At 44.4% G+C, this 115343-nt stretch carries 95 protein-coding genes and 1 tRNA gene (1 of these 96 running past the window's edge); 44 read left to right on the top strand and 52 right to left on the bottom strand.

The features are described 5' to 3' along the window. The 6 genes from F3I09_RS33065 to F3I09_RS33040 all read left to right on the top strand — a co-directional run. Positions 1-676 carry the 3' end of a histidine kinase dimerization/phosphoacceptor domain -containing protein gene (locus F3I09_RS33065; protein WP_149699331.1) on the top strand. Its footprint begins 1592 nt before the window's first position, so the window shows 676 of its 2268 coding nt (coding positions 1593-2268); the start codon falls outside the window, past its left edge; the stop codon is at positions 674-676. A gap of 179 nt (positions 677-855) precedes the next feature. Further along, entirely contained in the window at positions 856-2262 is a 1407-nt protein-coding gene (locus F3I09_RS33060; protein WP_149699330.1) for a sensor histidine kinase, read from the top strand. Continuing rightward, a complete protein-coding gene (locus F3I09_RS33055; protein WP_149699329.1) occupies positions 2255-4351 on the top strand; it encodes a histidine kinase dimerization/phosphoacceptor domain -containing protein in 2097 nt (698 codons plus the stop codon). The genes F3I09_RS33060 and F3I09_RS33055 overlap by 8 nt, the downstream gene beginning before the upstream one ends. A gap of 1 nt (position 4352) precedes the next feature. After that, a complete protein-coding gene (locus F3I09_RS33050) occupies positions 4353-5792 on the top strand; it encodes a sigma-54 dependent transcriptional regulator (RefSeq protein WP_149699328.1) in 1440 nt (479 codons plus the stop codon). Positions 5793-6297: 505 nt separating this feature from the next. Next, complete coding sequence (locus F3I09_RS33045; RefSeq protein WP_149699327.1) at positions 6298-6783, top strand: hypothetical protein; 486 nt, start codon at positions 6298-6300, stop codon at positions 6781-6783. Positions 6784-6810: 27 nt separating this feature from the next. Next, positions 6811-7107, top strand: a complete 297-nt coding sequence (locus tag F3I09_RS33040) for a hypothetical protein (protein ID WP_149699326.1) — start codon at positions 6811-6813, stop codon at positions 7105-7107. A gap of 9 nt (positions 7108-7116) precedes the next feature. Here F3I09_RS33040 and F3I09_RS33035 read toward each other — a convergent pair whose 3' ends face one another. From F3I09_RS33035 to F3I09_RS33025, 3 genes are all read right to left on the bottom strand, one after another. Continuing rightward, positions 7117-8178 (bottom strand): ATP-grasp domain-containing protein, encoded by a 1062-nt coding sequence (locus F3I09_RS33035; RefSeq protein ID WP_149699325.1) that lies wholly within the window; start codon positions 8176-8178, stop codon positions 7117-7119. Between the two features lie 78 nt (positions 8179-8256). Then, positions 8257-9009, bottom strand: coding sequence for a hypothetical protein (locus tag F3I09_RS33030; protein ID WP_149699324.1), 753 nt, complete (start codon positions 9007-9009; stop codon positions 8257-8259). A 32-nt stretch (positions 9010-9041) separates the two neighbouring features. Continuing rightward, complete coding sequence (locus F3I09_RS33025) at positions 9042-10283, bottom strand: multidrug effflux MFS transporter (RefSeq protein WP_223233460.1); 1242 nt, start codon at positions 10281-10283, stop codon at positions 9042-9044. Between the two features lie 145 nt (positions 10284-10428). Here F3I09_RS33025 and F3I09_RS33020 point away from each other — a divergent pair, with 145 nt between their 5' ends. Then, positions 10429-11157, top strand: coding sequence for a YoaK family protein (locus tag F3I09_RS33020; RefSeq protein ID WP_149699323.1), 729 nt, complete (start codon positions 10429-10431; stop codon positions 11155-11157). 156 nt (positions 11158-11313) lie between these two features. Here F3I09_RS33020 and F3I09_RS33015 read toward each other — a convergent pair whose 3' ends face one another. Continuing rightward, positions 11314-13779, bottom strand: coding sequence for a glycoside hydrolase family 2 TIM barrel-domain containing protein (locus F3I09_RS33015; protein WP_149699322.1), 2466 nt, complete (start codon positions 13777-13779; stop codon positions 11314-11316). A 181-nt stretch (positions 13780-13960) separates the two neighbouring features. Here F3I09_RS33015 and F3I09_RS33010 point away from each other — a divergent pair. The 4 genes from F3I09_RS33010 to F3I09_RS32995 all read left to right on the top strand — a co-directional run bounded on the left by F3I09_RS33010 (position 13961) and on the right by F3I09_RS32995 (position 18029). Further along, positions 13961-14034, top strand: a tRNA-Pro gene (locus F3I09_RS33010). 296 nt (positions 14035-14330) lie between these two features. Beyond that, on the top strand, positions 14331-15458 hold the full coding sequence (locus F3I09_RS33005; RefSeq protein WP_149699321.1) for an AAA family ATPase: 1128 nt from the start codon (positions 14331-14333) through the stop codon (positions 15456-15458). Next, on the top strand, positions 15448-16479 hold the full coding sequence (locus F3I09_RS33000; protein ID WP_149699320.1) for a hypothetical protein: 1032 nt from the start codon (positions 15448-15450) through the stop codon (positions 16477-16479). Before F3I09_RS33005 ends, F3I09_RS33000 begins: the two co-directional genes overlap by 11 nt. Then, a complete protein-coding gene (locus F3I09_RS32995) occupies positions 16476-18029 on the top strand; it encodes a DUF262 domain-containing protein (RefSeq protein ID WP_149699319.1) in 1554 nt (517 codons plus the stop codon). Before F3I09_RS33000 ends, F3I09_RS32995 begins: the two co-directional genes overlap by 4 nt. Before the next feature lie 156 nt (positions 18030-18185). On the opposite strand, the gene F3I09_RS32990 is transcribed toward F3I09_RS32995, so the two are convergent. Then, entirely contained in the window at positions 18186-18857 is a 672-nt protein-coding gene (locus F3I09_RS32990; RefSeq protein ID WP_149699318.1) for a YceI family protein, read from the bottom strand. 1023 nt (positions 18858-19880) lie between these two features. Between F3I09_RS32990 and F3I09_RS32985 the strand changes: the two genes are divergently transcribed. Both F3I09_RS32985 and F3I09_RS32980 read left to right on the top strand, forming a co-directional pair. Next, positions 19881-21911: a T9SS type A sorting domain-containing protein gene (locus F3I09_RS32985; RefSeq protein ID WP_149699317.1), complete on the top strand. Its 2031-nt coding sequence runs from the start codon at positions 19881-19883 to the stop codon at positions 21909-21911. A 364-nt stretch (positions 21912-22275) separates the two neighbouring features. Beyond that, positions 22276-23085 (top strand): ATP-grasp domain-containing protein, encoded by an 810-nt coding sequence (locus F3I09_RS32980; RefSeq protein WP_188134058.1) that lies wholly within the window; start codon positions 22276-22278, stop codon positions 23083-23085. A 259-nt stretch (positions 23086-23344) separates the two neighbouring features. Here the strand turns inward: F3I09_RS32980 and F3I09_RS32975 are convergent, their stop codons facing one another. The 3 genes from F3I09_RS32975 to F3I09_RS32960 all read right to left on the bottom strand — a co-directional run bounded on the left by F3I09_RS32975 (position 23345) and on the right by F3I09_RS32960 (position 27753). Then, a complete protein-coding gene (locus tag F3I09_RS32975) occupies positions 23345-25540 on the bottom strand; it encodes a pyridoxal-dependent decarboxylase (protein WP_188134057.1) in 2196 nt (731 codons plus the stop codon). Between the two features lie 49 nt (positions 25541-25589). Next, positions 25590-26315: a hypothetical protein gene (locus tag F3I09_RS32970; protein WP_149699314.1), complete on the bottom strand. Its 726-nt coding sequence runs from the start codon at positions 26313-26315 to the stop codon at positions 25590-25592. Positions 26316-26835: 520 nt separating this feature from the next. Then, the gene (locus tag F3I09_RS32960) at positions 26836-27753 is read right to left on the bottom strand and encodes a hypothetical protein (protein ID WP_149699313.1); all 918 of its coding nucleotides are present in this window, start codon (positions 27751-27753) and stop codon (positions 26836-26838) included. A gap of 162 nt (positions 27754-27915) precedes the next feature. On the opposite strand from F3I09_RS32960, the gene F3I09_RS32955 reads away from it, so the two are divergent. Beyond that, positions 27916-28413: a protease gene (locus F3I09_RS32955; protein ID WP_149699312.1), complete on the top strand. Its 498-nt coding sequence runs from the start codon at positions 27916-27918 to the stop codon at positions 28411-28413. Between the two features lie 243 nt (positions 28414-28656). On the opposite strand, the gene F3I09_RS32950 is transcribed toward F3I09_RS32955, so the two are convergent. The 3 genes from F3I09_RS32950 to F3I09_RS32940 all read right to left on the bottom strand — a co-directional run bounded on the left by F3I09_RS32950 (position 28657) and on the right by F3I09_RS32940 (position 31257). Beyond that, positions 28657-29307 (bottom strand): hypothetical protein, encoded by a 651-nt coding sequence (locus F3I09_RS32950; RefSeq protein ID WP_149699311.1) that lies wholly within the window; start codon positions 29305-29307, stop codon positions 28657-28659. Positions 29308-29405: 98 nt separating this feature from the next. Beyond that, on the bottom strand, positions 29406-30335 hold the full coding sequence (locus F3I09_RS32945; protein ID WP_149699310.1) for a family 16 glycosylhydrolase: 930 nt from the start codon (positions 30333-30335) through the stop codon (positions 29406-29408). 85 nt (positions 30336-30420) lie between these two features. Then, complete coding sequence (locus tag F3I09_RS32940) at positions 30421-31257, bottom strand: hypothetical protein (RefSeq protein WP_149699309.1); 837 nt, start codon at positions 31255-31257, stop codon at positions 30421-30423. 63 nt (positions 31258-31320) lie between these two features. Here F3I09_RS32940 and F3I09_RS32935 point away from each other — a divergent pair, with 63 nt between their 5' ends. From F3I09_RS32935 to fusA, 4 genes are all read left to right on the top strand, one after another. Continuing rightward, positions 31321-32469, top strand: a complete 1149-nt coding sequence (locus F3I09_RS32935; RefSeq protein ID WP_149699308.1) for an alginate lyase family protein — start codon at positions 31321-31323, stop codon at positions 32467-32469. Positions 32470-32676: 207 nt separating this feature from the next. Further along, positions 32677-33300 (top strand): alpha-ketoglutarate-dependent dioxygenase AlkB, encoded by a 624-nt coding sequence (locus F3I09_RS32930; protein WP_149699307.1) that lies wholly within the window; start codon positions 32677-32679, stop codon positions 33298-33300. A 63-nt stretch (positions 33301-33363) separates the two neighbouring features. Then, complete coding sequence (locus F3I09_RS32925; protein WP_149699306.1) at positions 33364-34107, top strand: DUF434 domain-containing protein; 744 nt, start codon at positions 33364-33366, stop codon at positions 34105-34107. Between the two features lie 661 nt (positions 34108-34768). Beyond that, positions 34769-36847, top strand: coding sequence for an elongation factor G (gene fusA, locus F3I09_RS32920; protein WP_149699305.1), 2079 nt, complete (start codon positions 34769-34771; stop codon positions 36845-36847). Between the two features lie 32 nt (positions 36848-36879). Here fusA and F3I09_RS32915 read toward each other — a convergent pair whose 3' ends face one another. The 3 genes from F3I09_RS32915 to F3I09_RS32905 are packed head-to-tail and all read right to left on the bottom strand — an operon-like array spanning position 36880 to position 40677. Beyond that, positions 36880-37863, bottom strand: a complete 984-nt coding sequence (locus F3I09_RS32915) for a Hint domain-containing protein (RefSeq protein WP_149699304.1) — start codon at positions 37861-37863, stop codon at positions 36880-36882. Positions 37864-37875: 12 nt separating this feature from the next. Then, positions 37876-39057 carry a histidinol-phosphate transaminase gene (locus tag F3I09_RS32910; protein ID WP_149699303.1) on the bottom strand — a complete coding sequence of 394 codons (1182 nt, stop codon included), beginning with the start codon at positions 39055-39057 and terminating at the stop codon, positions 37876-37878. A gap of 36 nt (positions 39058-39093) precedes the next feature. Further along, on the bottom strand, positions 39094-40677 hold the full coding sequence (locus F3I09_RS32905) for a flavin monoamine oxidase family protein (protein ID WP_188134056.1): 1584 nt from the start codon (positions 40675-40677) through the stop codon (positions 39094-39096). Positions 40678-40825: 148 nt separating this feature from the next. Here F3I09_RS32905 and F3I09_RS32900 point away from each other — a divergent pair, with 148 nt between their 5' ends. After that, entirely contained in the window at positions 40826-41797 is a 972-nt protein-coding gene (locus tag F3I09_RS32900; RefSeq protein WP_149699302.1) for a lipopolysaccharide assembly protein LapB, read from the top strand. Positions 41798-42247: 450 nt separating this feature from the next. Continuing rightward, positions 42248-42751, top strand: a complete 504-nt coding sequence (locus F3I09_RS32895; protein ID WP_149699301.1) for a hypothetical protein — start codon at positions 42248-42250, stop codon at positions 42749-42751. Between the two features lies 1 nt (position 42752). Here F3I09_RS32895 and F3I09_RS32890 read toward each other — a convergent pair whose 3' ends face one another. Next, on the bottom strand, positions 42753-45008 hold the full coding sequence (locus tag F3I09_RS32890) for a T9SS type A sorting domain-containing protein (RefSeq protein WP_149699300.1): 2256 nt from the start codon (positions 45006-45008) through the stop codon (positions 42753-42755). A gap of 121 nt (positions 45009-45129) precedes the next feature. Here F3I09_RS32890 and F3I09_RS32885 point away from each other — a divergent pair, with 121 nt between their 5' ends. Together F3I09_RS32885 and F3I09_RS32880 are read left to right on the top strand one after the other, a co-directional pair. Beyond that, entirely contained in the window at positions 45130-45789 is a 660-nt protein-coding gene (locus tag F3I09_RS32885) for a hypothetical protein (RefSeq protein ID WP_149699299.1), read from the top strand. Between the two features lie 81 nt (positions 45790-45870). Then, on the top strand, positions 45871-46524 hold the full coding sequence (locus F3I09_RS32880; RefSeq protein WP_149699298.1) for a hypothetical protein: 654 nt from the start codon (positions 45871-45873) through the stop codon (positions 46522-46524). 4 nt (positions 46525-46528) lie between these two features. Here the strand turns inward: F3I09_RS32880 and F3I09_RS32875 are convergent, their stop codons facing one another. Genes F3I09_RS32875 through F3I09_RS32855 form a run of 5 tightly spaced genes read right to left on the bottom strand, consistent with a single transcriptional unit; the run spans position 46529 to position 49973 of the window. Beyond that, positions 46529-47260: a metallophosphoesterase family protein gene (locus F3I09_RS32875; RefSeq protein WP_149699297.1), complete on the bottom strand. Its 732-nt coding sequence runs from the start codon at positions 47258-47260 to the stop codon at positions 46529-46531. Beyond that, entirely contained in the window at positions 47260-48189 is a 930-nt protein-coding gene (locus tag F3I09_RS32870) for an ADP-ribosylglycohydrolase family protein (protein ID WP_149699296.1), read from the bottom strand. Before F3I09_RS32870 ends, F3I09_RS32875 begins: the two co-directional genes overlap by 1 nt. Positions 48190-48198: 9 nt before the next feature. Further along, the gene (locus tag F3I09_RS32865) at positions 48199-48741 is read right to left on the bottom strand and encodes an RNA 2'-phosphotransferase (RefSeq protein ID WP_149699295.1); all 543 of its coding nucleotides are present in this window, start codon (positions 48739-48741) and stop codon (positions 48199-48201) included. A gap of 5 nt (positions 48742-48746) precedes the next feature. Then, on the bottom strand, positions 48747-49292 hold the full coding sequence (locus F3I09_RS32860; RefSeq protein WP_149699294.1) for an NADAR family protein: 546 nt from the start codon (positions 49290-49292) through the stop codon (positions 48747-48749). Positions 49293-49295: 3 nt separating this feature from the next. Next, entirely contained in the window at positions 49296-49973 is a 678-nt protein-coding gene (locus F3I09_RS32855; protein WP_149699293.1) for an NUDIX domain-containing protein, read from the bottom strand. 350 nt (positions 49974-50323) lie between these two features. On the opposite strand from F3I09_RS32855, the gene F3I09_RS32850 reads away from it, so the two are divergent. The 4 genes from F3I09_RS32850 to F3I09_RS32835 all read left to right on the top strand — a co-directional run bounded on the left by F3I09_RS32850 (position 50324) and on the right by F3I09_RS32835 (position 53374). Beyond that, the gene (locus F3I09_RS32850) at positions 50324-50587 is read left to right on the top strand and encodes a DUF6520 family protein (protein WP_223233459.1); all 264 of its coding nucleotides are present in this window, start codon (positions 50324-50326) and stop codon (positions 50585-50587) included. Between the two features lie 176 nt (positions 50588-50763). Continuing rightward, on the top strand, positions 50764-51600 hold the full coding sequence (locus tag F3I09_RS32845; protein ID WP_149699292.1) for a hypothetical protein: 837 nt from the start codon (positions 50764-50766) through the stop codon (positions 51598-51600). 298 nt (positions 51601-51898) lie between these two features. After that, positions 51899-52396: a hypothetical protein gene (locus F3I09_RS32840; protein ID WP_149699291.1), complete on the top strand. Its 498-nt coding sequence runs from the start codon at positions 51899-51901 to the stop codon at positions 52394-52396. 12 nt (positions 52397-52408) lie between these two features. Continuing rightward, a complete protein-coding gene (locus F3I09_RS32835) occupies positions 52409-53374 on the top strand; it encodes an HTTM domain-containing protein (RefSeq protein WP_149699290.1) in 966 nt (321 codons plus the stop codon). Between the two features lie 23 nt (positions 53375-53397). Here F3I09_RS32835 and F3I09_RS32830 read toward each other — a convergent pair whose 3' ends face one another. After that, the gene (locus F3I09_RS32830) at positions 53398-54066 is read right to left on the bottom strand and encodes a DUF1345 domain-containing protein (protein WP_149699289.1); all 669 of its coding nucleotides are present in this window, start codon (positions 54064-54066) and stop codon (positions 53398-53400) included. Positions 54067-54201: 135 nt separating this feature from the next. On the opposite strand from F3I09_RS32830, the gene F3I09_RS32825 reads away from it, so the two are divergent. Then, on the top strand, positions 54202-55446 hold the full coding sequence (locus tag F3I09_RS32825; RefSeq protein ID WP_149699288.1) for a DEAD/DEAH box helicase: 1245 nt from the start codon (positions 54202-54204) through the stop codon (positions 55444-55446). A gap of 15 nt (positions 55447-55461) precedes the next feature. On the opposite strand, the gene F3I09_RS32820 is transcribed toward F3I09_RS32825, so the two are convergent. The 8 genes from F3I09_RS32820 to F3I09_RS32785 all read right to left on the bottom strand — a co-directional run bounded on the left by F3I09_RS32820 (position 55462) and on the right by F3I09_RS32785 (position 66239). Then, positions 55462-56661 (bottom strand): hypothetical protein, encoded by a 1200-nt coding sequence (locus tag F3I09_RS32820; RefSeq protein WP_149699287.1) that lies wholly within the window; start codon positions 56659-56661, stop codon positions 55462-55464. 369 nt (positions 56662-57030) lie between these two features. Continuing rightward, positions 57031-58677 carry an NAD(P)/FAD-dependent oxidoreductase gene (locus F3I09_RS32815; RefSeq protein ID WP_149699286.1) on the bottom strand — a complete coding sequence of 549 codons (1647 nt, stop codon included), beginning with the start codon at positions 58675-58677 and terminating at the stop codon, positions 57031-57033. Positions 58678-58855: 178 nt separating this feature from the next. Further along, entirely contained in the window at positions 58856-59857 is a 1002-nt protein-coding gene (locus F3I09_RS32810; RefSeq protein ID WP_149699285.1) for an AraC family transcriptional regulator, read from the bottom strand. A gap of 201 nt (positions 59858-60058) precedes the next feature. After that, complete coding sequence (locus F3I09_RS32805; RefSeq protein WP_149699284.1) at positions 60059-60598, bottom strand: hypothetical protein; 540 nt, start codon at positions 60596-60598, stop codon at positions 60059-60061. A 122-nt stretch (positions 60599-60720) separates the two neighbouring features. After that, entirely contained in the window at positions 60721-63360 is a 2640-nt protein-coding gene (locus F3I09_RS32800; RefSeq protein WP_149699283.1) for a glycoside hydrolase family 2 protein, read from the bottom strand. A 125-nt stretch (positions 63361-63485) separates the two neighbouring features. Next, positions 63486-64475 carry an AraC family transcriptional regulator gene (locus F3I09_RS32795; RefSeq protein WP_149699282.1) on the bottom strand — a complete coding sequence of 330 codons (990 nt, stop codon included), beginning with the start codon at positions 64473-64475 and terminating at the stop codon, positions 63486-63488. An 11-nt stretch (positions 64476-64486) separates the two neighbouring features. Beyond that, positions 64487-65620 carry a FecR family protein gene (locus F3I09_RS32790; RefSeq protein WP_149699281.1) on the bottom strand — a complete coding sequence of 378 codons (1134 nt, stop codon included), beginning with the start codon at positions 65618-65620 and terminating at the stop codon, positions 64487-64489. Positions 65621-65690: 70 nt separating this feature from the next. Beyond that, complete coding sequence (locus F3I09_RS32785) at positions 65691-66239, bottom strand: RNA polymerase sigma factor (RefSeq protein WP_149699280.1); 549 nt, start codon at positions 66237-66239, stop codon at positions 65691-65693. 147 nt (positions 66240-66386) lie between these two features. On the opposite strand from F3I09_RS32785, the gene F3I09_RS32780 reads away from it, so the two are divergent. The 3 genes from F3I09_RS32780 (at position 66387) to F3I09_RS32770 (ending at position 71234) form a co-directional block, all read left to right on the top strand. Beyond that, positions 66387-69431 carry a SusC/RagA family TonB-linked outer membrane protein gene (locus F3I09_RS32780; protein WP_188134055.1) on the top strand — a complete coding sequence of 1015 codons (3045 nt, stop codon included), beginning with the start codon at positions 66387-66389 and terminating at the stop codon, positions 69429-69431. 11 nt (positions 69432-69442) lie between these two features. Beyond that, entirely contained in the window at positions 69443-70801 is a 1359-nt protein-coding gene (locus tag F3I09_RS32775; RefSeq protein WP_149699278.1) for a RagB/SusD family nutrient uptake outer membrane protein, read from the top strand. A gap of 82 nt (positions 70802-70883) precedes the next feature. Continuing rightward, positions 70884-71234: a hypothetical protein gene (locus F3I09_RS32770; protein WP_149699277.1), complete on the top strand. Its 351-nt coding sequence runs from the start codon at positions 70884-70886 to the stop codon at positions 71232-71234. Here F3I09_RS32770 and F3I09_RS32765 read toward each other — a convergent pair. After that, on the bottom strand, positions 71228-73456 hold the full coding sequence (locus F3I09_RS32765) for a S9 family peptidase (protein WP_149699276.1): 2229 nt from the start codon (positions 73454-73456) through the stop codon (positions 71228-71230). The genes F3I09_RS32770 and F3I09_RS32765 overlap by 7 nt on opposite strands. Positions 73457-73573: 117 nt before the next feature. Between F3I09_RS32765 and F3I09_RS32760 the strand changes: the two genes are divergently transcribed. Further along, positions 73574-75034, top strand: coding sequence for a hypothetical protein (locus F3I09_RS32760; protein WP_149699275.1), 1461 nt, complete (start codon positions 73574-73576; stop codon positions 75032-75034). Positions 75035-75065: 31 nt separating this feature from the next. Here the strand turns inward: F3I09_RS32760 and F3I09_RS32755 are convergent, their stop codons facing one another. From F3I09_RS32755 to F3I09_RS32720, 8 genes are all read right to left on the bottom strand, one after another. Continuing rightward, positions 75066-75758, bottom strand: coding sequence for a retron system putative HNH endonuclease (locus F3I09_RS32755; RefSeq protein WP_149699274.1), 693 nt, complete (start codon positions 75756-75758; stop codon positions 75066-75068). Then, a complete protein-coding gene (locus F3I09_RS32750; RefSeq protein WP_149699273.1) occupies positions 75742-77241 on the bottom strand; it encodes an AAA family ATPase in 1500 nt (499 codons plus the stop codon). Before F3I09_RS32750 ends, F3I09_RS32755 begins: the two co-directional genes overlap by 17 nt. Further along, the gene (locus tag F3I09_RS32745; RefSeq protein ID WP_149699272.1) at positions 77238-78611 is read right to left on the bottom strand and encodes a restriction endonuclease subunit S; all 1374 of its coding nucleotides are present in this window, start codon (positions 78609-78611) and stop codon (positions 77238-77240) included. Before F3I09_RS32745 ends, F3I09_RS32750 begins: the two co-directional genes overlap by 4 nt. Next, the gene (locus F3I09_RS32740) at positions 78586-80763 is read right to left on the bottom strand and encodes an N-6 DNA methylase (RefSeq protein ID WP_149699271.1); all 2178 of its coding nucleotides are present in this window, start codon (positions 80761-80763) and stop codon (positions 78586-78588) included. Before F3I09_RS32740 ends, F3I09_RS32745 begins: the two co-directional genes overlap by 26 nt. After that, positions 80763-80978: a helix-turn-helix transcriptional regulator gene (locus F3I09_RS32735; RefSeq protein WP_149699270.1), complete on the bottom strand. Its 216-nt coding sequence runs from the start codon at positions 80976-80978 to the stop codon at positions 80763-80765. Before F3I09_RS32735 ends, F3I09_RS32740 begins: the two co-directional genes overlap by 1 nt. A 183-nt stretch (positions 80979-81161) precedes the next feature. Further along, positions 81162-81902, bottom strand: coding sequence for a hypothetical protein (locus tag F3I09_RS32730; protein ID WP_149699269.1), 741 nt, complete (start codon positions 81900-81902; stop codon positions 81162-81164). Positions 81903-81929: 27 nt separating this feature from the next. Then, positions 81930-82586: an ATPase gene (locus F3I09_RS32725; protein ID WP_149699268.1), complete on the bottom strand. Its 657-nt coding sequence runs from the start codon at positions 82584-82586 to the stop codon at positions 81930-81932. Next, positions 82537-83205, bottom strand: coding sequence for a hypothetical protein (locus tag F3I09_RS32720; protein WP_149699267.1), 669 nt, complete (start codon positions 83203-83205; stop codon positions 82537-82539). The genes F3I09_RS32725 and F3I09_RS32720 overlap by 50 nt, the downstream gene beginning before the upstream one ends. A gap of 619 nt (positions 83206-83824) precedes the next feature. Between F3I09_RS32720 and F3I09_RS32715 the strand changes: the two genes are divergently transcribed. Continuing rightward, complete coding sequence (locus tag F3I09_RS32715) at positions 83825-84391, top strand: hypothetical protein (RefSeq protein ID WP_149699266.1); 567 nt, start codon at positions 83825-83827, stop codon at positions 84389-84391. A 142-nt stretch (positions 84392-84533) separates the two neighbouring features. Further along, entirely contained in the window at positions 84534-84929 is a 396-nt protein-coding gene (locus F3I09_RS32710; protein ID WP_149699265.1) for a hypothetical protein, read from the top strand. On the opposite strand, the gene F3I09_RS32705 is transcribed toward F3I09_RS32710, so the two are convergent. Genes F3I09_RS32705 through F3I09_RS32690 form a run of 4 tightly spaced genes read right to left on the bottom strand, consistent with a single transcriptional unit; the run spans position 84926 to position 87978 of the window. Then, on the bottom strand, positions 84926-85918 hold the full coding sequence (locus tag F3I09_RS32705) for a hypothetical protein (RefSeq protein WP_149699264.1): 993 nt from the start codon (positions 85916-85918) through the stop codon (positions 84926-84928). The two genes, F3I09_RS32710 and F3I09_RS32705, sit on opposite strands and share 4 nt — an antisense overlap. A gap of 29 nt (positions 85919-85947) precedes the next feature. Then, entirely contained in the window at positions 85948-86220 is a 273-nt protein-coding gene (locus F3I09_RS32700; RefSeq protein ID WP_149699263.1) for a hypothetical protein, read from the bottom strand. Beyond that, on the bottom strand, positions 86210-87370 hold the full coding sequence (locus tag F3I09_RS32695) for a FecR family protein (RefSeq protein WP_149699262.1): 1161 nt from the start codon (positions 87368-87370) through the stop codon (positions 86210-86212). Before F3I09_RS32695 ends, F3I09_RS32700 begins: the two co-directional genes overlap by 11 nt. A 44-nt stretch (positions 87371-87414) precedes the next feature. Further along, positions 87415-87978, bottom strand: a complete 564-nt coding sequence (locus F3I09_RS32690; protein ID WP_149699261.1) for an RNA polymerase sigma factor — start codon at positions 87976-87978, stop codon at positions 87415-87417. A gap of 258 nt (positions 87979-88236) precedes the next feature. Here F3I09_RS32690 and F3I09_RS32685 point away from each other — a divergent pair, with 258 nt between their 5' ends. From F3I09_RS32685 to F3I09_RS32675, 3 genes are all read left to right on the top strand, one after another. Then, complete coding sequence (locus F3I09_RS32685) at positions 88237-91494, top strand: SusC/RagA family TonB-linked outer membrane protein (protein WP_149699260.1); 3258 nt, start codon at positions 88237-88239, stop codon at positions 91492-91494. A 9-nt stretch (positions 91495-91503) separates the two neighbouring features. Next, positions 91504-92895 (top strand): RagB/SusD family nutrient uptake outer membrane protein, encoded by a 1392-nt coding sequence (locus tag F3I09_RS32680; RefSeq protein ID WP_149699259.1) that lies wholly within the window; start codon positions 91504-91506, stop codon positions 92893-92895. An 82-nt stretch (positions 92896-92977) separates the two neighbouring features. After that, the gene (locus tag F3I09_RS32675) at positions 92978-93316 is read left to right on the top strand and encodes a hypothetical protein (protein WP_149699258.1); all 339 of its coding nucleotides are present in this window, start codon (positions 92978-92980) and stop codon (positions 93314-93316) included. On the opposite strand, the gene F3I09_RS32670 is transcribed toward F3I09_RS32675, so the two are convergent. Next, on the bottom strand, positions 93317-94789 hold the full coding sequence (locus tag F3I09_RS32670; RefSeq protein WP_149699257.1) for a hypothetical protein: 1473 nt from the start codon (positions 94787-94789) through the stop codon (positions 93317-93319). 182 nt (positions 94790-94971) lie between these two features. Between F3I09_RS32670 and F3I09_RS32665 the strand changes: the two genes are divergently transcribed. Continuing rightward, complete coding sequence (locus F3I09_RS32665; protein ID WP_149699256.1) at positions 94972-95508, top strand: hypothetical protein; 537 nt, start codon at positions 94972-94974, stop codon at positions 95506-95508. Between the two features lie 80 nt (positions 95509-95588). Beyond that, positions 95589-96080, top strand: a complete 492-nt coding sequence (locus F3I09_RS32660; RefSeq protein ID WP_149699255.1) for a thioredoxin family protein — start codon at positions 95589-95591, stop codon at positions 96078-96080. On the opposite strand, the gene F3I09_RS32655 is transcribed toward F3I09_RS32660, so the two are convergent. Genes F3I09_RS32655 through F3I09_RS32640 form a run of 4 tightly spaced genes read right to left on the bottom strand, consistent with a single transcriptional unit; the run spans position 96067 to position 99406 of the window. Continuing rightward, positions 96067-97062, bottom strand: a complete 996-nt coding sequence (locus F3I09_RS32655; protein ID WP_149699254.1) for an AraC family transcriptional regulator — start codon at positions 97060-97062, stop codon at positions 96067-96069. The two genes, F3I09_RS32660 and F3I09_RS32655, sit on opposite strands and share 14 nt — an antisense overlap. 38 nt (positions 97063-97100) lie before the next feature. Next, positions 97101-97649, bottom strand: a complete 549-nt coding sequence (locus F3I09_RS32650) for an RNA polymerase sigma factor (RefSeq protein WP_149699253.1) — start codon at positions 97647-97649, stop codon at positions 97101-97103. Positions 97650-97693: 44 nt separating this feature from the next. Then, positions 97694-98821 (bottom strand): FecR family protein, encoded by a 1128-nt coding sequence (locus F3I09_RS32645; protein ID WP_149699252.1) that lies wholly within the window; start codon positions 98819-98821, stop codon positions 97694-97696. Positions 98822-98857: 36 nt separating this feature from the next. Further along, positions 98858-99406, bottom strand: coding sequence for an RNA polymerase sigma factor (locus F3I09_RS32640; RefSeq protein WP_149699251.1), 549 nt, complete (start codon positions 99404-99406; stop codon positions 98858-98860). Positions 99407-99853: 447 nt separating this feature from the next. On the opposite strand from F3I09_RS32640, the gene F3I09_RS32635 reads away from it, so the two are divergent. The 3 genes from F3I09_RS32635 to F3I09_RS32625 all read left to right on the top strand — a co-directional run bounded on the left by F3I09_RS32635 (position 99854) and on the right by F3I09_RS32625 (position 107378). Beyond that, entirely contained in the window at positions 99854-103111 is a 3258-nt protein-coding gene (locus tag F3I09_RS32635; protein WP_149699250.1) for a SusC/RagA family TonB-linked outer membrane protein, read from the top strand. A gap of 13 nt (positions 103112-103124) precedes the next feature. After that, the gene (locus F3I09_RS32630) at positions 103125-104537 is read left to right on the top strand and encodes a RagB/SusD family nutrient uptake outer membrane protein (protein ID WP_149699249.1); all 1413 of its coding nucleotides are present in this window, start codon (positions 103125-103127) and stop codon (positions 104535-104537) included. Positions 104538-104807: 270 nt separating this feature from the next. Further along, positions 104808-107378, top strand: coding sequence for a S9 family peptidase (locus F3I09_RS32625; protein WP_149699248.1), 2571 nt, complete (start codon positions 104808-104810; stop codon positions 107376-107378). A gap of 287 nt (positions 107379-107665) precedes the next feature. Here F3I09_RS32625 and F3I09_RS32620 read toward each other — a convergent pair whose 3' ends face one another. From F3I09_RS32620 to F3I09_RS32600, 5 genes are all read right to left on the bottom strand, one after another. After that, on the bottom strand, positions 107666-107998 hold the full coding sequence (locus F3I09_RS32620) for a DUF6520 family protein (RefSeq protein WP_149699247.1): 333 nt from the start codon (positions 107996-107998) through the stop codon (positions 107666-107668). Between the two features lie 411 nt (positions 107999-108409). Further along, positions 108410-108745: a hypothetical protein gene (locus F3I09_RS32615; protein ID WP_149699246.1), complete on the bottom strand. Its 336-nt coding sequence runs from the start codon at positions 108743-108745 to the stop codon at positions 108410-108412. A 604-nt stretch (positions 108746-109349) separates the two neighbouring features. Then, positions 109350-111110: an IS66 family transposase gene (locus F3I09_RS32610; protein WP_149699245.1), complete on the bottom strand. Its 1761-nt coding sequence runs from the start codon at positions 111108-111110 to the stop codon at positions 109350-109352. A 56-nt stretch (positions 111111-111166) separates the two neighbouring features. Continuing rightward, a complete protein-coding gene (tnpB, locus tag F3I09_RS32605) occupies positions 111167-111517 on the bottom strand; it encodes an IS66 family insertion sequence element accessory protein TnpB (protein ID WP_149699244.1) in 351 nt (116 codons plus the stop codon). A gap of 3 nt (positions 111518-111520) precedes the next feature. Next, positions 111521-111847, bottom strand: a complete 327-nt coding sequence (locus tag F3I09_RS32600; protein ID WP_149699243.1) for a hypothetical protein — start codon at positions 111845-111847, stop codon at positions 111521-111523. Positions 111848-112541: 694 nt separating this feature from the next. On the opposite strand from F3I09_RS32600, the gene F3I09_RS32595 reads away from it, so the two are divergent. The 3 genes from F3I09_RS32595 to F3I09_RS32585 form a co-directional block, all read left to right on the top strand. Continuing rightward, complete coding sequence (locus F3I09_RS32595; protein WP_149699242.1) at positions 112542-113177, top strand: reverse transcriptase domain-containing protein; 636 nt, start codon at positions 112542-112544, stop codon at positions 113175-113177. A gap of 70 nt (positions 113178-113247) precedes the next feature. Then, a complete protein-coding gene (locus F3I09_RS34525; protein ID WP_223233128.1) occupies positions 113248-113592 on the top strand; it encodes a ribbon-helix-helix domain-containing protein in 345 nt (114 codons plus the stop codon). A gap of 131 nt (positions 113593-113723) precedes the next feature. Continuing rightward, positions 113724-115343 (top strand): recombinase family protein (locus F3I09_RS32585; RefSeq protein ID WP_149693839.1); only part of this gene is annotated, 1620 nt, incomplete at its 3' end.

Raw genomic sequence — 115343 nt, 5'->3', positions numbered from 1 at the left:
GGATGAAATTTATAAACAGAACCTCTCCCTGCAACAGCTGATCAATACCCAGGATAAACTGCTGGAGGAGAAAGAATGGCTGGTAAAAGAGATCCACCACCGGGTGAAGAATAATTTACAGATCGTTATGAGCCTGTTGAATACCCAGGCCGCCTACCTGCATGATGCTGATGCCCTGGAGGCCATTAAGGAAAGTAAGCACCGTATGCAGGCTATTTCCCTGATCCATCAGAAATTATATCAGTCAGAAAATATGGCGCTGATAGATATGCCGACCTATACCCGTGAGTTGATCGGTTATCTGAAAGATAGTATTGAAGGTGTACAGCGGATTTATTTTGATCTGCAGATTGCCCCGGTGCAGCTGGATGTGTCCCTGGCGGTGCCGGTCGGTCTCATACTCAATGAAGCACTTACCAATGCCGTTAAGTATGCTTTCTGGAAAAACGAGAAGGGGATTGTTACTGTATCATTACAATGCACATTAGACAGTCAGTTAATACTCAGTGTTTCTGACAACGGACATGGTTTCCCGCCAGGATTTGATGTGTTTACACAAGGTTCTATGGGCACCCGTCTTATGGAAACGCTTGCGGAACAACTGGAGGGCACTATCAGCATCCGGGAGGAGCAGGGCGTGTCAGTGATCGTGTCATTTAAACAACAAATAGGATAAAACGGGGTGCATAATACATTGCCTGGACGTAAAAAATGTTGTACTTTTCCTGTCCCTCAGGATTCGAGCCAATCTTTAAAATATAATGCCAACTAGCCGTCTCAGTATAAAACAAGAACAATTAGCGCAAATAGCAGAAAACAACCGGTCATAGTAGAGATGTATTTAAATATTAACTTATGAATAGGCTACTGTTGCTTTCCTGTTGTATGATTGGTTACTTGTTTCAGTGTGTGGCACAGGATAAACTATTCCCGTCAGAAGTAATGTTGCAAAGGCTGTTGGATGAAGCTCCGGATACAGGGGACAAATTTATGTTGGTGAGGGCGAATATCCGCTATGCACCTTTTATGGGAATGGAATGGGGAGGCACTGATAGCATAACCATGTATACATCATTGATCAGGTATTATCTGGACAAAAAGCAATACGAAACTGTCCGGCAGTATGCTGCTGCACTGGCGGTAGCGGCACAACGGGATGGACGGCTGGAAGTGCTTGCCCGGAGTTATGCCTGCTGGTTTAAGGCCGATTCCGCAATGGGCCGCTACCAGGATGCCATACGGCATTACCAGTTGTATAAATCATCACATGATTCATTGTTTAATATAATGAAACGCCAGCAACTGAACCAGTTGGAGATCCAGTTTAAAACGGAACAGAAAGACCAGGCACTGAAACTGAAACAACAGAATATTGAGCTGCTGACCCGCGAGGCACAGCTGCAGGATGCCAAACTGCAAAGGGCCTGGTTTATCAGGAATGTGATCTTTGGAGGGGCTGGTATGTTGCTGCTGCTGCTCCTGCTGGGATTTAACCGGTATCAGTTGAAACTGCGCAGCAACAGGCAGATGAAAGAGCAACAGGACGAGATTTATAAACAGAACCTCTCCCTGCAGGACCTGATCAGCACTCAGGATAAACTGCTGGAAGAAAAGGAATGGCTGCTGAAAGAGATCCACCACCGGGTGAAGAACAACCTACAGATTGTTATGAGCCTGTTGAATACACAAGCCGCCTTCCTGGATGATAAAGATGCCCTGAATGCCATCAAAGAAAGCAGATGCAGGATGCATGCCATCTCATTGATCCATCAGAAGCTATACCAGTCGGAGAATATGGCCCTGATAGACATGCATACCTACATCCACGACCTGTTGATATACCTCAAAGATGGATTCACCGGCATCAACAGGATCAATTTTGACCTGCAGATCGCTCCCATCAAGCTGGATGTATCGCAGTCCGTGCCTGTGGGGCTGATCCTGAATGAAGCGATTACCAATGCCATTAAATACGCCTTTACCAGTAATGGAACCATCCTGGTTTCCCTGCAACAGACAGGGGACCAGCAGCTGACGCTGATTGTTGCTGATAACGGGAAAGGACTTCCGGTTGAGGGGGGAACGCCTCATAAGAAGTCGATGGGAATGATGCTGATAAAAACATTAACTGAACAATTGGAGGGAACTTTGAACATACAGAGCCATAATGGTGTAATTATTACTGTCAACTTTAAATACCAGGAAAAACAAGCTTTTACCGGACCGGTAGAATTTGAGGAGGAAATCACGAACTATGCCTGAAAAATATGGGGATCATATTAGCACTTACTATAAATGGGTACGGTGGCTCTATTTTGTGATATTATGTTCATGGCCCACTGTGGTAACAGCGCAATTTAGTTTAATACAATCACTTTCTTCCCGGCAGAAGGTGCAGTATCCTGTTCCGGAAGGTGTCGGAGATGCCTGGATGGAAGTTGCAAGAGGGTATGATACCTATTCAGAAAATGAGCTGACGCAAAAAATTGCCTGTTATGAATTGGCCATTCCGCTGTATAAAATGGCTGCCAACAAACTCAAACAGGCAATGGCATTACAAATGCTGGGCGACTGTTACAATCACCAGGGGGTGCTGCCGCCAGCGCTGTCAGCATCGGAAAAGGCATTGGCCGTGTATAAGGAGATTCAGTACCCCTCACTGCAGGGTATTTATGATCTGCTGGGAAATGTGAACAGCCAGATGGGCAATTACGAAATTGCACTAATGAACGGCTTTATGGCAGTAAGGACAGCAGAAAAGCAACAGGATACTTCCCTGACGCTTTGCACCATTTACAACCGGCTGGGACTTACGTTCTATCACCTGGCAGATTATATACAGGCGCTGACATATTTTAAAAAATCATTGGGTGTAGCAAGAAAATGGAATGATACGACTTCCATTCTTACCCTGCTCCCGAATGTAGCCAGCACACTGCAACGTCTTGAAAGGCCGGAAGAGGCCATCCACATACTGGAGGATATGGAGAAACGCTATCACATTACTTCCGACGAAGACAAGGTTACTTTGTCTGCAGGGCTGGCCACCAGTTATACCAGTCTGGGGCGGTATGAAGAAGCGTATGTTCGTGTGAAGAAGTTAAAATGCTTATCCAGGAAGTTCGGCGCATTCCATTATATGCAGGATGGAATATATGCTGCTATGATCAATTACTTCCTGGCCATAAAAGATTACCAGAATGTAAAATTGTATGGTAAGAATTATGAAGTCTATTGTAAAAAAGGAGGATATGCCCCAGAGCTGTTAAATGACTACAGGAGCCTTTTTCGGGCAGATTCTGCCCTTGGAAATTATCCTGATGCTATTGTCTATTATCAGCAATATAAATTACTACAGGATTCCCTTTACGGCGAAGAGAAAACAAGGGAGATCGCGCAGCTGCAGATGCAATATGACATGGAAAGAAAAGATCAGGATCTGCTCATGAAGGAACAGAGTATACAATTGCTGACCCGCAAGGGGCTGCTTCAAAAGAGCGATCTGCAACGGGCCCGCCTGGAAGGAAATGTGATCATTGGAGGCACCTTGATGCTGGTGATATTGCTGGTACTGGGCTACAACCGTTATCAGCTGAAACAGAACATCAACCGGCAATTGCATTTACAGCAGCGGGAGATCCGTGAGCAGCATAACTCCCTGCATGTATTGCTCTATACACAACGTAAACTGGTGGCAGAGAAGGAATGGCTGGTAAAAGAGATCCATCACCGGGTGAAGGATAACCTGCAAATCATTATGCGGCTGCTGAACGCACAGGCAGCCCACCTGGACGATGAAAATGCGCTGGCTGCTATCCATGAAAGCCGGCACCGTATGCAGGCTATTTCCCTTATTCACCAGAAATTATATTCGTCAGAGAGTATGGCCGTCGTTGAGATGGATATATATATCAGGGAACTTGTTGCATATTTTGAAGATAGTTTTGCCGGATTACAGCAGATTTCTTTTGATTTGCAGATAGCAGATGTATATCTCGAAGTTTGTCAGGCGGTACCAATCGGACTGATCTTAAATGAGGCCATTACGAATTCATTCAAATACGCGTTCCCGGCCGGTGGTGAAGGTACCATAACAGTTAACCTGCAGTATATCTCGGAAGATGATGTGCTGCTATCTGTGAAAGACAATGGGAATGGACTACCAGTGGATTTTGAAAAAAGAAGACATGCCTCCATGGGGATCATCCTCATGGAAACATTAAGTGAGCAGCTGGAGGGAAAACTATCCGTTAAGAATAAGGATGGAGTGTCCGTCTTTCTGATATTTAAACCACAACACAATAGGGAAAAAGTTCCCGGCTTACTGAAATTAGTAAACAAAACTGCTTAGTATGGAAGAAAAAATTATGATCGTAGAAGACGAGCTGATTGTTGCGGGCGATATACGTTTAACACTGGAGCGAGCTGGCTATAAGGTCTCAGGCGTGGCCCGTTCTGTACACAGAGCCCTGGAGATCATAGAAACGGAAAAACCAGACCTCGTATTGCTGGATATCTACCTGAAGGGTGACCAGACAGGCATAGACCTGGCCGTTGAACTGAATAAAGTAAACATACCTTTTGTATACCTCTCTGCCAATTGCAACCGTCAGGTGCTGGAAGCTGCAAAAGTGACACAGCCCTATGGTTTTATAGTGAAACCTTTCAGGGAGAAAGACCTGCTGGTGACGCTGGATATTGCCCGCTACCGTTATGAGCACAACCGTGCGCTAAAAGTACAGCCGGGTAATGGACAGCAGGCAGAACCTCCGCGCCTGCCGGCATTCCATCCTGATAAGGTTGTGGAAGCGCAACATGACGCCCTGCCGCTTATTCCCAATTTTGAAGGCATCATCGGGCAAAGCGCTCCCATGTTACGAGTATTTGAACTGATCCGTCAGGTGGCCCCACTGGATACTTCTGTACTGATTTTGGGAGAAACCGGTACCGGCAAGGAAGGAGTGGCGAACTGTATTCATAAGTTGTCTCCACGCAAAGCAAAGCCGTTCGTCAAAGTGAACTGTGCCGCCCTGCCTACGCACCTCATAGAATCAGAACTTTTTGGTCATGAGAAAGGCGCTTTTACCGGGGCATTGGAAAAGAGGATCGGAAAGTTTGAAAGAGCAGATGGAGGCACTATTTTCCTGGATGAAATAGGAGATATGCCGGCAGATCTGCAGGTAAAACTATTGCGTGTATTGCAGGAAAAGGAAATTGAAAGGATCGGTGGCAATGGCACCCTGAAAGTCAACGTACGTATTATTGCGGCTACCAACCGTAATCTGGAAAAGGAGATCGCTGAAGGGCGCTTCCGTCTGGATCTGTATTACAGATTGCACGTGTTCCCCATTATGTTGTCAGCCCTGCGTGAGCGCCGGGAAGATATTCCTTTACTCATAAACCATTTTATACGCTTATATGCTGCCGCTACAGGAAAAATGGTGGAAGGCGTTGCTCCGGCTGCATTAAAGCAACTGATGGACTACAGCTGGCCGGGCAATGTACGTGAGCTGCAGAACCTCATAGAAAGAAGTGTACTGCTGGCGCGTGAAAGTATTATCAGGGAAGTATCATTGCCGGTACCTTCCAAAAAAGAAACAGTAGTGGTGGCTGCTGACACAGATATTAAGACAATTGTAGAATTAGAAAGAGAACATATACTTACTGTACTGAAAAAGTGCAATCACAAAATATCTGGCCCGGGTGGCGCTGCAGAATTACTGAATCTGCCGCCTTCTACACTGGCCTCAAAAATGAAGAAACTTGGTATTGTGAAGAGACATACTCTATAGTGTCTCCATAAAAAGTACAACAGAACAGGTAATTAGGCAATTGACATTCAGGCGCTATGAGGGTAGTTTTGTAGAGAAATCAACAAACAGTAAAGACAGGGATTAACGGACAGGAAACAAATAGGTAAAGAAGATGAACAAGTGGGTTGGCAGTGTGTGACGGGAGTCAATGGGTAGCTTATAAGGATAGTGAGCAATCTGTAGACGATAGGCAATAGTTCATAGAAGATAGCGCTTAGAAATGAACAATAGCCCAATCAGACATAGTTAAATAGCCAGGAATATTAACCGGTGTTTTACTATGGACTATTAGTCTATCGACTATGGAGTGCCGCGCGGAATGTGGTGAGCTGCGGCATTATTTTCAAAGTATATCCTTCCTTTTATTCATACAGTGGAGCTTGATTGTTAATGGCCGTTTCTCTCCAGGAACGGTCCTTTTTTTACGGCAGGCTGCAGGGGTAGTTCGTATATTTGCCTGGAGTAGCCCTTAACACCTGAATATATGGAAGATAAATCTATTATTGCCGACAAGCTCGATGACCTGGAAGAATTGTTGCTGCCAAGAAGAAGGACACTGTTAACCTGGTGGTTGAAGATATTCAGTTATTTCTTTTTGTTCGCGGGAATAGCTGCTGTAGGACTGTACCCTTTGATGTTCCTGATGGGAAACGACTATAGGGTGGCTTTGTATGGATTGGAAAGTTCGGACCGGAGTTCTTTCATCACGTTGGCTGTAGTAGTATTGTTTCTCCTTAAAGGAGCTGCTGCTTATGGTTTACTCCTTGAAAAGGACTGGGCCATTGAAGTAGGGTTGGTCGATGCAGCAGTGGGGATTCTTGTATGCCTGTTTGTGGGTTTGTATACCATGTTCGGCACCGGCAGCTATATTGCTTCTTTCAGACTGGAACTTGTTTTGTTGATCATTTATCTGATCAAGCTGTTGAAAATACAGGCAATATGGAAGAAAAGTCCGGCGGGCTACAAATAATTATTTCTATCATTCAAAATAACAGATATGGAACACCATTATGACACCGTTTCCAACGCCATTAACGCTCTGAAGCGGCAGGGATACACCGTTGATTTTAACCTGGAAGGAAATTACCTGGTAAATGCAGAGAATAAAATAGAGGTAAATGATTTTAACATTGTGGATGTATATCGTTATGAGGGCAATACTGATCCGTCTGATGAGGCAGCAGTTTATGCCATTGAATCTACCAATGGTATAAAAGGTATACTTGTAACGGGGTATGGCGCTGCCTCTGATACTTTTACCAGAGAAATGCTGGAAAAACTGAAGATGAAATAGCTTCCGATATTACAACCGCCATTGCTGCCGCAGCATATTTACCAGCAGGTCTGGAAAGCTCCAGCCTATTTTCCTTGCTGCCAATGCAGATAGACTGTCCTGGTCCCGTCTGTGAGGACGGGCGGCTCCGGTCATATTGGGTTTCATATTCAGATCGAAGATGAAGTAATTGCCCTGCTCATCCTGCCGGCAATCTATTCTCACAGGCGCTTTCGCTCCTACCAAAGCTGCAGCAGATTCGCACTGTTTACAGATAGCAATGATCTTTTGTGATTGTAGCTGGGCATCGTCCAGCACCCTGCTGTTATGGACAACGGCAATAGTTCCGTTGTAAGGAGCTACGCCGTTCTGGTGATTAAACCGTTCTACGGCTGGCAGGCTCCAGTAGTTGATCCTTTCCTGGCAAACGCCTTTGATCTCATATTTACCAGGTGGCATTACCGTAATAGTCACTTCCTGTCCCTGCAGGAATTTTTCTACATAAACAGCGCTACCGTATTTTTCAGCACTTAGCATCTCCTGCAGTATCGTATCCAGTTCCTCTTGTGTATTGGCAACGCGTACGCCCTCACTTCCCCTGCCGCGTATGGGTTTGGCCACCACCGGAAAGGAAAAGGTCAGCTGATAATCGGACAGGTTGTCCTGGCTGATCAGAACGGCGGGAGGAATAGGGAGATTGTTCTTTTGTAGTAGCTTGTTGGTCGCCCATTTGTCGTCGTACAGATCTGTATTGTGGGGCAGTTGTCCTACGGCGGCAATGCCCTTTTTCAGAAATGCTTCCACGGGATGTCCGTTATACAAGATTGTATTCAGCCACAGTACCTGCGCGCCTTTAGCCAGGGCATGCAGTATGCCGGCTTCAGTGTCGGGGAATACCCAATCCAGGTCAATAGAAAGTTGAGGATGGATCACAGGGGTACTAACCAGCACTTGTTTTTCACGTAGCGCATAGGCAATATCTGCACCACTATCTGAATAGCCTCCGGGTTTCATAGGCTTGAGAATGCCATTCCTGGCAGGTGGCTGCTGCGCCTGATAGAGCAGGGCGACTGGGGTCCCGGTTATTGACATGGTCATTTTTTTCTAACGTGTTTATAACGTGAATGTATAAAATTTTACATTCACCTGGCAGCAGTGGGAGCGGCGGTATCAGGGTTGTGCAAGTCTTCTTGTCAGCCTCTCATACCTGGCCGGCTGCACAAATATCAGGCTGTTATGATCACTGTACCTCACCAGCCGCTCTTTTATATCAGTGCTCATCAGTACTTTATTCAGTAAGAGGTAAATAGCGGTGTTGTCTGGTGTGCAGCCTTTGGTGTTGGAGAACGTAACCGTATGCAGCGTGTTGTCTAGTTTGGCGTAGATCGTATACTTGGTCTCAAAGGTGGAGATCTGTTTGAAACCATAACAGACCTCCAGTTTGATATTGTTGTCGGCCAGAATGCCCTGCATGGCAGTAGTGATCAGATCACTATAGTTAACAGGTTCGGCGATGCATTCGTCAGATAGAGGCGCAAAGACTTTGTTATATTCCAGCACAGCTATTTCCGGAGAAGCCGCAGTACTTTTCAGATATTCACCGGGAGCATGGAGCTCCTTTTTGAAGGTTTCCATATCATTGGCAATACGGATGTACTCCTGTACGGTATACCCCGACTTCAACACCGGTGTTGCTTCATGATCGCTTTCCGTTGTACTTCTGCCGGAGGTCAGTATCTGCTGAGGCCATGTTTTGGCGATATTACTCTTCAATACATGGAACTCAGCTTCCGTGATGGGATGACGCGTATACCTGTAATTGCCAATATCTACATTGATCTTCAGATCGAAGTTCTTATTGGCAGAATGCCTGTTACATTGAAAGCTCAATAGGGCAAGCAGAAATAAGAAAGTCTTTTTCATAGGATATATGGCTGACTGCAAGATAGCATCTTTTAATGAATGGCCACAGCCTCACTACCTTCATGTAATAAAACAGGGTTGGTGATGCGTGTACGTCCTACCAGCAGCATTGTTAACGACAATACAGCAGTAGCGGCCATGATAAGGGTCATGGGCACAGCGGTGGTCATATCAAACAGACTGCTTATCGTAGAGGCGAGCCCGCCGATACCCATCTGCAGAGCGCCCATCAGCGCAGCGGCACTTCCTGCATTCTTTTTAAAAGGTGCAATACTGAGTGCAGAGGCATTCGGATTTACAAATCCCAGGCAGCTCAGGAAGAGGAACAGGATGAAAATGGTAGAACCTAATCCCAGCCATCCCATATAGGTGCCTATACAGAAAACGATACCGACAATTGTCTGTCCAAGCAGGGCAATACGGATGATCTGCTCACTGCGGAAATAACGTAGGGTCAGACTGTTCAACTGGCTGGAGCCAATAAATCCGACAGACAGGCCTGCGAAGATCCAGCCGAAGTGCTGTTCAGATACATGGAAAATATCCATGAACACTACGGGAGAAGAGGATACATACACAAATAATCCTGAGAAGGCAAGTGCACCTGTTAATGCATAAGTATAAAACTGGGGCTCCCGCATTACCGACCAGAACCCATTAATAATAGGGCCCGGTTTCAGTGACATAGATGTATCCGGCTGATGGCTTTCCGGCAGGAAGAAAAAGCAGGCCAGCATCAGGAGAAAACCCATGAGTCCCAGTACGACAAATATCACCTGCCAGCCCCAGGCTGCCGTAATGTATCCGCCAATGGTTGGTGCCAGCATAGGAGATGCGCCGACTACCAGCATGAGCAAAGCAAATACTTTTGCACTGTCTTTTATCGGGAAGAAGTCGCGTACCATCGCTACTGAAGCCACGGCGGCAGCACAGCTACCGATGGCCTGGATAAAACGTATCGCAACGAAGAAATCGAGTGATCTGGCAACGATACAGCCGGCGGATGCCAGGATGTAAACCGTCAATCCTGCATAAAGTGGTTTCTTTCTGCCGAAACGGTCCAGCAACGGACCGTATAGTAATTGTCCGGCAGATATACCGATGAAATAACTGGCCAGTGAAAGCCCAATCCTGGCTGTGGTTGTATGCAGGTCTTCTGCAATGGCCTGATAACCGGAAAGGTACATATCGATTGAAAATGGCCCAAGGGCTGTCATTGTTCCTAGTATAAGTATCAGCGACCAATACTGTCGGGTCGTCATATTAGCTTCCATTATTCGTATTTAAGAGTGCAAAATTATTTAAACATATCGAGAAATCTCAATCTATCTATTTCAAGACAGGATGAGAGACGTAAAACAGGAGGAAATACTGGCATTACTCTTGTCGGACGCATCATCGCATTAACCAACTTCTTTTATGCTTCGTGATATACCCGGGCAACGCAGCCTAAAAAAGAATCTGCTATTGGCTTCCTCTACGGCATCTGTTGCTGGTATGACCAATGTAGTCGGTGTAATGGCCTTCTTATCTTTTGTATCCAATATCACAGGCCATGTTGCTACCCTGGCCGGAAAAATTACGGAGCGGGATCTGGCAGAAATATACACGGTGTTGTACTGGCTATTCATGTTCTTCTTCGGCGCTTTCATCTCCAACTTCATTGTCAAATCCCTGGACTATAGAAGCGCTTATGTTGCACATGCCACGCCGATCGTACTGGAGATCTGTATTCTGCTGGGAGTGGCCGTCTATGGCAATGATGTGTACAATGGCAGTGATATACAGCGGGAGACGATCACGGGAGCCGTGCTGTTTTGTATGGGCTTGCAGAATGGCCTGGTATCGAGGATTTCCGGGGGATTGATCAAAACATCCCACCTTACTGGCCTGATTACAGATCTGGCGGGTGAATTGTCTGATCTTTTACATCCGCAGGTGGAGAATACCCGTGCATTGAGAGAGAAGATCTATATCCGTATTACGGTGCTGGCATTTTTCATTATAGGGGGGATATTGGGCGGTTGCCTGTTTAACCTGATAGGGATAGCTACTTTTTTTGTGATCCCTTTAGTGTTGCTTACTATCCTCCTTTATGACATATACCCGGTATTGTTACACCGTGTAAGGAAGTGGTGGATTACCTGAGAGAGTACGTTAAAATTATGCCAGTTGAACGGAAATTCAACTGGCATAATGGTCAGATTTATGTCAATTTTGACAGTCAGGCTCCGGATATTGACTACCTGAACCATGAGAGAACAAGCAGAGAAGAAGCAGAGAAGACGGAGAGAACAAGCATGCTTATTTTGCCTGGATGTTGATTTTAGCCGTTTTAAGCCCCTGACCTTCGATCTGGAGTATTATATTGCCCTGCCGTCCATTTGCTCTTAAAATGGCTAATCCGCGCCCTCTGAAGGTAGTCAGTGCCGGTTGTTGGAAACTGGCGGGACAATTTGGACAGGCGCTACCGGCGGCTGCCAGGGTGGCTTGTCCGCTGACGCTGATCTTTAATGGTAAATTTGCATTGGGTACAATTCTTCCCAGATTATCTACAATATCCACATTCACATATACCAGTTCGTTAGCGTCAGCAGTAATCTGTGTACGGTCGGCCGTTAGTTTGATGGCTTGCGGCGGATTGGCCAGCGCAAGCGTTTTGACGCCGATCTCATTGCCTTTGCTGTCATATACAAAGGCCGTCAGTACGCCGGGAGTATAGGGTATGTCAAAGGTCGCGGTGAGTGGTGTGCTGTCTGATACTGTTTTTGTCGCCACCCGGAAGTCGTTCAATACAAGTTCAACTTTCTGTCCTTTTGTAAAGACCCTTACCTGCATATTTTTGTCGTTCATGCCTGGCCATGTCCAGGAAGGTACTTCGTCGGGCCAGCCCCACCAGCTCACTTTTTCTTTTTTCCCTTCGGGGATGGGTGTATGCACCAGCATTTCTACGGTGCTTCTTCCCCACACTACATCCCGGAAATAGGATTGTGGTTTTTTATTGCCGATCAGGTCTATGTCGCCACACCAGGCATTGAACCAGGGAAAGGTGAGTCTTCCGGAACCATTGCCGGTGTATGTGTTATGCCCGATGCCTGCTTCTCCCAGGTAGTCCATCGCTGTCCAGACGAAATCGCCGATCACGAAGGGGAGGCCCCGTACCTGGTTCCAGGCATGATACAATTCTGCCGGGACGGTTTCTGATCCATACATCACACGGCCAGGCACACGTCTTTCATCTATCGCGTAATTACGCCACTGATAGTTATATCCTGCTACATCCAGCAATGCAAAGGATGCATCTGTGGCTGTCCATTTATAGGGTCTTTCCCAGAAATCATTCTCTGCTTCTGTAATAGCGCGGGTACTATCCAGTCGGCGTATTTCTTTCACCGTCTGCCGGGTGATCTCTAGTCCTGCCGTATCAGCCCGTTCGGGTATCTCATTCCCGATGCTCCACATAATGATGCTTGGATGGTTCCTGTCGCGCAGTATCATACTTTGAAGATCGCGTTGCCACCATGCTTTAAAGAACCGGTGATAGTCCTGCGGATGTTTCTGGTCTACCCACATATCAAAAGCCTCGTCTATCACCAGCATACCGAGCCTGTCACAGGTCTCCAGGAATTTTTCAGAGGGAGGGTTATGACTGGTACGGATGGCATTGAACCCATAGGCCTTCATCAGTTCTACTTTCCTTTCTTCCGCCCGGTCAAAGGCGGCAGCTCCCAGCAGGCCATTGTCATGATGAAGGCAACCACCTTTCAGCAGGACTCTCTCTCCGTTGATAGTCAGTCCTCTGGATGCGTTTATACTGATCTTCCGGATACCGGTTTTGATTTGAAGCTGGTCTGCGGCGGTGGTGTGCTTTGTGTTGATTGTGTCCAGCAGTCTGATTTCTGTGGTATACAGGTAGGGTCTTCCCGGCGACCATAAGGCCGGGTTGTTCACCATAAGTTGTTTGATGATAGTGGTAGTGTCGCCTGGTGTAATGCTGACCGGCTGGGATGCATATGCAACTACCTGGCCGGTACTGTCTTTCAGCCGGATCTGCAGCATGCGCAGGGCGCTACCTGTCGTACTGCCTGTCATTGCCGTGGTTATTTGAACGATGGCTTTTTGTTTTCCGGCCTCCTGGCTTGTGATAAAGATGCCTTCTTTAATCAGGTGTATGGGGGGAGGCATCAGCAGGTATACATGCCGGTAAATACCTGCTCCGGTATACCAGCGTGAATTAAGCCCTTCATTTTTTACCCGGACGGCCAGTACGTTTTTTTGTCCCGGAGCTGCCAGGTAAGGCGTCAGGTCATAGGTGAAGGGCGTATACCCATAGGGGTGGTTACCCAGGTGGTGTCCATTTATCCAGACGTCGCTGTCCATGTATACACCGTCAAAGCGGATGGCAATGGTTTGTCCTGCCGGGAGGGACGGTAAGGTGAACTGCTTCCGGTACCAGGCCGTGCCACCCACAACGTAGCCGCCGTGTTCCTGCGCCAGACTGTACTTGTAGAAAGGACCGATGATAGTGCTGTCGTTCTGTCCGGGGAGATCTTCTATAGCCCAGTCATGCGGAAGGTGCAGCGTCCGCCAGCCGGCGTCAGGATAGTCGGCTTGCTCCGCTCCGGTCAGGCTGTCTTTTTTGAACCGCCAGTTGTCGTCGAAAAGCTGTTCTCTTACCAGCGGAAGTTTTTTTGTTTGTCCATAGGATTGCAGGGCGAGCGCCAGGCTACCCAGCCAGAATAGTTTAGCAAGGCTCATAGTCTTCTTCATTTTTCCAGTGTGGACGTGTGTTTCCCCTTTTTGGGAATGCGTCTCACTGACCGCGACCGAAAGTTATTTTAAAAATTCTGATATTTTTTTTGAATCATTTTTGGTTATATCAAAAAAACATCTACCTTTGCAATCCCAAACATCGAAAGCGATGGCAACAAAGCGAGATGTTTAATGGGTTCGGGGCGTAGCGTAGCCCGGTATCGCGCCTGCTTTGGGAGCAGGAGGTCGCAGGTTCGAATCCTGCCGCCCCGACTGGAAAAAAGAAAGCCTGCTGTTACAGCAGGCTTTTTCTATTAAATATAACTTCTCCTTTTCATTCCTGCCAGTCTTATTGATCTTTTAATGAATAGCTTCCAATGTATAAACGCTACCTAATCGAATTAATAATTATTTTTGACTTTGTGGCATATGCTTATGAATCAGGTATTGAAAAACAGGCGCAAGAACAGAGTCGAATTTTGGTATTCTAATAAAACAAGGGAATAGATACGACGAACGAAGCTGAAGGAAATACTTTCAACAGCAATTTGATAAATAAGGAATAAGAAATGGTAAATAAGATATCCTTTAAGAATTATAAGTCATTTAAAGAAAGGCAAGAACTTGAGTTAAAACCAATTACTGTGTTAATAGGTAAAAACAGTTCAGGTAAAAGTGCTATTTCTAGATTATTAACCCTATTATCTGGAAGCTTGAGCGGAGAATTTGATCCTCCCCTGAAATGGGAGAATAAGGGAGTTCGATTAGGGTTATCTAATAGTGATCTTGTTTACAACAGAAATACAGCTGCCAATTTATTGGAGTTTGAAATTGCAGCTGAAGAGGAAGAGCTGAAGATTGTTGTAAATATTGACTCAAAGGATAAACCGGAGATTCTCGAATGGAAATTAAATGATAAAGAAGTTAGTTCAAAAGAAACGTTATTTAAAGGATTTGCCATTGATCATGTTCCCTTTAAGAATCTCCAGCTTCGCTATGACTATATAGGACCTATCAGAAAAGTACCAGAGGCTAACTACGCGAATAGTTTTGAGACATTTACAACCATTGGAGTGGATGGGGCAAATTCTTATCCAATCCTGATACAGGATTGGAGTGATAAGAAATTGTTGATCAATCAGGTAAGCGATTGGTACAGGCAAAATTTTGAAGGCTGGTTAGTTGATATCTTTTCAATTTTAGCGCCCCAACCCACATTCCAAATAGTTCTTTCAAACAAAAAAATCAGTCAAGTCAATATTGTTAATGTTGGGCAGGGAATGACCCAAGCATTACCGCTGATTGTACGTTCTTTTATGCAAGATAAGGAAAACGTCCGTATCATTATTGAAGAACCAGAAACACATTTACATCCCGCTGCACACGGAAATCTTGCTGAGCGTTTCGTGGATTCTTTCCTTTCTGATTGTAATAAAAGCTATCTAATAGAAACGCATTCCCAGAACTTTGTGCTGCGTTTGCGCCGGTTAGTTGCGGATAAAAAACTTGATATAAAAGATCTAGCAATATACTATGTAGACTTTGATGAGGAAATAAATGAAAGTTCTATAAAGCGAATCAATCTAACGCCAGATGGTGGTGTAGAATGGTGGCCAGATGGCATGTTTTCTGAAACATTGACGGAGACAAGGGCAATTCGTGATGCTCAGTTAAAAGGGTTACAAGATGTGGATTGAGATTAAGAAAGATATTTTTGAAAATCTGAGTGATTTTAAAAGTTTAAATTTTCTGTTGCAGCTACTTACGTGGACACCGGATGGATCTGTGCAAAGATACCAGGTATTGATTGATTTTGATAAAGTTGGACAATTTGATAGCTATAAACAAATTTCACCTTTTGATAAGGAGTTAATAGCCGCGGAGTTTGACAATTTTGTTATGACAGGAGGGAAGACACGTTACTATGTTACAAATGATAATAAAACCCCCAATACTTTTAATCTTGAAGAAAGTATCAGATTTTTTATACAACCTGCTTCAATAATTTTAGAGAATAGCAAAAACGATGCGTTGTTTATTGAGGCAATAATCCATCATTTTGACGGTAAAATAGAGAATGGGCGGCAATTGTTAAAAGAATATATTAATAATGGCTGGATACAGTTTGAAAATGCAGGTGGATGTGGTAACGTGAAAAATTTTATAGAAGGTAAACTGCAGTCATTTAATAATCTAGCACAAAGAAACAATAGGCCAAATCATCACTATCTACGGTGCATCGTGGTATTAGACAGCGATAAGCACTATCCAGGACAACCTCAAAAACATGAATATGATGCATTGGAAAAATATTTGCAGGGGATAAGTGTCACCAATTATCATATTCTGGAAAAACGGGCAATGGAGAATTATATACCAGATGACGTGATAATTAAGGAATTGAATGGTAAGGCAAATCAGTCCTGGATAAATGTTTACAAGTACCTTACAGTAGACCAGAAGGACTTTCTCAGCTACAATACAGATTTTTCGAGGGGGGAGGACGGAAAAATCTTCCTGCCCCCACTGATAGCCGCAGTTTATGTGCTTTCACAGGCCAATCTTGAAATATTGCATAAAGGCATTGAATACCCGAGATTCAAAGATGAATTTCCGAAATTATTCAATAATGCATTGGTAAATAAGAAGACACTTAGAGACAGGGCCGGTTCTAATGAATTAGAAATTATTTTAGATAAGATTAAAAGCCTGACATGAATCCCGATATAAAAGCTCAACTCAGGGTTAGGAAGCTGTCTCAGCTGATAGATGATTTTCATGAAGGAATGATCCAGGTCCCTGCCTATCATAGAGGTTTTGTTTGGGATCAGCAACAAAGATTGGGTTTATTGGATAGTATTAAAAATGGTTACCCAATCGGGATGTTTATATTCCAATATATTTATTCCGACCCCCATGGCTTTAAATTTAATTCACAAAAAAAAATCGGCACTTACTTTGTCCCTCTAAGGGTGGATAATTTTTATTATATTATAGACGGCTATCAAAGAATATCTACGTTATTGAGTTGTCTTATTAATCCTGTGAGAACATATCTTAAACGGGACGAAAAAGAGTGGAAGGTTAAATTTAATGTCATTTATGATTTACAAAAAGAATGTTTCGAATTTAGCACAGAAGAAAAAGTCTTAGAGATTTATAAAATTCCTGTTTATAAGTTTCTTGACGGTAGGGAATTTTATGCCTTTCGCAGGCAAATGGAATTATCAAATTTATCTAATGACAAGATATTTAATTATACGAGACAATATGAAAATTTAAGTGCCAGATTTGGTGAATGTCAAATCCCTTGTCTCGAAGTTTCAGGTGGTGATATTACCCAGGCGATTGAAATATTTTCCCGTATAAATCTACCTGCAGCAAATGTCACTGATGTGTGGAAGGTTTCCGCTTTATCTTTAAACCCGGAAAGACAATTCTCTTTGGAAGAAGAGATAGATCAATTACGAAAGGAATTGGCTCAGTATCATTTCAAGGGATTAAATAAAAGGACCGTGCTTCTATGTATTCTCAATGCTTTACGAAAGGAATTTACTATCCGTTTTAATCCTGCTCAATTAGCAGATTTGGCTCGTCGTGATGATTTTGTTGATATTACAAGAAATACTCTCTATAACATAAAAAAAGCTGTACAATTTCTTTATGATGAATTGTATGTTCTAAACTATAAGTTCTTGCCTTATGATGAACAGTTGGTCTACATAACCAGCCAACTCTCCACAAGAGCCGAACTTTTGGGGCACGAAAGGGACGAGCTTAAAAGATGGTTTTGGGTGACTTCTTATTCAGAAGAATTCAATAAAAGTAAGGAATCTAAAAATAGTCCTCAGGATGCCAGAATTAAAATTTCTTCGTTCCCTAAGGAACTTGCAAAAAATACTATCAGAGAAAGGGTATTAATACTTTTTATGTTTAATAACACATCCCGGCTGCATTATCTTCTACAGTCAAATTATAGATTGTTTTTTCTATTCACTGATGTAGAGAACAAATGGCGAACTGAAAATATAGTGTTGGTTCTTGATCACAATCTACAGGGCACTTGTCATGCTGATGTTTCTATTTATTCTGAATTATTCGCTGGTAATTGGGACCTTGACCAATATTTTATTACTTCCTGGATGAAAGACCAATATCTTGAGAACCATGATAGAGATGCACTATTGAATGCAAGGAAATATGAAATTATGAAAGCCGAAAAGGAATTTGTGGAAGAATTAGGATTGATTTATGAAGTTACGGAGTAACTATCGTCAGACAGAAAGTAGATAATAAGGGTCTTCATTAACGGACTTTTTGACCAACCTGATAGCATCGCCTGTATCGCTGTTAACATTAAAATAAGGGATAAAAAATAGCCCGGGTTTAACGTCGGGCTATTTTATCCGAAGTCCTTCAGAAAATTATTTTTTCGCAGCCTTGAGGCTGAAGCCAATTTCAACATCCTTGCTGATCACCCAGTTTTCAGGGCTGCCTTCTGTTTTATAGTTAATACCCCATGCAGTTCTGTCTATCACAAATTTTGCGTTAGCAGTAACGTCGTTTTCACCAACGGTGATTTGCGCAGGGAACGTGATGTTCAGTGTACTATCTTTCAGGGTCAGGTTACCGCTGATAAGATTGGTAGCGCCGGGAAGGAGGCTTTTCTCTTTGGTGCTGTCGTACGGAGTAACACCTGTAATAACGAATTTAGCTGTTGGATGGCTAGCCGCATCGAAGAAGTCAGGACTTTTCAGATGGCCATCCAGATCAGTTGATTTTTTGTCAGGCTCTGTAACAGATGCGGGATCTGTAGTCAGTGTGTTCATGTTTACGTCAAAGCTGCCACCGGTGACAGTTCCGTTTTCAACATTGAGGCTACCATCTACAACTTTGATGCTTCCAAAGCGTGGCGCAAATCCACCTTTGTGAGTAGCACGCCACTTAACAGAAGTGGTTGTTGTGTCAATGCTGTAAGCGACGCCAGTGGTCGCTGCAGCTTCTTTCTTTTCTTCTGTTTTCGCCTGATCAGTTGAGGCGCCGCCACATGCGGCCAGTGTAAGCAGCAGGATAAAAGCAGGTACTGTTTGCTTCATGTATTTCAATTTAAATTAGAAATTATATATTAGGTTGTCATTCCGTCTACGATATTGTTAGCATCCGTCAGATACTTTACGTTATCCGCCATTCAAATTGATCTGCTTTTTCTTTCCTGTCAATCAAAGCGGAATTTCTTTTAAAGATATTCAAAATAAGTTTTTTTCTCCATCTACTTTGACCGGGAACAAATGTAATCCGCGTTTTTTGATGTTAGTGCGAAAGTAAGATTATGCCATAAATTAAATTTCTCCTGCATTTGATAAAATGCGCTAATACTAACTGATTCATTTTAATATAATTATGTTCCAAATTTTCATTCCGTGTGCAAATTATCAGTATATTTAATCTCAGACTGACCTCAAAAAATAAACACTCAGAAAACCATAGTTATTGTACACCGATTAATCAACCTTGAATACCATTTTCTAACGAAACCTTATTTTATAACTGCACAGCAATAGCCAGGGGCTTTAAAATATCGTAGTCACTAATTAAACCGATGCGGCAGGAATAATGTCTGCCCTGTGATGCTATTGCCCTGTTTTCACCTTTCACATCATGATAGCAAAAATCATCCTGTAACAATGAACGAAATCCTAAAACAGAGAATATGGCCGATAGCCGTTATTGTTCTATTGGTCGTTTATCTGGGATCAATAATGACTCGCAGCAAAGCGACTAAAACAGTCGTCGATTCGTGTAAACAATCATCTGAAAATTCAACGCAGCAAAAAAAGAAGAAATAATAATAGGAGGGTAAAAAATGAAAGGAGAAGTTACGGCCCGTTTCCGGGCTGTTTCTTTTTTATATGTATTGTTGTCATATACTCTTTAAAGCCCGTATTTACCTGGATAATTCCGGCAACGATTGCGTAAATAAATAATCATCAGGAGAAGAAAAAATAGCAAAAAATAAGGAACTTGACGCCGTGAACAATTACGTTGGCCTGGCGCTTTGGCATTTTAACTGCCGTTCCACTTTATGAGTTTTTTTTAACCAATATCATAAAACAAACCCTATGCAATCAAAACGTTTACGCTCACTGGCGTTAAGTGCTATCATATGCCTTGCCAGTTTATCTGCGCGTAGTCAACAATGTACTGTAGTTGGCTGGGCGAGCCAGAATGGTGGTGTAACAGGCGGCGGAACCGCCACTGCCACAGTTGTTACAAACTACAACGATTTTAAAACTGCTGTTACTTCTGCTGCTGTAAAGGTTGTCCATATATCGGGAACCATTACTTTCCCTGCCGGAGGACGTATCAGTTTTCAGGATCAGTCAGGAAAGACGATTTATGGTTTACCAGGTTCCAGATTGGTATCAAGTGACCAGACAAAAGATGGCTCGGGTATATTAAGCGTAAAGAGATGTTCGAATATCATTTTCCGTAACATTACATTTGAAGGCCCCGGAGCTTATGACACTGATGGCTGGGATAATGTAACCATGGACGCCAGTACTAATATCTGGGTGGATCATTGCGAATTCCAGGATGGAATGGATGGTAACCTCGACATTAAAAACGCTTCGGATTATATTACGGTAACATGGTGTAAGTTCATCTATAACAAAGCTCCCATACCTGGCGGCTCAGGTGGTTCAGACGATCACAGGTTCTCTAATCTCTTCGGATCCAGCGATGGCGCTACCGGCGACAGGGGAAAGCTCCGTATCACCATGCAGCATTGCTGGTGGGCACAGGGCTGTAAGGCCCGTATGCCACGCGTGCGGTTTGGAAAGGTACATGTGGTCAATAATGTCTTCAACAGTACTGTTGCATCGCAATGTGTGATGGCTGGTTTTGAAGCAGATCTGCTGGTTGAAAGCAATGTATTTGAAAATGTTACCAGCCCCATTGACCTGATGGATAATACATTTACTGCCATCACTTCCAGGAATAATACTTTTACCAATACGTCGGGCAACACTGCAGGTAGCGGCACGGCATTTACACCTCCTTATTCCCTGACTGTAACATCCGTTGCACAGGTAAAAAGCCTGGTTACAGCCAGTGCTGGTGCTACACTGACAAGTAATTCCTGTGGTGGTACTGATCCTAACCCTAATCCCACCACCTATACGCTTAGTGCCACTGCGGTACCAACTGCCGGTGGTACCATAACAGGAGCTGGAACGTATGATTCCGGGACAGTGGTAACTGTAACTGCAAGCCCTGCATCAGGATATACTTTTACAGCATGGAGCGGCGCTGCTTCAGGTACTTCCAGCTCAGTAAGCATAACAATGAATGGCAACAAATCTGTTACCGCTAATTTCCAGGCGCAGGACCCAGGCGGTTCCGGCACTATCAGAATAGAAGATAATGCAACCACTGCCCAGGGCCTTTGTGCATATGAAGGCTCCATCAGTAGCAATAGTGGCGCCAGCAATGGTAAGGTAATTAACCTGACCAATTCTTCCGGTAAAGGAGTGGACTGGAAGGTGAATGCGCCCGCCGCCGGTACTTATGCGCTTAACTGGCGCTATGTGAACAGTAGCAGCAGCAACGCCTATACTATGGCGCTGATAATCAATGGTACTACCGTTAACAGCGCACAGTCATTCCCTAAGACGAGTAGCAGTACTGTGTTTGCGAACGCTACGGCGACAGTATCATTAAATGCGGGTGTTAACACTATCCGTCTGCAATCAGTTGCATCGAGTGCGACTGCTGATATTGACTGGATTGAAATAACAGGAAATGCACCGTCAGCTGCAAATTGTACTGCTACAACGGCTGCCGCTGTCACCACTGCCATGTTGCTGCCGGGTAATACGATTGGAGCAGAGGAATCTACAGGTATCTATCCTAACCCCACCAGTGGTAATGCGACTATAAATGTGACATTGGGTAAAAATGAGCAGGCCGCTATAAAGATATACGATGCACAAGGCCGTATGGTAGATAATCCAGGTATTATCAGATCTGTTGCCGGAGGCGCGCAGAAAGTGGTCTTAAATCTAAGTAACAGAAAACCAGGATTATATTATGTAACCGTAATAGGTAACAAAGGATTTAAATCCAACTATAAACTGGTGGTAGAATAGTTATATTGATCAGATGAACAGAAAGGACAGGATAGACTAGTGCTATTCTGTCCTTTTCTTTTATTACATAGATAGTAATACCCAAACAGCCCTATAATTATCTTGTTGAACTTTTTTGAAAAAAGATCTGTAGCCGCGTAGGAGTTTTTAAATATTTCCTGTCTTACTGTAAAATATTCGCCAATTCACCTTAAACAAATTCAAGTTAAAGCCAATCAAACCATGAGAAAGTTGTTGATTTTATTAGTGATGTGTACCTGTGTATTTGCCTGCAGTAAAGATGATAATGGAAACTCTCCTGCAGACAGGATCGCTTCATACATATCATAGAAAAAGTGTTTTATTTTCGCTGTCAAATCCCCCTATGGAAAAGTATAAGCATATTCAATGGGTTGTACAGCGGAATCTGACCAGCCAGGCAGATTTTGAAGGCATGAAGAATGCCTGTGAAAAGATCGGCGTTCCTTTTATCGCATTAGATATTATTCCTTTTACTTCGGAACTCCCTCAATTTGACAGAAGCCGCAGGTCAATCATTTACGGTTCTACTACTTTTAATGCATTAGCCTATGAGGATGAATCCCTGCGCGAAGGAATCTTCTTTGATACACAAAAGTTTTCAATTGAGAATTATAATGGCCAGTGGGGACGGCATATGCTGAACTATGAGGCCGGCATCTGTACTTTTAGGGAGCTCATGGAAAACAGACAATATCCTGGTGATAAACTGCTGTTTATTCGTCCGGATGATGACAGTAAATCGTTTGCTGGTGAGACAAAGCGGTTTGATGAAATAGAAGGATGGTTCAATATGCTTATAGAGGTTGAGAATAGTACTTTGTCTTCTGAAAGTAAGATAGTTGTATCAGAGCCATATAATATTCAATATGAATGGCGACTTTCGATTGTTAATAAGAAAGTTGTCGCTGCATCTAAGTATAGGGAGTACTTTAAACTGAGGAAGGAAGAAGGCTGCCCTTCAGCCGTGGTTGCTTTTGCAGAAAAGAGATGCCTGGAGTATACTCCCCATAATGTATTCGTAATGGATGTTTGCTTGTGTGGTGATGAATACCTTATTGTAGAATGTGGTTGTATGAATGGTGCTGGTTTCTATAAAGGGAATATTGAAAGCATCATAAGCAATGTTTCTGACTATTTTATATCGATCGCTTAGGTAGAAGAAGATTTCAACCGCTTTATCTCCTTTATCAGCGTCTTCTTCTCCGCCGCCGATTTAGTCAATGTAATGGCCGTATTATAATGAACAATAGCCTTATCAATATCCCTATCCGCATTCGGGGAGGTTATCTCCCCAGCTTCGATGACAACCTCAACTATCTTTTATTTGAATCTTTGCATCAGCACAACAAGAGAAAAGCCACATCAAAAACGATGTGGCTTTTTGTTTTTATGACACCCTTGTTAACCGATCCTTATGCTTCTTCCAGCGCGCCTACCAGTTTTTCTACCTGCTCCAGTACTGTCTGACGTAAAACCTTCACCAGCTCGGGGATGAAGTTGCCTTCGGAAGTATCTGTCAGCCATGGATTCATGGTGGTAGAGATCAGGATATTCACCGGTTCATCGTTATCGATGGATAGGCCCAGCCGTTTTTTATAGTCATCTACAAATGACTTACCGTATGATTCATTATCAAACTGCGATTGCGTCAGATACATCGGTGTTTTGGACGGATGATCATGCTCGCCCGGAGAAAGACTCAATGCCTGGAAGATATTCAGGTTTAGTTCATTCAGTTTATCCACACTCTTGTTAAGCACTCCGTTTTCCTTGAAGTTGAAGGTGTAGGTAATAATGATCTGATCACTGCCCAGTTCCGGCAGTAATGCCACTGCCTGCGGGTCGGCCATGATCTCTTCATTGGTTTTCGGTACGATCTCTTCTTTGATGAACTCGTATTGTTGCTTTATCTTATCTGGCCCTTCTCCGTTTTTCTCTGCCGGCAGCCGTTGGAATGGCACAATGGTGAACGGATCATCCGGTTCTGCCATAGTAATGAAGGCGCTGTACAGGCGTTTGCTGTTGAAGAGACATTTGCCAAGGATCTGGCCATAACCACTCTGGTCCAGCGGAATTACCTGGTGGCTCATATAAGCAGCGGCTGCCGCGGCGCCTGGTTTGGAACCTTCCAGTCCGTAGATGCCCACTGTTGGATCTACACCACCGTGATATACCACCGGTGCTGCGAATGCTACAAGGTTACGCATAGCGCCGTTCTTATAACAAAGACCACCAGCCGGATAAGGAATGTATCCTGCTTTATGCGGATCAATGGTAATAGAATCTGACTGATGAATATGCGCATACTGCTCTGTCACATACGCATTCATGGTCAGCGTAGGGGTATACAATACAAACCTGTTGGACACCTGGCGTTCCGGTTGCCGGAGAATGGCAGTGAAATAGCCGCCCCAGGCTGCGTCAGAATGGATAACGAAGTTCAATCCCTGTTTCCTGAACTCTTCACGTACCTGTATGATATCTTTCAATGGATCTACTGCACTTTCTTCCGTGGTGCCTATCACAGCCACTACCATCAGTACAGGCATGCGGTTGTCCAGGGCATTTTGCAGTTCTTCCTTTAAACGGCCTATATGCAGCCGTGCATTTTCGTCCACATAAACCTTGATCAGGCTGTTGGCGCCAATGCCCAGTACTGCGGCCGATTTAGGCCATGAATAGTGACAGGTGGATGCCGCCATGAGTACAGGTGACTTGATGTCGCTGTCGAGGTACTTATTGACACCATCAAACCCGATATTCTGGATGCTGTAGTTCTCCATGATATCGTTGAGCAGATCCAGGTTGATATGAAATTCTGAGTTTAATCTGTCAGGCAGGCTCAGTACTTCATCAACAGATAAGTTCAGCAGATCCCAGCTGCTGGCCTGGGAAATAGTGGTAACCGTGCCGTTCGCCAGACTTATTTTCAAGGCGCCGGCTTTCTGCAGTAATGGCTCGTTTTTGATCGCGGCAGCCAGGCTGATAGAATAATACTTCAGATTACGTGCAGCCCACATGGCTTCATTGTTGGCAATAGAGCCGTCGCAGGTAATATGTCCCCAGGCTTTAGGACCCTGTGTCTGCGATTCCTCTGAGATATTATATCCCAACATCTTGCATAGCTCGTCGCCAACGATCATTTCGAGTACGGTCGTAACAGGAGATGCTTCCGCAGCAACATTGTTGGGGTTGTACAACATGGTACCGAAATAGCCGGCCATACTGGGCAGGGTGGTATCCCAGTTCATATGTGACTGCCAGCGGTAGCTCCAGAAAGGTACAGAGCCTTTCAACTGCTCCAGCAGTACGTCCAGTTTGTCTTTTAATATTTTTACCGTTTGCTGGTATTCCGGTGTTTGTTTCATTTCTTCTGTCACATATACCGGATCGTTGGGATACAGGTTTTTACGGTCATTGCAGTGATTGTCCAGCGCCTGACGGATCAGCTCCTGCAAGAGCTGGGTATTTTCTGCTTTAGGCCCCAGGAACCAGCCGGCAAGGTCGTCGGAGCCGGTTCCTTTTACTTTAAGCTTTGATAAGATTTCCTCATGTTGCTGCGTGAGGTTACGCGCAAAGCGTTGCTGTGAGGTTAATGGCTGTTTCATGACGGTAACGTTTGATTGGGTGTGAATGTGTGATAATGGGTCTTTCTTATTATACATAAAAGCCTTTCGCGACTGGTTGTTCGGCAGGCATGTTCACGATTTCCGTGTCGAAGAAAATATCTTCTCCTACCTGTAATTCATACAGATCTTCCTGCCCCTGGAATGTTACTTTGTAACTGCCTGCAGCCAATGGTGGATTTTCCGGCATAGGAGTAGATGGTATGCCGATGAAACCTACATTGGCTGAGATGGCCAGCTGATCAACAGGCAACCAGTCAGGAACTTTGGTCAGTGCCATAATGCTCAGGAAGTCTTCCTCTGCTGTCAGGTAGTGGTCTATAAAAGCTTCTTTCTCATTTCCGAAAATGATATAGGTCATATCATCAGGATACGAAATCGAGTAGTCGAAATGGCGCGCATATACGATTCTTGTGATCGTTGTTGTTACATTGTGAATAAGCGGCTCGTCCTTGTTGGGATCTGCAGGCATGCCCCTGAAAATGTCTGCCTGGAAGTTCTTTGTTTTGCCCAACATGACATCAGGAATAGTGAACAGGTCGGTTTGTAAGTTGCCTAATACATAATAGTTGCCGGGATTGGTTTGCCGGTCTTTCAGATAGGCTGCTTTTGCTTCAGGTGAAATAGTGACTTCCAGTGTTACCTGGTACATGTGGTTCTCCATATTGAACATAGGCAGATGGCATATGTATAATGCCTCTGTGCCATTCAATATAAACCCATGTTGATCCGGGGTGTTGATAATGGAGTTGTTCATCATTCAAGGAATTAAGGTGGTTGGATATGATCTGACAAAGCGTGAGAAAAAATACTTCCCTTCCGGTTAGTATATACCGGACAATGAGTTCAAGGATATGCCTGACGCGTTATACGTTTTATGTAAAAATAAGCGGTTAAAAAAATGATGCGCTGGTGAACGTTGATAGTAACGTGTTATTTAAGGTCTCTCTGAGGTGTAATTCGAATGAAGCAATTCGCAGTTGTGTGGTTAAGTTAAGGTATATTTCGAATTCATAAAAATATTTTTCATCAGCGGTATTTTATACCAGGAGGGATGGAGGACGCCCCGTTATTTGTCTGCTATCTTTGGCGAAATGGGAGAAATCAGTGTAACCGAAATCCTCATAATAAAAATGATAGCCATGCTTTTTATATTCTTTTAATGCATGTTTTAGCCTGCTGATCCGTTGGCAATATTTAGGTGTAAATCCAATGTATTGCAGAAAATCTCTTCTGGCAGACGCATAGCTGACCCAGCTGGCCTCTCTTTAGCATACTTACATTATTTGACTAAGGTAGTCGATACCCAAACCGGAAATAAAACACCGTTCCTTTTTATTCTCCAATAACTGTTGTGTCCAGTTTACAAATCCTCCATCTGCAATTTCTATTTCTTCTCCATGTACATTGATGACGGCTTTGTATTGTATTCCCTGGTAATAATCATTCGGGGCCGCAGCTTTATCTACCACAACAGGAAAGTTATTCCTGATCTCATTAAAGATCCTGTCGGCCAGCTGATATCCTTGTTTATATCCTGCCCTTGGCTGCAGTTTAAAGTATTGTATTTCGATCTGGAAGACCTGCATCAGCACCGCTTGTAAAGCGAGAAAATGTTCCCTGATAGCATGTGTTTCGAAAGCCAAACTGCCGGTATCCATGCCGGCACTAACAAAACAGGCAATGGTAAAATGTGGACTATGCCCTTTAACCTTTACCGGTGGCGTACGTACGTGCCGGTGGGTGGTACAATATTTCAGAAGATCTACATCTCCTTTTTTCTTCTTCTTCTTCTGATCAGCTATATGCAGGGCTATGGCATTGGTAGCATCTGACAATACTTCTGTGCCCCTGGTAGCACTGATAATTTTCTTCTGGCTGACAGGCGCAACAGCGGCACAGATGCCTAATAGAGAAACAGGAGATAGCTCTAAGGGTACAAAACCACATTGCTGCAGCCATTGCAGAGTGCTCAACTCCTTAGCCCGGAGTTGCATTACATCGACGGCAGCCGGCTGTACAAACCTGTTCATGCGGTACTGCTGTAATAGCTGTGCGGGTTTCAGCTGGCCAGCCTTCCGGTCAAATACTTCCAGTAACAGTGAGTTCAGTTCCGATCCCGAGAGCTCTTCCGCCAGGACGCTAACAAGATCGATGCCTGTTCTTTGTTGTATTTTCTCTAAGATTTCCTGCATGTCAAGATGATTGTATTGGGTTCCATGTCAAAAATCGTCATTTCCTTTCTTTAAACTGGGTGTAAGAAACTTCAATTTTCACGAAGCCTTAACGCTAAACCTGTCGGCTAGATAAGAATAATTAAAATATTTCATTTAATTTTCGCCTCTCAATTTATTTAAATGCGAAACCAGCTTATCACATTGGCAGCCTGTCTGTCCGTTTTTTCATTCACTGCCTGCAAACATGCGCAGAAAGCAGCATCTACCACAACTGCACCGTCAACAGCAGAGGAACTTGTTACCACTATGTCTGTACCTGAAAAAGTAAAAGTGGGTAGCCCTGTTATGCTGAAATTTACCGTAAGCAATAATTCCGGAAAGGAATTGCAGTTCTGTAAATGGCATACTCCATTTGAAAAGTTCATGAACTCTTACTTCGACATCCAGGACAGTAAGGGTGAACCTGTTCAGTACAAGGGTATTATGGCAAAAAGGATCATGCCTCCTCCTGCAGACGCCTACATCAAGGTGCCTGCAAAAAACAAGGTATCTGCCGAGATCGACCTGCTGACAGGTTACAGGATCACCGCTCCGGGAAAGTATAAAGTGATCTACCAGGACAGCGGTATGAGTGGTCTTACCAAAGTAAATGAAGTAACGTTCACTGTAACGGAATAATATTTCACTTTGATAATCGGAAGAGGTTGTATCATTAATACGATACAACCTCTTTACATTTGAGGACCTCATGGGAACGGATAGCCGATGAGGGCCCCGGATTTGGGGATTTGTATTTATCTTTTATTTAATGAAGCCATAGGAAGCATTAACCGACCATAAATTTCTGCGCTGAGAAGCAGGAAATTAGTTATATTTTAGTTCTTAGCCGGGAGTCGTCCCGATCAGTTTAGCACCGTAGTTTTATTCACAGTGTTCCATCGAGAAAGCTCTTAATGTATCATCTGCAAGATATTTCCCCGCATAATACGCCCTTTCATGCATCACCCAATTATATAAAAAAAGGACGTACATTTTATTATCCTCTTCTACCGCAATAACAGTTGTTCCCAGGTCTCCCTGAGCGCTGAAGTAGAACACATAATAAGGTCCTAATTTAGAGCCCCTTGTGTTATGTTTGTTGTCGGCAGAGAATGTACCCGACCAATCCACGGGCCGTGTAGTTGTACTGTGGGTGTTTAGAATATCTTTATGTGACAGGGACTCCTCCACTTTAAATTCTATCAATACATGGTGCTCTGCAATATCGAGGATCGCACTGATCTGACCATAGCAGAATCGGATGCTTTCGATGTCCTCAGCTGTATCGAAACCGTTATAGTGTGCATTAGGTCCTTCATAATAAAGCCATCTTTTTTGATAGAGGTCAATGCTGAGTGGGCTATGTAATTGAACCTTATATGTTTCTCCGGGAACAGGTGGCGAGCATAACGTACACTCCACATCATAGCTTTCCCACCAGAAGGCAGGCATAGCAACTATGTCAGCGTTATGTTTAGTGGGGTCAAGGTCTATAGGCTTGCATCCGCAGGGCAGTTTTAATTCTATATGCATATCTTATGAGCCAGGTTATGGGTATAGGGAGCTCATAACAAAAGTAGGGAATTCTGAGAAGACAGCCGGCAACCACCAGGCCGGCTGTCTTGTATTAATTATTTAGCAGTGTATATTCTCACCCAGTCTACGTAGGTATCTCCCAGTACAATTTCGGAGGGATCAATTGTTCCAAACTGGTCGCCGCCAATAGCTGCATTCAACGTAATGTGCTGTGCTCTGTTAAAGAACTTTGGAATGAATTGCCCCGCCGCCGTGGACGATACAAGTTTCCTTACAATACTGCCATCAAACAGGAAGGTAACAGTATCTTTCTGCCAGATTGCTTCATATACATGATAGCAGCTGGTCTGATCGGACTGTGACTTTACATAGGTCATGGAAAGCGTGTAATCGTGATCCGGGGTGCCAGCCTGACTACCATACCAGATATTAGTGTTATAGAGATTCCTTTCTCCAAATCCTTCCAGTATATCCAATTCACCATTTGTAGGCCATTCACCGCCATATGACCAGAATGCAGGCCACATGCCCAGGCCCAGCGGTTGTTTTATACGGGCTGAGATACGTACTTTCGGGGTAGTTGTGGATGCTTTAAAGTTGTAATGGGATTCAATTCTGCCGGAAGTGAAATCAAATACCTTCTTCGTGGAGTTGTCAGGATCGGTGGGGCCGGTAACTCTTTCCTTTACCGGCTTGATCACCAGTTTACCATCGATGATGTGGAGATTGCGTGGGGTGTACATTTGCAGCTCATTATTGTAAGCGCCGCTGTTCCAACGATCCCATTTGGTTGTATCTAGAATGCTGAAGTTGTCTTCAAATACTTTCGTATAACCTTGCGCTTTTAATGCAGCTTCGTCCAGATCATATTCGCAGAGGCCTGGTACCTGCACTGTAGGTGGCTCAGCCGCTGCTGCGAGATCCGCTTTATGTTGTGATGTGGGCCGTTCGTCATTCTTTTTTGAACAGGCAGTAATGCCTGCAATAGCCAGCAGGCAACAGAATAACAGGTGAGTTTTTCTCATGGTTATCTTTTTGGGTTTCCGAATAGTGTTTAAGAATTAGACAACACCGGTAAACCATACTTTGATACCAGGAGAAAATAAAACGCTACAAATAGATCTGTACCTTATACAGATACCATCCGCCGCCAAGTGCTCTTAACATCATGACCTTGTCCGGGCTTAATTCAGGCAGATATTTTTTGTGAGATGTATAAAGATATCCTACCTGGTCGTTCAGTATATGAAAATCGATGCATTTGGCAGGCAGGAAACCACCGGTGGTGACATTGCTGATCAGTAAAGGGCTGTATGCTGGTGTTCGTGTATTTACTAATGTTGGCGTTTCTGTTTCGGGAGATTTGGACGTCTTATTTACTTCCTTCAACAGTTGGTTAAATGTTGCTTTATGTTGCTGGAAATGTGCCACAAGGCTGTCGTCTGGCGCTAATTTCAGCCTCAAGCTGTTCAATATGAAAAAGAATTCCTCTTTACTTTTATACGGAGCATATTCCTGGTGTTGGTATATGGCAATAAGACTATCCAACTCATCTGCGGTAATCGCTTCCATTTCATTCTTCATACGCTCGTGCATACGTGCAAGTGTAGGCGTTGCCAATGCATACATTTTCCACCGGGCACTGTCTTTTGTGAAATAAAGATATTTGTCTCTTGCTTTGACCTTGTTATCTGCAATAGTCATTGCAACGACCGCCTTTTTCGCTGACTGATGGATGATCAGGAAAGAAGTATTTATCTCAGTAGGGAAGTCCTGTCCGTTCGGATGGCCGTTATAATCACCGGTAGTATGTTTGCCAATAAAATCAGGAGAGACCTTTGGGTCGAAGATCGCTTTTGCCACCTCAAGCGGCTTGAGTACCTGTGCGGAGGATGAAAAACATAATATGCAGGCAGTCAGGATAAATATAGGTAGTCCTTTCATCATCCGGGCAATTTAGGAAAAATTATCACAGGAGTTTTGTATTATGTAGAACAATGTTGATAACCCATGAAACACGTTACGATTTTACTGATACTACTGTTATGTAGCGCATTTAATCCACCGGATAAAGCAATCGTCAATGTACTGCGTGAGCAGGTACTCAAAGAAGCCGCCTGGGCGAAGCAACAGGCGCCTGTAACTGTGACCACGCAAACCTGTACACGTAGTGCAGGAGGCAAGCATGATTTTTACTCTGAAGGCGATTATTGGTGGCCCAATCCTGCCCATCCGGATAGCCCATATATTCAGCGGGACGGTATGACTAATCCCGACAACTTTGTTGCGCATCGTCATGCTATGATACGTTTCAGCCGGATTATAGGTGCACTGGCATCAGCCTACCGTATTACAGGCAATACAGCTTATGTTCGTGAGGCGCTCCCGCATTTGCGTGCATGGTTTACCGATACCGCTACGCTAATGCATCCAAACCTGCAATATGCGCAGGCTATTAAAGGAAGATTTACCGGCAGGGGTATTGGTATTATCGACGCTATTCATCTAATGGAAGTGGCGCAGGGCGTAATGATCATGCAGAACGCCCCAGGCTTTGATAAGGGATTGCTGAAAGGTATCCGGGGATGGTTTGCAGATTATCTGCAGTGGCTGACAGCACATCAGTATGGTAAGGACGAAATGAGCGCGAAGAACAACCACGGTACCTGCTGGGTGATGCAGACTGCCTGCTTTGCCCGCTTGACCAACGACACCGCTTTATTGCGCTTTTGCCGCGACAGGTACAAACAGGTGCTGCTACCTAACCAGATGGCTGCCGATGGCAGTTTTCCCCTGGAATTGGCCAGAACGAAACCTTATGGGTACTCCCTGTTTAACCTGGATGCCATGGTCACTATCTGCCAGATCCTTTCCGACAAGGAAAACGACCTGTGGACTTACCAGTTGCCGGACGGCCGTAGCATTAAAAAAGGGATCGCTTTCCTGTATCCCTATGTGGCGGATAAGGGAAAATGGCCCTATAAAAAGGATGTAATGTATTGGGATGAATGGCCGGTGGCGCATCCCTTCCTGGTGTTTGGCGCAGAGGCCTGTCAGCAACAGGAATGGTTTGACACCTGGAAGAGACTGGATCATCAGCCTTCCAATGCAGAAGTGGTACGTAATCTCCCCGTGCGGCATCCGCTGATATGGTTATAAGTTACCTGTAAAACTGGCACTTTTTAGATATTCCAGGCCGATACCAGCGGACGAACAAGGGACGAAGAAGCGACGAATCTCCGACGGCAAAGCGACGGCGAAATAGATAGTGTCAAACTGGCATAAAAGTTTGCTTATTTCAGCATGACTGATATTGAAATGCTAAAAATTTTAGTATTTCAGCCTTGTTTGCTATCTTTGTGCTCTATGCAACTTTTTGATGATTGTGACCTGTTTGATGAGGGGACAAGGCGTTATGTAGATTTTCACCTACCAGGTACAGAGCTGAGGCTTTGGGAACAATTTTTCACTAAAGCGGAATCAGATAGATACTTCAAAATACTCAAAGACACCACCCCCTGGCAACAGCGAACCCGGAAAATGTATGACAGGATCCTGCCGGATCCCCGTTTAACCGCCTATTACGGAGGAACGAAAGGCCTGGAATGGACTGCCGACCTGTTGGCAATCAAGGCCAAAGTAGAAGCCGGGTGCGGTATCGAATTTGACAGGGTATTGCTGAACTATTACCGGGATGGAAATGATTCCGTGTCCTGGCATAGCGATACTTTACCCGCAGATGGCAGGCACCATCCTATCGGCTCTGTTACCTTCGGAGAAACCAGGCTCTTTAAGGTAAGACCCAGGAACCATGTAGGAGTTGCCCTCCTGGACATCCCCTTAACCCATGGCAGTTTCCTGTTAATGGGAGAAACCATGCAGGACCTTTACGAACATCATATCCCTAAAACTTCCAGAAAGATCGGGGCGCGTATCAACCTCACATTCCGTATATCTGAGCCAGGAAAACCTGTTTATTACGTTAGTTAACTATGTAGGCTATAAATTTGAGGAAAATGCCTTATCTGGCGCCTTAAATTATTACTCCCTGCTATGGACAATAACGATCTGCAAACGGAAAGAAATCAGGAAAAACATCCGGAAGACAATACATTATTCGGGACCACTGCTGCAAAAGATACCCTACGGCAGGGCCTGGAAGATATGTTTTATCTTCTCAGCAGGGACTATCCACCTAAGGCTTCACTGGCCCTGGTGGGCAACAGATATAATCTGATCAAACGGCAATTGCTGGCTTTGCAGGGAATGAGCTGCTCCAGTCAACAGTTTCAGCAGCGGAAAAATAAGGAACTGCTTCCTGAGGCGTTAAAAAACAAGACGATCTATATAGACGGCTTTAACCTGTTGATACTGTTGGAAACAGTCCATTCCGGTGGTTTTGTATTTAAAGGATTGGACGGATGTTATCGTGATATCTCATCCGTTCATGGAACCTATAAAATGATGAATCAAACCGGAGAGGTACTGGTGTCGATAGGTGATGTGCTGCGCAGGCTGGAAGTGGAAAAAGTGATCTGGATCTTCGATGCGCCCATTTCCAACAGCGGAAAGTTGAAAAGCTTTTGTTATGAACTGGCGGAAAAACATCAATTCTCCTGGGAGATATATCTTGAAAATTCTCCCGATAAATTCCTGATAGGCGGAGATAAAATAGTTTGCAGTTCAGATGCCTGGATATTGGATGAATGTGCGGCATGGTTTAATCTGGGGGCATGGATCATCCATAATGAAAAGGACAGAAGGTTAAATATTGTTGATTGTCAATTACAGTTGTAGGTATCAGGAATCAATCCGGTGAACGGAGATGTTCTTGTAATTCTTCAAATTACAGTTGCAGACAGCAGGGATCCGATGAGCAGAGATATTCTTACAATCATTCAAATGTAATTGAAGCTTAGTACAGCGATATGCGGGTTGTTTTTTATATCGAAATTCTTCGTACATTTGTATGCGAATTTTAAAAGCATTAATCACAATGACAAACATTCTTTCATATCAATCAGCGTTCAACGCAAGTGCTGCTATCAGGGCAGTAATTGCAAGCACCTGCATTGTCTTAATTAAAGACGGGGAGGCAGATCCTTGCCCGGATATGAGAGGTTAATTATTGTGTCTGGATATTCTTCAGAGGCCTCTTCATCCGAAGGGGCCTTTTTATTTGTCTCCCCCCGCATCTTCAATCAAGAACGTTTAGTTATATGCCTTCTGCAGTTACATAAAACTGCTACATGGGATACGTATATCAACTAACTAAGCAACATTGTATTTCAACTAAATTTTATAATAACATTTATAACAGGCAATATGATAGCTATTATCAAAACATTGACAATATTCTTTACACGGCATGTCCGGTAACGTATAGTGCTATGCATATTGCAGCGAGCCTTCCGTTACCAGAGCGGAAGGCTTTTTTATTGCTTTAAAATCATTAGAAATGAAACGACAGGAACAATTCAGAAATATAGGGATCATGGCGCATGTGGATGCCGGTAAAACCACCGTTACAGAACGCATGCTTTATTATACAGGACTTACACATAAGTTAGGTAGTGTTGATGAAGGAAATACCGTCATGGATAGCGATCCGCAGGAAGAAAAACGTGGTATCACCATCTCCTCTGCGGCTATCACTACCTGGTGGCAACTCGATAGTAATAAATACCAGGTGAATATTATAGATACGCCGGGACACGTAGATTTCACTGCGGAAGTAGAACGTTCCCTGCGTGTGCTGGACGGCGCTATCGCGGTATTCTGCGCGAAGTCGGGTGTACAGCCGCAGTCTGAAACGGTGTGGCAACAAGCCAACCGTTATCATGTGCCACGTATTGTAATGATCAATAAGATGGACAGACAAGGTGCTGACTTCCGCCGTGTGGTGAAAGAGATCCGTGATGTATTACATACGAATGCGGTGCCCGTGCAATTGCCTATTGGTGCGGAAGATGCCTTCTCCGGTGTGATTGACCTGATCACGATGAAGGCTTATGTATGGGATAGTCAGGATGGTAAAACATATACTGTTACTGATATTCCTGCGGATATGCTGGTGGAAGCGGTACAGGCGCGTATTAACCTGCTGGAAGAACTGTCATTATATGATGAGGGCATTTTTGAAAGCTATACCACTGATCCTGCTACAGTAGCTGCAGAAGAGATCTACCGTGCCTTGCGTAATGCAACCTTACAGATGCAGGTCGTCCCTGTGCTTGCAGGCGCTGCTTACCGCAATAAAGGTGTACAGCCTTTGCTGGATGCTGTAGTACGCTATCTGCCTGCTCCAATTGATGTGCAGGAAATACATGCAACCAATGCGGAAACAGAAGAAAGTCTGCAGATCGCCACTACGGAGGAAAGTCCGTTTGCTGCGCTGGCCTTCAAGATCATCTCTGACGATTACGCAGGTAAGCTGACCTTTGTTAGAGTATATGCCGGTGCTTTACGTACGGGTGATGCCGTATGGAATGGCCGTACCGGTAAGAAGGTACGTATCAGTCGTCTGATGCGTATCATGTCTGACAAATATGAAACCGCAGATGTGATCACCGCTGGCGATATCGGCGCTGTGGTTGGATTGAAGGATGTGCGTACCGGCGATACGCTGTCCGACCCGGACAGACCTGTATTGCTTGAAAAGATCAGCTTCCCTGAACCGATGATGGGTTATGCCATCGAGGCGAAGGTGGCCAAGGATGTGAACAGACTGGGTGAAGCACTCGCAAAGCTGGTCGAAGAAGATCCGACCTTGTCTGTAACGGTGGATGCTGCCTCCGGCCAGACCATCCTCAAAGGAATGGGTGAGCTACATCTGGAAGTTGTAATGGAGAAACTGGCCACGAATTACCAGTTGGAGATCAATAAAGGACAACCACAGATCGCTTACAAGGAAGTATTCACCAAAGCTGTGCAACACAAAGAAGTGTATAAGAAACAGAATGGTGGGTCAGGTAACTTTGCTGAGATCGTGTTTGAACTGTCTCCGCGTGAAGACGGCCAGCCCGGTCTGGAGTTTGTCAATGAAGTAACCGGTGGCGCCATCCCTCGTGAGTTCATCCCTTCTGTGAAGAAAGGTTTTGAAGAAGCGATGCAGAATGGAGTACTGGCTGGTTATCCTGTGCAATCCATGCGGGTGCGTTTATTGGATGGCGACATTCACGAGAAAGACTCTCATGCGCTGGACTTTGAACATGCTGCCCTAATGGGATTCCGTGTGGCAGCTGCGAAAGCGGCTCCCCGTTTACTGGAACCTTTCATGAGTGTGGAAGTGACCTTGCCGGAAGAACATACCGGCGCTATTACGGGCGACCTGAACCGGCGCCGTGGTGTGATCAGAGGAATGGAAATGAAGGCAAGTGCCCAGTATATCAGGGCGGAAGTACCCTTGTCAGATCTGTTTGGATATGTGACTACATTACGCACCCTTTCTTCGGGAAGAGCTGCTGCATCTGTCACCTTCCAGGATTATCAGCTGGTGCCTAACAGTATCGCCAGTAAAGTGCTGGTGGAACACTAATAAAGAAAGAAGGGGGCAATCGCCCCCTTTTCCTATTTCTGTAATACCATGATATTGTTCATCATAAAGGCGTCTCCGCCTTCTGCTACGATGTTGTAGACGGCCTGCTTACCTCCGGCAGCTTCGGTTTTATTTACAACAGTATATGTGACGAGTGTTTTGGTGTGTTCATCCATGCAAAGCAGCTGATCGCCTGCTATAACGGTACCCATCTGCTTTTTACCTGCAATGGTCAGCACCGGATGATTCGGCGTTGCCTGTAATACCTTACCCGATAAGGTCACCACATGTGTGCCTGCCTCTTCCTGTTCTGTGGCGTGCATCACCAGCAAGCGGGTAATGGCATAGTTCTCAGCAGTATGTTTTACCAGCTCTTTTACGCGAATGGTACTGGTCTGGTGAGTAGCTGCATCGGGACTGATGATCTCATCACCCGGATGGATATCACGCAATTCCTTCTGTGTACCATTGGCCAATGTCACCAGCTGGTCGCCCGGGAAACAGATATCCGTACCATAAGTGCCGGCTTCTTCTTTCACATTCTTGCCTGCATTCATGGCCCTGTATAACTGGTAGCTGAATTCTTTTGATAATACATAGGATAGTTTCAGCACATAGTTCTTCTCTACTTTATCAATGGCATGAATATCTTCAAAGTATTGGTTCCAGATATCGGCATTGCTGTTGAACAGCGGCATCACAGCTGTATACAGCTTGCCGCTCTCATTTGTGTAAAAGATCACAGTGGCAATGTCCTGCATACTGTCTTTTGCTACCAGCCGGTAGAGGTCTATTCTTTTTTTCTGACCATCATCGCCGGTAATGAAATATGGCTTCCGCATTTCATAGCGGTCCAGTATATAAGCATTGTTGAACTTTACGTAGGTGTCATTGTCCAGGTCTTTCACTGTAAAGGTCTTGGCTTTTACATATTCCGCAGTGGTGATCGGGCGCGATTGCGCCATCACCTGCAATATGCAAACAGCAGATAGTAATGTCAGCAGATATTTTTTCATACAGTCTGTTAGTTAAGATAATTCCTTGAATGCAGCAGCGAATGCCTGCATTTCATCCATACGTCCGATGCTGATCCTGCACCAGTCCTGGTTGTTCATTTTCCAGTTACGCAAGCCTACACTCCGTTTCAACATCTCTTCAGTAAAGCGTTCTCCATCCATTTTTAGCGGGAACATAACGAAGTTTGTGTAAGACGGAATATAGCTGTAGCCTTCCGCTTTCAGCGTGTCATACAGGAACTGTTTACTCTCCATTGTCTTCTTCACTATTTCCTGCATATAGGGTTGATCCTGGTAACTGGCCAGTGCACCGCTGATAGCTGGGGCTGAGAGCGCAGCCCAGCTACAGGATGTATGCGGCTGCAGCTTCGCTATAGTTGCCGGCTGCGCCACAATATAACCTATGCGCAGGCCTGCCAGTCCGTATACTTTTGAAAAGGTACGTGCTACAATGATGTTCTGTCCTTTCTTCACACTACTGATCAATGTAGTAGCTGCAGCATCCGGCAGATAATCAATGTATGCCTCGTCCACAAATACTGTCACTTTCTGCGACACTCTTTCACAGAATGCTTTCAGCTTGTCTTTATCTACAATTGTGCCTGTCGGATTGTTGGGATTGCAGATGTACACCAGTTTGGTTTCCGGCGTGATCGCTTTTTCCATAGCATCCAGGTCATGTGTGTATTCTTTGGTCAGGGGGACTTTGATCCATTTGGCGCTCACCTTTTCGCAGCGGTTCGGGAGGTCGTCGTAGGTAGGATCTGCAGTAACAATATTACCCCCCTCCTTGCACAGGCTCACGGCGGTGCCTAATAGCAGGGGAGAAGATCCTGAACTGATCATCAGCATTTCAGGCGTGATACCCTCATACGCGCAGATCTTCTCTTCCAGTTCCGGTATCAATCTGATGGGGTACTGGTAGCTGGTCAGCATGCTATCCATAATGGCCTTTTTTGCATTAGCGGAAGGGCCGAAAGGATTCTCGTTGGCAAACAGTCTGGCTTTTAAGTTGACAGGCAGTTTTGGGCCGATAGCAAGGTCATTGGCGTAGGCAGTGCTATTGCTGGCGACAGGAACGACAGGTGCTGCCTGCAGGCGACTGAGGGCCGGAGGAAGCATTGTCAGTCCTCCGGTAAACAGGGCTGTGGTCTTCAGCCAGTTGCGCCTGTTCATGGAGTTGGTGGTACTCATAGCAATTCGTTTTGGTTGTAAAAAATGTCTATTGCATTAACTGCCTGTGGCAGTGGGATAAGTGATATGTTGATCTGTTACCCTGGCATGAATGTCAGCTACCGTTCTTCTTGCCGATTCAAAAGCGCCGGCCATCCAGGCATTCAGGTAGGTAGTATGTTCACCCGCGAAGTATACCTGTTTGTCTGGTTGTAATAAACGCTTGTAGAATGTCTGCCTGGTGGCGCCTGTGTACAATCCCCAGCCTCCCATGCTGTATGGCGTCTTATGCCAGCTCACGGAGAAAGATGTTTCAAACTCCTTCATATATTGCGGATGTATCAGGCTGCCTTTCTCCAGCGCCAGTTTCTCCCGTTCTGCATGTGTAAGATTGCCTGTCCGTTTCGCTTTCTCATTAAAATTGTAATAGCCCAGCAGGATACCTTTTTTACTGAGATAGTCGTAAGAAGGATAGAAGATCTGTGTCAGCTCGTTATTGGTATGGGTGATGCCGCCAAAGATCTGCTCATCTTCTTCCCAAAACCTTCTCTTAAACTGTAAACCGATCTTTCCCGTGATCATATAAGGTACATTGTCAATGGCGCGGCTCACATCGGAAGAGAAGTTATGCTGGATATTGCTCAATACAGGCAATGGCAACGTACAAATGCAAAGGTCGGCCTGCAGCTCATTGCTGCCCTTCTTGTCTTTATAGATGACCTTCACGCCTTCCGGCTGATTGAGAATATCCGTTACCTCACATCCGAAGCGGATCATCTTACCTACCCGTTGTTCAAAAGCTTTTGCAATGTTGTCCATACCGCCGATGGCCTGGAACATGGTCATCTGTAACTCATACGTATATTCCGCCACATTGTAGAAGTCGGGATCTGCCAGGCCGGAGGAAATGATATCTGCCAGCCGGTGAGGATCGCCTATCTTACCTGGTTTATCACCAGCTCCGGGGGATTCAACAAATCCACGTCTGTCAGATGCTTTATACAGCTTGTCAATATCCAACCCGCCTTCTGCCCTGAGATACTCCAGTATCTTCTGTGTATCTTCTTTAGTCAGGGCAGTATCAATCTTCTGTTGATCAATGGCTTTGGCCAGCAATTCGCTCGTATAGCCACGCATGTCATTATGGACCTCTCTGGCCCTGATCTTTTTATTGGAAAGAGGCCCCTTGCCTTCACTGAAGAAATAAGTAGCCTCGTTTACATTATTGTATACCTGTATGGGCACACCCAGTTCCCGGCAATAGTGCATGGTCAGCTCATGATGATGCGGAATGCGGGACGGGCCTGCATTGAAGTACTGGTCATTGTCGAAAGCGGCCGTCTGCGGAACGATATCTGTTTCATGATGAACGGTACCCTTACGGATACTCCAACATCTTCCACCGGCTCTGTTACGTGCCTCCAGGATGGTACACTGATATCCAAGCTTTGTTAACTCGTAAGCGGCTGTCAGGCCTGCCAGTCCTGCACCGAGAATAATGATACGTTTACCGTTTCCGTTACCCTGCAGGTCGAAGGCATGGGCGGGGGCTCGTTGTAACATTCCCAGGGCAAGCATAGCGGGATAGGCAGCAGCCACTTTCCCCGTCTGGGATAAGAATGCTCTTCTTGAAATTGACATTTGGTTGATATATAATAAATCCTGAATACTTCGCTTCCTATTGTAAATTAGAAATAATTGGCGACTGTTCCCTGTAATTTATTCAAATGGTATTATAAATAATATGTATATAATTTGTATATCTTGCGGAACAATCAGTTTTTCGGATATGGGCTTTTTCGCTAATTTATTTGGCCTTAGAAACAATAAGAATGGGCAGGCCGCTCCTGCTCCGGCATTGACAGACATCGAATTATTTGATAAAGAATTCCTGGCAGCAGCTGCACGTTATACCAGCAGACCCAAAGAAGAGATGAGTATGAGGGTCCGCTCGGAAGAAACTAATGAAGTGATCCCTTTTGCCATCGCGTTTCCTGAGGACTTTGAAACCTGGAAAGAAGTAAAGTCCATATGGGACAGAAGAGGGATCATATATAAGATCCTGGATAATTCCATCGGTGAATCCATGAAACTCTGGCAGGTAATAGAGCGTTACAACATAGACCGTTATCCTGAGCATGCTTTAAAGATTGCCGCCGAACATGCTACGGGGCCAGATCTTACCGATGCCAATTTTCATATGGCAGTGGCCAGGTCTTATTTTATCCTCACCAAATACAAAGAGGCGGAAGAGCGTGCCGAGAAAGCCCTGCACCTGGTACCTAATCATCTGAAAGCAAAGATCCTGCTGGGGGATATCTGGCATTATACACATAAAGAGGAACGCGCACACGAATTATATAACGATGTACTGCGTATCAGGCTTTTTAATGATAACCGGAAGTCGCTGAGCATTTCAGAGCTGGTCAACTTCGAACATGACCTGTTGCATTCTCCCGTATATGCCATCGCGTTGCTAAAATCAGAACCCGCTATTACCGAAGCCACCTGGGACACCATCGCGGGAGAGTTCTATCATTACCCGCATTTCAGGGCCGCACATGCCTATTATCTGATCCAGAAAGGCGAACACATGAAAGGGTTCGCGAAGCTGATGGTACTGAGCAAGGAAATGCCCTGGTTCAAAGACGGTGTGATCAACAGCTATAGCCTGATGCAACAATTAGGATTGGAACCCCAGATGGGAGCAGATAAAGCCCGCCTTGAGGATATTATCCGCCGTGAACACTGGACGGTGTGAGAACATAAACAACGATATTTTGGGGGCCTAGGGTGTTACCGGGCCACCGTACCATACAGGCCATCGTACCATATGTGCCGGATTTATCCGCACGTCATTTGCGAGGGGCCTAGGGGTGTTACCAGGCCACCGTACCCCGGGTTGCACCCGGGGCTACAAACACAAGGCTCCTCCGGAGCCTATCGGCATTTTGTTAAATACATTATATATCACGATTGATTCCTGAATATTTTAATTCATAAATCCAATTGGGTGTCTGTTGTGCCGCTCCGCCAGGAGCGCCCGTGTTTGTAGCGCGGGGTGCAACCCCGGGGAATATATCATATTCCCACGGGAACATATCTCATGCAACCCCGGGTAACGTGTTATGTGTCCCCCAGTGAAAAAGATCGGAGGCGCCGGAGGACAGCAGAATCATACACGATAAATGAATTATCGTAACTTTCCCTCATGAAGATGCGTAAATATCTGCAGGAAGGAAAGTCTGAAAATTACCAGGATGCTGAAGACAAACAACTGTTGAAGGCAGGTGAAGTGGCCACTTTGCTATCGAGGAAATTCAGTACTAAGATCAGTGCAAAGGAAATTGAGCCTTTTGCTTCGGAATGGCATCATGCAGGGGTATTCAAAAGTGGCAATGGATTAAAAGGCCGTCGCGTTTACTTCTTCAAAGAAGCGGATGTTGATAAGATCACGTTGGAAAAAATCCTGGAGAACAGGGCTAAAGCTGCACAGAAGGCAGCGCCTGATCATCGTATTGTGCAGGGTTGGTATCCGCAATATTTCAGGATGACAGATCCTGTAACCCGTAAAACATTTTCGAAGCCTTTTGTAGGCATTTATAAAGGCCCGGCATCGAAAGCGCCTAAAGGATTTCAGGCGCTTTCGGATGAGGCTTTCGCCGTTGCCGAGCAACAACGGGGAAGAGCATTGAAGCCGGGTGAGCAACTATAGTTTATTGTTTGATGATCCTTAACGTTTCATTCTTACCATCCCTTTCCACGCTGATAAAATACACCGCCTTTACCAGTTTGGTGCAATCGACCGTCAGCTGATGCTGTCCTGCCGGATAGATTTTATTAGCTACAGTATTCACAAGCGCACCATTCGCATCAAATAACCGGACAGCTACTCTTGTTTCCTGTTTATTATAAAAGCTGATAGTAGATGTGTTCACTACAGGATTAGGATAAACACGTGCTGCTTCATTCACTGCTGTGTAGGTATCTTCTCCTTTATAAGCGACTGTACTGAGGGCACTGGCGCTACATGTACCCGCAGAAGGACTGTTGCCGGTCACTTCCAGCCAGTCTATAATTGCAAATTCAGTAGAAGAAGTAGTCTCAATCCGCACGGTATTGGTACCTGCAGCAAGCGTTGCAGTCACTGCAGCTGTAGTTGTCCATGTAGTCCAGGAACTTGTCTTGGGGAATGATACACTCGATACCGCTGTGCTGCCGTTCACCAGCAGGCGTGCAGTAGTAGAAACAGTGGAACCACCATTGGAATATCTCCATACAAAAGAATATGTTCCTGCTGATGGTACAGTAATACTATAATTCACGCCTTTCGCAGTAGCATTGGACAGGTTGATATAATATCCACCATCTGCACCACTATAACTGTTCTGGCGACTGCCATCTGCGCTGCAATAACCGCTGCTGGCTGTAGCTGCATCGTCTATGCGAAGTGTATTACCACCGCCACCGCCATTGTTAGCAGTAAAGCTGGCCGTAACAGCGATATTGGAATTAACCGTAACAGTAGTAGTGGTAGATGTGCCACTGGCTGCACCACTCCATCCTGAGAAGGTATAACCGCTGGCAGGACTTGCTGTCAGCGTGACTGCGGTACCTGCGTTGTAAGAAGATGCATTGGGATTCGCAGTTACAGTGCCACCAGCAGCCGGCGACGCCGTGATGCTAAGTGTATATGTGCTCGGATTACTGGTGCTGCCTGATTCACGTGCGCCTATGTCAGGAGCGGAGCCTGTATAAGTGATGCCGGGAGCTGTTACACCGGTGTTAATCAGATCACTGCCGCTTGCCAGGGCCAGGAAGTTACCCAGATTAGGGCTACCGTCAGCGTTCTTACCAACATTGGGCGTCGTGGAAATAAAGTCTGCACTGCTGACTACCAGGCTGCCGCTGTTGGTGCTGACGTTGTTCTTCCACCATACATTGCTGGAGCCAACTTCAGTACCGATGGATTTGTCGCTGGAACCGGCGTTAAAAGACAGGTTATTCCTGTAAGTAGCAGTACTACCATCCCTGAAATTGAAATTGGATGCTGCGTTGTTGTAACTGGTGTTGTTGGATACTTCAATATTACCGGGGTTGTTGTTGTCAGTAATACCATGATGGCCGTTGTTGAAAGCCACGCAGCGACGTATAATGTGATTGACAGCAATGCCTGAACCGCCCAGTTTAAAGCCATTCTTGTCGCCATTACCGGAAGTACTGCCGCTGCTGAGTGTACCATTACCATATGATACGCAGTTTTCCAGTGTCACGACGCCAATAGGGCCTGTATCAGTTTTGGCATAAAGATCCCATCCGTCATCAATGTTGTTGTGGGAAATACAACCTCTGAATACATTCCCTGTGCCGCAGGTGAGTTTAGCCGCAAATCCGTCAGCATCTTCATTATCCGGATCCTGGTTGTCAAATGCCTCACAGTTCAGGATAAGATTGTTGGACGGCCAGGAACTGATAGTAGTGTTGGATGTTACATAACGGCTAAGCTGCAGGCCGCTGTCATGGTTTTTGCTGAAAATGCATTTTTCGATGATGTTGTTATTGCCTGCCAGTAACATTCCATTATCACCAGCACCTGTGATGGTAATACCGGTGAAATGCCAGTAGTCGCCATCCAGCACCAGTCCGCGGTTTGCGTCTGCAACGGCCTGTCCGGAAAAGTCAAGCACAGGTACTTCACTGCTATACGCTACAACGTTCTTGTTGGCTGACGAAGTGCCATTGTTGGTAGCCGTAATGATAACAGATGCAGAAAAACTGTAAGTGCCTCCTCTCAGATAAATAGTGCCGCCTGCAGGAATTGTAGCCAGTGCATTGGCGAGTGTTGTGGGAGCATTGATATTTGTACCTGGGTTAGACGCTGAGCCGCCAGGGGCCACATACAGCGGGGTTTGTGCATAAGACATACCTCCTCCCAGAAGGCATGTACATGCCAGTAGTATTAGTGTTTTCATAACGGGGGATTTATTTGTTACTGAAATTACAGGATTTGATACGTGAGCGATCAGAAGGCGGCGTAAATATTTACGCAAACGTTCCCACTCTAAATTGGACAAAAATTTATACTTTAGTTTTATGTACAAAGCCCTACACGCCCTATTACTGGTTTTAACTGCATCATGCAGTGCAATAGAAAAGAATCAGCAAACGACCGTTCAGGATACTTCCACGGCTAATTATGATACGATAGCTCCCGGCCATTATCCGCCGGCTCAAAGCAGCTACGAAGCAACAGCAGAAAGCTCCATTGAAGCAGGTGATTCTACGCTCATTACCGGCAACTTTGACGGAGATAATATTCCCGACTCAGGATACTTTGTAGTAGTAGATAAGCATATACAGCAATTTGATCCTAAAGATTATGAGCATGGAGAGGATAATCACATGGATAGTGTTACCTATGATTATAAATTTTGTTTCAGGGGCGAAAAGCTTGGGACATTATCTGATCTGGGAGGAGCGGCTGTAACGCTTATCAATGAGGGAGATATTAATCATGATGGGAAAGATGAGATCTCTGTTATCCACCAATATTTGCTGACAGGAATGGGAGTACTTAACAGCTACACCTATCAGAATGGTAAATGGGAGGAAATTGCAACCTTTGAATTTGGGGGGTACTATGCTGCTTTAGACCGCATTGAAGCTGAAGGAAAGATTATTTTAAAAGATAGCACTCCTTACTTTTATGAAAATGACGATTCCCCGGGAGACAAGTTGGTAATGCACAAATGATCACTAAAACATTGAGAACTATAGTAATTGTTTGAGAAAGCGTAAATAAAGTAATACTTTAGTATCAAGAATTCATGTGAGATGCAAAAGTCCCTTTATGCCTTATGTCTCTTTTTGTTGCCGGCATGCTATTCCACTATAGAGTCTCCTAAAGAAAAAGAAGCAACCACTGGCATGAATAATACAGTAGAACCTGCCATCGATACCGGTGTCATGATACTTTCGTCTCCGCCGGAGGACGCGCAGATCATTCCCGATACTGTCCGTGTAGAAGGGCATTTCGATGAAAACACCAGCCGGGACGTTGGGTATGGTGTGTTTTTCGGCAGGATCAATAGTGACAAACCGCATGAGGAAGGGGCGGAAGTAACAAGCGAAACACAGTATATTGTCCGGTTCCAGGATAACAAGATAAGACCAATGCCGGTAGTAATAGGCAGGCATATCAGATTGGTGAATGAAGGAGATCTGAATGGGGATGGGGAAGATGATATCTCGATCTTCGTACAATCTATGCACGCCTGCATGTATACAGCCAGCACATGGTCTTATATGGCAGGCAGATGGACGAGAATCACCGATTACTGGGATATCCCCACTGCCTGCGACTATCTTAGTGATGAAGACCTTGAGCACAGGATCGAAATGGAAGACGGTGTGCTTTACTATTATGAAACTGACATCAATGATAAGGATCTCCCATTGGTGAAAAAAGAATTAACCTTATTGAAATAATTGCTTAACGGTTCCTTCCTTTTTCGTTTGGATATAATTGCTGTACAGGATCACTCTGCCAATACTTTTTTGTACTAATATCCATTGCCGTCAGCTTGCCATAAAAGGCCGCACCCGTATCTACATTCCACACATTACAACCATTCATTGGTACATCTACATCATAGTTGATGGTAGGAGTATGACCAATAAAGATCTCATTGAAGACTAACAATCTTTTAGGGAATAACTTGGAGTCTCTTTTGATACGTTTATCCATCGTGATAGCCATTTCCCAAAGGGTCCTGTCCCAGTGATAACTCGTGTCATATCTCTCCATAGCAGGGCCATGCATGGAAGTAAAGCCCGCATGTATGAACAACCTGTTTTCCGAATCGATGACATAATCTTTCATCCGGTTATAAAAGATGATATGACCATTCTTCTGAGATTGGCTATAACCTTCATAGCTGGCCACCGTTTCTCTTCCTCCATTGAACTGCCAGGTCTGATCAGGGAATCCTCCCATTAACCATGACTCGCACCAGGCATCATGATTACCTTTGATGAATATGCAATGGTATTGTTTTTCCAGTTGCATGAGGTAATCGATGACCTGTGCAGATTGTGACCAGCCATCCACATAGTCGCCCAGGAAAATGAGCTGATCATCCGCTTTCAGCTTGACCCTTTCAAGCACCTGTTCCAATGCTTTCAGTGCGCCATGTATATCCCCAATTACAAACGTCCGCGCCATTACCTGTAAATTTTGGCCTGCAAGTTAACAATCAACTGTTCAATTGCATCTCTTTTGGCCAAAACATTTAGCCAGTCAGCCGGAATTGTTTCCCAACCGTAGAGCAATCCTGCCAATCCGCCGGTCACGGCTGCTGTCGTGTCCGTATCATCTCCGAGGTTTACAGCCTGTAGTACAGCTTCGCTGTAGGAGTTGGTATTAAGCAGGCACCAGATAGCAGCTTCCAGTGTACGTAGTACATATCCGGAGCCATGAATTTTTTCTATGGGGAACTGTGGCAGATGCCCGGAAAGTATATCACTGAAATAAGATGCTTCCCCGTTCTGCAGAAAATCCGGCAACGTGAAACAGACCGTCTCATATGCGGCTGCTTTAGACTGCCCCTTCAGGATAGCCAGGGCCAGTTCCAGGTAAATAAAGCAGGCGTTGACAGACCGCAGATGGGCATGTGTAAGGGATGATACTTCCTGTACATGTTTGAAGCGTTCCTCTATGGGCATGTCTTTTATATAAAAAAGCAATGGCAGGATGCGCATCAGGGAACCGTTACCATTGCTGCCTTCTGTTATGCCACCGGCAAGGGTGGGAGAGGTACCGGTTTGCAACCGTGTAATGGCTTCTGCTGTGGCGATGCCAATATCGAATACATCTCCATGGGGTGTCCAGTAACTGTAATTCTTCCAGTTAACAAAGCGGTTAGCCAGGTTTTGCAGATCATACCCTTTGCATAACATCTCCGCGAGACAAAAGGTAAGAGAGCTGTCATCGGACCAGGTGCCTGGTGGTTGATGATGTGTACCGTAACCTCTCATCGTGGTGACTGGATCGCGAAGTAGAGAGCTCCTGGAGCGGAATTCCACTGGCACGCCCAATGCATCGCCGGTGGCCACTCCCAATAGAGCATCTTTAATAAAATTTCTGTTAGCCATTAGTCTTATTTAGAAATTTATATACTTCGCCGGCACATGATCTGTCAGCCAGACACCATTGTCCGACAGGTAGAAAAGAAACCCGTCCCTATGCATTTCCCCACTGCTGATATTAAGGATCACAGGAGCGCCGCGGCGGCTGCCGACTTTAACGGCAGTTTCCCTGTCACGGCTGAGGTGCAGGTGCTGGCGGCTCATCCTTTGCAGCCCTTCTTTGCGGATGCTATCCAGGAACTTTGACACTGTTCCATGATAAAGGTATGCCGGTGGTTCCTGCGGATCCAGTCCCAGGGAAATATTCACGGAATGTCCCTGGCTGGCGCGTATTTTAACGCCGTCTTCACTGAAGGAATAACGTTGCTTGTCATCAGTCTCCACTACTTCTTCCAGTTCCTCGAAAGAGATGCGATGCCCGTTGGCATTCATTTTAGCGATCAGTTCATCTACATCTGTCCAGCCATTCTCATCGAGTGTGATGCCGATCACTTCAGGCTGATGTCGTAGGATCAGGCTCAGAAACTTGCTGATACCTTTCCTTTGTTTGTCGTTCATTGTATTTATTGTTTTAGTTGGTCCCTGACTTCCATCAGGGCATATCCGAGGAGATTATGTCCCCGCCATAGGGTTGGATTCTCTGCGTGTTCATGATTAGCCCCCATACCTATTCCCCAGATGCGGTCCAGCGGGCTTGCTTCTACGATGATGGTGTCTCCGGTACTGATCAGGAATTCTTTCATTTTGGGATATTGAGAGAATTTGAGCAGATTTCCGTTCACCACGATATTGAATTTCTTTGCATCCCAGGCGACGGGATCAAAACGCTGCACAAGCCTGCCCAGCTTTTTGGCAGCTGCGGGTGAGGGTGCCTTGAGTATTTTTTCTTCTGAGGCAGCGTCGTTGAACAGTCTTGCTTTTTCAGCCATCATCCAATGTTCTGCTGTGGGGTAAACATGTTGTTCGTCTTTAAAGGCGGCCGGCCACCACTGGCTGAAACAGCTTTTAGTGACATTGCCGGGTTCTCCTTTATGTCCCCAGAAGAAAGTGTAGGTTAACTTTTCCTTGGCCTGATATCGTTTAATCAGCCATTCGTTATTGTATTTCATGGTTTAGATGTTTATCTGGAAGCTATTCTTCTTTAGTTTTTTATTGAATTTATAGAGATCGGGGTGCCTGTTCTGGGAACCTTCCCTTTTCTTGCCGGTGTTAATAATATATTCCGAGTCGAGGATCTTCCTTCTGAAATTGCGGCGGTCAATGCTCGTATCCAGTATGCACTCATATAGTTCATGCAACTCCGGCATCGTGAACAGATCATCCAGTAACTCAAACCCCACAGGGAAATAGGTGATCTTAGAACGTAAGCGCTGGAGTGCCTGCTGGAATATAATGTCATGGTCAAATCCCAATGCAGGTAACTCATTGATGTTGAACCAGCTGACGTCATTGGCCATGCTGCCGGCGGCAATCGCCACCCTGGCGGGATTGACGAGTGCATAGTGGGCGACTGATATCGCCCGGCCGCGGGGATCGCGGTCTGGTTCATCGAAAGAGTATAACTGTTCCAAGTAGACATCATCCATACCCAGCTTGGTTTTCAGCACCCTTGAACAGGTATCCTTGAAACGTTCTTCCATTTGCAGGAAGGCGCCGGGAAGCACCCAGCGGTCTTTGAACGGCTCTTCCTTTCTGTTCAGGAGTAAAACGGACAGGGTTTGCTTACTGTAACCAAATACGGCCAGGTCCACTGCAAGGGAGGGGTTCTGATAACTATGAAAGGGTTTCATTTACTCTTTGTGTTAATCTGACGCAAAGATAGTAAATATTCTATTATCAATTTCACAACTGCTGTCGCGTAGCAGCAGACTATTATATCTTCGTGACTACAATAGAGGAAAGACGGCCTTTTATCATCCATGAAAATTTCGGTACCCTATTAAATGTTAACCCCGTCACGACACAAAATGTAAACCCATGAAGAGTAAAAAAGTAAAGTTCTCATTGTTAACACTGGCAAACTTCGATAAGCATAAAAGATCATCGCAAGGAAACCGATACTAAGACATTGACAGCGTTTATGCTGTTAAGATAGTCATCCTGTTGTTGCCCCCTTCACCTACAAAATCAAACCACAAAAATGAAAAATGTAAGATTCGCGTTAATGGCAGTGGCCGTTACTCTTGCCGCCGGAACAGCGGTAGCCACCAATTTGCAGAACAAGGCTGAACGTGCTGAAACCAAGTACTACAAAACCAGTACCGGCGAGTTTGCAGTAGCAGGCATTAAGGATTATGACTACGTATGTGCTTGGGACCATTTCGGTACCTGTACCTATACGTTTGACAGCGCTACCGGCACTTACAAATCAAGTGAGGCTGGTAAGATCCTGTTCCTGCGATAGAGCAGTTGAAGTAAATTATGAACAGATGAGCTGCGGATATGCGGCTCATCTGTTGGTTTTTCCATTGTTTACGTATTTATACGTAGTAAAACAGGAGTTTTTGCACTTGACGGGTGAGGTTAATTGATTGAAATTTGTGTCATCGAATTATTCATTAACCACAAACCCCAAAGAAAATGCGTAAACATCTCTTGTTTACAGGCGTGGCTGCTATAGCTACCCTGTCATTGTTTTCCTGCAAGAAAGACCAGCAGGCTACCCCTCAGTCATCTATTGGTTCCACGACAGAAACCGGTGCCAGATTGGATGGTACCGATGAACTGGATGCAATCCTGAAAGACCTTTCACCGGACACCTACCTGTTGGCTTTTGATGGATTACCAACCAACGATTACATTACCAAAGCCCGTTATGGCAGTCTGTCTGAAGAAACTCAGTTCTTTGGTCCCGGTGGCCGTCCGCCATTCCCGGAGCTGGCTAAGATCGGTTATGAAAAGATCCCCTTCCGGAAGATCTGGATCAAAACCTGTCCTACCATGATCCCCTACCTGGACATCGCTTCCCGCGCAGCAGCATTGGCACAGAAAGTGGACCCCAGACAGTTCTTTGACCTGGGCGTATATGAAGTAGGTAAAGAACAGCAACTGCTTGCCACCAAATCTTTCCTGGCTGCCGGCGCACGTTTAGTGCCCGACGTAGTGGACCAGAAAGTGATCGGACAAGCAACGCTGGCTAAATTCCGTTTGTCAATACCTGCTGGTATAATGCCTTACTTTACCCGTGGTTTCTATGGCACCGCCGATATTACCCAGGTGCCTACCACCGGCGCCCGCCTGACCATCTACAACGGTCTGAGATGGGAAGATATCCTCAGAAAAAGGTTCCCCAACCTGATCGGTTGTTTCGATCCTGAAATCCTGAAAGATATCCGCGCCAATTTCGCCCGCCTGGATACCCGCTTCGAAAAACTGAACGTAGAAGAAGTAGCTGGTGGAGCCGTAATTGGGTTCTAACATGGTTATGCATCAGAAATAGAGAAGGGCATCGGAATAATATTATTGCCGGTGCTCTTCCTGTCTCCTGATCCCGAAACGCTATAAAACTGTTTTACGACAATGCTACACATATCGCTCCGTCAGGGGCGCCGTGTTTGTAGCCCCCCGTTTTAACGGGGGGGAATGGAAATCGGAAAACCGGAACAATGGACGGGAACCGGCGAATGAAACCGTAACCCGAATGTAAACCCGACCCGACGGAATCGGCGAACGACAACACGTCATATTCATCATTAGATAAACAACGTTTATTCATATGATCACAACCAAACATCTCTGCTGGATAGGCATCGCCATCTTCCACCTGACGGTAGCAGCTTTACATGCCGCTCACCTGGAAGAATGGACAACGCATAAATCCTGGTTGTTGAAGCAGATCACAGCCTATGGCGATTATACCGGCAGCGGAAATATCTTCAGCTTTTTTGCACCCCGCATCGGCAATGAAATAGCGGTGGTATACACCCTTGCAGATGGAACAGCGCAGCGGGTAACCCGGCTGGAAAGCGACAATACTGAATGCAACCGCCGTATACAAACCATCTATAATTTTTTCAGCATAGACGAAGCCCAGTCATTGCTGGCAAAGAGTTGTGCTGCTTATATGTTACGTCAAAATCCTTCCAGCCAGATGGTCCGGGTAACCGTCATCGGCAAGAGGGTACCGGATATGGCTGCATTCCGCGCCGGCGCCACGCCAAAGTGGGAGCCATTCCTGGTGAAAGATTTTAGAAAAACAGGAACAAAGATTTAAAACGTTTCTACTATGCTTACCAATCTTAAACGTTTCTTCCTGGCTCCTTCCACGGGTGAGCCACTGGCATTTTTCAGAATAGCTATTGCCCTGCTGGGATTAGTCCAGGGCGGCTGGTTGGCAGGCAGCATTACCCTGTTGTACGGCGCCGACGGACTGGTACCCTGGTCTATCAGCAGTGGCATTGTGGACCCTTATATGCCCCAGTTATCCTGGTTGCAGCCATTGGCCAATGTGACAGGCATGGCGGCAGATACATGGGTATATATGCTGATGGGGATCTACTTATGCAGCCTGACGCTATTACTGTTGGGGAAATTCGCCCGGTATGCGGCATTTATTGCATGGGCATTACAGTTTACATTTATTAATACCGGTTTCATGGCCGCATATGGTGTAGAAACGTTTATGCATATCGCCCTGTTCTATTGTATTATCATGCCCGTGGGAGAGGTGTATTCCTGGGATACTTTTTCCCGGCATACCCAACCTGTGGCAAGTGAATGGAATACATTGTCGATCCGGGTGTTACAGCTGCACCTCTGTGTTGTATATATTGCTTCCGGTGTTGAAAAGGCCATGGGTATACAATGGTGGAATGGAGAAGCCATCTGGCAGACCCTGATGCAGGGACAGTTTGCCCGTTTTGATATGCGCTGGATGGCCAATTACCCGCTGCTGGCCAAATTGATCGGATGGGGAACGCTGGTATTGGAGATGGGGTATCCTTTCTTTATCTGGTGGCGCCGCAGCCGCCCGTATGGCTATCTGGCCATTGTGCTGATGCACCTGGGCATTGCGGTCTTTATGGGATTGCAACTATTCTCCTCTATCATGATCATTTTCAATACCGCCGCCTTTGGCTGGCCTTACCTGCAACAGACTTATCGCTCAGTTGTACAGCCCTTGCGGGAAAGGAGACGCCTGCGGAGAGCCGGACAGTTGGCTACACAGGCATTCTGGAACTATTTTGAATAGCAGGTCTGCATCCATTGGAATAGTTAACCCCTCAGTCCTGCCACCAGGTTGATAGTCAGCGCTACCACGAAGGTATTTAGTATAAACGCCAGGAGGCCGTGCATTAGCGCTATACGGCGCAGCTTGCGGTCGCTGATCTGTACGTCTGATACCTGGAAGGTCATCCCGACTACAAAAGAAAAATAGGCAAAATCCACGTAGTCAGGCTCCGGTTCTTCCGGGAATTCCAGGCCTCCTGCCTGTTTTGCCAGTTTATCCTCATCGTCATCATAGTAAATATGGGCATAGTGGAAGGCAAACATGGTATGCACCATGCCCCAGGAAAACAGGATGCCGGCTATGGCTACGGGTACATAGAGTAGTTTATCTGTTTCTCTGGACTCGTTGGATATCATGAGCAGCGTTACCATCAGCATACTGGCAAAGCAGGCCAGCAGGATCACTATGAACACAAATATCCGGCTGCCATCTTCTTTCCTGGCATATTTCCGGATCTCTTCCACACTGCGGTTAAAAAACACGAACCAGCAGGTGATGTTATAGGCAAGTGCAAATACATCCCACAACAATACTATACGGATAAGCGGGGTTAAGGATGCCGCCTGTATAAGCAGGAATACCAGGCCCGCCATACCTGCGCTGATCAATATGCGGTGTATCGGGTGCAATCTGACAAAGAATTTGCCTCTCATGGAATCGAATTATCTCTAAAGATAGCCATTACAATTTGTACGCCAACACCCGGGCTTACTGACTCTTAATCAGTAGGTGCGGCTCCAATATGCCCTCCTCTCGCCAATGTCAGTTGCTAGCCTTATCTTTGCCGCATGAAGTTTGAGCAGTACCATATTTCCGAGGAAATTAAGAGAAGTTTAGCCGAGTTGGGTTTTAAACGTCCTACGGATATTCAGTTTAAAGCAATTCCTTCCATCCTGAAGGGGGATGACGTATTGGCCATTGCGCAGACAGGAACGGGTAAAACAGCCGCTTTTGCTATTCCTGTGCTGCACATGCTGCAAAGATACCATCCCCGGAAAGCGAAGGGGGAAGTGAGATGCGTGGTAATGGTACCGACCCGTGAGCTGGCAGTCCAGATCTCGGAGGTGTTTGCAAACGTAGGTAAATACACAAAACTGAACATATTAGGGCTGCATGGGGGCGTGGACCAGGCGCCACAGCTGAAGAAGCTGGCCCAGGGTGTGGATGTGCTGATTGCAACACCGGGACGTATGTTTGACCTGATCAGCCAGGGTTTTATTGACCTCAGCCAGACAGGCATCCTGATCCTGGATGAGGCAGACCATATGCTGGACCTGGGGTTCATCCGGGATATCCGGGATGTGCTGAAACACCTTCCCCGTAATCACCAGACCCTGTTTTTCTCTGCTACCATCGATGAAGAGATCAAAGACCTGGCCTATTCTGTAGTAAGGAACCCTATCAGGATCCAGGTCTCTCCGCAGGACCCTGTGTCTAAAAATGTACAGCATGCCGTGGCCTATGTGGAGATGGATGATAAGCGTTTCTTTCTGGAAAGGCTGGTGAAAGAGTTCCCTGAGAATAAGATCCTGGTGTTTGCACGGACGAAAGTGCGCGTAGAAAGGGTGGTGGCTGCCATGGAACGTGTGGGGATCAAGTCTTTAGCCATGCACGGTGGCAAGGAGCAGGATGACCGCCTGCAGGTGATGGATGAGTTCAAAAAGGGAGATATCAAACTGCTGATCACCACCGATGTGAATGCCCGTGGTATTGATATTCCTGATGTGGATTATGTGGTGAATTATGACCTGCCGGATGTGCCGGAAAACTATGTGCACCGTGTGGGACGTACGGGCCGTGGCGTAAAGAAGGGACAGGCTGTCTCTTTTTGCAGCGAGGAAGAAAAGCCGGTGCTGGAAGCGATCCAGACTTACATCGGTAAGGAGATCACCGTCATGAAAATAAACAAGAATGATTACAGGGAAACGATCAGTTTCTCTGAAGATATCCCGAATGACAACTGGCAGCTGCTGCTGGATGAGCATAACAAGCAGCAGGAAATGCTGAAGAAAAAGAAAAAGAAGAAAAAGTAAGCCATGTATAGTGGCTTACAACCCTTTTTTCAGCTGATAGGCTTTCCTGACAAGTGAATGTGCCAGGTCCTCCATCTTTTTTAATGTTTCCTGGGAGATGTGATAGTAATGTGACTGAAACAGACTTCCTTCGAATGCTTCCTTTTTCTGAATAGAGAAGCAGAGTGCCAACAGGCGGAATACATCCTGCATATTTCTGTTTTCGATAATACCCGCTTCTTTTAAGATCTTGAAAAACGCTGCCAGCTCCTGCAGTGTCAGATTGGTTTGCAGCTTGAAATTTTCAGGCAGGGTTTTGAATTGCTTCACATCTTTGGATGAATGACGTTTCATCCCTGACTGCCGGTATTTACTTTCTACCTGCAGCCATTCCTTCAGTAATGCGATAATGGACGGTGCGTCGTGACTATAGGCCAGGCCTTGTTTTACGGGTATCTGGCAGAGTGTTTTATGAATAAAGGACAGCAGGTCCAATTGGGTATGCGTATCCGGTAGTTCTGCCAATTGCTGGCTGATATAGGACGTGCAATAATGATAATAATCCGTGCTGTTGAAGTTGAGGGAGAAGAGTAATTGCTGTAATAACCCATGTTCCAGTGTATTGTCTTCCTGCGACCAGTATTTGAGCAATGCCTGTTGCAGTTCGCGGAGGAAGTCCAGCTGATAATGGTTCATCTTATTGGGCACTTCAGGAAGGAAAGCATCGTACAAGCTGAGGATCATCACTTGCAGTTCCCGGCAGCTTTCGTCAGTTTCATTGAACCAGCTGCGGATCACAGAAAGACCGGGAGCGATGCGTTGCCGCATCAGTTCCCGGTACACATTTGGCGTAACCGCCATTTTGTTATAATACTTGGCATAGGTAAACATGAGGTAAAGAATGAGATCTTCCAACTGGTGGCAGATGTCATTACAGAGGTAGCGCCATTCGTCATATTCCACCGGGGCCGATGTTTCCACTTCTAGCCAGCTGAAAGGCACGTCGTTGCAAAGAGCGGTGAGCTTTTCCTGGCAGGTGCTCACATATTTATGGAGGGTTTGTTCGCTGACGCCTGCGGCCAGGCATTCTTCAAATGCCAGGGTAATATCTTCTATGGCGGCCAGAGATTGTTTATGCATGGAACTGGCTATTTCATAGGCGGAAGGATCGTTCGGGCGTGGCGGGTGCTGCATACTGTCCAGCAGTTGCTGCAATGGTAACAATGGCGTTCGCATGTAAAAGAAATTAGGGATTAGAAATCTGGAATCAGGAATTACGTCTACGAATTAAGCATCATTCCCAATACTTAATTCCTGATTCGTCATATCTCGCTGTTGCAGGAAAATGGCCCGGGTGTGGTGTATGCCGCTACCAGGCCAATAGTCCTACAGCCGGGTCAACGATCAGCGTAATCGCGACGCTGAGGAAACAGTGGCATGAAGCGCCGGATGAACTTTGTGGTTAAAAAAGGGAAATTTAATTCTGTTAACCTCGCATTAACTTATTTCAATGTTGAAAGGTGTATCATTACATCCTGATTGAATTTTTTAGTCTGTATACATGTAGCCGGGCAATCCTGTCCGGCTAATTTCATGTACAGCTGATCAGGCATGCTGTCCTGTTTTTTCTTCGTGATACTCCTGTTCCGTATTGATGGACCAGATGTTATCTTTCCCAGTTTCACCAGCAATGATATTATCTACCGCCACCATAGCTGTGAGCATGGAGTGGTCGGCGTTGTTATACTTGTGCATACCATTCCTTCCTACGAGGAAGAGGTTCGGATAAGTATTCACATATTGTTTCACTTCATCAAAACGCTCATAGGCGCCGAAATAGGCAGGGTAGGTTTTCTCTACACGCAGAACGGTAGAATCCAGCACATCATTGGTATTGGCCAATCCTATCTTCTGCAGTTCGCGGATGGCGAGAGCGGCTATCTTTTCATCGGGCAGCTTCCAGAAATCGTCTGTTTCATTACAGAAGAATTCCATGCCTACCCAGGCTGTATTAGGATCTTTCACCAGGTAAGGGCTCCAGTTGTTGAACAGCTGCAGGCGGCCTACTTTTACATCTTTTTCCTGTATGTAGATCCAGGTATCTTTCAGCTGCAATGGCTTCCATTTACCGGTTCGCTTGTCCTGTTCAGAGAGGTTCTGGAGCAGGATGCCTACGGTGATGAAATCGCGGTACTGGAGTCCTGCCGCTACTTCCCGCACGTTTTGTGGTATGTCGGCATCCATGCTGGCAATCAGCTCTTTTATAGGCATGGTGCTAAAGAAAAAGTCCCCTTTTAATTCTACGGTCTGGAGGTCTTGTTTGTTAAAGGCCTCTACGGCGGTAACCTTACCGTCCTGTGTATTGACAGAGATCACGTCGTGGTGCATCAATATCGTACCGCCCATTTCCTGTACCTGGCGGGCCACTTCTTCCCAAAGTTGGCCAGGGCCAAGTTTAGGATAGAGGAACTGCTCTATCAGGCTGGTTTCGGTATCTTTCTGGGCGATGTCTCCTGTTTTCTTTTTCTTCTTCTTCACGGCCGACTGAACGGCGTGTTGGATAGCCTTGCGGATGCTTACGCCTTTGATACGTTGTGCACCCCATTCTGCCGGAATTTCGTGGCAGGGTACCCCCCATACTTTTTCAGTATAGTCCCTGAAGAACAGTTTGTACAGTGTTTTGCCAAAGCGATTGATCATAAAGTCTTCCAGGCTATTCTCCGGTTTACGGGGAGATATCTGGGCTTGTAAATAGGAAACCAGGATAGAGATGGTGGTGCCTATTCCCAGTTTCCTTAGTGTATCGATAGAAAGCTGTATCGGATAAGTAAAGAACCTGCGCAGGAAGTAGATACGGGAGAGGCGTTCCCTGACCAGCATTACTTTATCGCTGTTCCCGGAGGTGACGCTTTCGCCGGGCGCTACCTGCCTGGATTTGTTCTGATAACTGATGGTGAACTGTTCATTGCCAGTTTCCTGGGCAGGAAGGATGTTCAGCCACCAGTTCATGACACGGTCTGACTTCGAAAAGAAGCGGTGACCGCCAATGTCCATGCGGTTACCTTTATAATTAATGGTCTTTGAGATACCACCAATGTCTCCTGATTTTTCCAGGATGACCGGAATGATGTCGGATCTCTTCAACAATTCGTATGCGGCCGTTAATCCGGCGGGGCCGGCTCCAATAATAATGGCTTTTCTTTTTACCGGAACCTGGCTATCTGTTTGTGGTATTAAAATGGGTTGATCCATGGGCTAACTTTTGGAGAAACTCTAAAATGGTAGTATACAGTTTTCGTTCTTTCCAAAGGTAGGCGTGCTGGTGAGAAGAGAACTTAGGAGATGAGGAGAAAAACTTTGGAGGGACGGGTATAAGGGGCACAAAAAAAGCTCCTGGCGGAGCTTCATGGTAAACAATGCAAAATGAAATTTACATGCTTCTGCGCAATGCAGCGAGATTGCAGCCGTAATGCTTTTCCAGGTCCCTTACCATCTCTTCTGTGTGCTGATAGCCAGCCACGAGGGCCACGTCCCGCAGGGTACATGCCTTTTGCATGAGCGTATGATAGATCATCGTCATTTTCAGCATGTGCAGGAATGGCGTGATACCAACGCTGAACTGCGCCCGGAATCCCTGCGCCAGTTTCACACCCGGCATATCGAACATTTTGGCAATTTCCTGCACCGTATGGTTGATGTGCGGATGTTCGGTCAGGTAGGTGAATATCTGGTTAAAAAGGACCGTTTGCGCCTCAGTAGGAGGCCTGATCTCGTCAGAGATAGCATCCTGCTGTGCGAAATTGAGGAAAAGGTCCAGGCAGCAGCGCTGCAGGAAGTAGGCGGCGGGCGCCTCTACGTACCTGCAGGACAGGATGCTCTGGATCAGCATATTACAAACAGCATTAATACGGTATGGCTTTTCGTTAATAACGCTGGATGTCCTTTGCACCCTTTTGTTGGCGAGATAATAAAGACCCGGATAATGTTGTACGAGCAACATCAAGTCTGATGGCAGTATATTGATATGGAATGAAAGCACTTTCTTGCCTGCGGGCATGGGTACGCGATGCATGTGGGAATAGAGGTTGAACAGGTTACACTGTCTTTCCTCCAGGGTGAATACGTCCGTTTTAGATGACACGGCGCGCAGGGTATCTTCATACATGAAATGCAGCGCCCACAGGTGGAATGGCGCATAGGGGCGCAGTACAATATCCTTACGGGCAAATACATCATGCAGCCATAAGGAGAAAGGGCCTAGCTGGATATGCTGTGACAGCATATTATAATCGTCATCCTGCTCATAATATAAGCCTGCATAGGGTATGATAAGGGGCAGATACTCGGTGGGTATATTCGCAGCGGGAAAATAGGCCTGATCCAGGCGATCAATTAATAGTAGTTTATTCTCTTCGTATAATGTAGGGTACATAATCGCGTTTTAACGGTCTATTTTGATGTACACATGAACTATAAGTAAGCCAGATTGCAACCCGCTATTGGCTTGCATGGGGGCTGGCAATGGGAACAATGCTTTATCGTTAAGCCGGTTTCGTTGGTGTATTCCAATGGGAATCGTAGAACGACAATCGCTATATATCAGCTAAGCTAATAAATTGGGAAGTGAAGTTCGTTAATGAGATGTTAACGGGTGCAAAAAATTCTTCAAAGTGAGGCTGGATACGAACAAATACACTTCCTGCAAGGCTTTCAGGACCTGTTCTTCCTGCAGTCCGGGGATGGTGGCTACTTGTAAAATTGTCTTGTTGCCTGCTATTAAGGGTTCCTGTGCTGTATAATGACTGAGCAGCTGATCTTCATAATGATTCCAGGCTTGTACGGTAGGGGTGAGAATATGAATGTTGAAAGTTCCTAATGGATCTTCTGCTGCGGAAGTAAAACTCCCACGGATATATAAGGATGGTTCAAATACATGATAGATTAATTCCAATCCTTCTATATCCGACCAGCGATTATCCCCCGTAATACGAACGATACTTTTTTTGATCTCGTGAATGCGTTTTGCCTGCGCATTCATGATACGCTTGTTGTATGCTTCGTAGAACTTGATCAGCGTATCAATTCTTTCGGCATTATCGTGGAAGTAGAAACCCCAATCCTCAATAGGTGTTTTGTCAAAAGTATCGAGTAGTTCGGTATAGCGATTGATCATAAGAGGGAGATAAAAGTTGGTTCACTGCTAAACTAATAAATGAAAAATAAAAAGGAGTTAATATGAAGTTAATGTGCGAGGAGCGCATCTGATAAAGAGATGCGCGCCTCGCTTGGGATTATTTAGTTCCAGGTTTTTTCACCTTTTTTCATTTTTTCGAGAGTGTCTTTGAAACTTGATTCTGTTGGTACCAATTCTATAGCTTTTTGTTGCCACTCAATGGCTTCCTTTTGATTGCCGAGTTTGTGCAAAAGATTTGCATAAGTATCGATTGACTGAGGGGATATTCCTTCCTCCATACTGTATTTACTCCAAGTTAAGGCCATCTTAAGTAAAGTAGTGTCAGAAACATTTTCAAATACAGCCCACGCGAAATTATTTAACATCATGCTGGATACACTATGTCGATATTTATTTATTAATTGTGAAGCAGACGGAACAAAATTAGTCCAGTCCTTTCGGTTGTAGAAATGAATTGCTTTAGCACGTAACAATATTTCCTCACCAACGGCGCCATATAGAGGAATAATCTTTTTCTCAAGTTCGTTCCAGTTAGGGTTGGCAGCCTTGCCCGCTACATACGCTTTTATTTCGTCATTGAAAATCGCTGTTTGCAAAGTGCTGTTGACTTTTTCAACACCAATAAGCTCTTCAGCTTTTCTCTGATTTTTTAGAATAATGATGAATCCGGGGTCTTTTGTTGATTGGGTAAAGAGTTGAATGAATGTCATATTTCTGAGTGTCAACGGATCAGAAATGCTATTGATATAGGCTGCACTTAATTCCGGAATATTTTTATTGTCTTTCAAACGAGATGCCATGAGTGTAAGTGCTCTTAGAAACTCAGGATCTTTCTTTCCGTTGCGGAATTGTTCCAACAACGACGCATATTTCAGATCATGGTTCGCAGTATCAGCTACTATAGCCTGGAATATACCTGGAGCTGCGGCATAACTTTCCGCTTGCGTTAATACCTGGCGATGTATCTTTCTAAGGTCCTCAGAGGGTATTTTGATGACTTCACGATCATATGTCATAATACCATTTTCTTCTGTTTCTACGTCAAAAGGTTCGGTGTAAATTGACCCGGATAATCCACTCTCCTCGAGTGTTTTTAAGCGTTTAACCATGGAGTCGTATTTCGCTTTAAATGCAGCAGATGGCACCTGAACATATCCCCACCCTTCTGTGTCATTCCATTGATGCCTCAGTGTAGCTACTCTTACACCTCCCCATTCACCTAGTACACGTGCCTTTCCTGGCAATGGTGGAGGCATGCCCGGTCCTGGATAGTCATGAATATCAGTTAGATCACTGCTTGCCCATTTCTGAGATGGAGCTTCTGGTGCATCGCGGTCATAGTTCTCACCGGTATGACCATTCACTATGCGGGATGGATCTGTTTGTTTCATCCATTCTGTCAGGCGTTTCTGGTCATAGCGTGCCCAACCTTCGTTAAACAGTACCCAGATGACAATACTTGGATAGTTATATAGCTGGGCAATGTTTTCTTTATTTTCTTTTTCGAATTCAGCCTTAGCTGCTGGTTTGTCATTCGCACAAGTCACCATATCCTGCCATACCAGTATACCGGCTCGGTCAGCATGATAATACCAGCGGGCAGGCTCTAATTTGATATGTTTACGGATGGTGTTATACCCCATATTCCTGATAGCCATGATATCAAATTTCAAGGCCTCATCTGTCGGAGCGGTGTATAATCCTTCCGGCCAGAAACCCTGGTCTAATACGCCCAGGTGGTAGGTGTATTTGTTATTCAGGAAGAGGCGTTCTACTCCTTTCTCGTCTTTCTTCACTTCTATTTTACGCATGCCGAAGTAGCTACCGATGGTATCCACTACTTTACCTTTATACAGCAGTTTTACATTCAGGTTGTACAAATACGGCTGGTCAGGGCTCCATAGCTTTGCATTGGGTACTGGCAGTAATAACTGCGTATTAGGCTTGCCTTTAACTTTTTTGCCATTGGAAGCTACAGCTTCTACAGCATAATCGCCTTCCTTACCGGCGGTGATCACTTCCAGTTTCAGGTTGCCTTTGTCAATATCCGGCGTAATGCGGATGTTGTTAATGTAAGCAGCCGGTACGGTTTCCATCCATACCGTCTGCCAGATACCGCTGCTGGCGGTATACATTATATTCTGCGGGGTCAATACCTGCTTGCCATGAGGATTGATACCCTGATCAGTGGGGTCAAATACGGATACCTCCAGTTCGTTATCACCTTCTTTCAATGCATCGGTAATGTCAAACGAGAAGTTTTGGTAACCACCGGTATGGCCACCTATTTCTTTACCATTGATATAGACAGTGGCCTGCCAGTCTACAGCGCCAAAGTGAAGCAGCACCCGTTTATCGCCTGTAATGTCAGGTTTGGTGATGGAACGTTTATACCACAAACGCTGCGTAGGCTGCAAGGCTTTTTTAACACCGGACAGGGCTGATTCCAATGGGAATGGTACCAGGATCTGTCCTTCGAACTGTGCAGGCCTGGCAGCATCTTTGGATGTGATAGCGTATTGCCACAGTCCATTTAAGTTCTGCCATTCATTCCTGACCATCTGTGGCCGTGGATACGCTGGCAGAACGTTTTTGGGATTTACTTCTTTAGCCCATCTTGTCTGAATATTGACAGGTTGCATCTGCCAGGATGCGGTATTGGTTGGTGTTTGTGCGTAGATATGTTCGTATGAGGCACATAACAATGCAATGGCAGCCGCTGCTGCATTCAATCTCTTCATGGTTGGTTTTTAAGCTGTAGATAATTATGTTAACCCGGCCTCGACAGTCTGACATTATGCAGGCCTTAGGACATAATTAGTTGCAGTAAGAGATGAATGGTAACAGTGCTACCAGATATTGATCCTCATTTTTTTATTTTGAATTCATAATATGTTTCGAGTTGGTTTACCATCTCATCTGTAGTTTTGAAACCAGCCGCTTCAGCTATAACAGGTAGTGAACAGTTCTTTTTATGCAACAGATGATAAGTTGCCGTCATTCTTATCATGTGAGTGAAATCTTCAATGGAGATAGCATAATGCTGCAGGAATCCCTGTGATAATTCTGCCACAGGTAAGTCATACATCAGTGCCAATTCTGCCAGTGAATATGTCTTGTACGGATTCTCTACCAGGAATCTGAAGATCTGCCGGTAAGTTTCACGATGCTCAAGACTACTGAACAGGAATGGCTCATGTGCTTGCGCTTCCCTTTGGGCATAATTCAGCAGCAGGTCAAGAATGCAACGATAGATGAATGTATGTGCCTTCCTGCCTGTATAACGGCAAGTCAGGATCCGTTGTATGAGCAGGTCACAAACAGCACTGATGGGATGAGGATGATCATTGAGCACACTGCTTGCTGCAGGAATGGGCCGGCTCAGTAACTCCCTGAGCGCAGGATACTTCTCCACGAGTTTTGGGAAGAACTCAGGACGAATGTTGACGTGTACCGACAATACTTTCCTGTTGGCTTCCATGGGAACAGGATGTAGCCCCGGGTGCAGGTTGAACAGATTGCATTCCCGTTCTTCGAGCAGATAAGGGGGATTCTCTTTACCTTCGATCACCAGACTGTCTTCATACATAAAATGCAGCGTCCAGATATGATACGGCGTGTATGGCAACAATGTTATCCTGTCCTTCGCAAAAATGTCGTGCATCCATAGTGAAAATGGGCCTGCGCTGATGTGCTGGGAAAGCATCTCACACTCCTCATCTTCCCGGAAATACAAACCTGCATAGGGGATAATGAGTTTCATGTACTCCAGCGGCAGGCAGTTGGCAGAAATGTAAGACTGTTTGTCCTTTTCGATTAGTAATAGTTTATTAGCTTTAAATAATGTGGATTGCATAGCAAGGTTGTTTACGTTCGGTATAACAAATGCACTATAGTGTTTCCGTTTTCAAATCGATAATCTATGTTGTTAAGTGTCTTTAATCGTTCCAGGAACTTTTCCAGGGGCATCCCTTTTTCCAGCCTGGATGAATATGTTTTCTCAGCAGTCGCCTTTGAGTCAATGATCACCCTCACACGATAAGTTCGTTCAATCACATCACCAATAGTTGAAACAGGGGTATTCTCAAATACATAGTAGCCACTTTTCCAGGAAAGTACTGCATGGGCATCAAAGGCTGCAGCGATTGGTCTTACTCCGGGCTGGTAGTGGACCGCCTTCCCTGGCTGTAATAAGACGTCCCCATCATTAGTGAGCATCTTAACAGCGCCCGATTCCAGTGCTACTCTCACCTGGCCGCTATCGTAGGTGTTTACATTGAACGAAGTGCCTAATACCTGTACGGCACTCTTCGGTAAATGCACCCGAAAGGGCTTTTCCTCATTTTTAGCTACTGTGAAATAGGCTTCCCCATTCACGGTCACTTCCCGGCTATCGTCGAATGCAAGGGGCATTTCCAGTGTGGTAGCTGCGTTGAGCATAACATCCGTACCGTCCGGGAGACGAACGGAATAATCTTTCCCCGGGGGAACAATTAACCTGGCCATCTGTGAACTGTTGGCGCCAGACCAGGACAATCTTCCGGCCTCTTCCCGGAAAATGATCCCATTCACTTCCTGCTGCTGCCCGCTGCCCAGATGGAGTAATTGTCCATCGGGCAGCTGCAACGCAACAGATTTGAGGGTGAAAGAGGAGATCGGCGCCGGCAAAACGGGTTGGTATGCCGGTATCATTATCTTGTAGACTACTGAGAGTACCAGCAGCGAAGCCGCTACACCCAGGGTAGTCCCTATGAATATTTTACGCCGTTTACGCCTTCTGGCGGTAGCAAATACCTGCTCCACACCCAGCGTATCATGCAGACTTTCACGGACGGATTGTATATAACCGCCTGTCAGTTGCCGATGCATCCGCTGCCAGATGGCATATGCCTCCGGTTCCTGTTCCAGGAGTCTTTTGAGGGCGATACTGTCTTCAGGTGAGATGGTGCCTGTTATTTCTTCCAGTACCAGTTGTTCGATATATTCTGGATCTACCGGCATGATAATCCTGGTGAAAATCTGATTCACTATATAGTAGTCGCCGGTTGTAAAAAAGTACTGGGTGAAAAGCTTAATTTTTTTGAAGATGTTGGCGGAGTGTCTTTAATGCTTGCTGCATATGGTTTTTCGCAGTCTGCACCTTCATGTTCATGGTGGCTGCGATCTCTTTCAATGGCTTTTTTTCGATATATGACAGGATGAACACTTTCCTGCTCGTAGGGCTGATCAGCGCCATCGCGGCATGCAGCTGATTACCGAGCTCTTTTGTCTCCAGGGAAGGAGTACCCGTGATGGTTGTACTCAGGGAGGCATAGATCTGCTGGCGGCTATTGCGGTTGGCCTTCTTCCTGATCACATCGGCACAGCGTAGTTGTACAGCGCCGGTCAGATAAGTCTTCAGGTTAGTATTGATCTGCACGGAGGCCCGGTGGTCCCATAGCCAGATCAGCACTTCCTGGATCACATCTTTGGCTTCATCTTCGTTCTGCAGGATAGTGTAGGCCCTGGAAAACAGCAAATCAAGATAACGTTGGTACAGGACAGCAAAAGCAGCCTCGCTTCCCTGTTGAATGAGTTGAAATAGCTCGTCTTCTGAATAGTTATTAATCAATGAATTCATAACAAAGACTCTATTTTCTTTATGAGTAAATGTATCAATTTTGAAACGGGCATGAGTTAATAGCTTGTTAAGGGCTAAAAATAATCCGCGTGAGTACTTTTTGTTATTCAACGCTACTTATATGATAATAGCCGCAACATGCTTTTTATGGGGATGCCCAAACCTGCCACATTCTGCACGCTCCTCCTGCTATTGCATACCTGTTGTTTGTACCAGGTGGCAGGGCAGTCCTATGCCCGGGAAAAAGTGACCATCGTGGGTAGGCATGTTACGCTTAAATACATTTTTTCGCAGATAGAGGCACAGACCAAGTATTACTTCAGCTATCCCCCGGAAGTGGATGTAAACCGTACGCTGGATGTCCGCTTCAGAAAAGCGGCTTTGCCCGACGTGCTCAATGCGGTGCTGAAAGACAGTTATACCTGGAAGTTTGATGACCGCTCTATCAATGTGCAGAAGGCCCCGCTGCCAATGGGACCCTCACTTCAGCCATTAGACATATCCGATACGCCAAAACTGATCATAGGCAAGGTGCTGGATGAAACGGTCATTATCGGCTATGGCACCACAACTCAGCGGTTTAATACCGGGAACGTTACCACTGTCAAAGGAGACTTCATTGCCGGCCAGTCTGGTACCAACCTCTTAATGGCCCTGCAGGGCAGGGTGCCCGGTATGTTGATCACCCAAACTGGTGGTGTGCCGGGTATGGCGATGAAAGTGCAGATCCGCGGACAAAATAGCCTGGTGAACGGTACACAGCCCCTCTTCATCATCGATGGCATCCCTTATAATCCTACCCTGACCGGCGGTTTGGGTTCACAGATCTGGGGAGATAAGGCTTCTGCCTTTAACTTCATTAACGCGGAAGATGTGGAAAGCATAGAAGTGCTGAAGGATGCAGATGCTACCGCCATTTATGGTTCCCGGGGCGCCAATGGTGTGGTGCTCATCTCCACCCGTAAAGGCCAGCCCGGGAAAACACAATTTACGGTCAACGTGAACCGGGGCTTCGGACAAACATCCCGGAAAGTAAAATTGCTGAACACCCAACAATACTTAACCATGCGCCGGGAGGCATTCAGGAACGACGGTGTCACGCCTACAGAAAGGAACGCCGTTGATCTGCTGAAATGGGATACCACCCGTTATACCGACTGGCAAAAGCAATTGACGGGAGGGACGGCCTCGGTAACCAATGCCCAGGCATCTGTATCTGGCGGAAATAAGAGTTTCCAATACCTCCTGAGCGGTCATTACCGCAAGGAAAACACCGTCTTCCCCGGCAAGTTCGGGGATACCCGCGGAGGGATACATTTCAGTGCCAGCAGCTCATCAACCGACCAGCGCTTCAATGCTACCTTTACCGGCAGTTTCCTGGCAGATAAAACTTCCTTACCTGGTCTTGATTTCACCAGCCAGATTATGCTGCCGCCCAATGCACCGCCGGTGTACCTGGAAGATGGCAGCCTGAATTACGCCTGGCTGAATCCATATATTGCCCTGATAGGACCTCTTTTTGATGCTAATGTGAAAAATGTGCTGGGAAACGTCGGACTGCAATACCGGCTGCTGCCTGGTCTTGTACTCAAGACCACCATGGGCTATAACTGGCTGACCGGTAAATCGGAAACTATCCTCCCTATTGAAATGTATGCACCTGCGCTGCGGAATGGCAGAACAGGCTCCCTGCATAAATACGATTATGAGGCCATTTCCCGCATTATTGAGCCCCAGCTAAGCCATGTATACCAGGCAGGAGCATTGCGGCTGGAAACGGTCGTAGGGGGCACCATACAGGGATATAACGAAACCCGTGAGAACATCAACGCAGATGGGTTCAAAAATGATCTGCTGATCCGGAATATCCGTTATGCAGATACGGTATATGGTAAAACAGAAGGCGCTTCCTACCGTTATGTGGCCCTGTTCGGCAGAACAGGACTGAACTGGAAGAACCGCTACCTGCTGAATCTCAGTGTACGCCGGGATGGCAGCAGCCGGTTTGGTCCGCGGAAGCAGTTCGCCATCTTTGCCGCTGCCGGTGCGGGATGGATCTTTTCTGAAGAACCTTTTATGTGTCACCTGCGTCGGGTACTGAGTTTCGGTAAACTGAGACTGAGCTACGGCACCACCGGCAATGACCAGATAGGGGATTACCAGTACCTGGACCAGTATAACGACGTGAGCGGATCTTATCAGGGTGTAATAGGCCTGAAGCCCAGCCGTTTGTTCAATGCGGATTTCGCCTGGGAGCTGACACAGAAGTCAGAAGCCGGGCTGGAACTGGGTTTTCTGAAGGATAAGATCCTCTTCTCTGCCAGTCATTTTATCTACCGGTCTTCCAATCAGCTGGTCTCTTACCCTTTACCGGATATTACCGGCGCCGGTAGCATTATAGGTAACCTGCCTGCCGTGATCCGGAACACAGGTTGGGAGTTTACATTGTCTACCCGGTACATCCGGAATAAAAAGTTGGAGTGGGCCTCCTCGTTCAATATTTCCTTTGGCCGCAATAAGCTGGTCCACTACCCGGATCCTACTATTTCCATCCTGGGTGCTACCGGATTTGTGGAAGGAGAACCTTTGTCGCAGCGTTATGTGGCTACCTCCATGGGTGTAGATCCTGCTACGGGGACTTACCTTTTTGCGGATGCAAACAATCATCCGGTACCGGCAGAAAAAGCGGTAGAAAGCCTGTCGGTGAACAGTGTGCCGGTTTGCTTCGGCGGCTGGCAAAATAGTGTGCGGATAGGACGATTCCAGCTGGAAATCCTGCTGCAGTTTACAAAGCAGCAAGGGATCAATACCACTTTTGATCCCAGCTTTATGCCGGGATTCCAGCAAAATCAATATGCAGTGGTGTTATCCAGGTGGCAAAAGCCGGGTGATGTTACCGACCGTCAGCGGTATACCCAGAGTGGTAGCTTGCGGGAAGGGTACAAAAAGGCAATGAAAAGCGACCTGGGATATGAGGATGCCTCATTTGTACGCTGCCGTTATATGGAAGCCGCCTGGTTATTGCCGAGGAAAATGCAGGACAGACTACACTTGCATGACAGCAGGGTGTATATACAGGCGCAGAACCTGTTCACCCTGACCAGCTATAAGGGCCTGGACCCTGAAACGCAGTCAAGGACAGCCATTCCTCCTTTGAGGGTGTTATCTGCCGGACTGAAAATATCGCTTTAAACTGTTTGGGAATGCGATGGATAATATTATTGCTCTTCTTCCTGCTATTTTGCGGTAGCTGTCGCAAATTGCTGGATCCCGGAGATCCGGTGGATGGAGGCACTTCTGGTACCGTATATCAGTCTGATGCTAGTGCGGCTGCAGTACTGACGGGATTGTTCTATAATATGAGCAACGATGGGGCATTCATGGGAGCAGAAGGTCTTTCCTATCTCTGTGGGCTCTCTGCCGATGAGTTCCTGTTACAACAGGAGGATGAATTGTCCCTCGATATGTATAAAAACCAGGTAACGCCTAATACTGTACCGATATGGAGATTGCTATACAAATACATCTATCAGGCTAATGCCGCTATCGAGGGACTAACGGCTTCTACCCGCCTTACGCCTGCCATCAGGCAGCAATTAACAGGAGAGGCAATGTTTGTCAGGGCTTTCTGTTATTTCTACCTGGTGAACCTGTTTGATGAAGTGCCATTGGTGACCGGCACTGACTATAAGGTAAATGCCACCATGCGCCGCACGCCGGTTGTGAAAGTTTATGAACGGATCCAACAAGACCTGGAAGATGCTGTAACGCTGCTGCGGACGGACTATGTGCAGGCAGACATATTATCTACCACACCCGAGCGCGTACGGCCCAACAAATGGGCGGCTACTGCTTTACTGGCCCGGGTGCATCTATACCGGAATAACTGGCAGGCGGCTATCACAGCCGCAACAGCCATTATTGACAATAAAGCTGTATACGATACTGTTCCATTATCAAAGGTTTTCCTGAAAAACAGCAAAGAAGCTATCTGGCAAATACAACCGGTGAATAAGACTTTTACAGAAGACGCCATGCTGTTCATACAACAACTTCCTGTTTTCGCAGCGCAGACCTTCATGCAGATATTCGAAAAAGATGATCTGCGTAAGCAATATTGGTTGGCTGGCGTGAGTGATCGTTATCCTTACAAATACAAAGCAGCAGATGCAACAAAGCCAGTAACAGAGTACCTCATGGTATTGCGTCTGGCAGAGCAGTACCTGATCAGGGCAGAAGCCAGATTACACTCGGCAGACAAGGATGGCGCCCTGAAAGATCTTATGGTGGTGCGGCAGCGGGCTGGTTTACCTGTGCCCAGGATCAATGGTGCCGGCCCGATAGACGATGCTATCCAACATGAAAGACAGGTGGAATTGTTCTCCGAATGGGGCCACCGCTGGTTAGATCTCAAACGAACCCATAAGGTTAATAATGTGATGAAGGCAGCCACAGCTGCTAAAGGTGGCAACTGGAAAGCATATCAGCAATGGTATCCTATTCCGAGAAGCGAGATGCTGTTAAACCCGAACCTTACGCAAAACGAGGGGTACCAAGAATAAACGCTGTCTCCAAAGTCCTGTTTTTTGTTCCTAATTCTTTTCCATTTTAGTCTTCCTACCTTTAATTCAAACGCTTTATGTTATGAAAAAGGCCAGGATTATTCTAACAATGATCGCCTTGTCTGCAGTTTTGGTGGGGACAATGTCATTCAGAGCCAAACGGCGGGGACTCACTAACCTGTTTTATGCAACTACAGGTAATTTCTCTCAGAACGGAGCCTCAAGGAACCTTACCTATGCCGCAGAAGCGCCATATCGTACTTTCCGTACGGATACCTGGGAGCTTCCGGTTAGTGCTCCTTTCCCTTCCCCTTTGTATACAGGCACTACCCAATCTACTACTACCGTAGGTGGGGCTTTTTATTTTATTACGGTAGTAACGGGCTCTCCATGGCCTACCTGGCTGGGTGTTTATGATGATAACGGTCAGTGAGCCTTCATCCAGTCCGGCGCCGGTTTACCTTTCAGATAATGATCGAAGAACTGTTGCTGCCGGACGGTGAAATCCAGTTTCTGCGGATCGCGGAATAACTGATGTCCTTCATTCCTGTACTGAATCAGCCATACGGGCCGTTGTAGCCGTCTTAAAGCGGTGAACAGCTCCATGCCTTGTGCGAAAGGTACGGCATTGTCGTTGTCGTTATGCATCAGCAACAGGGGCGTATGTACCTTGTTTGCACGGATGACGGGGGAGTTTTTGAGGTATAGTCCGGGTCTGTCCCAGGGTGTAACGCCCATATTATTTTGTCCTTGTTCGTATAACTGCTGCATGGCAGTACCTGTGATCTTCCTGATAGCCCCATACCCGCTGAAAAAATTAACAGGGCCGGCACTGGCCTGCGCAGCGGCAAACAGATCGCTGTGTGTGATGATGTAGTTGGTGATATATCCACCGAAACTATGTCCCTGCAAGCCCATTTTCTGCCTGTCTACCCAGGGATGGGCGGACAGGTACTTTGCTGCCCGTAATACCGCTTTGGCAGTGCTTTTACCGGGATGTCTCTTTTTTGTGCGGATGTCAGGGATGAATACAATATACCCATTGCTGACATATGACGGCACATTCAGATTGCCTTCGCTTAACGCAGGCGGCAGGTATCTGTGCAGGTAATCCTTGCTGCGTTCATAGTAGTGAAATATGACCGGGTATTTTTGCTGCGGATCAAAATTCGCTGGTTTGTATAACAGCCCTTCCTTTGTTAATTCCACTGTCAGCCAGTTGTAATCTGCCTCCGGCCGGATGTTAGTAACAGGTGTAAAGCGGATAAAATCATCCGTCAGTAACAGATTCGGAGCTGCTGTAGCCCGCATGTGCTGCAGCAGGTAGACAGTGGTGTCCTTTGCTTTAAGGGGCTTGTATTGATCCAGCGGATATTGTGGCCAGTAATATAAGCAGTCATCCATCGTACAGGGAGCTAAACTGTTGTTGTAGCATCTCCAGAAACCATTTTCTTTTGTTTTTGTATCAAAGGCGGCGAATATGCCGGGGAACAGCAAGCGGAAAATGGTATGCCCTTGTTTGCCTCCTGTTATGTTCACGGCAGGTTTACGTCCTGTTGGATCCACCTGCCAGATGTCGTTAGCCGTATGTATAAAAAGGGCGCTATCGCCCGCTGTCCATTGTGCCACCTCAATCCCCTTTAGCAAATCGCGTGTATAACCCGTGGCAATCTCATAACAGCGGATGTAATGGCTGGACGGATCCAGCCAGGTCATAAATTTTTCGCCCGGAGAAATGGCTGGCTGAACGAGCAAGTTTTCTTTATTCGCAGCGATCGTTTTTCTTTCGCCGGTTTGAGTATCTACCAGATAGAGAGTAGAGATCACGGCTTTGTTCCAATAGTATTCCTGGTAGTTGAGACTGTTTTGGGTAATGATATACCGCCCGCCGTTCTGGTAAGCGATCTGTGTACCGGGCGTATTGACAGGCAGTGCCTGCGCGTCTTCCAGCCGGATGACGACCGTGGTTGGGATAGGCTGAGGCGTTTGCAGATAGTTATCCTGGTAATTCCAGACTCGGATCTGTTCCGGTGGGGGCAGTTTAGCAGGCAATAACTGACAGGTGATCCGCTTACCATCCCGGGAAAACTGTAATGGACCTGTACAGCTGTCGTGCAATATCCTGATCGTGTCCACATCCCGCTGATAATACCTGAGCGTACGGTCGGTGATAAAAGCCAGCTGTTGCCCCTTGAATGTTATCTGGCTGACCGGCCCTTCATGGATTGTTTTACTGCGACCGGTATTGAGGTCCATCCAGATAAGTGCATTAGGTTTTTGCAGTATGAGCTGCTGTTGCTCAATCGTATAGTAGCTCACATCCGGCAAGTAGCTTACACTATCTGATGAGAAGATGGCCAGGGTATCGCCCGGTAGCTGGAATAGAAAACGGTCGTCCGAAAAGGCAGGATTGAACCCGCGGGGAAATTCCCGCTGCAGTTTGTTATCCCTCGAGTGTAATACCAATATGTCCCCTGTTGCTGGTGAGCCATACTGGTACCATATATACCGTCCATCGTCCCGTATGCCGTAGGTAGAGGACAGTCTTGTCCAGGTACGGTAACTGTCATTTGTAACAACCGGTTTTTGAGCCCACGTCATGAGATGACAGCAGCAGAGCAGGAGAGGGATCGATATGGGTTTGGCGGTTAACATGGATGTGCTTTAAATCCGGTTTAAATTAGCATTTAACCAGTAATTTTAACCACCTTTAAAAATATTCTCTATCTCCAAACTTAGCTATTGGCCCGGCCCTTTAAATTCCTGCATATTATGAGAATGCGTTTTAAGAGATATGTATACCTGGCGATGTTCACCATGCTGCTGCAGTTTGTTGTCTTCAAGTATTTCTATCCGTTTCCTAACTTCATGCAGGATTCCTACAATTATCTCCGCAGTGCCTATACCAATGCAGATGCGAATATGTGGCCGGTAGGCTATGCAAAACTGATCCGCTTTGCTGGCTTCTTTACACACTGGGATACGGCACTGATCTTCATGCAATACTGCTTTTATCACATCTGCGCACTGTATTTCTTTTTTACGGTGCTTGATCTGACTACAGTTGGGAAATGGGCCCGCAGATTGATCTTTGCCTTTCTGTTCTTAAACCCTGCTATCCTTTACCTGAGTAATTATGTAATCAGCGATGTCTATTTTATCGGTATCAGCCTTATCTGGATATCCCAGTTGTTCCGGCTGGTGTACCAGCCTTCAAAGTTGTTGCTAGCCGTCCATTTGCTGGTATTGCTGCTGGCTTATACTGTCAGGTACCATGCATTGATCTATCCGCTGGTCAGTATAACCGTGATCGTCTTTTGTTCCTTTACCGTACGTGTTAAGATAGCAAGCGGCTTGATCATGGTCGGTATGATCGGCGGCTTTATGTTATACACCACTTATCAGTCTGAGAAGGTGATGGGCACCCGGCAGTTCTCCGCCTTCAGTGGATGGCAGATGGCCAATAATGCCGTACATGCCTATGCACATATGCCGGAGCGGCCTCCCTTGCAGGTACCCGCGCAATTTGCAGCCGTACATAGTAAGGTAAATGCGTATATAGATTCGCTGCAGCACATTCCTATGTCCCAACGTCCCGATGGGCCTTTGATGGCTTTTTATCTATGGGATGCAACATCTCCTTTACAACCTTCACCCGGTGCTGTGAACATTGCAGACAATGCCGCGCACCTCCGCCAGATGGCAGCTGTGGCGCCATTGTACAATGATTATGGCAAATACCTGATCAGCCAATATCCCCTACCATATTTCCGGTATTTTCTGCTGCCGAATTTTTTCCAGTATGCGTATCCTCCGGTTGAAAACCTCGGTCTGTACAACGACGGACGTGACACGGTGTGGCCCATTGCACAGACCTGGTTCCATTATCCTTCCAATAAGATCTATACCGTCTCCAATAAACGGGAGCTGATCCTGTTCGACTATTACCCTGCATTGATGGTCTTCATTATCCTGTTGTTCATTTCCGGATGGATCGCATATTACCGGGTATCCGGCCCTTCTTTTGCGGACATAAAATTCCGGAGTGCGCTAAGAATAGGCACCTTTTACTGGATCGTACACTATGGGTTCAGCGTACTCGCTTCACCGGTGGTGTTACGATATCAATTGTTTAATATGATATTGGGTGTGGTGTTTGGCGTGTTGCTATGGGGAGTTGTTTTTTCCGCCAGCAAAACACGTGGCTCCCGGGTTGGCAACCCTGGGCTATAAACACATGGCTTCTGATGGCGCCTATTGTGGGTTAGGAATGATGCTGGCGGATTTTCTTTGTTAAATAATATACGGCCACCATACAATATGGGCGATATTTACCATCTTTCTTGGTAAGCCACTGCACTCTTTCCTGCTCGAAAAATTTAAGTTTTAACTGCTTTTGGGTCAGCTTTCTGCTTTCTGCTTCTACTCTCTTTTGTACTTCCAGATAGACTTCCCTTCTGCCGTCTTTTAGTGTTTGCATGTTCAGGTTCAGAATCTCATTTATCTGGCGGTTAATCTCGTTATCGTTATTGACGGAACTTATTTCACCTTCTGCATTGTATTTAAAAAGGGATTCACAATTGGGACTTAACGACAGAGGGTTTATGGTCAGATCAAAATATGCTTTTTTCGTATCGCATGTCTGAAGCTTCCCAGGATGCCCTTCATTTCCCATACAGGCACCAAACAGGTTTGTGTATATGAGCTGAAGTTCCGGATAGTTTTCCTGGCATTTGTAATGCTCCACTTTCATCTGATAGCTTGAACTTCCATCATTGTTTGCATTAACGACAATACGTTTCATACAATAACAACATATGTGTCCCTGTTCCGCTAGTAAAGAACCACGTAGCTCATTTTTGTCTACTAGCAATATGTTGTCAAAGTTTGCCCCAGGTCTGTTCGCCCTATGTTTCGTTAATGAATTAGGCTCCTTGCTTTTAGTTATCAGTTTCATTGATCTCGTCTAAAAAATCAAGTTGTACTTTTGCTCTGACAATTACCGGATCATCATCTCCTAATAGTGCAGCCATCTCTGCAAATTTTCTTTTTGCAGCCTCCTTGTCTTCATCTTCTATGAGATTGAACAGTATACTTAGGTCCTTTGCAATATCTATATTCCTTCCTTCCACGCCCATCATTTCATATAAAATGGTACTGATGTCTCGTCCATAATGTCTAGGTGTGAATTTTACTATTTTTGCATCTTCCATTATCTGGACCTCTGCTTTTATAGGATTTGCGTTTCCGAGCAATTGAGGAGAGTGTGTAGCGATTACAAACTGGCTGCTGGAAAGACCACCTTGTTCATTAAAATGTATAATACTCTCAATAAACATTCTTTGCCATGCCGGGTGTAAATAAGTGTCTGGTTCGTCAAAAAGGAATAAAGTATTCTGGCCTGCAACCAATTCCGTGAGTCCTTTTACAATGATCGCCTGCTGCTCACCTTCGCTGAACACGGTAAATGAATTGTTATCAGTATTTTGTAGTGAAAAAGAAGCATTGTCCCAGAAGCCATCCACGTAGAGTATATACAGGATCTTAAATAGTCTTTTTTCTTCCCCAAGATAGTCGCGGATCTGAAATAATTTTTCCTGACCTATGATAGATATAATTAGTGCCTCATTGCCTACGGTCTCTATAACAATATCCCCTTCTGCTGCATCAGAGGGAATGTCAGATGACGACGAAGCCTGATCATTGAGGTAGTCCAGGAATGCTTTTATTTCGCCTTCTGCACCCCACCAGTTGTCAATTTTCCGTTTTTGTGCCCATTTAGGCCGTTTTAATTTGATTTGTATACTTAGGGCACGGCCTATCTTGGCTTTTTCTAACAGGAATATGGGGATGTCTCCAAATTCAAAAGACAGCAAGCTGATTAGAATCAGGTCGAAGATCGCAGGTTCGAAATATAAGAGTGGAGTGGCGCCTGTTGTATTGCCATCCCTATATCGTTTTGACAATTCTCTATTGTGAGGCGCTACTATATCCTTCATAGTTTCAGACAGCCCTGAATAGTAAACGACCACATTGCTGGGCAGAATATTTTCAAATTTGTGAAATCGTTGTTCGATCTCTCCTCTTTCTTCCAGCGTAATGACCATGTTGGATGCGCTATCAACAAAACTAACCTTGTATGTAAGCCCTGATCCTTCGTCTGGTGCCGCTATTTCAACGTCTACATAGTCTGTTTTGAAGTGGCCGGTAGTAGACGTAGTACTGATCATCTCTTCCAGCCGCAGTTTATAGTTTAATTTGAATCCAAATTTAGACTTGTTGCCTAACAGGGCATAACTAAAGATATGTGCGATAGCCTCCAGGATACTGGATTTTCCGGAACCATTGATGCCAATCAAAATAGAGATCTCTTTGTTGAAATCTATTGAAAATTCGTTTAGAATCTTATAGTTTTTAATGTACAGTGAGTCCAGTTTCATCTTTCAGTGTTAAAAATTGCCTGCATGAATTCCCTTTCGGCTGCTGATCGATGCGCTTCTGCACTTTCATTAAGCGCATTTATTTTACTATGTTGGGCAACAATTTGTCTGGTTATTTCTTTTTGTACAGGTATGGAAGGAAGTATTACTGGTATATTCAGGAACTTGTCTGAATCAATACTTCCCACAGTAACGCCTTTTCTGCTGGCCATTTCCAAAACCAGGTTCTGAAGGTAGCATAAATAAAACAGAAAATAATGATTTGTAACTATTCCTTCTTTTATTTTCATCGCCTTCACATCCTGATTAATGGTAGTTGCTATTTGTGCCATGGCAACCGGAAAGGAATGTCTGAGTATACTGCTTCTGAATACGCCTAGTACAGTTCCGGGAGGATGGATTTTCAATCCGTTGCTGACAGCTGTTTCTGAGACACTATCCTCGCTGTTACTGATATAAAGGCTTTTGAAGTCTTTTGGCGATATCCATGGGATATCCCCATTCCAGTAGTGACTATTTGAGGTGGCAGGAGTTTTACCTCCTTCAAAAGTAGTAATAACTCTTTTTAATGGTTGTATATCAAATTTTGTATGCGTAAAATTGAAGGAAGTCTGATCCGTTATGGAAGAAGATGCCCAGGTGGATAGCCGTTTATACTGTATGAATGTATGAGATGAAGAAATGGCTTCTTTGCATCCTTCCTGTATTCCCAACTGATTTAAGAAAAATTGTCTGGACTGGTTAAATAGGTGTGTTGCCTCTTTTTCTTCCTTTTCGGCCTTAGCAATGCGGCGGTCGTGGGTGTTTAATAATTGTACCTGCACATCTATAGGGGGAAGCGGAACATATAACATCTTTAAGATGTAAAATGGAATACTTGCCCGTACTGTACCCGTTGTATTTTGGTTTAGTATGTTGATAATCGAGCTGGTTCTCAATATCCTGATCAGGAAATCCGCCAGCAAGGGTTCTTTACAACTGAATACAACATACGCGGGGCTGATGTAATCGTTTTTATGGAGTTCTTTCTTTAAGCCAATACTTCCTACATTGAGCCGGTAAGGATTATAAGCGACCCAGCCCAGCTCCACTTTCTTATAAGGTTGATTGAAATTTGCGCCCTTATCTGAATAATTGTCAAATAGGCCTTCCTTATTATTGATGCCTAATATCCCAAATTCCTGTTCGGGAGATGCTGAGAGGTGGACCCGCAGGGATTCTTCCCGGATATAATCGCCCAATCTTACAATTGGATAGGTTGATCGGATGTCGGATGACAAGAGTTGTCTCCCTCTCCATGATACGAGATCACGGAATGCGACAAACTTTATGTCTGTATGATTGTTAAATGCTGCCGGAGTCTTTGCCATAAAATATTTCTGGTTCACCTACTGCTGTTACCCGTTGAAAGGCATTGTTGAAAATATCATATCGTATCTTCTCATTCCGTTCGGTCCACAGATTGTTTTTGATGCGATGCTCTTTGAATATTTTCGCTATTTCAGATAGTTGTGCTTCTATCGGCATTGCGGTATTGGACGACGACTGATCTGCTGTTATGTTAGATATTAAAATTGAATAATCAAATTCATCTTTAATCCCGGAATTGATGGCGTCATTTATTTCCTGCAAAAGCTGTTTTTGTTTGTTTCTTAGTTCTTTTCGCTCCTCTTTGTTTACATTACGGCTATTGAGCCTGGTACCTATTTCATTCAGTTGCTCATCATATTGGGGGGCGATCTTATTAGTAACAGCATCCTTTACCCTAGCATAATTTTCTTTTTCTTCAACTGTAAATTTTTTGAGAAATACTAGGTTAGGCTTCATTGATGTCAGGGACAACGTTCCTTTAGGAAGTGCCGTGATACCAAGTATTTTAGCCTTACTTTCGATAAACTCCCTGGCCTTCTGTAGTTTGCTGTCATTTAATATTTTCTCACTGAGAATGATTCCCATTCTGCCGCCAGGTTTTAATAAATTAAGACACCTTTCGATGAAAAGGACCTCGAGGGTAGATGCATATTCACCAACACGGTATTGCGATAATATTTTAAATCCGTTTGGTTGATATAGTAGGCTCTCCGGACTATGGGAAGAAAGAACTCCCATTGGTGGATTGGCAAACACAATGTCAAATTCACCCTCTGGTATTTCATTCCTGACCCATAAACCATTATGGTTATAGATCCGACGGGGATCACATCCGTGCATAACCATATTGATCCTTGCAACTTGCGCCATTTTTGTGCTTACTTCAACACCTGTCAGCGTATCAAATGATAATTTGTGCAGCCGGCTTTTAGGATTGCCGGTATTTAACTCGGCATTTAAGAATGAAAATTGATCACTTATTGTTTGGTCAATTTTGAAGCTTTCCTCGCGGGATGCATGAAGATAGTGATCATCATGATAATGTTCTTTTATATCTTTCTTTACGTGGTTGATATCAATTTTGATCTTTTGGCAGATATACTCATGTGACTGGATTAGAAACCCTCCGCTGCCACAGCAGGGGTCGCATATAGTTTCACCTTCCTGTGGGGAGAGTATGTCAATCATGTGATCTACAATGAGCCTTGGCGTGAAAAATTCACCAAGTCTTCCCTTGAATGTGTTTGAGATAAATTTCTCAAATGCTTCGCCCTGTATGTGATCTGAAACTGCAAATGAATTATAACGTCGAAGTTCTATTGATAGGCGAATGAAACTATCAGGAGATATTTTCAATTTATCGTCCCAATCAAACAGTGCATTTTTCCCGGAATGTTTTTTCACTTCATCAAATAAATATTCCATCTTGTGGGTTACGGAATTGATTTCATCGTTTGTTACCCAGATGGTCTCCCAGGGATCCATGCCGCCAATCGTATTGGGAGACAATATTTCGCCAGGATGGTTGCTTTCATAATAATGCTTAATGAGAAGTACTTTGGTCATTTCCTCAAATGCGGCCTCGGGAGTGAGCCTTTCATTATTTCGCAGCATGGTATGACACCGGAAAAAAAGTGTGCTTAGTTCTTCACTTGTCACATATGGCGTCGGTTCAGGTGTATCCCGATATGTTGATAGTAAAGGAACGGGCTTGGGAATATCGGAAATTTCTTCTCCCGGCTCACCTTGAACAGTCGTATTTACTTTAAAGACCTTGATATATCTCAGGTTAGCTGCAATAAAAAAAATTGCGTTGGCATATTTTGCGAATTCAATACCTCTGAAGTAATCCTCGGTGAGAATATCTGTTTTTTCAGTCCTGAATTCGATAACAATCGTTGGTGCTTTTTCCTGGAGAATGCTAATATCATCCCATATAGCTATATCAGCCACAGCATACTTCGCACTATTAGTGAGTGGAATTCGAATGACTACGTCGCGTCTGATCTGATCCGGCGTATAGCCATACTGATAAACAAGCTTATTAATAAATTGTCCGATCAATAGCTCTTTTTCTGATAGCTCTGGCTGAATATTCCTGCTGTTGGTACTGGAATTGATCTTATTAGCTGAGATAAGCGTAAATGTCATTAGCTGGTGCTTTTGGTGGAGTTAATTAATTCCAGGACATCAACCTCCAGCAACGCTGCTATGGCGATGAAATTGTCCATAGAAGGCTGTACCTCATTTGTACACCAACGCGAAACTGTAGTTTCATTCTTGCCTAGTTGCTCGGCCAGCCATTTATTGGTTTTCCCATTTTCAGCCAGGACAGCCTTTAGTCGATTAATTGCCTTTTTATTCATATAAATTAGCATTGTATGCAAATATATCGACTTTTAGCTTGACTGAAGCTTAATTAATAAATGAAAAAACTATTTCCATGTTGTTCATGCGCGGGCAAATAATCCCTTCATCTGATCAATCAATCAGAAAAAGGCTCACAAACAAACATGGAAATAGTAGTGGATACTGGGGTTAAGAGAATATCAAAAGTTTAGATTTTTTAAGTCAGTGTCTGGGGCGCTGTCTTCGCACTCATCTTCGGCTGTATATACATGCACAAGCTTTATCGCATTTATCCTCTCTTTAAAGCCTTCGTTATAGAAGTTAATAGCAAGAAACAAAAATAACGGCAATCTGCTGCTTTTGTCCAGCTTTACTGTCAGCTGTTTATGTTCTAATCCGGGATCAGAAAAAGGCAACATACCGGAAGATGCCCATTTGATGTTAAATGACTGTTGTGAAAAATTAATATCTGCAACAGCTAACCTGATCTCCAGGTCGGTTGCAGTAGCTGCCAAGGGATGTTGCTGCGGAGAATCATGTATGATAGGCCATATGTTCAACCTGACCTTCTTTTTGTCTATCCTGAAATTAAGCAAGCTCTCAGGAAATACTTCACAAAAAGGAAAACCTGTATTCAACTCGACATTTATCAGCAATTTAAGGTCACCGTCTGCTGGCTTATACTCTCCCCGGGGATTTGATTTGTCAGATCTGAGTACCTGCGACATTGCTTTGGTTAACCGCCATTGACGGCTTCTGTCATGTACCGGCTCCATAATGTTTTCCATAACAGTGCGCAGCAATTTTGCTGATCTGGCAGCGGTGGTAAAGTCCTGCCAGTTTTTGCGAACGTTCTCAAAAGCAGGATCGTTGTGAAGACGTTCTGCAGAATGGCCACGAAGGCGTTTGAGCTTGTGTCTGCTCGTGTTGTTTTTTTTCATAATTATGATAGTTTTAGATTAAAAATTTTAGTTACTTCTTCTTTTGTCGCTTGCTCCTTTATTAAAGCCTATTCTGTTAAACATTTCCCGCAGGCGGCTTCTTATTTCGGCTCCATATCGTTCTTCGATCTGCAGGGTGTGCAGACTGGAAGTAGCATGTGTGATCATTCCGCACTGAATAAAAAGCTCATACCTGGCATGAAAGATCTGTTGCATGATCTGGCAGGATGTTCCGTAGTGTTTAACGATAATTTCTTTACCCAGGTCATCGAAACAGTAGGTTTGCGGAATGCCGTCCGGTTTGAAATTACCGTACGTATACTCGTGTATGGTGTCCGGTCCTTTCCTTCCAAAATCCAGTGCCAGCTTTGTACAGCTTATTATTTTATATTCTTCAGTGGGATGGGTGAGATAACGCATCAATTGCATGATCTGTGTTTTCCCTACACCAATAGGCCCTGAAAGAAAGATCCCTTTTTTCAGGTCTATGCTGCATTGTGCTGCCACATCTTCATCGCGTAACATCCATGCTATGATTGGCACCAAAACGTGCAGATCTTCCTTATAGAGCATAAAATGATCTCCGAAAAGCTGTTTCCCTTTCTGCTGCAGCTCCCGCAGTATCTGCCGGTAATCAAAAAGGCTCCTGATAGTCCTGATCTGTTTTGTCACTATAGGATGCATTTTTGTTAGTTTTAGGGTTTGCCGCATTTTTATCAGCCATCCATTTATGCGCGAGTGCCTGCCAGTCTCTGATGGGCGAATCGCCGGAATGCCAGTTCTTACTTTCATGCTGATACCAGAAGGAGACAGCCTTAAATAGCGGGTATTGGTGCTCACGGAAGAATTGATGTACTTCGTCCTGAGTAGGTATTGACCGTGCGTTTGAATTAGCGTTTAATAAATTTTCAGTGTCTTGTTTAGGAAAGTGTCCCATTTGTGGGACATCTGCTGTCCCAGATGTGGGACTACCGTGGTTCATTTCCGGGATTTGTATAGGTTCATTTCTGGGACAGGAGAAGATAGTCATTGTAATTGCGCCTGCTTCGTATTTCGTTCGTGGCCGATGATATTTGAAATATCCTGCGTTTTCAAGTTCGCGCAAACATCGGTAATATGTAGTCTTGGAGCCGATTTTGGCTTTTCCCATGACCTTATCGCGATAGATCGTAAATGTTTGCCTGAACATCGTCTGATTCCAGATCCTGAACAGCGTAAGATATAAACTTTGGTGGTGCGGAGTAAGCCAATCCTGGTTTTCGGCTCTCTCGAAGAATGAATTAAGATGAGTGATATAATTCATTTATAAAATGGAAATTTTGAGATTATGAATAATTAGAATGCCAACATCTGCATAGATGTTTAGGGATTCCGCATTTGTGTAGTGAAAATTGATTTGGGTAGGAGGACCTTTATGTCATGAGCAGGTGCTGTTCACCTGCACGACTGTTGTCTTATAGTAGACCTAGTCGTAGGGATAGTCCTAGACATAGTCGTAGTCGTAGGACTGAAAGGATGGTATGTAGATTGAATCTATTCATGACTTAAAGCAAGTGATGCTTTATATCCTACTAAGTTAAGAAAAAAAATAAATTCAAAAATTCATTTTGATAAAATTTTTTTCAAAAGAATTATCCGTAACCGTTCATCAAATTTTCACCCCATCGCAAATATGGGTTGTTCGAATGCCGTCTAAATTCGTGTGGTAGCGGCTTTCAGGCGGCGTAATATTGCACTGTCAATCGCCGGTAACTGAGGCCGCGTCCGGGACAAGAGAGAGACGCCTTTTGTTCCACTCAACTGGCAGGTTGGCAAAAAGACAAATACTTCTTTGGACGAACAAGCGACGAAGAAGCATCGAAGAAGCGACGGCCAAGCGAAGTGTCAAAAAAGATTTCTAAACATTAAAAATTTTAAACATTATGGCAAAATCAACTGATAATATCGTGTTGAAAGGAGCATCAGGTACTATTGCTGATATGCTCACTTTAACAAAGAAGCGTTCCGGCGCTATCATTCTCGGAAAGAAACGGGGTGCAAGTTCCGTTCCCCCATCCGAGGAACAATTGGGTATCCAGCGCAGATTTAAACGCGCAATGCAATACGCAAAGGCGGCAATTCTGGATCCTGTTGTGAAGGCAGCGTATCAGGCATTCGCTGGTCCTGACCAAAGCGCCTACAATATGGCTGTCAAAGACGCCTTTAAACCACCTGTGGTTGAAAGCATCACGACTAAAAACTACCAGGGCGCAGTAGGTGACACCTTGCTCATCAGAGCACTGGATGACTTTAAAGTCACCGCTGTTAACGTCTCCATCCGCACTGCTGCTGGAGCAATCGTAGAACAAGGCAATGCTGTACTGCAGTCTAACGCGCTGGATTGGTTGTATACCGCTACTGTCGCAAATGCCGCATTGGCCGGTACAGTGATCACTGCTATTGCAGTAGATACTCCCGGTAATGAGACACCGAAGGAAGTAGTGCTGTAACTACGCAGTCATTATCATTCTGACTGGAAGGTCCCCCATATTTGTGGGGGACTTCTTTTTTTTTAAAAAAAAACTTCTTTCTTTTCATCCTTTTTTACCCCTAAGTATAGACTATATATAGTGGGAGGACAAAACCAACTATATGAAAAAGAAATTGAACCCCGTTTTAGACAGGAAGAAGCGAGCCCAGCATGGCACTTCGAATATGATATTGATAATTACATTATTGCTTATCCCGTTCCTGCACAAGCCGGTATCCCGTCAGCAGGGATCTGTCAGGATCATTTTCGAAAAGCAACGGACGGGCGGCCTGGATACGCCACCGCTGACCATCAACCTGACGGTAAAGGATAAACTTATTCCTGTGGGCAGTGCTACCCTGTTGCTGCTGCTGTTTTTCTATGTAAGGAAAAAGGAGAAAGGTGCACAAGGGGCAGATGACTCCGGTATGGTAATGGACGATGATGAGGTTATTGCCGCATGGAATCAGGTGAAAAAACGGCTATTATCTGATGATGAAGAGAATGAGGATGCCTAATTCCGTTGAACGGATATATTAAAATTGTAATATTCCTCCACGCTGGCGATCATGGTCTCTGTATCCAGGGCCACTGCCGCGGCTATCTCACTGAAGTCATGGTCTTGCTGCATCAGCAGGTCGAAGGCCTTCATCATTTTTAACATATGGATACATTCCTCAATAGTGATCGCAAAAGTGTTCAAAAAGCCGGTTGTTAATTCCACTTCGGGGATCTCATACATCCAGGATATCTTGTGGATATCGTAATAGATGTTTGTATGTGTCTTCATATACTCGAAGATCCTATGGTAAACGTCATAGGTGTCTACATCGTCAATGAACATGGATTTATCTTCGATAGTATACTGGCGGCAGAAGATGTTGAAAAGGTCAGTGCAGCAGCGCTCCAGGTATAAGGCCGCCTCCTGCCGGAGGTAGCGGCAGGTTAGTATCTTTGTGACAAGTAGGTTGCTGACGGCATTAATAGTGTATGGGTGCTTGTTGACAACCCGGTTGCCGGCAGAAACTTTACTAAGCCGTTGGTACAAGACCGGGTGACCCTTTGCCAGTTGGGGCATGTGTTCGGGAAGTATGTTAATGTTGAGAGACACGGCTTTAGTGCCAGCTTCCAGGGGAAGATAACTTACTCCTGGCCGGAGGTGAAAGAGATTGCAGGTGTCTTCCTCCAGCTGGAAGGGGAGTGAATGGGGCATTCTGATGTTAAGACTACTTTCATACAGATAGTGTAAGGTATACAGGGGAAATGGTACAAATGGACAGATCACCTGGTCGCGGTAGGCCATGATATCATGCACCCACAGAGAAAACTTACCTAGTTGCAGATGCTGGGAAAGAACCTGGACGTTAGCCTGCTGCCAGCAATGGATCCCGGCGTAGGGTAGTAATAACTGAAGATATTCCTCCGGTATCCGGGCGGCATTTGTATCTGAGGTGCGCTTACCTTCCAACGGCAGTAATTTGGCATCTCCTTGTGTTAACGGTGACATTATGATGAGGGTTTGGAGTATAATAACAGTTAGGGTTGAACAATGGTTCGTTTTTTCACCTCTTCCTGCAGCATTAATTTGATGGAAGTAAATGGGGAAAGGCCAGGTTTATATTGCCAAATCCAGGAATAGATCTCAGTGGTGACTGACCATGCCGCTGCCTGGTCTTTCAGACGCAGGTAGGCATCCAAGAATACTCTCTGGCGATAAGACATGAACAATATTTCCAATGCTTCTATATCGCCTTTACGGATTTTGATTAGCAATAGTCTTTCTTCAGCGATGGTTAATTTATGGGACATGGTTGAGAGAAATATGTAATGTACTATCCTTGTCAAAATAATATTTAAACTTGTCGTGTGATGGGAAAATGACTGCGGTATTGAGAAAATCTATAATGGAAGTACCTCTGACCAATTCCCCATCGATGAAGCGCGATGTATCTACTGAAGCCGGGACATCGATGCTGACAGGATAACGGTAGCAGCATTCCATTACCCGGGCCAGGTCCCGCAATGTAGCTTTGGAGCAGGTATACCTGCCCTGCTGCCAGGACAGCACCACTTTGTCGTCAAATTTTACTGTATCAATGGTTGTTCCTTTTTGCCAACTGGCAGCATAACCTGGTGTCAGGAGGGTAGATCCTTGTCCGTTTTCCACTTTGACACTACCTCCTTTTAGCGCTACCTGTATACCTCCCTGGTGTTCGGTATTTATATTGAATGATGTTCCCAGTACCTGAATTTTACCCTCTTGTGGCAAATCTACAATAAACGGCCTTTGCGGATCGTGTGCTACTTCTACGAATGCTTGTCCGCTAACAGCAATTTCACGGCGAGGGCCAGTATGGCCAAGGAAAAATGTTACAGAGGTTTTCGGGCCAACATAGAGTGTGCTTCCATCAGACAGTACAAGCTGATAATTTTCACCCCGTGCGGTAATGAGTGTCGCCTTCTCAAACTGGTTTATAGCACCGTGAATGAAGGCGGTATTGTGCTGTTTGCCGGATGTAAGATTGGCGATCTTATTGTCATTTATTTTATCCAGCCTGATAAAGCTGCCGTCTGTGAACATGAGCAACGGGTATTTATACATAGTGGCCTGCAGATCCGCTGAGGTTTTTGATATGGTTGTTTGTTGCCATTGTTTATAAAAGAGAAGCGTTGCGGCAAGGATAATTAATATGATGATAAAGGTGCCGGGGCCGCGAAAAAAGCCCTTCCTTGTTTTACCTTTTTGTTTTTCCAGCTTTGTGAGTGCTCTTTCTACAGATATTTCTTCGTCCAGTGCTCCCTTCATATCCCCTTCCGTCAGTAACCTGATAATGTCCTGGCGAAGAGTGACAGCATCAGGCTCTTCTGCCAGGATCTTTTTGAGCATGGCCGCATCCTCTGGTGTAATATCGCCCACCAGTTCATCGATTACTAACTGGGTTATCTGTTCCTTGTCCAATGGTTATGTATATTAGAATGTAAAGCTTCCTTATCAGATCAATACTATGACAGAAATGTTTTAAGAGAATGACATTTGCGAAGGCGTTTGCGCGCTTCCAGGATGTATTTTGTTACCGTCGCAGGAGATACTCCCAGCGCTGTAGCAACATCCTCTTTCTCTTTTTCTTCAAAATAAGAAAGTTCTATAGCCCTTTTCAACTGATCGGGCAGTAAACGTAGTGCAGCGTATAATGCAGTCCGCAATTCAGCCATTTCCATGCGATTGGTAGCAGGTTCCTCATCTGCTAAATGCATCCCGTACTTTTTGCGAAGTTCATCTTTCCTTGTTGCTATCGAATACATGGTCATGCAGCGGTAGCGAACTGACTGGTCCAGATATGCTTTTACACTTGTTGTAATGGTCAGTTCATTCTCTCTGTTTAAGAGTGAGAGGAAGACATCGGTAACTGCTTCATCTGCTGCATCTCTGTGTGGCGATTTGGTACGGGCAATCAGCAGCAGCGGCGTGTAGTGACGTGTGTACAATAGGGCAAGGGCCTGCATGTCCCCGTTTCTTATCTGCTCGACTAGCTGCAGATCGGTTATTGCATTCTCGTTTAGATTCATCTTGTATCAATTTAAAATTAAACATGGTTGGTTGATCGGCAAATTATTGAATGATTTTTCACGGGTAGGTTAATAAGTAGTTAATAAAAAAAATAGCTAAACAGGCACGAAGAATAAGGAAGTTTATGATACTAGTATAAAACGGCGAGGATAATTTCATATTCATGCGCTGAAGCAATGCGGGTATTTAAATACCTGTACTTACTCCTATGTCGATCCTTTTGGTCGGTATTTTATTTAACAAACAAAATTTAGAGAATGACCAAATCTACCAATACCTGCTGCCAGCTTGTTGGAGGCATTGTCGTAATGTTGATTTGTTGCTGTGCGGTAGGTACATCCAGTGCCCAGGTACAGGAGCTGGATTCTCTTGTGACAATCTCACGGAAAAGTATGGTGCTGAAAGACGTGTTTGAAGTCCTCAGGAAAAAAGGATATGTTCTTGAGATCAACAATAGCGTCGACCTGAGGGATACCGTACATGTAAAATGCAGGAAAGTACAGTTGAGCAAGTTCCTGGTAATGCTATTCAAGGATAAGCCTATCGAATGCACGATCAGTGGTTCACACATTGGCTTTCGCATAAAGTCAGCAGCGTCAGGCCCAGAAATGGCAGATACCATCAAGATGTTCCATGGGGTGGTTACTGATAAAAACGGACATCCCATAGATAAGGCGTCTGTAAGGCTGAATAATGCCAAAAGTGGGAAGACGACAGATGCTTATGGAAATTTCTGGTTGTACAATGTAAAGGTGGGGACAGCCATCAGTGTGAGCTGTGTAGGTCTAGCTACTTATGATGCCACGGTGCCGAGGGATACTATATTAAATATTAGACTGGAAGAACAGACCAATAACATAGGGCCATACGAGGCAAAAGGCAAAAAAACAAAGATGCCAGAGGAGGCAAAGAAGCGAGAAAAGCCAAAGAAGCCCCGTCAGAGGGACAGTGAATACCATTTCCCGGAGATGAGGGCTATTACAATGAGCGCGCAGACCAATATAGCAGATGACCTTAGCGGGAAGATTCCGGGAGTCCTGTTACAGCGTACCAACGGAAGATCTGCGTCCAGCAGAAATACAGAAATAAGAGGCCTTACCAGTTTGGACAGAAACAGCCAGGCCTTATATCTTGTTGATGACGTGATACTAGCTCCGGAATTCAAAGGGGGAGAAGGCACTATGAGCCAATCCAGTTCTACACTGTCATATCTTTCAACCGCAGATATAGATACTATCATCGTATTGAAAAGTGCAGTTGCGACTGCGTTATACGGCGCCCGGGGTGCTAATGGCGTAGTATTGATCTACACTAAGAGAGCCGCTCATACTGACAAAACACATGTTATGGCTGATGTTTCCTATAGTTGGGGCAAGGTGCCACGCCGGGAGCAGTTGTTAAAAACGACCGAATACCTTCAACTGCGTTGGGATGCATGGAACAATGACGGGTTGCGGCCAACCAATGGGAAAGCACAGGATATGCTTAGCTGGGATCCTCGCGGATATACTGACTGGCAGAAGGTGTTAATAGGTAATACCGCTCATTACAGGGATGCTATCGTTACAGTTTACGGAGAGAAGGAAGCAGTCCAGTACCGGATAAGTGGAAGCTATGGGGAGAATTCTACTCCATTTATGCGGGAAGGCAATAATTACGGAGATCATAAGTATGGCCTGCATGGCAGCGCTAATATGAAACTGATGGATAACCGCCTTCTTATCTCATCAACAGTACTGGCAAATATTAATGAAACGAGCCTGCCTGGTGCAGACTATACTGCAGGTATTGCGCTACCTCCCAATGCGCCTCCATTGTTTAAGAACGGAAAGGTCAACTATGCATTGAATAATTCAATTACTTCCATGCCGGATTTTTATGGCCGCATATCCAATATACTGGCTACTACCAATATCGCTTACCATGTCAGGTCCTGGTTGAGTTTTATGCTAATGGCAGGATATCATCATATGGGAGGACACACTACCTCCATCACGACCATTGCAAAGAGGGGAGAGGAAGGAGGTAATTTAACTGCTTCTTCGACTGAAAACAATTACCTCTCCCACACGTTTGCTTTTGAGCCTTCTGTACAATTTAAGCTGCGCTGTGATTCGCATCGGATAGTGCTGAAACTGGGTGGGGCTTACAACAGTATCTATTCAAACAATACAACGATTGATGCTGCCGGATTCCTACGGGATCAGGACATTCTGCATTATGAGACAATACAGACAGTAAAGCGTATTCCGTTCTCCAGCCGTTACAAATATGCCGGAGTATATAGTCACATAAACTATGATTGGAAAGAGAAATATACACTGGAGCTCATCTTACGCAGAGATGGCAGTAGCCGCTTCGGGAAAGATGAACAGGTGAATTGGTTCGGTGGTGGCGCAATAGGCTGGGAGTTTGGAAGAGAGGCGTTTGTACGGCATGCGCTGCCAGGCCTCAGTTATGGAAAAGTGCAGCTGGGCTGGTCCGCTACAGGGAATGATCAGATAGCAGATTATCAGTATGCGGGAAGCTATCAGCCGGCAGGTAGTTATCAGTCTGTAGACGGACTAATGGCGGCCAAGCAGCAGAATAGTGCTTTAACGGGTGGAATGACCTACAAGAAGGATGTTACTGTTAATCTTGGTTTCTTCGATAACAGATGGGAGATTGAGGCAGCATACTATCGTAACCGGTCAAAACATCAGCTGGTGGAATATCCATTACCTGAAATGGCTGGTGGCGGGACCATGCAGCGGAATATGCCTGTGACTATACAGAACAACGGCGTAGAACTAACACTGAATGCAAAGCTTGTACAGCGTAAGCACTGGAACATGGCAATACGTTTTAATGCGGCAAGAGGTACTAATATGCTGCTTTCTTTCCCAGGTCTGACAGCTGCGCCTTCAGGTCAGACACAGTTAAAACGCCCTTTAAGAGAGTTGTTTTACTATGATTTCCTCGGTGTTGATCCCAAGACAGGGAAGTATATCTACAGGAACAGGGAAGGAGAGACAGTGAACGCCGCGGCCCTGAATGAAAATGACAGGACAGTGGCCATCAACACTTCTCCTCAGTTCTATGGTGGCTTTGGATTGACATGTACATGCTATGGTTTTGAGCTGGCCTTTTCCGGGCAATATATGAAGCGTATGGGGGAGAATGCCATTATTGACAAACAGCATATGGTTGGTACGATGTGGAATCAGCATGTTTATGTTGCCGATCGCTGGAGAACGATAGGTGATAATGCACTGGTACAAAGGGCTACTCAGGCATCGTCGGCTGAAGCGGATTATAAAAAGTACCTGAACAGTACAGCTGTCTTTACGGATGTCTGGTACATACGGATGAATAATATTACTGTTGCCCGGCAGTTCAGGAAATACAGGGTTTATTGCAACGTCAGCAATCTGTTCACATTTACCAATTATCAATCATTGGACCCCGAAACCCTTAGCAGGACGGCTTTACCATTTTTACGCACTGTCAAAATCGGGTTACAATATCATTTTTAATGACATCATATGCGAGTATTGTTTTTATGCTGCCTGCTATCTTACACTTGCCTGTCATGCAGGAAAATAATTGATATAGGGGAGCCCTCTGATAAAATGGCGCCTGAAGAGGTGTATAGTTCAGATAGCGGCGCAATTGCAGTTATGGCGGGTATCTATTCTATTATTAATAGTAGTGGCTTGTCGACAGGCGGCAAAGGGATCTCTGTTTTCTGTGGATTGTACTGTGATGAACTGGGCTTAATGGAAGGGAACAGCGAGTTTCAGCGTTGTTATGAGAATACATTAACTGCCGATGATAGCCCATTCTGGGCGCCACTCTATAATTGCATACAGCAATGTAACATGTTGCTCAAAGGACTTGAGGGATCAAAGGCTTTAACGCCCGCCGTGAAACAACAACTCACCGGGGAAGCGAAATTCATCCGGGCTTTTTGTTATTTCTATCTTGTCAATTTCTTTGGCGATGTACCACTGCTCACTACCACAGATCTGAATACCAATACCACCGCAGGCCGCAGCAGTGTTGAAAAGGTATATAACCAGATTGAGGATGATCTGAAGAAAGCCGTATCCCTGTTAAGAGAAGAATATCTGGGTGGGGATGTACAGACGATAGTTCCTGAGCGGTTGCGGCCTAATAAATGGGCTGCTGTTGCTTTGCTGGCCCGGGTGCACTTGTATATGAAAAATTGGGTAGCAGCAGAACAGGAGGCGACAGATGTAATAACACGTAATGGGTTGTATGCTATTCCTGCATTGCCGGAGGCCTTTGGGCAATATAGCAGAGAATTCATCTGGGCTTTGGAGAATACCAATGCTACCGGTGTAAATGAAGATGCAGCGTTGCTGGTATTGCAGCAGGGGCCTGATAGGGAAGAACAGCCCTTGTATGTGAATAAGCGGCTGCTGAAGGCTTTTGAGCGGGGCGACCAGCGTCTTACAACATGGATAGGAGAAGATACGACAAGTGGCAATACCTATTATTATCCACATAAATACAGGTTAGCGGAAGGTGGAAAATCGCCTACGCCTTACCTGGCTGTATTGCGATTGGCAGAAGTCTTCCTGATCAGAGCGGAGGCCAAGGTGTACATAAATGATTTTTCGGGAGCCAGGTCTGACCTGGATAAATTACGGCGAAGGGCAGGAATAGGTTATACAGTAGCAATGAACCGTACTGCCTTGTTAAAAGCGATTGAACAGGAAAGGAGGGTAGAGCTTTTTACAGAATGGGGACATCGCTGGCTGGATCTGAAACGGTATGACAGCGCAAGAGAAGTGATGTATGCAACAGCAACTGAAAAAGGCATCGCCTGGATGGACTATAAACAATTGTTCCCCATTCCTCATGGCGACATTATGTTGAATCCCAAATTGAAACAGAATGAAGGATATTAGGACTTGTCTCTAAAGTTCTGGCGGAGTGTAGTATGCACGCTTGTCTATTCTAGCTATAACTTTAGACAAAAACTTTATAACTATGAAACTGGCAAGGACAATACTGTTTATCATTGTACTGTCGGCAGTAACGGCAGGGATCACTGCATCCAAATCCCTGCGGGGATTTAATAATTTATACATGACGGTAAGCACGCGGGTAACAATTAATGGAATAAGCCGCTGGATCACGCTGGCCGACATGTCTCCATACCGTAACTTTCCGACCAGTCCTACACAACCTACGGTGAATGCAGGCAGGCCGCTGTACACCAGTGTGACCCTGACCTGGGTAACCATAGGTGGCGTTCCTTATACCTATGATGCCGCTTTAGGCTTACCCTGGACGAGCACCCTGGTATATGACGATGAAGGTCAGTGATCATTCTTTTTTGGTCGCTTCTTTTATGAGGTATTCCATGAACAGGAAAGCAAAAGAAGTCATGACCAGTATAGGGAATAGCTGAAACCGTAACGCAATGGGTGAGGCAAATATACTGAACCCGAAGTTTGTTAGCCAGAGGCAGACCACGAGCAATAACCCTTTACCCATCAGCGGCTGCTGTTTGTAACCCTGTAGTAAAACAAACCCGATCATTCCCAGGAAAAAGATCACGTTCATCGTACCCACCAGGATGGGATAGAAGTTTAATATATCTACTTTGAAGTCTTTGAACTTCGTGGTGATCTTATTGCTTTTATATTCGAACCACATCTGGGCAATGGGATGTACACTGTCTACGCCGGTACTGTAATATTCCAGGAACTCGATGGGAGGGGCGTAGTACTTCAGGGCATTCGGCAGGAGATAGTACCTGGCGAATGTCATGGGATATTGTTTGATGATATATTTGCCGTATTCTTCGTACAAAGGAGATACGCTGGCCCAGCGTTTGAGTTCGGGAGCCGTGGAGTCTTTCTTGAACTGATCGTGCATATATTTACGCAGGGGCAGGCCGGGTGTCCACATGTAGACGGTACTGGCCATCATCATTTCAAACGGGTATTTCGGATTATTGAACGTACTGTCAAAATACTCCCGTATCATTTTATCCAGTACCTGGTACTTCTTGGGTACAGGCTTCCGTTGATCTTTAGGAACGAATTTATATGCGTACATGGCGTTGTTCGCCATCTGCCAGCCGGTAAATGGTGTGAAGATGCGCTTCTTGCTTATCTCGTAGTATTTACTCTTGTTGTATTCAATAAAGCTTCCTAATAATATTATACAGATGGCTAATCCCAATACTTTTTGCAGGATGCTTTGTTTAGAGAGTAAAAACGCGATACCTGCAATCAATGGATAATAAAGCGCATTATATCTCACTGTGAATGCCAGGAACAATACCAGCGCATGATAGATCATCAGCTTGCGGGAAGGGCGGTAAATGATCCATAGCAATATAGTGAACCAGGTGATGCTTAATGATAGGAACAGTGTATCGCTGGATACATAGTTCGCCAGGTACAGGAATACGGGATTAAACAGCATAAAACCGAACAATCCGATCCTGGTATAGCGGTGTGGATTATAGAAATAAAATAGTGTAAATACCAGTGACAGCAGGCTGGCCTGCAGCATTAGATATTGGAATACCACCAGGGCAGTATCTGAATGTGTAAATACGCTGAACAGGCGTATGAACATAGAGTAGCCCACCGGGTAGGTATTGATAGCCAGGTTCTGGTGCGCTGTTTCCATGTAGGCATAGGAATCTCCGTTAATGTAACTGGCAAAGGGATAGAGGTATTTGAAGAACATTAACTGGAGAATGATGCCGATAATGGCTGTCCAGACGTAAGGGCGGTTATTGGGGTCTTTGAAAATATATTCTTTGAGGCTCGGGTTACTCATGGGGAGCTTGATTGTGGTTAACGGGTTTTTTAAAGTTATGCGGTATACAGGGAGGAATAGTTAGGAGATAGGGAGAATTTGTGTTGCTGCGTAGCATGGGAGTTTTTATGATGGCTGCGTTAAAATCTGTTAAACAATGAGTTGGTGATGAGTACCAAATAGTTATTTATCCGACAGGGATAATGAATTCAAAAGATATGCTGAACATCCCTAATGCAAAGGCCGGTCTTTATACGGATTTGCTTAAAAAAATAACCTCTTACCAGGACCGGTTGTCAGTACGTTATGTACTGGAGAAACTATTGATTGCAGACTCTCAGAGCACTGCTGTGGACCACGACACGATGAAGGAGTATTTAAGCCCTGCTACCATCCAGCTGTTGCTCATCAATGATTTCATTCTTCGACATGAGACACCGGCAGGTACATACTATGAATTAAGTAATGAGGAGCTGGTCCGGGAGTTGGAAAGATATGCCGGCACTTCACCCAATAAGGATATTTTTGATAATGAACCCTTAGTGCAGATCACGCTGAAGACCTGGAGGAAAAGACAGGACCGGCTGGCACGTGATCAGCGTATACATCGTTTATTTCTGCAGGTAAGAAAGCAGCGGGAAGAGCAGATGAAAGCTTTTCTTTATGAAGTGGTTGTGCCGATCGTTTGTATTTTGCTGCTGGCGGGCCTCATATTTGGCGTGACACATTTGCTGGAATGATAGCAGGTAGTAATACGCTATCTCCTAACTATTATCCGGGTTAAACAAGTTATATTACTTTGGTTAACCATCTATACGATATGAAACAGCTACTCCTTTTGTTTGCCCTGGGTCTGGCCAGCTGTACCCAAGCTCCTCATATTGACAATATGCCTAAAGATCCGAAAGCATTGCCACCGATTGTATTGCTGAAGGGAGATACTGTATCGAAGTTCAGTACAGACAGTCTTGCTAAAGGGCATCCTACTTTGTTATACTTTTATGGTCCTGCCTGTAAGCCATGCGATACCATGTCCCAAAAAATGGTAGCTGGAATGGATACGTTGAAAGATATCAATATTGTTTTCATTAGTGCCGGAAGCTTTCATGAAGTGAAGCGCTACCAGGAAAAATATAATGTAGAGAAATTTCCTAACGTGAAACTGGGGTTGGATTATGATAACACTTTTTTCAGATATTATGGAGGGCAGGCATATCCCTTGCTGGTGTTCTATGACAAGAACAGACAGATCAAACGGGCGAATTACGGTTCACTGCCTTTGGACACCGTTCGGGCGATCATTGATAAGTAGTGCTTCTCATGCAGGCGTAGTAGTCCTTTAACTGGATGAGCATATTTGTTACATTCGGATACTCGCTGATGGCGGCTATTTTTTCCGTAGGCGTATTCGCTTTCTGCATCACATCATATATGTGCATCATCCTGCACATATGCATAAATTCATGAATGCTGAGTGCAAAATGTTGTTTGAACTCAAACGCCAGTTGTTTGCCACTAGCCTTGAATATATATCCTAGCTGAACAAGTGTATGTTTTATAAAGGGATGTTCCCGCAGGTAGTTGGCCAGCCGGTGGATCTTATCCGCATTCAGGACACTCTCTGACATCAATGGCTGACTAGCCAGGGTTTCCTGGGCGGCAATGTTTCTCAGCAGATCTATACAGGCACGGAACAGAAAAGGGTATGCCCTTTTAGGTTCATATTGGCAGGACAGTATTTTCTCTACCAGGAAGTCACATACAAGGTTGCTATGGTATGGATATGTATTGATGGCGCCAGCTTCGGCCGGTGTCCTGTTTGCCAGGATCTCCAGGCTGGGAAATTCTTCTACCATGTCTTTCAGTACGTCCTGTTCGATATTGATATGGAAGGAGAGGACTTTCTTTCCTTCGGTAATGGGGATCCTGTGTAGACCTTTAGGTAGATTAAAGAGATTGAATTCTTTTTCTTCCAGCAGGTAACTGGGGGCAGCCGGATCTTCAAAGTGAAGACTATCTTCATATAAACCATGTAAACACCACATGTGTTCAGGTATGGAAGGACAAAGCACAAAGTCTTTCTTCGCCCAGATATCATGTGTCCATAGTGAGAATGGACCGAAGTCAATATGCTGGGATAAGATATCAGCTTCTGCATCTTCCCGGTAACAGTGACCAGCAGCAGGTATCAGTAGTGACTGGTATTCCTCCGGAATGCTTGTGGAAGAAACATAATTGGGGTTTAGTTTTTCAAGGAGCAGCAGCTTATTTACGCCGGATGGTGAGGTATACATGGTTTGGTTATTTAATGCCTGTAAATAGACGGAATGCTTTATACAACTTCCACTTCGCGTAAACGGGTACGGATCACTTTCAGTGCACGGCTCACCTGGTTTTTTACTACCTGTGGCTGGATGTTCATATCCTGTGCAATCTCTTTATGGCTCCAGTCCTGCAGGTAGAGCAGTTCGAATACTTTCCTGCATGCCGGGGCGGACACATGTCTGGCAGCTTCCCGGATCTGTTGTCCCAGTTCTTTGTTCTCCAGGTTCCGGGGCACGGCGCTTTCCGGGGAGGTGTAGTAGGCATGTGATACAAACCTGCGGGCTACCTCATTGCGCCGGCATTTGTATGCATATTGTAAATGTACTGCCCTGTACAGATAATGCTTCAGGGAGATGTTGATAGAAAGCTCCCTGCGCCGTTGCCACAAAGATGTAAAGATCTCCTGTACGATGTCTTCCGCCTCTTGTTGGTTGCGCACCTTCTGGTATGCTTCCATCAGCAGTTGCGGACGGTACCGTTGGTAGAGTGTAGCGAAAGCTGATGCATCGCCTCTTTTCACAGACAATAATAGTTCTTCCTCGTGAAATAACATCATTTTACATTCAAAACTGCATGACAAAATTTAAAGCCCCTGTAACGTTATCTTATGTGTAAGACACTGTCATTATCAAAGTAATAATCAAAGTGTCCTGTAAATTTTAAATCATCCAGGAAATGCTGCATAGGCCTGGATTTGTCGATATAGCCGGTAAAACGGCGTTGGCCAGTGTTGGCGTTATCATAAATGATATTTATTCCGTACCATCTTTTCAAAACACTGCACATTTCGTCTATAGTCGTCGCATGAAATACATAAGTACCCTCCCGCCATGCTAATAATTCTTCCGCATCAAAACGTACAGCCTGCATACGTTGACCTTTCTGGTATCGTACTGCATATCCTGGTTTCAACATGAGCGTGGTAGAATCAGCTTTCAGTTTGATAGCGCCTTTTATAAGGGCTATCTCTTCATGGGCGTTGTCGTAGGTGTTGACGTTGAATTCTGTGCCGAGGACCTGTACGGTGCTGTTAGGGAGGTGTACAATGAATGGCCTTTTGGGGTCTGTGGCTACTTTCAGGTAAGCTTCTCCCTGTATGGTCACTTCACGGGTAGTGCCGGTAAATGCCACGGGGAAGGCCATCTTTGAAGCGGCGTTCAGTTGTACTTCTGTACCATCGGGGAGTTTTATTTTATAGTCCTGGCCGGCGGGTACGGTGATCATGGCCATGCCCTTATTATTTTCTCCTTTAAGGGCTACCTCTTTTTGTCCGGCGTTTAGGGTCACATCTCCTACGGTAACATGTTGCTGCGTGCTGCCCAGGTTGACAACTTCACCATTGGGCAGCTGCAGTGCAACACTTTTCAGGGGAGACAATCCATGGACAACTGCCTTAGGCTGTAGTTGCTTTGGCTTGAATGATATGTAGATGCCGGAGGCCACTGAGGCCAGAAAGGCTAGACTAAGCGATGAGCGTACGATGACCCTGATCCATTTTCTTTTACGGATCTTAGCCCATACTTTTTCGATGGGCAAATGTTCGGGTAACAAGGCCAGAAAGGCCTGTTCCTCAGGTCCCGAAAACTGTTCGTAGATGGCATTTCGGATAATAAGTGCTTCCGGCTCTTCTTCGAGCAGTTTTTTGAGGGTGGCACTGTCTTCGGGGGTAATGATCCCTCCCAGTTCGTCCAGTACCAATTGTTCGAGTTGGGTTTCGTCTATATTCATAGTACCCTTACAGTCGGGAAAACCGCTAAAAGGTACTTATGACAGGCTATGTTTCAGATTTTCGCGCAGCACTTTCAGTGCGCGGTGAATGTGGTTCTTTACCGACTGGACGTTGATGTCCATTTCGTCAGCGATCTCTTTCAGGCTTTTTTTATGCAAGTATAACTGCTCAAAGGCCTGCCTGCTGGCGGGCGTGATATTATTAATGGCTGCTGCCAGCTGCCTGCCAAGTTCTTTATTTTCTATCGGGGATGCGGTAGTGTAGGTGTCGGCCAGCCAGGTGTATTGCTGTTTTTTACCGCGTGTACTGGTCTTTTTACGGATCAGGTCTACGCATTTATTCCTTACTACCTGCACCAGGTAAGCTTTCAGGCATTGCGGCACTTCCAGGGAACTCTTTCTTTCCCATAACCAGAAGAACACTTCCTGCACAATATCATTCCCTTCATCTGCGTCTTGTAAACGGTTATAGGCTTCCACATATAAACGTTTGCTATAACGGTTAAAGATGGCATTGAAGGCTGTTTCGCTACCGTCTTTCAGTAGCTTGAAGAGATGTTCGTCGTTGTAACCGTCTAGATGCATACTTCAACAGAAATATAGTGATACAATGAACTGTTTCCATGGGCCTCAAGGGACAATAAAAAGACATCTGGGGTAGAACAATGAACGTAGTTTGTACACTTGCTAAGCTACTGAATCTCAATTTGCGAGAAGTTAATGCGGTGTTAATGGCGGAAGATTTTTCCCACATGAATGGGTTTAAGTTTTTGTTAAATTTTAGAGTACTTTTTGTTTTAGTGCTCGACCAACTGACTGGGAACTGACTCATTCAAATTGACTAACCAAGACATTACTATTACAACGAGATTGGAAAACTTGTAGCTAAAAACCAACCATTATTCATTTTTTCGACTAGCGCTATTCATTTAACTATGTCATGTGGTGAGGGCTGTGTGTGCACGTCTGTTTCTGTTTTTGTTTCAACGATGCTTATTGCGATGCTTTAAAACCAAAATCAATCCAACTGTTATGGACATCTCTACGCCTCGAAGCAACCTGGTGGTCAGGTTTCTTTCCTTGTTTTTATTGTGTTGTAATTCTTTGTATGCTTCCTCTGATCAGACAGGAAAACAGAAGGTTACCGTGGTTGGTAATGATGTGACATTGGAGACAGTGTTTAGGCAGATAGAGAAACAGACAGGGTTGAGGTTTATGTATTCGGTGGAGGCGGTGGATGTAAAGGAGAAGGTGACTGTGGTGTTTGAGAAGGTGGCGTTGGATGAGGTGTTGGGGAGTTTGTTGGGGAAGAAGGGGATTGAATGGGGGTATAGGGATGGGGTGATATCGTTGAGAATAATGCATGACCACTTTGTACAGGCAAATGTTATCAGCCCTTTTACACTTACTGGAAGAATAATTGATGCCAACGGAAATCCAGTTCCGGGAGCCACTATTTTGTTAAATAAAAGCAAGAAGGGAACGAAGACCGATGTAGATGGGAAATTTTCGTTGGTAGATGTTCAAATAGGCGACGAACTGTTGATTAGCTCAATTGGTTTTGAAACAAAATTGATAAAAGTAGAGGATAGGTTTTTAATAATAAAGATGAAGGAAGTAGTCGCAAGTTTGGACGAGACGATTATAAGAGGATATGGAACGACTACACAGCGGTTTAATACAGGAAGTATAGTTTCTGTGAAAGGAAGAGATATTGAAAAGCAACCGGTGTTAGACCCACTTTTAGCGTTACAAGGTAGAGTGCCTGGCATGATAGTTACTCAAACTACTGGAATGGAGGGTGGAAAAGTAAATGTACAAATCAGAGGGCGTAATAGTATACGAAGTGGAACGCAACCTTTATTTATAGTTGATGGTGTGCCTTATCAGCCGAATCTAACTTCAGTTGGTATTGATTATGGAGCAGTTGGATCAGTGGTGTCTGCGTTGAGTTTTTTAAATTCTTCAGACATTGAAAGTATAGAAGTATTAAAGGATGCAGATGCCACAGCTATTTATGGATCAAGAGGAGCCAATGGAGTTATTCTAATATCAACGAAAAAAGGAAAAATTGGAGATTCCAAGATTAGTGTGAGTGTAAATAGTGGATGGAAAAAAATTGCACGGAGAGTTGAGTTATTGGATACCAAAGAATATTTGAATATGCGAAGAGAGGCACTTAATAACGATAACGTCTTACCTACAACTCAAAATGCCCCTGACTTATTAATGTGGGATACAACCAGGTATACTGATTGGCAGAAGGCACTTGTAGGGAATACAGGCAGGTATACGGATGCACAAGCGTCTGTTTCTGGGGGAAACCCATCCATTCAATATTTAATTGGAGGTAATTACCATAAGGAAACTACTATTTTTCCGGGAAAATTCAATAGTCAACGAGGTGGAGCACATTTTAGTATCGGTGGAACATCGTCAAATCAGAAATTTGTAATCGGCTTGACAGGGAGTTATAACATCAGTAAAACTAATTTCCCAGGCGGGGATTTTGCAACGAACATAACGTTACCTCCTGATGCTCCTCAACTTTATAATCTTGATGGAAATCTTAATTGGGAAAAATCTACTTGGGTTAATCCGTTGGCTTCACTCGTTAGGAATGTTGTTGAGGCCAATACCAACAATATTGTTACGAATATAGATGTTGCTTATAAAGTATTTAAGAACACGATATTTAAAGTAAATGTTGGGTATAATGAATTGCGGAATAATACTTTTAAAGGTGCAACAATTGAGGGAACGGATCCAGCTTTTATAGCTACAACCACAGCCAGTGGATACTATATGAATAGTAAAATAAACTCTTGGATAACCGAACCGCAGCTGACCTACAGTAATACTTTTGGAAATAGTTCTATAGACGTTCTTGCTGGTGCTACGATCCTTGCGAGTAAGACAGAAGGCCAGTTTGTCCTTACTTCGGGTATCTTGGAAGATGCATTAATTAAATTTCCAAGTGCGGCCACTACATACTCAGCACTGGGGGAGGGTACTAAATATAAGTATGCTGCAGTGTTTGGAAGGATAGGGTATAATATAAAAGAAAAGTACTTATTTAACTTTTCTTTGAGAAGAGATGGAAGCAGTCGATTTGGCCCAAGTAAAAAGTTTGCAAATTTTTGGTCAATCGGTACTGGCTGGATATTTTCACAAGAAGAGGTGCTTCATAATGTAGTACCTTTCTTAAGTTTTGGTAAAATACGTGCCAGTTATGGGATAACCGGTAATGATCAAATTGGAGATTATCAATATTTGGACCAATACAGCTTTGTTGAACAATCATATCAGGGAGCGAAGGGCGTTAGGGGACAAGGAGTATTTAACCCTTATTATGCCTGGGAGAAAACACGGAAAACTGAGATAGGGCTGGAAATGGGGTTTTTAAAGAACAGATTTTTATTAATAACCAATTATTACAGTACTTATTCAACGAATCAGCTACTTTTTTCGCCATTACCGTCAACAACAGGTAGCCTAGCTGTTCTGACAAATCTGCCTGCTTCAATTAAGAATTCGGGATGGGAATTTAGTTTTAATTCAAACAATATAAATATGCGTGATTTTAGGTGGAGCTCAACGATTAATCTATCGCTACCTAAAAATAAGCTTGTCTCTTATAATGAACGCGACTTGGGAACCGCTTATAGAGAAGGGAAACCTTTATCTGAAAAGTATTTATTTAAAATATTGTCCGTAGATCCAGAAACTGGTAGTTATTTTTTTGCAGATAAGGAAGGCAAGCCAATCGGCAGCGGGCAAGCGTATTTGGGGGGCGCATCAATTAATACGTCACCGACTTTATATGGTGGTATGAACAATAGCTTTAGTTACAAGGGTTTTCAGTTGGACATCTTTTTTCAGTTTACAAAACAGAATGGATTTAATGGACTATTCGCAACCGGGAGGGTTCCAGGAACTAGGAGGAATCAGTCTGTAGAGGTATTGAAGAGGTGGCGTGCAAAAGGTGATGTGGCAGAAATTGCAAAATTCAGCCAAAATGGTTTGCTTAACTTGGACTATAGTAGCTGGTTGGAAAGCGATAAATCATATGGAGATGCATCTTTTATAAGGTGCAAGAATATTGCTTTCTCATGGCAACTGCCGATAAAATGGTGTAAGAGAATGCATATTAGTAATGGTCGCTTATATTTAAATGGTCAGAATTTATTTACTATTACTGGCTATCGGGGCTGGGATCCGGAAACGCAGTCCATAAGTGTTATTCCCCCCATCCGTGTTGCTACTGTGGGTATTCAATTGTCAATTTAAAAAAGGAATAAAAATGATTGTGTTAAAAACATACAAGTTATTTTTGTCAGTAATTTTTTCAGTGTTTATTTGTTCGTGTGAGAAGATGGTGGATGTCGGAAGTCCTTTAGATAAAGTCGCCGCCGATTTCGTATACAGTAAAAACACAACTGCCCCATCAGTATTAACGGGTATATACTTTGATATGCAAAGGGAATACAGTGGATTTGCGCAGGGTCGGAGTGGACTCTCGTTCTACTGCGGTTTGTCGGCTGATGAATTCAATGTAGTACCATCAAGCATATATGAAAATGCATATAATAATTATGATCACTGGGATTATTGGACACCGTTCTATAATTATATTTACCGCATTAACGCAGCAATTGAAGGTCTTAGCTCATCCAGTACTATATCAAGTGATGTAAAAAAACAGTTGTTGGGCGAAGCCTTTTTTATGCGAGGGTTCTTTTATTTTTATCTGCTGAATTTATATGGAAATATTCCAATTGTTACGACGACCGATTATAAAAAGAATTCTCTTGTTTCAACCTCTAATTCTGGACAAGTTTATGAGTTAATAATCTCGGATTTAATGAATGCGAAGTCATTGCTGAATTCGAAATTTGTTGGTAATGACGCTCTTTCTATTTCGGACGAACGTATTAGGCCAAACAAGTGGGCTGCCTTAGCTTTGTTAGCCAGAGTCTATCTTTATACCAATAACTGGAAAGCTGCAGAGACACAGGCTGATTCTGTAATTGATCAAGGCGCTACATTTGCTTTATGTGAAACGGATGGTGTATTTCTCAAAAACAGTTCAGAAGCAATTTGGCAAATACAACCGATTTCTGATGATGGTCAATTTTTGAACACGTTAGATGCAAATCTGTTTATATTATCAAATGGGGCTCCCGACTTTTTTGTAAATCCTGTATGGTTGCGAAGTGAATTTGTTGCCTCTTTTGAGAGTGGAGATCGTCGCAAGCTAAACTGGATGAGTGTGGACTCTTCCACAGGCGTTACATATTATTACCCTTATAAATATAAAAATTATCTTCCTAATACTCCTCAGGTAGAATATATTATGGTGTTAAGATTAGCCGAACAATATTTGATCAGAGCTGAAGCAAGAACAGAGCTAGGGAATTTGAATGGGGCAGAGGATGATTTAAACACTATTAGGCAAAGGGCTGGGTTGGATAAATTATCTGGCCTGTCAAAGGAATCCCTTTTGAACGCCATTATCATAGAAAGAAACAGTGAGTTTTTCGCCGAATGGGGACATAGATGGTTGGATTTGAAACGCCTAAGGAAACTTGATAAAGTGATGATTGAAGTGAAACCTAATTCCTGGAAGCTATATATGCAATGGTATCCAGTTCCATTAAGAGATTTACTTTATAATCCTAACTTAGTACAGAATGAAGGATATCCAAGCTCATAAATAATTGCGGTAATTATCGAAAAATTCTATTCTAGGTTTAGATTTTGTAAATCTACTCTATAGATGGTTGAACTGAAAATTGACTGCACCAACCACGCTTACTTTTAACAAAAGACACATACTTTAGTACAGCTTATTGATATGTGATGTATTTTCAAAGAGAAAGTTCATAGATCTTAAGGGAATATTCTTGAATTCGTCTTGGGCGGATCACGTAATGGACGTATCTTTTTAGAAATAGTTTGATGTTAATAATAAAGGATTTTAATAATGAAATTTATTTTTATTACTGCATTATCGTTTTTTTATACTTCCATCCTTTTTCCCCAAAAGCGGGTGATAAATGACGAAACTTATAAATCTTGGACTACTTTAGGTGGGTATGACATATCTGCTGATGGCAAGTATGTTTGGTATTCATATGGTGCAAGAAATGAAAAACGAAACGTTGTTATTGTATCTTTTGACGGAAACTGGCGGAAGGAAATTCATAATGTTTATAATGCTCAATTTGTCTTTGGCGGGAAATATTTGATATTCTGCGATTCAATTGGATTGGAAATTATGTCCTTGAAGAATAAGAGGATCGAAAGCATTCCTAAGGCTAATAACCTAACAGCTGCCTCAGATAAAAATGGCCAATGGATAAGTTATAATTTAGGTGGTTGGATTTATTTAAGAAACATTTTTACCGGAAAAATGAAAATTTATCCCGGTGCAGTAAATTGTTGGACTAACGAAAAAGGCACCATTTGGGCGGTCCAAACCAACGATACATTGCATTGGGTCAACGTGGCTGAAAATCATGAGAAAACAATTTTAACTGGGCAGTTGGTTGAAAATGTGTACTTCTCCTCAGTGAATGAACAACTAGCATTCTTGGCTTCTCCTCGAGATTCGAGTGGAAAGTTTAGTATTTTCTACTTTAATCCTGGTTACGACAGAGCCGTGACTTTAGTTACTGATAAGACTCCTGGAATCCAAAATGGATATACTATTGTCAATGATAATATTCGCTTCAGTCAGGACGGAAGCGGAGTTTTGTTCACATTGCAAGAAAAATCCGTATTTAATGTGAATCCTGAGAAGATGCGTCCCAAAGTGACTTTATGGCATTATCAGGATGCTTTTTTGCAATCAGTGTTAATTAAAACTCCAGAGTTGTATAAAAATGAGCGCTTGACAGCGCACGTAGATCTGAAGAGTGGAAAGGTAATTCAATTGGATAGTAGTAATTTTATTTTACATGGATTATTAGGGAATTCATTTACAATTGGCGCGCCCATCTATAATGAAAGAGAGGCTTACTGGAATAAACCTATAGGAGATTATTTTTTGATTTCATGCATTGATGGGAGCCGTCGGCCGATTGTTCATTTATCGCAAAAAATTGAGTATATAACAGTTTCGAAAGCTGAAAAATTTGTTATTTGGCAAGATCTTGAAAATGATGATATTTATTCATATGACATATCTTCGGGTGTAACTAGAAATGTCAAAATGCCAATTGTTAACTTACGTCGAGATAGTTCTGTTGGCGGGGCGGCTTCTCATCTGATGGTCGCAGGTTGGTTAGCAGAAGACAAAAGACTAGTACTTTATGATAAGTATGATGTATGGTTAGTGGATCCATCAGCCATACAAGAGCCAATATGTCTTACAAATTTAGAGGGGCGTAAAAGTAGAACCATTTTTAGGCTGATATATAATGAAACAGAGATAACTCAACTGCATCTAGGGGATAATATTATATTGGCTGCTTTAGAGGAGGATACAAAGCGAAATGGTTTTTTTGAGACAAAAATTGGATCAAGTGTATTGTTAAAGAGAAGTATGGATAATTGTTTATATTATTTACCTACAGGTTTTAAGGGGTATTTGGCCTCACCTTTAAAGGCTTCTGATGCGAAACGCTTTTTATTGCAAAGGCAAAGCGCTATTGAAGCTCCAAATCTAGTTATTACATCGGATTTTCGCTCTTTTTTAAAATTATCCGATATTCATCCTCAAGCAGAATATAATTGGCTGTCTGTTGAGCTTGTAAAGTGGAATGTCAAACCGGGGCAGAAAAGAATGGGCCTTTTGTATAAGCCAGAGAATTTTGACTCGAAAAAAAAGTATCCAGTAATTTTTAACTACTATGAGTATCGTAGTAATGAATTGAATAAGTTTTTGGACGTAGATTTAACAAGGGGAAATATAGATATCCCATCATATGTTAGCAATGGATACTTAGTGTTTGTGCCGGATATAATACAGAGTGTAGGATGTATAGGTGACAATGCTCTCAACACAGTTGTTTCAGCGGCCGATTATTTAGCTAGGCGGTATCCATGGGTTGATCCAAATAAAATAGGACTTCAAGGGCATAGCTTTGGAGGCTATGAAACAAACTATATAGTAACTCATTCGAATCGATTTGCAGCAGCATGTACTGCAGCCGGTAGTGCGGATCTCATCAGCAGTTTTGGTCAATTAGATGGTTCAGGGGGGGCTAGAATGTCCACTTATGAAAGGGCGCAAGGAAATTTGGGGACGACTCCTTGGGAAGGGCCGCTTGTTTATATAAATAATTCTCCGATTTTTGGTGTTAAAAATGTCTCTACTCCTCTTTTAATGATGCATAATAAAATGGATAGGGCGGTGCCGTTTGAGCAGGCCATTGAGTTGTATCTGGCCCTGAGAAGAGAGAAAAAACCGGTATGGCTTTTAGAATATGAGGGTCAAGAGCATGTCCTAAATGACCAATTTGGAGCAGCCCTTGATTTTACTGTTCGCACGCGAGAATTTTTTGATTATTATTTAAGAGATGGGGAAATGCCTAAGTGGTTAAAGTTATAACAGTTGGTTTTAATTTTGTGATGGTATGTCGTATTGGTACTCAACAATTAGCGACAACGAGATACAATGTTTTTGCTATGAAATAACAAAAGTAAGCGATCTTGCTAATAGAAATCGTAGCTCTTTATAGCTTAATGTAAAGACTATGATTCAAGAAAGATGCCTCCAGATAAAAGGGGGAGGGTGTGAAAGAAAGGAGGATAGGTGCCTCTATTGGATCGAGTAACCTATCCTCCTGATAAGTAAGTAGAGCAATAAGGTTGCTTCTTACTTTTGGTGATTTTCTTTTATCCTTCTATAAGGGTAGTTCTTGTGGTAAAGCTATTAGTACAACCTGGTACAGCGATAGTAAAGGTTGTTATTCCATTACCAACCGTTCTGGTAGCTGGAGATGTCGTCGTTGTTGAGCTATATAGGGTTGTGTTAGCAACTCCAACAGTTGTCAGAGGTTCAGTTGAGGTACAGAACGGAACTGCCGTTACATAAGAATTAGTACCAATGTAATATACTGTTGTTGTTTTCCATCCAACAAATTGTGATCTGCTAGCTTTGAAAGCGTAAGCTCCACCAACGATTGCGAGTACTGCAATAGCAGAAAGGATAATTTTTGCCTTTTTCATAAAAAAAATGCTTTTTGCGGGGAAAAGCTAACCATTAATAATTATTCTGTCTACTCTTATTAAACTTACTTAATGGAGGTAGACAATAACCATAAGCAAGTATTTGATCAAATATTGTATTGTTGTTTTATTCTATCTTTCAGTTGAGTATTTGTTGAATTTGGAGAGAATAAGATGAATTCTGAATTATTTACTCTCCTCAAACTTCGCTTAGTTTCTTGATAAAATATTTAGGAGTGTGAGGTAAAAAATTATAGATCTGGTATTTATTTTTATAGGTACCTGTATATAAAAAGTATTCATAAATTGCAAAAAAAAGAGATGATAAGTTCCTCGACCCAAAAGAAAAATCTATCCCCGTGATAAGTACGTAGAGCAATGAGATTACTTCTTACTTTTAGTGATTTTCTTTTACCCTTCTATGTTGGTAGTTGACGTTGAAAAGCTACTAGTACAACCTGATACAGTGATAGTAAAGGCTGTCATTCCATTATGGACCTGCCGGGTCGATGTAGCAGTTGTTGTTGTTGTTGTATACAGAATTACGGTAGCAGATGGTCCAAAAGTTAGAAGCGTGATTGTAGAGGTACAAAACGGAAGTAGTGTTATATAAGAATCAGTACCAATGTAATATACTGTTGTTGTTTTATATCCAAAAAATTGTGATCTGGCAGCTTTGAAAGCGTAAGCTCCTGCAACGATTGCGAGTACTGTAATAACAGATAGGATGATTTTGGCCTTTTTCATAAAAAATACTTTTTTGAGGAGAAAAGCTAACCATTAATGATTATTCTGCCTACTCTTGTTAAACTTGCTTGATGGAGGTAGACAATAACCATAAGTAAGTCTTTGAGAAATATTGTGTTGTTGTTTTATTCTATCTTTCATTTGGGTATTTATCGAATTTTAGGCAATGAGATGAGATCTAGATTATTTACTCGCTTCAAACTTCGCCTGATTTCCTGATAAAATATTTAGGAGTGTGAGGGGGAACTTTATAGATCTGGTATTGTTTGTTGTCATAGGTATCCGTTCAGTGTATAAACTGTATCTCTTCAGAGGGAGTGCATATGTGTTCTGTGTTCTTTTAAATACTGAGCGTGCTGTCTGAACAATGGCGGTGGGCCCATTGTAGAATGTGGCAGGCAAATCCTATAATGTAGATTCTGGACCATGTTGCCCCACCGTTCCGATTTATGTTGACCCACCATTCTGGGATGCTGACCCACCCATAATTATTAATAAATAGCTAATTGTCGAATAATTCTGGGATGTTGACCCACCTTGGGTTGTAATGATTCGGTCCTCGGCATTGAGAAACTAATCGCTCGGGGCATTACCTTTGCATTGGTTATCCTTTCTTCTTCCAGTTGTGAGGTAATAAATTGATCAGCTGATTAGCAGGGCAGTCATGCAGACGATCATAGATATCACAGAGGTATGTAAACGGATCGATCTCGTTGAGATGGCAGGATTCAATCAGGGAGTAAAACAAAGCTACCCGCTCGGCTCCATGTTCATTGCCTGCGAACATTGAGTTCTTACGGAAGATAGTAACAGGTCGGATTACCCTCTCAGCGCCGTTGTTGTCAGGGTCCACATATCCGTTTTCTGTAAATGCTTTTAGGCGTGGCCATTGGCCTAGTGCATAATTGATGGCTTTGGCGATAGGTGTGCCTGGCAGGTGATCCTGATTTTGCTGGTCCAGTAACCATGATTTGATTTTATCCAGGAACTGAACAGTATATTTCTGACGAAGTTGTAACCGTTGATCCGGAGTAAATTTATTCTTATCAGCATAGGCTTCTATCCGGTAAATAACATTAAAGAGTGTCAGCACCTCTGCTACAAGTTTCCTGTCATACTTTTCTGCTTTCTTGAACCCACGACGGATGTGTACCAAGCAACTCATCATCGTAACCTGATCATTATTCTTAAAGGCAGCAGTATATGACCCAAGACCGTCAGTCTGGAGTATACCTTTAAAATCTTTCAATACTTCGCCCGGTATATATTGGCTTCTTGAAGGGTTAAATTCAAACAAGACCAACTTCTGCTCTGGCGAGAGGAACACCCAAAGCCAGCCGTTAGAAGGCTTCCCTTTGCCCACATCACTGAGATATTTCAGCTTTGTCTCATCCGCCTTGATATATTTTGATCGTATGATAACCTTGCGCAGGCATCGCAACAACCGTTGAAGTTTTCTATAAGTGACTTCTTCCCACCCATCTACTGTCGATGCTGCAAAGTCTACACCGGTAGTGTTTTTAATAAACCTCAGCTGACGATAATAAGGATCTCCGTATCCAAAACGGCGACTATGCAGATGGGCAAGTAATCTGTTTCCTACAGTGCCTTTTTCTACCATGCGAGGCTTTACAGGCTCACAGATGATCTTCTTCTCCTCATTGATATATTGAAGGTGCTCCTGCTGTACTTTGATGATCTTGCCGGGTTGATAATCATAATAGGTTGTCACTTTTTTGCCTATCGGTTTGAGACCTGTTTTATCAATACTGATATCAATAGTCTCAGTTTGAACCTCCAGCCATGATGGCTGGACTCTTCTGCCCTTATGTGCCTGGTATCTTTTCTTCTTCCGGTTGCCTTTTAATATTTCCTGGTTTGCCTGTTGTAAACCAGCAGAAGTAACTGCTATACTGATGATCTCTTCGATTTCCCGCGTATCAAATTCAGCGCCCAATGTTTGCTGAATGGCAACATCGACAAGTGCTGATCCGGGTATAAATTTTTCAGATTTCTTGCCCATCAGCATATCACAGAATTCCCGTAGCTGCACTTCCTTCCGTAAGCCTGATTCAGCCTTCTCTCTCATTTCAGCATTCGCCTTTTCAAGGATCAGAATCCGCTCTTCTAGGTCTTTAATCATTTGCTCCCTGTCCAGCATAATTTCATGGGCCTGATGCAGATACCTGTTCAATTTGGCACATTCTTCTGTCTTCGCTTCCAGCTGGTTATTCAGGTCGTAGATGATTTTCCCAAACGTAATCCGCTCCCTGGACAGGGATTCTGACAGGTCCGCATTGGCGACTGTTAGCGTGGAGATCTGTTGTAAAGCGTCTGTTATGGATGTGAGTAATTCGGGGCGCACTGCGTTGTTGTCGTGGTTACGGCTATATAAACGCAGCAGGTATTATAATGGTTTGATTATGCCTGACTTTTTCGCTCATATCTTTTCCTGTACCTGATTTCGACTCCCTCCAGGATCAGCATAACATCTTTCTTGTTCAGTGTTACTGATTGAGTGGCCTGATCATACACCGGCGTGCCAAATGTGCCCTGAGCCAATCTTTTATGGTAAAGGGCATGACCATCACCTTCAAACACCAGCATCTTGACCTGGGTACGGCGACCGTTGAAGAAAAGATAAATTACCCCGCGGTTTAATGGATCCTGATCCATTATATTACGCACTATTCCGGATAAACCATTTATGCCCATTCGCATATCAGTGTTATGCGTATACAAGTAAAAATTATAACCTGCTAGTGATAACATTGATCAACGATTTATCAGCGCGAGTAAATATTCTGCTGCAACAGGCTGATAAATCTTTATGCCTAGCAACTCTGCAAATAGCGGCTGACAATCGCCGGGTACACTGATCAAATCAAGGTTTACGGGTAAAATATTGGGTTTGGTTAATATCGGAACTTTTGTATCCCGATACTTGCGAAGCCAATAATAGAAGGTTTTCTCTTTGATTTTATTGGCAGCACAGTACTGTTTAACTGTCTTGCCAGAACCAGGGTAGTTACTGACAATTTCCTTCATTCTGTCTGCTTTGCTGGCAGCATGCTCATTGGTCCTAACAACGGTCTTTTGCATAAATCTGTTTTTGCAAAAGTCTGAAGATTTCAGTATAATTCTGGAATGGTCAGGACCGAATCATTACCTTGGGTTGCTGTGTTGGATTCACAGCTCGGATTGCCATTCTGGCATGTTGACCCACCTGCGGACAGTCATTAGTAAGGGCTTTGTATCCCTACGGGCAAGTGCATGTGTGCCTTGAAGCTCTTTTAAATAGTGAGCATGCTGCTAAGGCGATGGTGGTAGGCCCACCGTAGGGTGTGACAGGCAAATCCTACAAACCACTCTGTGGTGCTTCATGTCGAAAGAGTGAGGTGCTGAGCGACAGAGCTAAAAGGCGGAATGTAATCCGTCAGGTACGGCTTAGAGAGCTGAACAAAATTGAATCGCCGTTAACGTATCGTTAGCTCGAGGTTCTGTCAAAAAGAAGAGCTATGCGGCTCTATCCGACAAAACTTGACGGCAGTAACCTGGTGTTGGTCAAGTGACAGACGGTGCAGAGGCGGCAGGAATCTAAGTCAGGCGCTTTACCGGAACAAGGGAACCTGCATGTGGATATAAGTAGGGAACGCACAAGCAGTGATCCTGTGAGGCTAATACCGATGTTCATGCAGGGACGGATTCGGCCGTAGTAGTGTTGATCTCTTACGAAAGCAAGAAGGAGCGAAGGGCCGAACCAGATTAGTTTTGTATAACAACAACTGTAAAAGGGATGATTGATTATTACGAAACAAAGGCGCATCCAATAACGAAGAGAATGGTATTGGACGCTTACAAGAAAGTAAAGTCGAATAAGGGAAGTGCTGGTGTTGATGAACAAAGTCTGGAAGACTATGGGAAGAATCTACCACAAAATTTGTACAAGTTGTGGAACCGAATGACATCAGGAAGCTATCAGCCTTCATTGGTGAAGCGCGTAGCTATACCCAAGAGTTCAGGCGGGAAAAGAATACTTGGCATTCCTACTGTAGAGGATCGCATTGCCCAACAGGTTGTCAAAGCTTATCTGGAACCTAAGGTGGACGGAACATTCCATGATGACAGCTATGGTTATCGTCCGGCTAAGAACGCTCAACAAGCCCTGAATATGGTTGAAAAGAGATGTTCGAATGCATATCCTTGGGTACTAGATCTTGACATCAAGAGTTTCTTTGACACAATCGATCATAATCTAATGATGAAGGCAGTGGAACATTATACTAGAGAAAAATGGATACTGCTTTATATCAGAAGATGGTTGGAAATTGGCACTATGGATGGAAATGAGGTGGTTGGTAAAAGATTAAATGGTACTCCTCAAGGAGGAGTATTAGCTCCACGTACACACCCACAAACATTGAGTTTTTAAGGAGAATACCTATTAAAAGGGGGAAGTTTTAAGTTTATGTATATCATAAAAAGTATTACATTTATGATAAATGGAAAGATCGCAGAATTCCGAGTTGGTCAAACGCATCAACCAGGCATTTTCTTTGCTTCAGAAGAACAAACCTCAGCCACATATAGTGGAGCTGTTGATGAAGAAATATGGAGTGTCCCAAATTCAGGCATATCGTTATATTCAATTAGCCAGAGAGATCAACGAGAAGATGGCCATACCGGAGAGTTCCGTAGTATTTACGGTCAAATTGCCACCGACACTGATCAGACGAATAAAGAAGCTATCCGAATCCAAAGGTTTGTCGATCAGCAGAGTGGTCCATACTGCGCTGGAAGAATTTTTAGCAAAGAAGGAGCATGTCAAAGAAGGAGAGACAAGTTAAGGAATCATTTAACTATGATCGGTTGTGGGAGCAAAAGCTCTCACAGGTATATCATCTCCTTGTTCCGGCAGGTAGGCCGGTTGTTTTCAGTGAACAAAATCCTGATGAATTAACTGAACAAACTTCAGTATATGAAAACAGCAGCGATTTATACGAGAGTATCGTCCGATCAGCAAAAGGATAAAAAGACGATAGGTAGCCAGGTGGATGAATTATTGCATTTTGCCCAGGAACAGGGCTATCTTGTACCAGAGGAATATATATTTAGAGATGAAGGGTACAGCGGAGCCATATTGGTTCGCCCCGGTCTTGAAAGAGTAAGAGATCTAAGTGCTGAGGGGCAGATACAGGCAGTATTAATATACAGTCCAGACAGATTAAGCCGTAATTATGCATACCAGGTAGTACTCATGGATGAATTTGCGTCATGCGGTACAGAAGTATTATTTATCAACTCACCGAAAGCAGATACCCCAGAGGAAGCCTTATTGTTGCAATTCCAGGGCATGATAGCCGAATACGAACGGGCTATTATTAAAGAGCGATCACGCAGGGGGAAACGATTTAAAGCAAAATCGGGTGTGGTGAGTGTATTGTGCGGAGCGCCGTATGGCTATAATTATATCAAGAAGACAGATGATACATCCGCATACTATGAAATTAATGAGCAGGAAGCTTCGGTTGTAAGAGAAATGTTTCGGATGTATACAGAAGATTTTTGTGGTATAGGTACAGTTGCAAGAAAATTTACTTCGGAGAAAATACCAACAAGGAAGAATATAGGCAAATGGGAACGGTCCGTTATCTGGGCAATGTTACGAAATCCGGCTTACTGTGGAAAGGCATGCTATGGTAAAACAGAACATGCTGAACGGCAGCGGATCACCAAACCATTGAGGGCCCAAGGAGGTTTTGTGGCTCAAAGTGGTTGTAACAGAGAGAAACCGAGGGAAGAATGGATTGAGATAGCTGTCCCTGCGATAATCAGCCAGGAGACGTTTGATATTGCGCAGGAAAGACTAAAGAATAATAAGCTTCATTCCCAGCGGAACACAAAAGTGGAAACATTGCTTCAGGGAATGATGGTGTGCAGCGAATGTGGTTATTCTTTATACAGGACGCATACAACCACATCAGCAAAAAAGAAGATATACTATTATCGGTGCTTTGGTTCAGATGCTTACCGTTTTGAAGGAGTGCGTAAGTGCAATTGCAAACCAATTAGGCAGGATTACCTGGACAATATTGTATGGCAACAACTAGTGGCGTTGCTGGAAGAACCAAAGCTGATCCAAAGAGAAGTGGAAAAACGTGTAGAGGAGACCAAAAAAGCGAGTCCTGTAATAAAACAAAAGGAAATCATAGTGAAGCAGCGTACCAAATTATTGCAGTCGATGGATAAGTTGTTGGATGCCTACCAGGAAGGTCTTATTACAATTGTTCAGCTGCGAAAAAGGATGCCTGATTTACAAAAGCGGATAAATACGATAGATAAGGAGCTGGAGAGCCTAAAAAATCATGAACTGGCATTGGATCAGCGGCTTCAATTGCTGGATGCGGAAAGTTTTACCAGTCAGTTAGGATTGAATGTAAAACAATTGGACATAAAGGAGAAAAAGAAGATTCTAAGACTACTGGTAAAGGAAGTTGTGGTTGGCGATGATATTATAGATATCAAGCACTCCATACCTTTAAAAGAGGCTAAGAATGAGAAGAATAGTAAAAGTTACCAATTGTGTACGAGGAGTAAT

It is taken from the genome of Chitinophaga sp. CF418, from assembly GCF_900142925.1.
In the GTDB taxonomy this organism is placed as follows: Bacteria; Bacteroidota; Bacteroidia; order Chitinophagales; family Chitinophagaceae; genus Chitinophaga.
This window is presented reverse-complemented; position numbering and strand designations above follow the sequence as displayed.

Coding starts and splice junctions, on each gene's coding strand:
- F3I09_RS32665 (WP_149699256.1), top strand. CDS start 94,972: ATGAATTCAAAAGATATGCTGAACATCCCTAATGCAAAGGCCGGTCTT.
- F3I09_RS32985 (WP_149699317.1), top strand. CDS start 19,881: ATGCAATCAAAACGTTTACGCTCACTGGCGTTAAGTGCTATCATATGC.
- F3I09_RS32775 (WP_149699278.1), top strand. CDS start 69,443: ATGCGATGGATAATATTATTGCTCTTCTTCCTGCTATTTTGCGGTAGC.
- F3I09_RS32765 (WP_149699276.1), bottom strand. CDS start 73,456: ATGTTAACCGCCAAACCCATATCGATCCCTCTCCTGCTCTGCTGCTGT.
- F3I09_RS32940 (WP_149699309.1), bottom strand. CDS start 31,257: ATGATGAAAGGACTACCTATATTTATCCTGACTGCCTGCATATTATGT.
- F3I09_RS33005 (WP_149699321.1), top strand. CDS start 14,331: ATGGTAAATAAGATATCCTTTAAGAATTATAAGTCATTTAAAGAAAGG.
- F3I09_RS32740 (WP_149699271.1), bottom strand. CDS start 80,763: ATGACATTTACGCTTATCTCAGCTAATAAGATCAATTCCAGTACCAAC.
- F3I09_RS34525 (WP_223233128.1), top strand. CDS start 113,248: ATGGAAAGATCGCAGAATTCCGAGTTGGTCAAACGCATCAACCAGGCA.
- F3I09_RS32875 (WP_149699297.1), bottom strand. CDS start 47,260: ATGGCGCGGACGTTTGTAATTGGGGATATACATGGCGCACTGAAAGCA.
- F3I09_RS32895 (WP_149699301.1), top strand. CDS start 42,248: ATGAAGATGCGTAAATATCTGCAGGAAGGAAAGTCTGAAAATTACCAG.
- F3I09_RS32910 (WP_149699303.1), bottom strand. CDS start 39,057: ATGAGTACCACCAACTCCATGAACAGGCGCAACTGGCTGAAGACCACA.
- F3I09_RS33020 (WP_149699323.1), top strand. CDS start 10,429: ATGCTTCGTGATATACCCGGGCAACGCAGCCTAAAAAAGAATCTGCTA.
- F3I09_RS32805 (WP_149699284.1), bottom strand. CDS start 60,598: ATGATCAATCGCTATACCGAACTACTCGATACTTTTGACAAAACACCT.
- F3I09_RS33055 (WP_149699329.1), top strand. CDS start 2,255: ATGCCTGAAAAATATGGGGATCATATTAGCACTTACTATAAATGGGTA.
- F3I09_RS32830 (WP_149699289.1), bottom strand. CDS start 54,066: ATGAGAGGCAAATTCTTTGTCAGATTGCACCCGATACACCGCATATTG.
- F3I09_RS32855 (WP_149699293.1), bottom strand. CDS start 49,973: ATGAAACCCTTTCATAGTTATCAGAACCCCTCCCTTGCAGTGGACCTG.
- F3I09_RS32735 (WP_149699270.1), bottom strand. CDS start 80,978: ATGAATAAAAAGGCAATTAATCGACTAAAGGCTGTCCTGGCTGAAAAT.
- F3I09_RS32885 (WP_149699299.1), top strand. CDS start 45,130: ATGTACAAAGCCCTACACGCCCTATTACTGGTTTTAACTGCATCATGC.
- F3I09_RS32825 (WP_149699288.1), top strand. CDS start 54,202: ATGAAGTTTGAGCAGTACCATATTTCCGAGGAAATTAAGAGAAGTTTA.
- F3I09_RS32685 (WP_149699260.1), top strand. CDS start 88,237: ATGACCAAATCTACCAATACCTGCTGCCAGCTTGTTGGAGGCATTGTC.
- F3I09_RS32745 (WP_149699272.1), bottom strand. CDS start 78,611: ATGGCAAAGACTCCGGCAGCATTTAACAATCATACAGACATAAAGTTT.
- tnpB (WP_149699244.1), bottom strand. CDS start 111,517: ATGTTATCACTAGCAGGTTATAATTTTTACTTGTATACGCATAACACT.
- F3I09_RS32705 (WP_149699264.1), bottom strand. CDS start 85,918: ATGTCACCGTTAACACAAGGAGATGCCAAATTACTGCCGTTGGAAGGT.
- F3I09_RS32725 (WP_149699268.1), bottom strand. CDS start 82,586: ATGCATCCTATAGTGACAAAACAGATCAGGACTATCAGGAGCCTTTTT.
- F3I09_RS32600 (WP_149699243.1), bottom strand. CDS start 111,847: ATGCAAAAGACCGTTGTTAGGACCAATGAGCATGCTGCCAGCAAAGCA.
- F3I09_RS33035 (WP_149699325.1), bottom strand. CDS start 8,178: ATGTCAATAACCGGGACCCCAGTCGCCCTGCTCTATCAGGCGCAGCAG.
- F3I09_RS32635 (WP_149699250.1), top strand. CDS start 99,854: ATGGACATCTCTACGCCTCGAAGCAACCTGGTGGTCAGGTTTCTTTCC.
- F3I09_RS32845 (WP_149699292.1), top strand. CDS start 50,764: ATGCGTAAACATCTCTTGTTTACAGGCGTGGCTGCTATAGCTACCCTG.
- F3I09_RS32720 (WP_149699267.1), bottom strand. CDS start 83,205: ATGAATTATATCACTCATCTTAATTCATTCTTCGAGAGAGCCGAAAAC.
- F3I09_RS32890 (WP_149699300.1), bottom strand. CDS start 45,008: ATGAAAACACTAATACTACTGGCATGTACATGCCTTCTGGGAGGAGGT.
- F3I09_RS32655 (WP_149699254.1), bottom strand. CDS start 97,062: ATGTATACCTCACCATCCGGCGTAAATAAGCTGCTGCTCCTTGAAAAA.
- F3I09_RS32820 (WP_149699287.1), bottom strand. CDS start 56,661: ATGCGAACGCCATTGTTACCATTGCAGCAACTGCTGGACAGTATGCAG.
- F3I09_RS32815 (WP_149699286.1), bottom strand. CDS start 58,677: ATGGATCAACCCATTTTAATACCACAAACAGATAGCCAGGTTCCGGTA.
- F3I09_RS32785 (WP_149699280.1), bottom strand. CDS start 66,239: ATGAATTCATTGATTAATAACTATTCAGAAGACGAGCTATTTCAACTC.
- F3I09_RS32755 (WP_149699274.1), bottom strand. CDS start 75,758: ATGAAACTGATAACTAAAAGCAAGGAGCCTAATTCATTAACGAAACAT.
- F3I09_RS32620 (WP_149699247.1), bottom strand. CDS start 107,998: ATGAAAAAGGCAAAAATTATCCTTTCTGCTATTGCAGTACTCGCAATC.
- F3I09_RS32615 (WP_149699246.1), bottom strand. CDS start 108,745: ATGAAAAAGGCCAAAATCATCCTATCTGTTATTACAGTACTCGCAATC.
- F3I09_RS32935 (WP_149699308.1), top strand. CDS start 31,321: ATGAAACACGTTACGATTTTACTGATACTACTGTTATGTAGCGCATTT.
- F3I09_RS32840 (WP_149699291.1), top strand. CDS start 51,899: ATGATCACAACCAAACATCTCTGCTGGATAGGCATCGCCATCTTCCAC.
- F3I09_RS32750 (WP_149699273.1), bottom strand. CDS start 77,241: ATGAAACTGGACTCACTGTACATTAAAAACTATAAGATTCTAAACGAA.
- F3I09_RS32650 (WP_149699253.1), bottom strand. CDS start 97,649: ATGATGTTATTTCACGAGGAAGAACTATTATTGTCTGTGAAAAGAGGC.
- F3I09_RS32670 (WP_149699257.1), bottom strand. CDS start 94,789: ATGAGTAACCCGAGCCTCAAAGAATATATTTTCAAAGACCCCAATAAC.
- F3I09_RS32710 (WP_149699265.1), top strand. CDS start 84,534: ATGAAAAAGAAATTGAACCCCGTTTTAGACAGGAAGAAGCGAGCCCAG.
- F3I09_RS32640 (WP_149699251.1), bottom strand. CDS start 99,406: ATGCATCTAGACGGTTACAACGACGAACATCTCTTCAAGCTACTGAAA.
- F3I09_RS33050 (WP_149699328.1), top strand. CDS start 4,353: ATGGAAGAAAAAATTATGATCGTAGAAGACGAGCTGATTGTTGCGGGC.
- F3I09_RS32880 (WP_149699298.1), top strand. CDS start 45,871: ATGCAAAAGTCCCTTTATGCCTTATGTCTCTTTTTGTTGCCGGCATGC.
- F3I09_RS32810 (WP_149699285.1), bottom strand. CDS start 59,857: ATGTACCCTACATTATACGAAGAGAATAAACTACTATTAATTGATCGC.
- F3I09_RS32625 (WP_149699248.1), top strand. CDS start 104,808: ATGAAATTTATTTTTATTACTGCATTATCGTTTTTTTATACTTCCATC.
- F3I09_RS32970 (WP_149699314.1), bottom strand. CDS start 26,315: ATGAACAACTCCATTATCAACACCCCGGATCAACATGGGTTTATATTG.
- F3I09_RS32955 (WP_149699312.1), top strand. CDS start 27,916: ATGCGAAACCAGCTTATCACATTGGCAGCCTGTCTGTCCGTTTTTTCA.
- F3I09_RS32930 (WP_149699307.1), top strand. CDS start 32,677: ATGCAACTTTTTGATGATTGTGACCTGTTTGATGAGGGGACAAGGCGT.
- F3I09_RS32730 (WP_149699269.1), bottom strand. CDS start 81,902: ATGAAAAAAAACAACACGAGCAGACACAAGCTCAAACGCCTTCGTGGC.
- F3I09_RS32860 (WP_149699294.1), bottom strand. CDS start 49,292: ATGAAATACAATAACGAATGGCTGATTAAACGATATCAGGCCAAGGAA.
- F3I09_RS32645 (WP_149699252.1), bottom strand. CDS start 98,821: ATGAATATAGACGAAACCCAACTCGAACAATTGGTACTGGACGAACTG.
- F3I09_RS33060 (WP_149699330.1), top strand. CDS start 856: ATGAATAGGCTACTGTTGCTTTCCTGTTGTATGATTGGTTACTTGTTT.
- F3I09_RS32865 (WP_149699295.1), bottom strand. CDS start 48,741: ATGAACGACAAACAAAGGAAAGGTATCAGCAAGTTTCTGAGCCTGATC.
- F3I09_RS32800 (WP_149699283.1), bottom strand. CDS start 63,360: ATGAAGAGATTGAATGCAGCAGCGGCTGCCATTGCATTGTTATGTGCC.
- F3I09_RS32715 (WP_149699266.1), top strand. CDS start 83,825: ATGGCAAAATCAACTGATAATATCGTGTTGAAAGGAGCATCAGGTACT.
- F3I09_RS33040 (WP_149699326.1), top strand. CDS start 6,811: ATGGAACACCATTATGACACCGTTTCCAACGCCATTAACGCTCTGAAG.
- F3I09_RS32850 (WP_223233459.1), top strand. CDS start 50,324: ATGAAAAATGTAAGATTCGCGTTAATGGCAGTGGCCGTTACTCTTGCC.
- F3I09_RS33045 (WP_149699327.1), top strand. CDS start 6,298: ATGGAAGATAAATCTATTATTGCCGACAAGCTCGATGACCTGGAAGAA.
- F3I09_RS32905 (WP_188134056.1), bottom strand. CDS start 40,677: ATGTCAATTTCAAGAAGAGCATTCTTATCCCAGACGGGGAAAGTGGCT.
- F3I09_RS32630 (WP_149699249.1), top strand. CDS start 103,125: ATGATTGTGTTAAAAACATACAAGTTATTTTTGTCAGTAATTTTTTCA.
- F3I09_RS32950 (WP_149699311.1), bottom strand. CDS start 29,307: ATGCATATAGAATTAAAACTGCCCTGCGGATGCAAGCCTATAGACCTT.
- F3I09_RS32960 (WP_149699313.1), bottom strand. CDS start 27,753: ATGCAGGAAATCTTAGAGAAAATACAACAAAGAACAGGCATCGATCTT.
- F3I09_RS32680 (WP_149699259.1), top strand. CDS start 91,504: ATGCGAGTATTGTTTTTATGCTGCCTGCTATCTTACACTTGCCTGTCA.
- F3I09_RS33025 (WP_223233460.1), bottom strand. CDS start 10,283: ATGGAAGCTAATATGACGACCCGACAGTATTGGTCGCTGATACTTATA.
- F3I09_RS33030 (WP_149699324.1), bottom strand. CDS start 9,009: ATGAAAAAGACTTTCTTATTTCTGCTTGCCCTATTGAGCTTTCAATGT.
- F3I09_RS32780 (WP_188134055.1), top strand. CDS start 66,387: ATGGGGATGCCCAAACCTGCCACATTCTGCACGCTCCTCCTGCTATTG.
- F3I09_RS32690 (WP_149699261.1), bottom strand. CDS start 87,978: ATGAATCTAAACGAGAATGCAATAACCGATCTGCAGCTAGTCGAGCAG.
- F3I09_RS32990 (WP_149699318.1), bottom strand. CDS start 18,857: ATGAAGCAAACAGTACCTGCTTTTATCCTGCTGCTTACACTGGCCGCA.
- F3I09_RS32975 (WP_188134057.1), bottom strand. CDS start 25,540: ATGAAACAGCCATTAACCTCACAGCAACGCTTTGCGCGTAACCTCACG.
- F3I09_RS32790 (WP_149699281.1), bottom strand. CDS start 65,620: ATGCCGGTAGATCCAGAATATATCGAACAACTGGTACTGGAAGAAATA.
- F3I09_RS32925 (WP_149699306.1), top strand. CDS start 33,364: ATGGACAATAACGATCTGCAAACGGAAAGAAATCAGGAAAAACATCCG.
- F3I09_RS32770 (WP_149699277.1), top strand. CDS start 70,884: ATGAAAAAGGCCAGGATTATTCTAACAATGATCGCCTTGTCTGCAGTT.
- F3I09_RS33000 (WP_149699320.1), top strand. CDS start 15,448: ATGTGGATTGAGATTAAGAAAGATATTTTTGAAAATCTGAGTGATTTT.
- F3I09_RS32835 (WP_149699290.1), top strand. CDS start 52,409: ATGCTTACCAATCTTAAACGTTTCTTCCTGGCTCCTTCCACGGGTGAG.
- F3I09_RS32595 (WP_149699242.1), top strand. CDS start 112,542: ATGATTGATTATTACGAAACAAAGGCGCATCCAATAACGAAGAGAATG.
- F3I09_RS32995 (WP_149699319.1), top strand. CDS start 16,476: ATGAATCCCGATATAAAAGCTCAACTCAGGGTTAGGAAGCTGTCTCAG.
- F3I09_RS32945 (WP_149699310.1), bottom strand. CDS start 30,335: ATGAGAAAAACTCACCTGTTATTCTGTTGCCTGCTGGCTATTGCAGGC.
- F3I09_RS32660 (WP_149699255.1), top strand. CDS start 95,589: ATGAAACAGCTACTCCTTTTGTTTGCCCTGGGTCTGGCCAGCTGTACC.
- F3I09_RS32980 (WP_188134058.1), top strand. CDS start 22,276: ATGGAAAAGTATAAGCATATTCAATGGGTTGTACAGCGGAATCTGACC.
- fusA (WP_149699305.1), top strand. CDS start 34,769: ATGAAACGACAGGAACAATTCAGAAATATAGGGATCATGGCGCATGTG.
- F3I09_RS32870 (WP_149699296.1), bottom strand. CDS start 48,189: ATGGCTAACAGAAATTTTATTAAAGATGCTCTATTGGGAGTGGCCACC.
- F3I09_RS33015 (WP_149699322.1), bottom strand. CDS start 13,779: ATGAAGAAGACTATGAGCCTTGCTAAACTATTCTGGCTGGGTAGCCTG.
- F3I09_RS32915 (WP_149699304.1), bottom strand. CDS start 37,863: ATGAAAAAATATCTGCTGACATTACTATCTGCTGTTTGCATATTGCAG.
- F3I09_RS32700 (WP_149699263.1), bottom strand. CDS start 86,220: ATGTCCCATAAATTAACCATCGCTGAAGAAAGACTATTGCTAATCAAA.
- F3I09_RS32795 (WP_149699282.1), bottom strand. CDS start 64,475: ATGCAATCCACATTATTTAAAGCTAATAAACTATTACTAATCGAAAAG.
- F3I09_RS32760 (WP_149699275.1), top strand. CDS start 73,574: ATGAGAATGCGTTTTAAGAGATATGTATACCTGGCGATGTTCACCATG.
- F3I09_RS32675 (WP_149699258.1), top strand. CDS start 92,978: ATGAAACTGGCAAGGACAATACTGTTTATCATTGTACTGTCGGCAGTA.
- F3I09_RS32900 (WP_149699302.1), top strand. CDS start 40,826: ATGGGCTTTTTCGCTAATTTATTTGGCCTTAGAAACAATAAGAATGGG.